The sequence below is a fragment of the Flavobacterium anhuiense genome, from assembly GCF_900101855.1.
In the GTDB taxonomy this organism is placed as follows: Bacteria; Bacteroidota; Bacteroidia; order Flavobacteriales; family Flavobacteriaceae; genus Flavobacterium; species Flavobacterium anhuiense.
Map to the genome: position 1 here is coordinate 60,300 of NZ_FMVC01000008.1, position 115,343 is coordinate 175,642.

102 protein-coding genes (1 of these 102 only partly in view) are annotated in these 115,343 nt (G+C 33.5%); 56 read left to right on the top strand and 46 right to left on the bottom strand.

The window, feature by feature from the left end; translation table 11 throughout:
- Window positions 1-170: 170 nt before the first annotated feature.
- From BLP44_RS19555 to BLP44_RS19565, 4 genes are all read left to right on the top strand, one after another.
- Window positions 171-935: an enoyl-CoA hydratase/isomerase family protein gene (locus BLP44_RS19555; RefSeq protein WP_091135397.1), complete on the top strand. Its 765-nt coding sequence runs from the start codon at window positions 171-173 to the stop codon at window positions 933-935.
- Window positions 936-1,024: 89 nt separating this feature from the next.
- Window positions 1,025-1,201 (top strand): hypothetical protein, encoded by a 177-nt coding sequence (locus tag BLP44_RS23020; RefSeq protein ID WP_170830259.1) that lies wholly within the window; start codon window positions 1,025-1,027, stop codon window positions 1,199-1,201.
- Window positions 1,202-1,234: 33 nt separating this feature from the next.
- Window positions 1,235-1,687, top strand: coding sequence for a 6-pyruvoyl trahydropterin synthase family protein (locus BLP44_RS19560; RefSeq protein WP_008465176.1), 453 nt, complete (start codon window positions 1,235-1,237; stop codon window positions 1,685-1,687).
- Between the two features lie 96 nt (window positions 1,688-1,783).
- The gene (locus BLP44_RS19565) at window positions 1,784-2,527 is read left to right on the top strand and encodes a UDP-2,3-diacylglucosamine diphosphatase (RefSeq protein ID WP_091135399.1); all 744 of its coding nucleotides are present in this window, start codon (window positions 1,784-1,786) and stop codon (window positions 2,525-2,527) included.
- Here the strand turns inward: BLP44_RS19565 and BLP44_RS19570 are convergent, their stop codons facing one another.
- The 9 genes from BLP44_RS19570 to BLP44_RS19610 all read right to left on the bottom strand — a co-directional run bounded on the left by BLP44_RS19570 (window position 2,528) and on the right by BLP44_RS19610 (window position 11,203).
- Window positions 2,528-3,736: a cytochrome c3 family protein gene (locus BLP44_RS19570; protein ID WP_091135401.1), complete on the bottom strand. Its 1,209-nt coding sequence runs from the start codon at window positions 3,734-3,736 to the stop codon at window positions 2,528-2,530. It abuts the gene before it with no gap.
- Between the two features lie 83 nt (window positions 3,737-3,819).
- Window positions 3,820-4,176: a hypothetical protein gene (locus BLP44_RS19575; RefSeq protein WP_091135403.1), complete on the bottom strand. Its 357-nt coding sequence runs from the start codon at window positions 4,174-4,176 to the stop codon at window positions 3,820-3,822.
- A gap of 97 nt (window positions 4,177-4,273) precedes the next feature.
- Entirely contained in the window at window positions 4,274-4,630 is a 357-nt protein-coding gene (locus tag BLP44_RS19580) for a hypothetical protein (RefSeq protein WP_091135406.1), read from the bottom strand.
- A gap of 161 nt (window positions 4,631-4,791) precedes the next feature.
- Window positions 4,792-5,706 (bottom strand): alpha/beta fold hydrolase, encoded by a 915-nt coding sequence (locus BLP44_RS19585; RefSeq protein ID WP_091135408.1) that lies wholly within the window; start codon window positions 5,704-5,706, stop codon window positions 4,792-4,794.
- Window positions 5,707-6,990: an MFS transporter gene (locus BLP44_RS19590; protein ID WP_091135410.1), complete on the bottom strand. Its 1,284-nt coding sequence runs from the start codon at window positions 6,988-6,990 to the stop codon at window positions 5,707-5,709.
- Window positions 6,977-8,680 (bottom strand): single-stranded-DNA-specific exonuclease RecJ, encoded by a 1,704-nt coding sequence (gene recJ / locus BLP44_RS19595; RefSeq protein WP_091135411.1) that lies wholly within the window; start codon window positions 8,678-8,680, stop codon window positions 6,977-6,979. The genes BLP44_RS19590 and recJ overlap by 14 nt, the downstream gene beginning before the upstream one ends.
- Window positions 8,681-8,983: 303 nt before the next feature.
- Complete coding sequence (locus tag BLP44_RS19600) at window positions 8,984-9,328, bottom strand: HopJ type III effector protein (protein ID WP_091135413.1); 345 nt, start codon at window positions 9,326-9,328, stop codon at window positions 8,984-8,986.
- A 99-nt stretch (window positions 9,329-9,427) separates the two neighbouring features.
- Window positions 9,428-10,147 (bottom strand): 16S rRNA (cytidine(1402)-2'-O)-methyltransferase, encoded by a 720-nt coding sequence (rsmI, locus tag BLP44_RS19605; RefSeq protein WP_008465163.1) that lies wholly within the window; start codon window positions 10,145-10,147, stop codon window positions 9,428-9,430.
- 45 nt (window positions 10,148-10,192) lie between these two features.
- Window positions 10,193-11,203: a hypothetical protein gene (locus BLP44_RS19610; protein WP_091135416.1), complete on the bottom strand. Its 1,011-nt coding sequence runs from the start codon at window positions 11,201-11,203 to the stop codon at window positions 10,193-10,195.
- A 236-nt stretch (window positions 11,204-11,439) separates the two neighbouring features.
- Here BLP44_RS19610 and BLP44_RS19615 point away from each other — a divergent pair, with 236 nt between their 5' ends.
- Together BLP44_RS19615 and BLP44_RS19620 are read left to right on the top strand one after the other, a co-directional pair.
- Complete coding sequence (locus tag BLP44_RS19615; RefSeq protein WP_066033411.1) at window positions 11,440-12,030, top strand: thymidine kinase; 591 nt, start codon at window positions 11,440-11,442, stop codon at window positions 12,028-12,030.
- 43 nt (window positions 12,031-12,073) lie between these two features.
- A complete protein-coding gene (locus tag BLP44_RS19620; RefSeq protein ID WP_008465155.1) occupies window positions 12,074-12,493 on the top strand; it encodes a hypothetical protein in 420 nt (139 codons plus the stop codon).
- Window positions 12,494-12,741: 248 nt separating this feature from the next.
- Here BLP44_RS19620 and rpoN read toward each other — a convergent pair whose 3' ends face one another.
- The 4 genes from rpoN to BLP44_RS19640 form a co-directional block, all read right to left on the bottom strand.
- On the bottom strand, window positions 12,742-14,202 hold the full coding sequence (rpoN, locus tag BLP44_RS19625; RefSeq protein WP_008465152.1) for an RNA polymerase factor sigma-54: 1,461 nt from the start codon (window positions 14,200-14,202) through the stop codon (window positions 12,742-12,744).
- 91 nt (window positions 14,203-14,293) lie between these two features.
- Window positions 14,294-14,689, bottom strand: coding sequence for a GxxExxY protein (locus tag BLP44_RS19630; protein WP_091135417.1), 396 nt, complete (start codon window positions 14,687-14,689; stop codon window positions 14,294-14,296).
- 187 nt (window positions 14,690-14,876) lie between these two features.
- A complete protein-coding gene (asnS, locus tag BLP44_RS19635; RefSeq protein WP_066033413.1) occupies window positions 14,877-16,322 on the bottom strand; it encodes an asparagine--tRNA ligase in 1,446 nt (481 codons plus the stop codon).
- A 384-nt stretch (window positions 16,323-16,706) separates the two neighbouring features.
- Complete coding sequence (locus BLP44_RS19640) at window positions 16,707-19,073, bottom strand: efflux RND transporter permease subunit (protein ID WP_091135419.1); 2,367 nt, start codon at window positions 19,071-19,073, stop codon at window positions 16,707-16,709.
- Window positions 19,074-19,360: 287 nt separating this feature from the next.
- On the opposite strand from BLP44_RS19640, the gene BLP44_RS19645 reads away from it, so the two are divergent.
- The 3 genes from BLP44_RS19645 (at window position 19,361) to BLP44_RS19655 (ending at window position 23,188) form a co-directional block, all read left to right on the top strand.
- A complete protein-coding gene (locus tag BLP44_RS19645) occupies window positions 19,361-20,122 on the top strand; it encodes a sensor histidine kinase (RefSeq protein WP_066033415.1) in 762 nt (253 codons plus the stop codon).
- Entirely contained in the window at window positions 20,085-20,804 is a 720-nt protein-coding gene (locus BLP44_RS19650; RefSeq protein WP_066033416.1) for a LytR/AlgR family response regulator transcription factor, read from the top strand. The genes BLP44_RS19645 and BLP44_RS19650 overlap by 38 nt, the downstream gene beginning before the upstream one ends.
- 113 nt (window positions 20,805-20,917) lie before the next feature.
- Entirely contained in the window at window positions 20,918-23,188 is a 2,271-nt protein-coding gene (locus BLP44_RS19655; protein WP_091135422.1) for a cation:proton antiporter, read from the top strand.
- Window positions 23,189-23,429: 241 nt separating this feature from the next.
- On the opposite strand, the gene BLP44_RS19660 is transcribed toward BLP44_RS19655, so the two are convergent.
- The 3 genes from BLP44_RS19660 to pyrH form a co-directional block, all read right to left on the bottom strand.
- Window positions 23,430-25,925, bottom strand: a complete 2,496-nt coding sequence (locus BLP44_RS19660; RefSeq protein WP_091135424.1) for a DUF5686 family protein — start codon at window positions 25,923-25,925, stop codon at window positions 23,430-23,432.
- Between the two features lie 120 nt (window positions 25,926-26,045).
- Window positions 26,046-26,609, bottom strand: coding sequence for a ribosome recycling factor (frr, locus tag BLP44_RS19665; RefSeq protein ID WP_008465142.1), 564 nt, complete (start codon window positions 26,607-26,609; stop codon window positions 26,046-26,048).
- Window positions 26,610-26,687: 78 nt separating this feature from the next.
- On the bottom strand, window positions 26,688-27,395 hold the full coding sequence (gene pyrH / locus BLP44_RS19670) for a UMP kinase (protein WP_008465141.1): 708 nt from the start codon (window positions 27,393-27,395) through the stop codon (window positions 26,688-26,690).
- Window positions 27,396-27,754: 359 nt separating this feature from the next.
- Here pyrH and BLP44_RS19675 point away from each other — a divergent pair, with 359 nt between their 5' ends.
- Window positions 27,755-28,372: a thioredoxin family protein gene (locus tag BLP44_RS19675; protein WP_091135426.1), complete on the top strand. Its 618-nt coding sequence runs from the start codon at window positions 27,755-27,757 to the stop codon at window positions 28,370-28,372.
- A 347-nt stretch (window positions 28,373-28,719) separates the two neighbouring features.
- Here the strand turns inward: BLP44_RS19675 and BLP44_RS19680 are convergent, their stop codons facing one another.
- The 5 genes from BLP44_RS19680 to BLP44_RS19700 all read right to left on the bottom strand — a co-directional run bounded on the left by BLP44_RS19680 (window position 28,720) and on the right by BLP44_RS19700 (window position 32,095).
- The gene (locus tag BLP44_RS19680; RefSeq protein WP_091135428.1) at window positions 28,720-29,280 is read right to left on the bottom strand and encodes a hypothetical protein; all 561 of its coding nucleotides are present in this window, start codon (window positions 29,278-29,280) and stop codon (window positions 28,720-28,722) included.
- An 8-nt stretch (window positions 29,281-29,288) separates the two neighbouring features.
- Window positions 29,289-29,984, bottom strand: a complete 696-nt coding sequence (gene truB / locus BLP44_RS19685; RefSeq protein WP_091135430.1) for a tRNA pseudouridine(55) synthase TruB — start codon at window positions 29,982-29,984, stop codon at window positions 29,289-29,291.
- Entirely contained in the window at window positions 29,984-30,781 is a 798-nt protein-coding gene (locus BLP44_RS19690) for an undecaprenyl-diphosphate phosphatase (protein WP_008465138.1), read from the bottom strand. The genes truB and BLP44_RS19690 overlap by 1 nt, the downstream gene beginning before the upstream one ends.
- Before the next feature lie 97 nt (window positions 30,782-30,878).
- Window positions 30,879-31,136 (bottom strand): DUF3098 domain-containing protein, encoded by a 258-nt coding sequence (locus tag BLP44_RS19695; protein ID WP_035691391.1) that lies wholly within the window; start codon window positions 31,134-31,136, stop codon window positions 30,879-30,881.
- 83 nt (window positions 31,137-31,219) lie between these two features.
- Window positions 31,220-32,095 (bottom strand): cell division protein FtsX, encoded by an 876-nt coding sequence (locus tag BLP44_RS19700; RefSeq protein ID WP_091135432.1) that lies wholly within the window; start codon window positions 32,093-32,095, stop codon window positions 31,220-31,222.
- 424 nt (window positions 32,096-32,519) lie between these two features.
- Between BLP44_RS19700 and leuS the strand changes: the two genes are divergently transcribed.
- The 4 genes from leuS to BLP44_RS19725 all read left to right on the top strand — a co-directional run bounded on the left by leuS (window position 32,520) and on the right by BLP44_RS19725 (window position 37,773).
- Entirely contained in the window at window positions 32,520-35,384 is a 2,865-nt protein-coding gene (leuS, locus tag BLP44_RS19705; protein ID WP_091135434.1) for a leucine--tRNA ligase, read from the top strand.
- Between the two features lie 482 nt (window positions 35,385-35,866).
- Window positions 35,867-36,715, top strand: coding sequence for an alpha/beta fold hydrolase (locus BLP44_RS19715; RefSeq protein WP_091135440.1), 849 nt, complete (start codon window positions 35,867-35,869; stop codon window positions 36,713-36,715).
- Between the two features lies 1 nt (window position 36,716).
- Complete coding sequence (locus BLP44_RS19720) at window positions 36,717-37,190, top strand: RNA polymerase sigma factor (protein WP_008465132.1); 474 nt, start codon at window positions 36,717-36,719, stop codon at window positions 37,188-37,190.
- Window positions 37,177-37,773, top strand: coding sequence for a hypothetical protein (locus BLP44_RS19725; RefSeq protein WP_008465131.1), 597 nt, complete (start codon window positions 37,177-37,179; stop codon window positions 37,771-37,773). Before BLP44_RS19720 ends, BLP44_RS19725 begins: the two co-directional genes overlap by 14 nt.
- A gap of 71 nt (window positions 37,774-37,844) precedes the next feature.
- Here BLP44_RS19725 and BLP44_RS19730 read toward each other — a convergent pair whose 3' ends face one another.
- Window positions 37,845-38,246, bottom strand: a complete 402-nt coding sequence (locus BLP44_RS19730) for a hypothetical protein (protein ID WP_091135442.1) — start codon at window positions 38,244-38,246, stop codon at window positions 37,845-37,847.
- A gap of 168 nt (window positions 38,247-38,414) precedes the next feature.
- Here BLP44_RS19730 and BLP44_RS19735 point away from each other — a divergent pair, with 168 nt between their 5' ends.
- From BLP44_RS19735 to BLP44_RS19745, 3 genes are all read left to right on the top strand, one after another.
- A complete protein-coding gene (locus BLP44_RS19735; protein ID WP_091135443.1) occupies window positions 38,415-40,403 on the top strand; it encodes an ATP-binding protein in 1,989 nt (662 codons plus the stop codon).
- Between the two features lie 14 nt (window positions 40,404-40,417).
- Window positions 40,418-41,047, top strand: a complete 630-nt coding sequence (locus BLP44_RS19740) for a response regulator (RefSeq protein ID WP_236940436.1) — start codon at window positions 40,418-40,420, stop codon at window positions 41,045-41,047.
- A 102-nt stretch (window positions 41,048-41,149) separates the two neighbouring features.
- A complete protein-coding gene (locus tag BLP44_RS19745; protein WP_091135445.1) occupies window positions 41,150-41,836 on the top strand; it encodes a zinc metallopeptidase in 687 nt (228 codons plus the stop codon).
- Between the two features lie 173 nt (window positions 41,837-42,009).
- Here BLP44_RS19745 and BLP44_RS19750 read toward each other — a convergent pair whose 3' ends face one another.
- From BLP44_RS19750 to BLP44_RS19760, 3 genes are all read right to left on the bottom strand, one after another.
- Window positions 42,010-42,480, bottom strand: coding sequence for an Lrp/AsnC family transcriptional regulator (locus BLP44_RS19750; protein ID WP_008465121.1), 471 nt, complete (start codon window positions 42,478-42,480; stop codon window positions 42,010-42,012).
- A 246-nt stretch (window positions 42,481-42,726) separates the two neighbouring features.
- Window positions 42,727-43,476: a uroporphyrinogen-III synthase gene (locus BLP44_RS19755; RefSeq protein WP_008465120.1), complete on the bottom strand. Its 750-nt coding sequence runs from the start codon at window positions 43,474-43,476 to the stop codon at window positions 42,727-42,729.
- Between the two features lie 14 nt (window positions 43,477-43,490).
- Window positions 43,491-44,159, bottom strand: a complete 669-nt coding sequence (locus BLP44_RS19760) for a DUF4271 domain-containing protein (protein WP_091135448.1) — start codon at window positions 44,157-44,159, stop codon at window positions 43,491-43,493.
- A gap of 106 nt (window positions 44,160-44,265) precedes the next feature.
- On the opposite strand from BLP44_RS19760, the gene BLP44_RS19765 reads away from it, so the two are divergent.
- From BLP44_RS19765 to BLP44_RS19775, 3 genes are read left to right on the top strand one after another with little or no spacing between them, the layout of a single operon-like run.
- The gene (locus BLP44_RS19765) at window positions 44,266-44,991 is read left to right on the top strand and encodes a polyprenol monophosphomannose synthase (RefSeq protein ID WP_066033429.1); all 726 of its coding nucleotides are present in this window, start codon (window positions 44,266-44,268) and stop codon (window positions 44,989-44,991) included.
- A gap of 10 nt (window positions 44,992-45,001) precedes the next feature.
- Window positions 45,002-46,342, top strand: coding sequence for a dihydroorotase (locus tag BLP44_RS19770; RefSeq protein ID WP_091135450.1), 1,341 nt, complete (start codon window positions 45,002-45,004; stop codon window positions 46,340-46,342).
- Window positions 46,343-46,351: 9 nt separating this feature from the next.
- Window positions 46,352-46,840 (top strand): DUF4296 domain-containing protein, encoded by a 489-nt coding sequence (locus tag BLP44_RS19775; RefSeq protein ID WP_170830260.1) that lies wholly within the window; start codon window positions 46,352-46,354, stop codon window positions 46,838-46,840.
- Here BLP44_RS19775 and BLP44_RS19780 read toward each other — a convergent pair.
- Window positions 46,837-47,832 carry an NAD-dependent epimerase/dehydratase family protein gene (locus BLP44_RS19780; RefSeq protein ID WP_091135452.1) on the bottom strand — a complete coding sequence of 332 codons (996 nt, stop codon included), beginning with the start codon at window positions 47,830-47,832 and terminating at the stop codon, window positions 46,837-46,839. The two genes, BLP44_RS19775 and BLP44_RS19780, sit on opposite strands and share 4 nt — an antisense overlap.
- 229 nt (window positions 47,833-48,061) lie before the next feature.
- Here BLP44_RS19780 and tyrS point away from each other — a divergent pair, with 229 nt between their 5' ends.
- The gene (gene tyrS, locus BLP44_RS19790) at window positions 48,062-49,357 is read left to right on the top strand and encodes a tyrosine--tRNA ligase (RefSeq protein WP_091135455.1); all 1,296 of its coding nucleotides are present in this window, start codon (window positions 48,062-48,064) and stop codon (window positions 49,355-49,357) included.
- Between the two features lie 196 nt (window positions 49,358-49,553).
- Here tyrS and BLP44_RS19795 read toward each other — a convergent pair whose 3' ends face one another.
- The 4 genes from BLP44_RS19795 to BLP44_RS19810 all read right to left on the bottom strand — a co-directional run bounded on the left by BLP44_RS19795 (window position 49,554) and on the right by BLP44_RS19810 (window position 55,368).
- Window positions 49,554-50,534 carry a LuxE/PaaK family acyltransferase gene (locus tag BLP44_RS19795; RefSeq protein ID WP_091135457.1) on the bottom strand — a complete coding sequence of 327 codons (981 nt, stop codon included), beginning with the start codon at window positions 50,532-50,534 and terminating at the stop codon, window positions 49,554-49,556.
- Window positions 50,535-50,732: 198 nt separating this feature from the next.
- Window positions 50,733-51,071: a T9SS type A sorting domain-containing protein gene (locus tag BLP44_RS19800; protein WP_008465102.1), complete on the bottom strand. Its 339-nt coding sequence runs from the start codon at window positions 51,069-51,071 to the stop codon at window positions 50,733-50,735.
- Window positions 51,072-51,178: 107 nt separating this feature from the next.
- The gene (locus tag BLP44_RS19805) at window positions 51,179-52,363 is read right to left on the bottom strand and encodes a hypothetical protein (RefSeq protein ID WP_091135459.1); all 1,185 of its coding nucleotides are present in this window, start codon (window positions 52,361-52,363) and stop codon (window positions 51,179-51,181) included.
- 248 nt (window positions 52,364-52,611) lie between these two features.
- Complete coding sequence (locus tag BLP44_RS19810) at window positions 52,612-55,368, bottom strand: TonB-dependent receptor (RefSeq protein WP_091135461.1); 2,757 nt, start codon at window positions 55,366-55,368, stop codon at window positions 52,612-52,614.
- A 242-nt stretch (window positions 55,369-55,610) separates the two neighbouring features.
- On the opposite strand from BLP44_RS19810, the gene BLP44_RS19815 reads away from it, so the two are divergent.
- The 3 genes from BLP44_RS19815 (at window position 55,611) to BLP44_RS19825 (ending at window position 59,073) form a co-directional block, all read left to right on the top strand.
- Window positions 55,611-56,294: a response regulator transcription factor gene (locus BLP44_RS19815; RefSeq protein WP_008465097.1), complete on the top strand. Its 684-nt coding sequence runs from the start codon at window positions 55,611-55,613 to the stop codon at window positions 56,292-56,294.
- Between the two features lie 219 nt (window positions 56,295-56,513).
- Window positions 56,514-57,599 (top strand): sensor histidine kinase, encoded by a 1,086-nt coding sequence (locus BLP44_RS19820; RefSeq protein WP_091135464.1) that lies wholly within the window; start codon window positions 56,514-56,516, stop codon window positions 57,597-57,599.
- A gap of 163 nt (window positions 57,600-57,762) precedes the next feature.
- A complete protein-coding gene (locus tag BLP44_RS19825) occupies window positions 57,763-59,073 on the top strand; it encodes a porin (protein WP_091135466.1) in 1,311 nt (436 codons plus the stop codon).
- A gap of 146 nt (window positions 59,074-59,219) precedes the next feature.
- Here the strand turns inward: BLP44_RS19825 and BLP44_RS19830 are convergent, their stop codons facing one another.
- The 3 genes from BLP44_RS19830 to BLP44_RS19840 all read right to left on the bottom strand — a co-directional run bounded on the left by BLP44_RS19830 (window position 59,220) and on the right by BLP44_RS19840 (window position 64,589).
- The gene (locus BLP44_RS19830) at window positions 59,220-60,299 is read right to left on the bottom strand and encodes a glycosyltransferase (RefSeq protein WP_091135468.1); all 1,080 of its coding nucleotides are present in this window, start codon (window positions 60,297-60,299) and stop codon (window positions 59,220-59,222) included.
- A 216-nt stretch (window positions 60,300-60,515) separates the two neighbouring features.
- On the bottom strand, window positions 60,516-61,091 hold the full coding sequence (locus tag BLP44_RS19835) for a hypothetical protein (RefSeq protein ID WP_066033439.1): 576 nt from the start codon (window positions 61,089-61,091) through the stop codon (window positions 60,516-60,518).
- 63 nt (window positions 61,092-61,154) lie between these two features.
- Window positions 61,155-64,589, bottom strand: coding sequence for a hypothetical protein (locus BLP44_RS19840; protein WP_091135470.1), 3,435 nt, complete (start codon window positions 64,587-64,589; stop codon window positions 61,155-61,157).
- Window positions 64,590-64,775: 186 nt separating this feature from the next.
- On the opposite strand from BLP44_RS19840, the gene BLP44_RS19845 reads away from it, so the two are divergent.
- From BLP44_RS19845 to BLP44_RS19855, 3 genes are all read left to right on the top strand, one after another.
- On the top strand, window positions 64,776-65,834 hold the full coding sequence (locus tag BLP44_RS19845; RefSeq protein ID WP_091135473.1) for a helix-turn-helix domain-containing protein: 1,059 nt from the start codon (window positions 64,776-64,778) through the stop codon (window positions 65,832-65,834).
- A 3-nt stretch (window positions 65,835-65,837) separates the two neighbouring features.
- The gene (locus BLP44_RS19850; protein WP_091135475.1) at window positions 65,838-66,887 is read left to right on the top strand and encodes a helix-turn-helix domain-containing protein; all 1,050 of its coding nucleotides are present in this window, start codon (window positions 65,838-65,840) and stop codon (window positions 66,885-66,887) included.
- A 112-nt stretch (window positions 66,888-66,999) separates the two neighbouring features.
- Window positions 67,000-69,393, top strand: a complete 2,394-nt coding sequence (locus BLP44_RS19855) for a TonB-dependent receptor domain-containing protein (protein WP_091135477.1) — start codon at window positions 67,000-67,002, stop codon at window positions 69,391-69,393.
- A gap of 236 nt (window positions 69,394-69,629) precedes the next feature.
- Here the strand turns inward: BLP44_RS19855 and BLP44_RS19865 are convergent, their stop codons facing one another.
- From BLP44_RS19865 to BLP44_RS19880, 4 genes are read right to left on the bottom strand one after another with little or no spacing between them, the layout of a single operon-like run.
- On the bottom strand, window positions 69,630-71,789 hold the full coding sequence (locus tag BLP44_RS19865; RefSeq protein WP_091135479.1) for a peptidase domain-containing ABC transporter: 2,160 nt from the start codon (window positions 71,787-71,789) through the stop codon (window positions 69,630-69,632).
- A 20-nt stretch (window positions 71,790-71,809) separates the two neighbouring features.
- Complete coding sequence (locus BLP44_RS19870) at window positions 71,810-72,652, bottom strand: DUF6625 family protein (protein WP_091135481.1); 843 nt, start codon at window positions 72,650-72,652, stop codon at window positions 71,810-71,812.
- Window positions 72,649-73,170, bottom strand: coding sequence for a peroxiredoxin family protein (locus tag BLP44_RS19875; protein WP_091135483.1), 522 nt, complete (start codon window positions 73,168-73,170; stop codon window positions 72,649-72,651). The genes BLP44_RS19870 and BLP44_RS19875 overlap by 4 nt, the downstream gene beginning before the upstream one ends.
- 17 nt (window positions 73,171-73,187) lie before the next feature.
- Window positions 73,188-73,823, bottom strand: a complete 636-nt coding sequence (locus BLP44_RS19880; RefSeq protein ID WP_091135485.1) for a hypothetical protein — start codon at window positions 73,821-73,823, stop codon at window positions 73,188-73,190.
- 736 nt (window positions 73,824-74,559) lie between these two features.
- Between BLP44_RS19880 and BLP44_RS19890 the strand changes: the two genes are divergently transcribed.
- Entirely contained in the window at window positions 74,560-74,913 is a 354-nt protein-coding gene (locus tag BLP44_RS19890) for a helix-turn-helix domain-containing protein (RefSeq protein WP_091135489.1), read from the top strand.
- Between the two features lie 12 nt (window positions 74,914-74,925).
- Here the strand turns inward: BLP44_RS19890 and BLP44_RS19895 are convergent, their stop codons facing one another.
- The 3 genes from BLP44_RS19895 to BLP44_RS19905 all read right to left on the bottom strand — a co-directional run bounded on the left by BLP44_RS19895 (window position 74,926) and on the right by BLP44_RS19905 (window position 77,113).
- On the bottom strand, window positions 74,926-75,117 hold the full coding sequence (locus BLP44_RS19895) for a hypothetical protein (protein ID WP_091135491.1): 192 nt from the start codon (window positions 75,115-75,117) through the stop codon (window positions 74,926-74,928).
- A gap of 144 nt (window positions 75,118-75,261) precedes the next feature.
- Window positions 75,262-76,521 (bottom strand): aspartate kinase, encoded by a 1,260-nt coding sequence (locus tag BLP44_RS19900; protein WP_008465067.1) that lies wholly within the window; start codon window positions 76,519-76,521, stop codon window positions 75,262-75,264.
- 103 nt (window positions 76,522-76,624) lie between these two features.
- On the bottom strand, window positions 76,625-77,113 hold the full coding sequence (locus tag BLP44_RS19905; RefSeq protein WP_008465066.1) for a GNAT family N-acetyltransferase: 489 nt from the start codon (window positions 77,111-77,113) through the stop codon (window positions 76,625-76,627).
- 171 nt (window positions 77,114-77,284) lie between these two features.
- On the opposite strand from BLP44_RS19905, the gene fbp reads away from it, so the two are divergent.
- Window positions 77,285-78,289: a class 1 fructose-bisphosphatase gene (fbp, locus tag BLP44_RS19910; RefSeq protein WP_066033448.1), complete on the top strand. Its 1,005-nt coding sequence runs from the start codon at window positions 77,285-77,287 to the stop codon at window positions 78,287-78,289.
- 165 nt (window positions 78,290-78,454) lie between these two features.
- On the opposite strand, the gene BLP44_RS19915 is transcribed toward fbp, so the two are convergent.
- Entirely contained in the window at window positions 78,455-78,886 is a 432-nt protein-coding gene (locus tag BLP44_RS19915; protein WP_008465064.1) for a TerB family tellurite resistance protein, read from the bottom strand.
- Between the two features lie 168 nt (window positions 78,887-79,054).
- Here BLP44_RS19915 and BLP44_RS19920 point away from each other — a divergent pair, with 168 nt between their 5' ends.
- The 5 genes from BLP44_RS19920 (at window position 79,055) to BLP44_RS19940 (ending at window position 82,453) form a co-directional block, all read left to right on the top strand.
- Window positions 79,055-79,648 (top strand): HupE/UreJ family protein, encoded by a 594-nt coding sequence (locus BLP44_RS19920; protein ID WP_008465063.1) that lies wholly within the window; start codon window positions 79,055-79,057, stop codon window positions 79,646-79,648.
- Window positions 79,649-79,653: 5 nt separating this feature from the next.
- Entirely contained in the window at window positions 79,654-80,085 is a 432-nt protein-coding gene (locus BLP44_RS19925) for a deoxycytidylate deaminase (protein ID WP_008465062.1), read from the top strand.
- Complete coding sequence (locus BLP44_RS19930) at window positions 80,085-81,662, top strand: S41 family peptidase (protein WP_066033450.1); 1,578 nt, start codon at window positions 80,085-80,087, stop codon at window positions 81,660-81,662. The genes BLP44_RS19925 and BLP44_RS19930 overlap by 1 nt, the downstream gene beginning before the upstream one ends.
- Before the next feature lie 16 nt (window positions 81,663-81,678).
- Entirely contained in the window at window positions 81,679-82,044 is a 366-nt protein-coding gene (locus tag BLP44_RS19935) for a nuclear transport factor 2 family protein (protein WP_008465059.1), read from the top strand.
- Between the two features lie 91 nt (window positions 82,045-82,135).
- Complete coding sequence (locus BLP44_RS19940; protein WP_008465057.1) at window positions 82,136-82,453, top strand: hypothetical protein; 318 nt, start codon at window positions 82,136-82,138, stop codon at window positions 82,451-82,453.
- Window positions 82,454-82,630: 177 nt separating this feature from the next.
- Here BLP44_RS19940 and BLP44_RS19945 read toward each other — a convergent pair whose 3' ends face one another.
- From BLP44_RS19945 to BLP44_RS19955, 3 genes are all read right to left on the bottom strand, one after another.
- Window positions 82,631-83,236: an FAD-dependent oxidoreductase gene (locus BLP44_RS19945; RefSeq protein WP_035691388.1), complete on the bottom strand. Its 606-nt coding sequence runs from the start codon at window positions 83,234-83,236 to the stop codon at window positions 82,631-82,633.
- A gap of 1 nt (window position 83,237) precedes the next feature.
- Window positions 83,238-83,441, bottom strand: coding sequence for a hypothetical protein (locus BLP44_RS19950; RefSeq protein WP_008465053.1), 204 nt, complete (start codon window positions 83,439-83,441; stop codon window positions 83,238-83,240).
- Window positions 83,442-83,548: 107 nt separating this feature from the next.
- Window positions 83,549-84,127 carry a MarC family protein gene (locus BLP44_RS19955; protein ID WP_008465051.1) on the bottom strand — a complete coding sequence of 193 codons (579 nt, stop codon included), beginning with the start codon at window positions 84,125-84,127 and terminating at the stop codon, window positions 83,549-83,551.
- A 355-nt stretch (window positions 84,128-84,482) separates the two neighbouring features.
- On the opposite strand from BLP44_RS19955, the gene BLP44_RS19960 reads away from it, so the two are divergent.
- From BLP44_RS19960 to BLP44_RS20075, 22 genes are all read left to right on the top strand, one after another.
- Window positions 84,483-85,052, top strand: a complete 570-nt coding sequence (locus tag BLP44_RS19960) for a DUF3109 family protein (RefSeq protein ID WP_091135493.1) — start codon at window positions 84,483-84,485, stop codon at window positions 85,050-85,052.
- A gap of 340 nt (window positions 85,053-85,392) precedes the next feature.
- Window positions 85,393-86,370, top strand: coding sequence for a ribonucleotide-diphosphate reductase subunit beta (locus tag BLP44_RS19965; protein ID WP_066033454.1), 978 nt, complete (start codon window positions 85,393-85,395; stop codon window positions 86,368-86,370).
- 264 nt (window positions 86,371-86,634) lie between these two features.
- Window positions 86,635-89,028 (top strand): ribonucleoside-diphosphate reductase subunit alpha, encoded by a 2,394-nt coding sequence (locus tag BLP44_RS19970; protein ID WP_091135495.1) that lies wholly within the window; start codon window positions 86,635-86,637, stop codon window positions 89,026-89,028.
- Window positions 89,029-89,139: 111 nt separating this feature from the next.
- On the top strand, window positions 89,140-89,616 hold the full coding sequence (locus BLP44_RS19975) for a hypothetical protein (protein WP_091135498.1): 477 nt from the start codon (window positions 89,140-89,142) through the stop codon (window positions 89,614-89,616).
- A gap of 272 nt (window positions 89,617-89,888) precedes the next feature.
- The gene (locus tag BLP44_RS19980) at window positions 89,889-91,286 is read left to right on the top strand and encodes a DUF1800 domain-containing protein (RefSeq protein ID WP_066033458.1); all 1,398 of its coding nucleotides are present in this window, start codon (window positions 89,889-89,891) and stop codon (window positions 91,284-91,286) included.
- Window positions 91,287-91,298: 12 nt separating this feature from the next.
- Window positions 91,299-92,462 (top strand): DUF1501 domain-containing protein, encoded by a 1,164-nt coding sequence (locus tag BLP44_RS19985; protein WP_091135500.1) that lies wholly within the window; start codon window positions 91,299-91,301, stop codon window positions 92,460-92,462.
- Window positions 92,463-92,939: 477 nt separating this feature from the next.
- Window positions 92,940-93,767: a prephenate dehydratase gene (locus BLP44_RS19995; protein ID WP_091135504.1), complete on the top strand. Its 828-nt coding sequence runs from the start codon at window positions 92,940-92,942 to the stop codon at window positions 93,765-93,767.
- A gap of 87 nt (window positions 93,768-93,854) precedes the next feature.
- On the top strand, window positions 93,855-95,000 hold the full coding sequence (locus tag BLP44_RS20000) for a pyridoxal phosphate-dependent aminotransferase (RefSeq protein WP_091135506.1): 1,146 nt from the start codon (window positions 93,855-93,857) through the stop codon (window positions 94,998-95,000).
- A gap of 88 nt (window positions 95,001-95,088) precedes the next feature.
- On the top strand, window positions 95,089-96,216 hold the full coding sequence (locus BLP44_RS20005; protein WP_119793162.1) for a DUF7151 family protein: 1,128 nt from the start codon (window positions 95,089-95,091) through the stop codon (window positions 96,214-96,216).
- 106 nt (window positions 96,217-96,322) lie between these two features.
- Window positions 96,323-97,180 (top strand): prephenate dehydrogenase, encoded by an 858-nt coding sequence (locus tag BLP44_RS20010; RefSeq protein ID WP_091135510.1) that lies wholly within the window; start codon window positions 96,323-96,325, stop codon window positions 97,178-97,180.
- A 12-nt stretch (window positions 97,181-97,192) separates the two neighbouring features.
- Complete coding sequence (locus tag BLP44_RS20015; protein WP_008465020.1) at window positions 97,193-98,275, top strand: bifunctional 3-deoxy-7-phosphoheptulonate synthase/chorismate mutase type II; 1,083 nt, start codon at window positions 97,193-97,195, stop codon at window positions 98,273-98,275.
- Between the two features lie 266 nt (window positions 98,276-98,541).
- A complete protein-coding gene (gene rsgA / locus BLP44_RS20020) occupies window positions 98,542-99,519 on the top strand; it encodes a ribosome small subunit-dependent GTPase A (protein ID WP_091135513.1) in 978 nt (325 codons plus the stop codon).
- 30 nt (window positions 99,520-99,549) lie between these two features.
- Window positions 99,550-99,912: a four helix bundle protein gene (locus tag BLP44_RS20025; RefSeq protein WP_091135517.1), complete on the top strand. Its 363-nt coding sequence runs from the start codon at window positions 99,550-99,552 to the stop codon at window positions 99,910-99,912.
- 34 nt (window positions 99,913-99,946) lie between these two features.
- Window positions 99,947-100,399: a D-aminoacyl-tRNA deacylase gene (gene dtd / locus BLP44_RS20030; RefSeq protein ID WP_091135521.1), complete on the top strand. Its 453-nt coding sequence runs from the start codon at window positions 99,947-99,949 to the stop codon at window positions 100,397-100,399.
- Between the two features lie 64 nt (window positions 100,400-100,463).
- On the top strand, window positions 100,464-102,371 hold the full coding sequence (locus tag BLP44_RS20035) for a DUF3857 domain-containing protein (RefSeq protein WP_091135525.1): 1,908 nt from the start codon (window positions 100,464-100,466) through the stop codon (window positions 102,369-102,371).
- 33 nt (window positions 102,372-102,404) lie between these two features.
- Window positions 102,405-104,429, top strand: coding sequence for a transglutaminase domain-containing protein (locus BLP44_RS20040; protein ID WP_091135529.1), 2,025 nt, complete (start codon window positions 102,405-102,407; stop codon window positions 104,427-104,429).
- Window positions 104,430-104,432: 3 nt separating this feature from the next.
- Window positions 104,433-106,421: a DUF3857 domain-containing protein gene (locus BLP44_RS20045; RefSeq protein ID WP_091135533.1), complete on the top strand. Its 1,989-nt coding sequence runs from the start codon at window positions 104,433-104,435 to the stop codon at window positions 106,419-106,421.
- Between the two features lie 3 nt (window positions 106,422-106,424).
- Window positions 106,425-106,751 carry a nucleotide pyrophosphohydrolase gene (locus tag BLP44_RS20050; protein ID WP_008465007.1) on the top strand — a complete coding sequence of 109 codons (327 nt, stop codon included), beginning with the start codon at window positions 106,425-106,427 and terminating at the stop codon, window positions 106,749-106,751.
- Between the two features lie 134 nt (window positions 106,752-106,885).
- On the top strand, window positions 106,886-108,115 hold the full coding sequence (gene aroA / locus BLP44_RS20055) for a 3-phosphoshikimate 1-carboxyvinyltransferase (RefSeq protein ID WP_091135536.1): 1,230 nt from the start codon (window positions 106,886-106,888) through the stop codon (window positions 108,113-108,115).
- A 420-nt stretch (window positions 108,116-108,535) separates the two neighbouring features.
- Window positions 108,536-109,585: a tRNA preQ1(34) S-adenosylmethionine ribosyltransferase-isomerase QueA gene (queA, locus tag BLP44_RS20060; RefSeq protein ID WP_008465005.1), complete on the top strand. Its 1,050-nt coding sequence runs from the start codon at window positions 108,536-108,538 to the stop codon at window positions 109,583-109,585.
- A 326-nt stretch (window positions 109,586-109,911) separates the two neighbouring features.
- A complete protein-coding gene (gene kynU / locus BLP44_RS20070) occupies window positions 109,912-111,186 on the top strand; it encodes a kynureninase (protein ID WP_091135545.1) in 1,275 nt (424 codons plus the stop codon).
- A gap of 211 nt (window positions 111,187-111,397) precedes the next feature.
- Window positions 111,398-111,835 carry a YMGG-like glycine zipper-containing protein gene (locus BLP44_RS20075; protein WP_008465000.1) on the top strand — a complete coding sequence of 146 codons (438 nt, stop codon included), beginning with the start codon at window positions 111,398-111,400 and terminating at the stop codon, window positions 111,833-111,835.
- Window positions 111,836-111,889: 54 nt separating this feature from the next.
- Here BLP44_RS20075 and BLP44_RS20080 read toward each other — a convergent pair whose 3' ends face one another.
- Together BLP44_RS20080 and BLP44_RS20085 are read right to left on the bottom strand one after the other, a co-directional pair.
- The gene (locus tag BLP44_RS20080; RefSeq protein ID WP_091135547.1) at window positions 111,890-113,689 is read right to left on the bottom strand and encodes a hypothetical protein; all 1,800 of its coding nucleotides are present in this window, start codon (window positions 113,687-113,689) and stop codon (window positions 111,890-111,892) included.
- Between the two features lie 188 nt (window positions 113,690-113,877).
- Window positions 113,878-115,343: the 3' portion of a hypothetical protein gene (locus tag BLP44_RS20085; RefSeq protein WP_091135551.1), read on the bottom strand. The gene runs 91 nt beyond the window's last position; only the last 1,466 of its 1,557 coding nucleotides appear in the window; its start codon lies beyond the right edge, outside the window — the gene reads right to left on this strand; it ends in the stop codon at window positions 113,878-113,880.

Sequence of the window (115,343 nt, forward strand, 5' to 3'; positions counted from 1 at the left end):
ATAGATTCGAACTGTCGCCTTCCCGATTTTTCATCGTGACGCTCTAGCCAAATGAGCTAATCCCCAAAAGTCTTAACAAATAAAGTCAATTAATTCTCAAAAAACAAATTTCTAGAAGTTTCGGATGAATTATTTTCAAAAGCGTAACTTTACCTTTAAATGTAATTTTTATGAGTCTAGAAAATACAAACGGAAGTTTAGAAACTTCTTTTCAAAATACGATTGCAATAGTTCAATTTGGTCATCCAGCCAGTAATTCTTTTCCGCGAACTTTATTAGATGCTTTGACTGCCGAGATAAATAGTTTAAGTCGAAATGAAGATATTTCGGTTATTATTTTAAAAAGCGAAGGAAACAAAGCTTTTTGTTCAGGAGCTTCTTTTGATGAACTTTTGAAAGTCGAAAATGAAGAACAAGGCGTAGAATTCTTTTCGGGTTTTGCACATTTGCTGAATGCCATGCGAAATTGCAATAAAATTATAATCGGCCGAGTACAAGGAAAAGCTGTTGGCGGAGGTGTCGGAATTATTTCGGCTTGCGACTATGTTTTTGCAACTCCGCAAAGCGATATAAAACTGTCTGAATTAGCAATTGGAATAGGGCCATTCGTTATTGAACCAGCCGTTTCTAGGAAAATCGGAAAGACGGCAATGACACAAATGACTCTGGCAGCTCACGAATGGAAATCGGCAGATTGGGCTTTCCAGAAAGGTCTTTATTCGGTTATAAGTGACTCCGAAAATTTAGATAAAGATGTCGAAAATTTTGCTAAAAGATTAAGTTCTTATAATCCCGAAGCGCTTTACGAAATGAAAAAGATTATTTGGGAAGGAACAGAACAATGGGAATCTCTTTTGTTTGAACGTGCTGCCATTACGGGTAAATTGGTTTTGTCAGATTTCACTAAAAATGCTTTGCTTCAGTTTAAAAAATAGGTATGATATAAGTCATTGATTTTAGAAAAATAGGAGCATAGCTTTGAAAAAGTTTTAAAATCAAATTTTCACTACATAAATTATTGAACATGACTATTATTTCGCTAATGCAAAAAGTTGACATTGCAGAGAAAATTAAAGACGCTCCAGACAGTGGTTATAAAATTGGGGTTGTCATTGGATCTTTTATTCCGTTTCTGGTTTTGGGCGGAATTGCTTTGTGGATGTATACTCGTGCTAAAAAAAGAGCTAAAAACGGCAATTAATTTGTAAATTTGCAAGCTTAAAATTAAAAATCGATGAGTAATATCAGAATTACAAAACAATTTAGTTTCGAAACCGGTCACGCTTTGTACGGTTACGACGGAAAATGTAAGAATGTTCACGGACACAGTTATAAATTATCGGTAACGGTTATTGGATCGCCAATTACAGACCGATCGAATGTAAAGTTCGGAATGGTGATTGACTTTTCTGATCTAAAGAAAATTGTAAAAGAAGAAATCGTCGATCAATTTGATCATGCTACTGTTTTCAACCAAACAACTCCGCATGTCGAATTGGCAAATGAATTGAAAAACCGTGGGCATCATGTTATTTTGGTAGATTACCAGCCAACAAGCGAAAATATGGTGGTTGATTTTGCTGAAAGAATTAAAAATCGTCTGCCTGCCGGAATTTCTCTTTTCTCATTAAAACTTCAAGAAACAGAATCGTCTTTCGCAGAATGGTACGCTTCTGATAATCTTTAAAATTCCAAAAAAGAAATTCTAAATTCCAACTTTTCGACTTCGCTCAAAGTGGCAAAAGTCTAAAATTCTAAGAAGTCTAACAATCTAAAAATCTAAATGAAAAAAATATATTTTGCTTCAGATCAACATTTTGGTGCGCCAACTCCAGAAATGAGTTTGCCTCGCGAAAAAAAATTCGTGGCTTGGCTTGATGAGGTTAAGGAAGACGCAGAAGCAATTTTTTTATTGGGAGATTTATTTGATTTTTGGTTTGAGTATAAAACGGTTGTTCCGAAAGGTTTTGTTAGAATTTTAGGTAAGCTGGCAGAAATTCGCGACAGCGGAATTCCGATTTATTTTTTTGTTGGAAATCATGATTTGTGGATGAATGATTATTTTGAAACCGAATTAAATATTCCGGTTTATCATGATAATAAAGAATTTACTTTTAACGGAAAAACCTTTTTAATTGGCCATGGCGACGGAAAAGGTCCGGGCGATAAAGGTTACAAACGAATGAAAAAGGTATTTACCAATCCGTTTTCAAAATGGCTTTTCCGATGGTTGCATCCAGATGTTGGCGTGAGTTTGGCTCAATATTTATCGGTCAAAAACAAATTGATTTCTGGTGACGAAGATGTGAAGTTTCTAGGAGAAGAAAACGAATGGCTGGTTTTGTATGCCAAACGAAAACTAGAAACCAAACATTATAATTATTTTATCTTCGGACACCGCCATTTGCCTATGATTATTCCAGTTGGAGAAAACTCCGAATATGTGAATCTTGGAGATTGGATTGGATATTTTACTTACGGTGTTTTTGATGGAGAAAAATTCGAGCTTAAAAAATTCGAAAAATAATTACTTCGCATTCGGATAAATGCCAATTTTATGGGTTCGCAGAATATATTCAGAAAGCTGTTTGCTGTTTGAAAGCTGAAATTTAATTGCTCCAGATGCTTTTTTAGGCATATGGCATTCTACACAATTGTTCGCTAATAACTTCTCAGGCATTGTTTTCAAAGTAGTTTCATTGTGTTTTAAGCCTTGATGGCAGCTCATACAGATTTTAGAATACGAAGCCATATTTTTAGAAGCATTTTCATGCGGATTATGGCAAGTAATGCAATCCATTTTATCGCTTTTGATGAAACATTTACTCTGCGCCATCAATCGATACTGATTGCCATGAACATCAAAATTTGCGGTATCAGTGATACTTTTAGTCTCACGAAAGAATTCTGATAATTTATCTCCAGGTTTAAATTCAAAACGAGATTTCAATTTCATGCCGTCATTTCCTGCGTGACATAAAGCGCAAGCATCCAATTTTTGCTGTCTGTTTAAGGTTTTGAAACTCGTAATGCTATTGGCAACTTTTACGTTTGGATTTTTTAGATGAAATTCAACATGTTTTTTGGCGGGGCCGTGGCAACGTTCACAATCAATTCCGTAAACTATTGTTTCCTTTCTAATGATATCTTCAACGTCCATAGACATCATATTCCTTTGTTCAGAATTTTGATTCACGCTTCGGCTGCTGGCATTTGAGGCGTGGCAAGAATAGCAATCTTTTACCACCATACGGTCAAAATAAGGCTTATCGGCAGGAAAACCTGGACTTGTTGCCCAATTATTTATGGAGTGATAAAAAGAAACGGGAAGTTCGTAAGTATTGTTGTTTTTCCAATAAACAGAAGTCTGAGCATGTTTGGTTCCAAAAACAATTTCAAATTTATATTTAGCTGTTTCTTTGCCGTTTTTATAGACAACCTGATACAAACTATCGCCACGTTTTTCCATGACCAATTTGGTCTCTTTATCGTAAATGAAAGTATGATTTTTAGAATCAAAATCGCCAGAAACATTTCCTAAAATTGCTGGAGCGGTCGCTTTAAAATGTGAACTTTTGAATGCCATTTCAGATTGGACTTTATGACATTGCACACAGCTTTCAGAACCCGCATAATCAGTTCCGCGCGGATCAATATATTCCTCTGATTTGTTGTTGCAGCTGACAAAGAGAATTGCCAGAAGTGATAAGGTAAGTAGAAATGCAGCTTTTTTCATTGCTGTAAATATACTTTTTTTTGAATTGAATCAAAATAAATTTCAATAATGAAAGAATGCTGTTAAAATATTTAGAATGCTTTTTAATTCATGCCAACTCCATAAACATATTCATCTAGTTCAATTCTGAATAAAGAACCTTCGACCAAATCTTTAATCGATTTTAATTCGGTCATGTTTACAGCCAGATCAATAGAATTACAAGGTGTTTTCAATAAAAACTTATGGCAAGAATATTTCATTTCGCATGCTTCGCAACAAGCATTTTCAATCATGCTATCTTCAATCAAATCACAAAAATGATTTAATTCTTGAACTGTAAAATAAAAACCAGTTTCCTTAAAAACCAATTGCACTTTGTCTGAAATTGTAGTGTTTTGATCTTTCCAGTAAAAAGCTATTCCAAAGTTATTATGATATATTTGTTCAATTTCTCTCATCGTAAATCCTTTTATTCCAACAAATATAAATATTATTTATATTAATTCTAAATAAAAAAATCATAAAAGTTTGAAAAAAATCTTTGCTCGGTTTGCTTTAGTTCATGCCCGAACCGTAAATATATTCGTTGAGGTGAAGTCGAAATAAAGAACCATCAACTAAGTCTTTTATAGAATCTAATTCCTTCGGTGATATTTCTAAATCTATAGCAACATAGGGAGTTTTCAATAAAAATTTATCGAAGGCGCGTTTTACGCCATTTGTATCGTAATCATTATGGTCTGTTACGCAGTCTTCAATTAAATCGTGAAATTCATTTAACTCTTGAACTGAAAAATAAAATCCCATTTGTTTAAAAAGCAATTGAATTTTATCTGATATAATTTCGTTGCCTTCTTTCCAATAAAATGAAATTCCAAAATCGTTTCGGTATATCTGCTCGATGTCTTTCATGGCAATTTTTTTAGGCCACAAAGATACGAACTCTTTGTACTAATACTTGATTAAGAAAAGCATAAAAAAAAAGCTAAAAACCAATATTACTATTTGATTTTTAGCTATTTATAAAGTGTTTGTGATTTTGATCTTTTATGAAATTCTATCTCATTATAAGATTATTTGAGCCAATTTTTTAGCTTAGAAATAAATGCCGACTGTTGGTCAACAAATAAATAATGAGAGCAATTGTCTAGAAAAGCAAAGTGATTTTCTCCAGTTATTGCTTTAAGGGAATTAATTTGTGCCGATGAAAAAATACCGTCATCTTTTCCGTAAATTCCATAAATAGGAACTCCAGCAGATTTGATTTTCTTTAAAACAGGGCGCGTATCAATATTATTTAGCTTTTCATTTTGGTAAAAAAGAAGTGGCGCATTTTTATTTCTAATGTTATTTCTATAAAATTCTCCAGCTTCGTAATTGGCGTATAATTTTTTAGATTCTGCTGTTGGATTTGGCATTTTAAAAAAGCCATTTTCACCAGCAAGTTCGTAACATCCTTTTCTATATTCGGCTGAATTTTTATTTAGATTTTCTACAATACTGATTTTCCTTAGTTGTTCAGAATCATTATTGTATTTTCTTTTCAATGTATTTAAAATATGATCATACGTTTCCTGTTGAGAGAATAATGCTCCAGCCAAAACCAAAGCGCTCACATTCTTCGGGTATTTATTAGTATAAAGTGTAGCCACCAAACCGCCAAAACTATGGCCTAGAATAGTGGCTTTCTTTAAATGGTAGGTTGCATAAATAAAATTTAAATCTTGAAAAGCTTCTTCAAAAGTGAATTTTGCATTAGGATCTTGAGATCTTCCTTCGCCTCTTCGGTCATAAGCAATAACATAAAAACCTTGATCGGCTAGTTTTTGAGCTGTCGTTCCTTCAAACAAAGTTGCATTACCGCTTGGCCCGCCATGAACAAAAATTATGGTTTTATCCTTTTTGTTACCGTAAGTTTTAATATACATATTTTGTCCTTTTGCGAAAAAGGACAATGCAAGAAACAAAGAAAGGAGAAATGACTTCATCTACTCCAATTTATGATGTTCATCCATATCTCTTTTCAAATCTAAATTTCTAAAAGTTGGCGATTTTAATGCGGTAACAATTACTGTTAAAAGAGTAACGCTTCCTCCAAAAACAACCGATGTTACCGCGCCCATTAATTTGGCAGTTGCACCACTTTCAAAAGCACCTAATTCGTTTGAAGATCCCACAAAAATCGAGTTTACAGCACCAACGCGTCCGCGCATATGATCTGGAGTTTTAAGCTGTAAGATTGTCTGACGGATTACTACCGAAATTCCGTCTGCTAATCCGCTTAAAAATAACGCGAAAACAGAAAGCCAGAAATAAGTCGAAAGACCAAATAAAATAATGGATAATCCGAAAACGAATATGGCGATCAAAAGTTTTTTTCCTGCGTTTTTGTATAAAGGCACATAAGCCGAAACAATCATGGTAATAAAAGCGCCCACAGCAGGAGCAGCTCTCAAAATTCCGAAACCTTCAGAACCTACTTTCAAGATGTCTTGGGCGAAAACGGGCAATAAAGCAACGGCTCCTCCGAAAAGCACAGCGATCATATCAAGCGATAAAGCACCTAAAACAACTTGGTTCTTGAATACAAAAGTTAAACCTTCTGTAAGGCTATCTTTAATTGATTCTCCAATTTTGGGATTGATGATTGGTTTTGCACTGATTTGCGATAAGGCGATTAAGGAAAGAATCGAGAATCCGAAAACAATACACATTGACCAGTGAACACCAATCCAGTTGATCGAAAATCCCGCCAATGCGGGCCCCATTACTGCTCCTATCTGCCAAACCGAACTGCTCCAAGTTGCAGCATTTGGATATACTTTTTTAGGAATAATTAAGGATAAAAGCGAGAAAATAGTTGGCCCCATAAAAGCACGAACCAATCCGCCAAAAAATACTAAAGCGTAAATGGAATAAAGTATAACATTTGAAGACCAGTCTCCAACTACTTTTGGCCAAGTCAATAAAAATAATCCAAAACTGATTACAGAAAAGCCTAAAATACATTTTACCAATAATCCTTTTTTCTCTTTTTGATCGACGATATGTCCAGCAAATAAGGCCATTCCGACCGCAGGGATTACTTCCATTAGACCAATAATTCCTAGAGAAAGCGGATTTTTGGTTAAGCTATAAACTTCCCATTCGATTACAATAAACTGCATTGACCAGGCAAAAACCATTGCAAAACGCAATAATAAAAATACGTTGAATTCTTTATAACGAAGCGCCTGATACGGATCTGGCTTGTTGGATTTAATCTCTTCCATCTGTTCTAATGTCTTTCAGCATAAGCTGAGTTGAAATTGTACCGTTCCATTCATTTTCAGCAATAGTATACGCCAGCTGAAACGGATTTTGATTTTGTGCTATATTTAATTTTTTTCCGAGTCCAAAGCCAATTGCGGCAATTCCGTCGGAATTATTTTGTTTAACGAAAAGTCTTAAATGCTCTTCTTCTGCGCCTAAAGTTTTCGCGTAACCAGTATCTTTTATATTTCTGGTCATAAAAACCGGCGTCATGTTTTGCGGACCAAATGGTTCAAATTGTTTTAAAATTCGAATGAGTTTTGGGGTGATATCTGAAAAATCAATTTCAGCATCGATTTCAATTTCTGGAGTTCTCATTTCAGGATGGATAGTTTCTCGCACGCATTTCTCAAAAGCTTCTTTAAAAAGCTGATAATTTTCGGCTTTCAAAGTCATTCCTGCGGCGTACATGTGTCCCCCAAATTGCTCCAAATGTTCTGAACAGGCATCTAGTGCATTATAAACATCAAAACCTTTTACAGATCGGGCAGAAGCGGCATATTTATCACCACTTTTTGTAAAAACCAAAGTGGGACGATAATAAGTTTCAATCAATCTTGAAGCTACAATTCCGATTACGCCTTTGTGCCAGTCTTCCTGAAAAACAACCGTAGAAAAGCGTTCTTCTTCCTTGTTTTCTATAATCTGCTGAAAAGCTTCTTTGGTGATTTTTTTATCTAAATCTTTTCGGTCCGCGTTGTATTGTTCAATTTCCGAAGCGAATTGCTGAGCTTGCTCAAAATTAAATTCAGTTAACAATTCAACTGCATGATTTCCGTGTTTGATTCTTCCTGCTGCATTAATTCTTGGTGAAATAATAAAAACAACATCAGTAATATCCAGAACTTTCTTTTTTACTTGATGGGTTAAAGCTTTAATTCCAGGTCTTGGCTCGCTATTAATGACTTTCAAACCAAAGTAAGCCAATACACGATTTTCTCCCGTTATCGGAACAATATCAGCTGCAATTGCTGTAGCCACTAAATCTAAATAAGGAACTAAATCTTCAATCGTTTCATTTCGATTCCGACCTAAAGCTTGAATTAGTTTAAAACCAACTCCACAACCGCACAATTCATCGTAAGGGTAGGAGCAATCTTCTCTTTTTGGATCTAAAACTGCAACTGCATCAGGAAGAATTTCTCCCGGACGGTGGTGATCACAAACAATAAAGTCAATGTTTTTCGCTTTCGCGTAAGCGATATGATCAATGGATTTGATGCCGCAGTCAAGAGCGATAATTAGGGAAATTCCGTTATCGTCTGCGTAATCAATTCCTTTATATGAAATTCCATAACCTTCGTCATACCGATCCGGAATATAAGTAGCAATATTTGGATAATGTGATTTCAAATAGGAAGAAACCAAAGAAACCGCTGTTGTTCCGTCAACATCATAATCGCCGAAAACTAAAATGTTTTCTTCATTTTGAATGGCTTGTTCGATTCGTGCAACGGCTTTGTCCATATCTTTCATTAAATACGGATCGTGAAGGTGATCTAAAGATGGACGAAAGAAGTTTTTCGCATCTTCAAAAGTCTCAATTCCACGCTGAATTAGCAGTGATGCTACAAAATCTTCTACATTTAAAGCTTGCGCTAAATGTTTAATTTTTTCTTCAGAAGGTTTTGGTTTTAAAGTCCAACGCATGGGTTGATTTTAAATTTTAGATTATTGATTTTAGATGGTAAATTTCTGAAATCGTTTAATCTGATTGGTAATTTTTTTTTGCCACTCTCGATAACATCGGGATAAAAGATTTGAAAGGATTTTTAACCACAAATTACACAAATTTCCGCTAATTCAATTTGTGGGAATTTCTCTAATTTATGGTTTACTTTTTTATCGCTTCATCTGTGGCGGGTTATTTCGGCAACTTAGATAAAGTTTTGAGAATGTTAGATTGGTGGTTTTTGAAAAATCTAAAATCTACAATCTGAACTCTAAAATATGTTACTTCGCTTCTAAAGCATTTCCTTCAAACTGAATTCCGTCCCAACCTAAGTTGATGAAATTTCTAATGTTTTGGTGATTTGTTCCGTTCGGATCGCCTAAAACTTCTTCAAAATAAAAAGCTCCGAAGCAAGCTAAAGTTTCTTCTTTACTTAAGTTTTGCAGTTTTGCGAAAGAAAACAATTTGCAAGAACCTGAATTTTCGCCCGTTGCATTATGCTGTGTTCCATTTTGAAAAGCAGTTGGAGTAAAGTTGTAATTTTCTTCAATTACTGCAATAGTCTCAGGAAATGTGATTTGTGTTGGAGTTTGTTTTACTTTTTCTAAAAAGGCTTGAATGCTCATGATTATGATTTAGTTTTTTAGCCACAGATTAAAAGGATTAAAAGGATTTTTTAGAATAATCTGTGAGAATCATTTTAATCTGTGGCTAACATTATTTTTTTATTCTTCATCATCCCTAGAAAACTTACTTTTCTTAGGTTCTTTTGTTATTGTCTTTCCAGCAACCACAACTACGATTTCGCCGCGTGGTGCTATTTTTTCGAAATGCGCTAAAACTTCTTTTGCTGTTCCACGTACATTTTCTTCATGTAATTTTGATAATTCTCTTGAAACGCAGACTTGTCTTTCTTCTCCAAAATACTGAACAAATTCGCTAAGAGTTTTAACGAGTTTATGTGGAGAAACGTATAAAATCATTGTTCGGGTTTCTTCGGCTAAAGCCAAAAAACGAGTCTGACGCCCTTTTTTATCGGGAAGAAAACCTTCAAAAACAAATTTGTCATTTGGAAGTCCGCTGTTTACTAGAGCCGGAACAAAAGCAGTTGCTCCTGGAAGACATTCGACTTCAATTTTATTTTCGACGCAAGCGCGAGTCAATAGAAACCCCGGATCTGAAATGGCTGGAGTTCCAGCATCCGAAATTAAAGCGATAGTTTCGCCTGCTTTTAATCTTGCAATTAAATTTTCGGTCGTTTTATGCTCGTTGTGCATATGATGGCTGTGCATGTGCGTGCCAATTTCAAAATGCTTTAATAGTTTTCCGCTTGTACGAGTATCTTCCGCCAAAATCAAATCGACTTCTTTCAAAACCCGAATGGCTCTGAAAGTCATGTCTTCAAGATTGCCAATTGGCGTTGGAACGATATATAATTTTGACATAATTGTTTATTCGTAAAATGTAAAATGTGAGATGTGAAAATTTCTTTACGAGAATTTCTTTTCAATAATTCCCATAAAACGTTCTGCGTAATCGTCTTTTCCTTCCCAGTTGTTGTAGTCTGGTTTTACCATGTTTTCGATAAAATCTTTCGCTTCGCTATAAGAATCAAAAGTCATTAATTGGTTTAAAACACGGCTGTAATCTTCTGTACTGTTTCCAAAAAGATTTTTAGTAAATGCAATTCTGTCATTCAGATCGATATGAAAACCTCTCGCCAGTTTTTCATTCAAGCTTACGGCTTTTGGCTGAGTTGGAGTTTCAAGAATTGCAGTTTCAACTTTTTTATCTTCTTTGAAATCATTTATTGAAGGAGTTGGAGTTGATGGAACAGCTTCAAAACTATCTACTTTTACAAACTGCGCATCGGCATAATTAATTCCAAAATCTTCAAATTGAATAGTTGGCTGTGCAGGAGTTTCTTTCTTAGGTTCTTCTTTGACTTCTTCAATGAATGGTTCTGTTTCCAATTCGAAAGCTGGTTTGAAATCTGGAATTGGTTTCAATTCATTTATAGTTGTAAACGAAAGATCATCAATAGGTTTTTTGGTTTCTTCTGCATTTTCAGCAATTTCTTCGATAACTGGCTCTTGAATTTCCGCAGCGATTGGTTCAACAGCTTCTTCGATTGCAGGTTCTACGACTTCAACGATTGGTTCAGCAGCTTCAACAATTTCTGCTGGTTTTTCTTCTGAAATTTCAGGTTCGTAAGATTCTTCAAGCGTGATAACTTTTTCTTCGGCTGGCGCTTCAAGTTCAATTATAGCAGGAATTGTCTCTTCTTCTTTTTCAAAAATGGTTTCCAATTCGGCTACAATATCGTTTTGCCCGATTGTTGGTTTTGCAGCGTCGAAATTCTCTTCTACAAATTTTAATACCGCTAATTTCTCGTATAATTTCTGAGTTTCAAGGTACAATTGATTGATATCGGATTTATTTTTAAGTTTTAAAATTCGATGTGCAATGCTAATTAAATCAGCTTCCAATTTTTTTTTCATAACTGTTGAAAATTATAGTGAATAAGGTATTTTAGTGTATTTAATGTCTGAATGTCTCTATTCTCAAGGAAATTCAAAAGATAATTTTTTATTTCTGTTAATACGCTTTCGCGAATCTAAGGTTTGGTAAAAATTTTCTACTTTTGAAAAAATGTAAAACAGTACATTTTTACATCAATTTATTGCCAGTACAAAGTAATAAAAACTATTCATTTTTAAAGGTAGAAAAATACAAAATGTTTCTCGAAAATACAGTAAATCACAAAGAACAATTTGGTTGGATTGAAGTTATTTGTGGATCAATGTTTTCGGGTAAAACCGAAGAGCTGATCCGAAGATTAAAGCGCGCCCAATTTGCCAAACAAAGAGTCGAAATCTTTAAACCAGCTATTGATACCCGTTATCATGACGAAATGGTGGTGTCTCATGATGCCAACGAAATTCGTTCAACTCCAGTTCCAGCAGCTGCCAATATTTTAATTTTAGCTCAAGGTTGTGATGTGATCGGTATTGACGAAGCACAATTTTTTGATGACGAAATTATTACGGTTTGTAACGATTTGGCAAATCAAGGAATTCGTGTCATTGTTGCAGGTTTAGATATGGATTTTAAAGGAAATCCGTTTGGGCCAATGCCGGGACTTATGGCAACGGCTGAATATGTAACTAAAGTTCATGCGGTTTGTACCAGAACAGGAAACTTAGCTAATTATAGTTTTAGAAAAACCGATAATGATAAATTGGTTATGCTTGGGGAAACAGAAGAATACGAGCCACTTAGCCGTGCAGCGTATTTTAAAGCGATGAAAAAGAATCACGAAAAATAGATTGTTTTACTTAATATAAGCCTTGACAAAAACATTTTAAAATATGAGAAAATCGACTGTTTTATTGTTAATATTAATTGGAATTGCTGCCGCTTTTGTAGCTTATTTTCAATTTTACCTAGGCGAAAAAGAAGATGAAGTAAATACTGAAGTAGTAGAGTTAATTGCAAAATATAATAAAAGCTGTCCTTTAAATATTCAGGAAGGGATTCGTTTAGACAGCGTAAGTTTACATGGAGAAAAAACAGTTCAATACAATTTAACATTATTGAATGTGACTAAAGAAACTGCTGAGGTAAATGTAATTCAAGAAGAAATAAGAAAAAGTCTTTTAAGCACTGCAAAAGCAAATACAGGACTTCAGGTTTTTAGAGAAAATGATTATACTCTGATTTATAGCTACAGTGATAAAAAGAAAGATTTTTTGTTTGATATAAAAATATTTCCTGATCAGTATAAATAAGGTTTAGAGGTATAATAAATTAAACCCGACAGGTTTCTGAAACCTGTCGGGTTTATTGTTTTAAAGCAATTATCAGGTTGAGCGGAGTTGAAGCCTCATTTAGCCGAAGCTTTGACTCCGAGCCTGACAAGACGTAAACATTTAACATTTATTGAAATGGTTTAAAAACAAAACCCGATAGCTTTAAAAACTATCGGGTTTTGTTTATTTTAAATGAACTTACAGCTCTTATATGGTTTTAAAAAACCTTAAATCTTCTTTCTCATTCTCGCTACCGGAATATCCAATTGTTCACGGTATTTAGCAATTGTTCTTCTTGCAATTGGGTATCCTTTTTCTTTTAAGATTTCAGCCAATTGATCGTCTGGAAGCGGTTTTCTCTTATCTTCTTCTTCAATCGTATTTTGAAGAATTTTTTTGATTTCAAGAGTCGAAACATCTTCTCCCTGATCATTTTTCATCGCTTCAGAGAAGAATTCTTTAATCAGTTTGGTTCCGTATGGCGTTTCTACATATTTGCTGTTTGCCACACGCGAAATGGTCGAAATGTCCAAACCAACCATATCTGCAATATCTTTTAAGATCATTGGTTTAAGTTTGGTTTCGTCGCCATCTAAGAAATATTCTTCTTGATAATGCATGATTGCATTCATTGTTACAAAAAGAGTTTCCTGACGCTGTCTAATGGCATCAATAAACCATTTAGCAGAATCTAATTTTTGCTTGATAAACTGAACCGCATCTTTCTGTGCAGTCGATTTGTCTTTAGATTCTTTATAAGTCTGCATCATTTCCTGATAATCTTTAGAAACGTGCAGGGAAGGAGCATTTCTTCCGTTTAAAGTCAATTCCAATTCGCCGTCTACAATTCTAATGGCAAAGTCGGGAACAATGTTTTCTGTTACTTTATTGTTTCCAGCAAAAGAGCCGCCCGGTTTAGGATTTAATCTTTCAATTTCGTGAATTGCTTTTTTAAGCTGTTCATTAGACACGCTATACTTCTGTAACAGTTTATCGTAATGTTTTTTCGTAAAAGCATCAAACTGATTTTCGATGATGTCAATCGCTAAATCAACATATTCAGTTGGTGTTTTATGTTTCAATTGGAGCAATAAACATTCCTGTAAATCACGCGCGCCAACTCCAGAAGGTTCAAGCTCATGAATTACGGTCAACATTTTTTCGACCATTGCTTCATCAGTATAAATTCCCTGAGTAAAAGCCATATCGTCTACAATGTCAGGAATACTTCTGCGGATGTAACCCATATCATCAATACTTCCAACAAGGAATTCAGCGATTTCGCGTTCTTCATCATTCAAAATAAAAGTATTCAGCTGATTGATCAAATCCTGATGAAAACTGATCGGAGCCGCAAAAGGAGTTTCGCGTTCCTCGTCATCACTGTAATTATTAACCTGAGTTTTGTAATCAGGCGTGTCATCGTCGCTTAGATATTCGTCAATGTTAATGTCGTCTGCTTCGATTCTGTCAGATTCGTTATCATCATAATCATCGTAGTCGTCATTAGCATATTCATCAGCTTCGTAATCGTCTTCTTTACCCGCTTCAAGAGCCGGATTTTCGTTCATTTCTTCTAATAAACGCTGTTCAAAAGCTTGCGTAGGCAATTGAATTAACTTCATCAGCTGAATTTGCTGCGGAGATAATTTTTGGGATAATTTTAAATTTAAAAATTGCTTTAGCATAATAAGGCGCTATTTTTTTTAGCCACTAAGGCACTAAGGCGCAAAGTTTTTTTTTTATTATTTTGCCTTGAAGGCTTTTGTTTGAAATTTTTTAAAATACTCTCTTCGTATTTATAAATCGTCGAATACCGCTTTTGATTAGTGGCACATTAAAATTGATTAAATATCCTAAATCTTTATTAAGTAATTTTAATTGACTTATAATTTGTGCTTCCCAAACTGGATTAATTTGTTCAACTGCTTTTATTTCTATGATTACAGAATCTTCAATTAATAGATCTAATCTTAATCCTTCGTTAAATTCAATTCCGTCATAAAAAATCGGGATATCGACTTGACGTTTTACATCAAGACCTGCTTTAGCGATTTCATAAGCTAAACAAACTTCATAAACTCTTTCTAGTAATCCCGGCCCAAGTTGTTTATGAACTTTAAAAGCTGCATTTACAATTATTTTTCCAATTTCTTCAGTTCTTTCAGAGAGCATGTTTTTTATGGTTTTGCTACAAAGACACAAAGGCGCAAAGTTTTTTTGAAAGCTTTTAATATTCCTAAATAGTAAAATAATACTTTGAGTTGTGTCTTCGTGGTATTATTTTAATTTTTTTGAGTCTTAATCAGTTTTAAAAAATAAAACTTAGTGTCTTTGTGCCTTTGTGGCAATAAACCGTGTCTTAGAATTCCGCGCTACCCGGAGTTCTTGGGAAAGGAATTACGTCTCTGATGTTTGTCATTCCTGTTACAAACAATACCAGACGCTCAAATCCTAAACCGAAACCTGCGTGAGTTGCAGAACCAAATCTTCTGGTGTCTAAGTACCAGTATAATTCTTCTTTGTCGATTCCAAGTTTTTCCATTTTTTCAACCAAAACATCGTAACGCTCTTCTCTTTCAGAACCACCAACGATTTCTCCGATTCCAGGGAAAAGGATGTCCATGGCGCGAACTGTTTCTCTTCCAGGTTCTGTGTTGTCGTTCAAACGCATGTAAAACGCTTTAATGTTTGCTGGGTAATCGTATAAAATTACTGGACATTTAAAGTGTTTTTCTACTAAATAACGCTCGTGTTCTGACTGTAAGTCGGCTCCCCATTCGTTGATTAAATATTGGAATTTCTTCTTTTTATTTGGAGTTGAATCTCTTAAAATGTCAATTGCTTCTGTATAAGAAACGCGTTTGAAGTTGTTTTCTAAAACGAAGTTCAATTTCTCTAACAAACTCATTTCGCTTCTTTCCGCCTGTGGTTTTGATTTTTCTTCTTCCAGAAGTCTTCCTTCTAAGAATTTCAAATCATCTCCACAATTATCTAAAGCATATTTAATTACGTACTGAATAAAATCTTCAGCCAAATCCATGTTGTCGTCCAAGTCGTTGAAAGCAACCTCAGGCTCGATCATCCAGAATTCTGCCAAGTGGCGAGAAGTGTTTGAGTTTTCTGCTCTAAACGTTGGTCCAAAAGTATAAATCTGACCCAAAGCCATTGCAAAAGTTTCTCCTTCTAACTGTCCAGAAACGGTTAAGTTGGTATGTTTTCCGAAGAAATCTTTTTTGAAATCAATGTTTCCTTCTTCGTTTTTAGGAAGATTGTCCAAAGGCAATGAAGTTACTTGGAACATTTCTCCAGCACCTTCAGCATCAGCTCCAGTGATAATTGGCGTGTTTACATATACGAAACCTTTATCTTGGAAATATTTGTGAACTGCATAAGACAATACTGAACGCACACGCATAATCGCACCAAAAGCATTTGTACGTACACGCAAGTGTGCATTTTCACGTAAAAATTCTAAAGAGTGTTTTTTAGGCTGCATTGGGAATTTCTCAGCATCAGAATCTCCAAGGATTTCCAATTTAGAAACCTGAATTTCATATTTCTGACCCGCACCTTTACTTTCAACCAAAGTTCCAATTACAGAAACTGCTGCTCCAGTAGTGATTCTTTTTAAAGTCTCTTCTGGTGTATTTTCAAAATCAACAACACATTGAATATTATTAATTGTAGAACCGTCATTTAAAGCGATGAACTGATTATTTCTAAAAGTTCTCACCCAACCTTTTGCATTCACTTCCTGTAACGTTGTCGTACTGTTTAATAAGTCTCTAACTTTTGTGTGTTTCATTTTTATATATAATTGATATTAAATAATATTCGTTTTGAACAACTGCAAATATAATCGATAATAATTAATTTTTGAAGCTGTTTCCTGCTATCCGCTATATCTTTTTCTTGCTAAAGGAGCAAGAAAAAGGATGTCGCTTCTATCAGGGCTAGGGCAATCGGTTTCAAAAGAAGCAATTTCTCTTGTTTTTGTCATTCCGAGGAACGAGGAATCACACTAGTAATTCCGTAAAGAAAGTCGCCAATCTTTGTCGATTTCCGAGTGCGATTCCTCGTTCCTCGGAATGACAAACTGTGCGTTAATAATCTTTGTCAAAGTTTAAAACTTTGACAAAGATTTATGTTTTTTAAATTTGTGTCAATTCGTGAAATTCGTCGCAAAAAATTACTTCTCCAAACTCTCCAATTCCTCTTTCCTTGTTTTCTTCTTCTCAAAAGTTAAAACCAATGAAGGTAATACAACCAAGTTAGCAAACATAGCAAAAACCAAAGTACAAGAAATTAATCCTCCTAAAGCAATTGTACCGCTGAAGCTTGATAAAGTGAAAGTCGCAAAACCTAAAATTAAAACAACAGAAGTGTAGAACGTACTTACTCCAGTTTCTCTCAAAGCGCTGAAAACAGATTTCTTTACTTTTCCTTTGTTTTGTATCAGATCATGTTTGTATTTCGCCATAAACTGAATTGCATTATCAACCGAGATTCCGAAAGCAATACTGAATACCAGAATCGTTGAAGGTTTTAACGGAATTCCGAAATACCCCATTAATCCAGAAGTGATGCAAAGCGGTAAAATATTCGTAATCAAAGATGCCGCTACCATTTTGAACGATCTAAACAAATACAGCATCAAAATTGCAATTGTTAATATGGCAAAAAGCAATGATTCGATTAAGTTGTGTGCCAAGTAAGTTGTTCCTTTTTGGAAAACCAATGCTTTTCCTGTAATTGTAACTTCATAACGGTCTTTTGGGAAAATCTCATCAATTTTTTCGCGCAATTTCCCTTCTACTTTTGCCATTTCATCCGTTCCAATATCTTTCATGAAAGTCGTAATTCTGGCATATTGCCCAGTTGAATCTACATACGCTTTCATCAAATTTTCTTTGCTGTTTTTGGTTGCATTTTTAGCATAACCCAAAATAAAAGTCTGTTCCTGAGAAGTAGGCAATTGGTAATATTCAGGATTTCCGTTGTAGAAAGCCTGTTTTGCATATTTAACCAAGTTTACAACAGAAACTGGTTTTGCCAATTCTGGAATTTCAGAAATAGTATTCTGTAATTCGTCCATTTTACGAATTGTAGATGGTTTCATAACACCTTTTTTCTTTTTGGTGTCAATCATGATTTCCAATGGCATTACACCGTTGAATTCTTTTTCGTAAAATAAAATATCTTTAAAGAAAGAAGCCGTTTTTGGCATTTCACCAATTAAACTTCCAGACACTTTCATTTGTCTCACTCCATTTAAACTCACCACAAAAAGTACCGCGTAAATGATATAAACGATAGTTTTTTTGCCTTTCACTACAGTTGCAACCGTATTTAAAAGTGTCGAAATATATGTTTTGTCTAAATGGTATAAATGTTTTGCTTTTGGTAATGGCATAAAACTGTAGATAATCGGCACAATGAAAAGTGTCAAAGTATATACAGAAAGCACGTTGATAGAAGTTACCAATCCAAACTCAAAAAGCAATTCGTTTCCTGTTATCATCAAAGTTGCAAAACCAATTGCGGCTGTTAAATTGGTCATCAAAGTCGAAGATCCAATTTTTGAAATCACACGCTGTAATGCTTTTGCCTGATTGTTGTGCAGTTTTATTTCCTGCTGATATTTATTGATTAAGAAAATACAGTTAGTAATTCCGATTACGATAATCAGTGGCGGAATAATTGCTGTTAAAATCGTGATTTTATAACCAAACAATCCAAGAGTTCCAAACGACCAAGTTACGCCGACAATTAAAATACAAATCGAAATAAAAGTGGCTCTGAACGAACGGAAGAAGAAAAAGAAAATCAAAGAAACCGTCAATAAAGACGCTCCAATAAAAAGTCCGATTTCGCCTTTCATGTTATCCGCATTGATCGTACGGATGTAAGGCATTCCTGAAACTTTAAGATCGATTCCAGTTGTTTTTTCGAATTTATCGATTTTCGGAACTAAATCTTTTAAGATAAAAGTCTTTCTCTCAGCCGTGTTTACCAGCGCTTTGTTCATGTAGATTGCAGAACGAACACTTCCGCTTTCTTTGTTAAACAGCAAACCTTCGTAAAAAGGCAGATTGTGAAACAAATCATACTGAACACTTTTTAAATAATTAGCGTCAAGCGCTTTGCTTTCGTCAATAAATGGCGCTAAAACAAACTTTTGATTTACAGTATCTTTTTCAAGTTTCTTTAAATCATTCAAAGAAATAACCAAATCAACTTCTTTTGCTTTTTTCAAACCGTTCATTAATTCGGTCCAAGCCGCATAATTTTTTGGTGTAAAGAATTTAGGATCTTTGAAACCAATAACTATTAGGTTTCCTTCCTCGCCAAATTTGTCTAGGAATTTTTGATAATCTTTATTTGCAATATGATTTTTCGGAAGCAAGTTGGCTTCAGTATAAGTCATAGAAAGATTCTTCCACTGATAACCAAAGAAAATAGTTAAAGCAGAAAGTATAACCAGAATCGTAATTCTGTTTTTAAGTATGATTCGGGCTAATTTTTCCCAAAATCCAACTTGGACAGTGTTTTTCATAAAATCTTTAAAAATGGATGCAAATGTAGTGAAAAGTGCTCGAAATCATAAATATTCGAATCTATTTTACTTAACGTTAACACAAAATTGATAGTGCTATTTTTGTCATAATTTGCCTTGTTTTAGCTGTAAACCATAACGTTTTCTCATATTTGCAAATAATTTCGATTTTAAGAAAATTTAGATTAGATAATTTTCTTAACGAAAAAGCCTCATGCAGATTCAACAGATTGAATCGGATTCAGTAATTTTATTCGTGAATTTGACTTAAATATAAAACCACGCAAATGCAGCAAAACAATACAACTACTTTTATTTTTCTTGCAATTCTGTTGCTTTTAATTGTTATCATTTGTTTTATGATTTATCAATTGATGCAAACCAAAAAAGCTAAGGAAGATGCAGAAAAAAGTTTTTATGCCTTAGAATCAAAAGTCAACGATCTGCAATTGGAGAATTTGGAATCAAAACTGAATCCACATTTGTTTAAGAATATTCTAAATTCGATTCAGTCGCATGCGTATCAGACTTATTTTGCTTTAGATAAACTTGCAAATGTTCTGGATTATATTTTGTACGAAAGCAAAAAGAAATTTGTAACGGCCAAAGAAGAAATTGATTTTGCGATGAATTTAATCGAAATCAATAAAATTAAAATTAGTCCGCTTTTTGAGCTTAAAGTCAAAACCAATATTAATCAGGAAGATAAATTGTATGATCAGCCTTTGCTGGCGCCTTTAATTTCGATTGATTTAATTGAAAATGCTTTTAAACATGCTGATCTTCAGAGTGCAGATGCTTTTATTTCGGTAGTTTTTGAGTTTAAAAATAATGCTTTTTTTATGACGGTTTCCAATAAAATTTCCGATAAAAAAGTATTGAAAAAGGAACGAAGCGGTTTTGGACACGCAACGCTTGAGCACCGTCTTCGCATCATTTATAAAAATAATTTTAAACTCGATAAGTTTATAGAAAACGATGTTTATATTGCTCATCTAAAAATTGATTTACTTGAATACAAAACTGAAATGCTTGCTTCTGGACGATGAGATTCCAGGATTAACGTATCTTAAAATGCTTTGCGAACAAATTCCAGAATTGGAAATCGTGAAAACATTTAATAATCCTGAAAAACTTTTGTCTGATATTCCTGAGTTAGATTTTGATCTGCTGATTTCGGATATTGAAATGCCCGGAATTGACGGGTTGCATCTGGCAGAAAAACTGCAGGACAAATTGGTGATTTTTTGTACGGCCTATAAAGAGTATGCGGCTGAAGCGTTTAATATAGATGCTGTAGATTATATTACAAAACCTGTAAAATTAGAACGTTTGCAAAAAGCCATTACAAAGGCTTTTGAGCGTTTTGAGAAATCAAATTCTGATAAAAAGTTTATACAGCTCAACACTGATAAAGGAAAAACGTTATTGTATTTTAATACAATTCAATACATAAAAACGGCTGCGAGTGATAGTCGCGATAAAACGGTTCTGCTTACTGATGGCAGTTTTTTGAATTTAAAAAATGTAAAATTCGACACGCTATTAAACGAATTGCCTGATGCTGATTTCTGCCGAATCAATAAAAAAGAAATTGTAGCGGTGAAGGCAATAAAGTTTTTTAATCATAATGAAATTGTGCTTCATCATTTGGAAGAAACTAATAAAAATACAGCTTTAATTTTAAGTGAAACGTATCGTTCTGATTTTTTGAAAAAGGTAAAATTATAACTTATTACAAAGTTTTTCCGACTTGTTACATACATTGAAAATTAGCAGGAAATTTGCTTTTTCACTTAAAACTCAGTTCTGATATTTGCTGCAATAAATCTAAAGAACGAGTTATGAATAACATTAAGAACTCTCTATTCTACATAACAATTATTGGTGGTTTTACAGCGCTGATATATTGGGTAATTTCAAAAGGCGCCGCATTAGAAGTGGGGCGAAATATTGTAAAGAAAAGTGTTGAAAGCAACCATTGGAAAGACTTTCTTCATTCTATGGTCGATAACCTGCAGCATCCTTTGGCCATTTTATTGGCGCAGATTGTTACCATTATTTTAGTTGCACGTTTATTTGGATGGTTTTTTAGAAAAATAGGACAACCGTCTGTAATTGGCGAAATGATTGCGGGAATTGTGTTGGGGCCATCTTTGGTCGGAATGTATTTTCCGGAGTTTTCAGCGGCTTTATTTCCAAAAGAATCTTTAGGCAATCTACAGTTTTTAAGCCAAATTGGTTTAATCCTTTTTATGTTTGTTATCGGAATGGAATTGGATTTAAAAGTGCTGAAAAATAAGGCGCATGATGCAGTTGTCATTAGTCACGCTAGTATTGTAATTCCGTTTGCTTTAGGATTATCATTGGCATATTTTATTTACGAAATCTATGCTCCAATGGGAGTTGAATTTTCTTCTTTCGGATTGTTTATGGGTATTGCCATGAGTATCACAGCTTTTCCTGTTTTAGCTAGAATAGTTCAAGAACGTGGCATGCAGAAAACTAAACTCGGTACTATTGCCATTACTTGTGCCGCTGCAGACGATGTTACGGCTTGGTGTATCTTGGCAGTTGTTATTGCCATTGTAAAAGCAGGTTCACTTTCAAGCTCATTGTATGTAATTGGAATGGCGATTTTGTATGTCATTATAATGCTTAAAATTGTTCGCCCATTCTTAAAAAGAGTAGGAGATTTGAATGCAACACGCGAAAGTTTGAACAAACCTGTTGTTGCGATTTTCTTTATTACGCTTTTAATTTCTGCTTATGCGTCAGAATTAATTGGAATTCACGCTTTGTTTGGGGCTTTTTTAGCGGGAGCAATTATGCCAGAAAACAACAAATTCAGAAACATATTTATTGAAAAAGTTGAAGACGTTTCGATTATTGTGCTATTGCCATTGTTTTTCGTATTTACAGGTTTACGTACCCAAATCGGATTATTGAATGACCCTGAATTATGGAAAATTACCGGTCTGATTATTTTAGTTGCCGTAGTTGGAAAATTCTTCGGAAGCGCATTGGCAGCAAAATTCATGGGGCAAAACTGGAAAGACAGTTTGTCAATCGGTGCTTTGATGAATACTAGAGGTCTGATGGAATTGGTGGTCTTGAATATTGGTTATGATCTAGGGGTATTGTCGACAGAGATTTTTACTATGATGGTCATTATGGCTTTGGTGACCACTTTTATGACAGGTCCGGCATTAGATTTTATCGGATTTATTTTTAAAGATAAAACTACGGCAGTTCCAGAAGAAATTGGAACTAAAAGCAAGTATAAAATTCTGCTTTCGTTTGCAACTCCAGAAAAGGGAAAAAAATTGCTTCAAATTGCGAATAGTTTAGTTAAAAAGCAAGGTGATAATTCTATTGTAACCGCAATGCATTTGTCTTTAAGTACAGAAGTGCATTCTTTTGACATTAAAGAACATGAACGCAAAATGTTGGTTCCTGTAATTGAAGAGTCACAGCGTCTGAATCAGAATGTGGTAAGTTTGTTTAAAGTTTCAAATGATATTGATTCGGATATTATTGATACCGCAAATCAAGGAGAGTATGATTTACTGTTGATTGGTTTAGGACAATCTATTTTTGACGGAACGCTGCTTGGAAAAATTCTTGGGTTTACAACCAGAATTGTAAATCCAGACCGTTTGATTGATAAGTTTACAGGAAAAGAAGGATTGTTTGAGAATTCTCCATTTGATGAAAGAACACGACATATTATTGCTAAAGCAAAAATGCCAGTTGGAATTTTCATTGAAAAAAATCTAGAAGAGGTTAATCAAGTTTTGATACCTGTTTTTAATAAAGAAGATGCTTTTTTAATTGATTATGCTAAAAAACTAATCAATAACAACGGTTCTCAGATTACCGTTTTAGATGCCGGCGGAGAAGTGAAAAATACAAGAGAAATTCAAGAAACCATACGTTCTATTGAACAGATTGCACCAAATCATATCATGATTATGCACGACAGAACATTGAAGAAAGAATTTTTAGAAAGTCAGGACTTGATGATTATCAGTCTAGAAAGTTGGAAAAAACTAATAGAATCTCAAAGTATTTGGCTTAATAATTCGCCGTCAGTTTTGATTCTTAAGCCATAATTTTTTTGAAATACCAAAATTTTACAATCCCAAATTCCAATTTTACTTACTGGAGTTTGGGATTTTTTTTTAGCCACGAATTCACGAATTTTAATGAATTTCTTTACGCTGTACTTGTCGATAAATCGCACAAATTTACGCAGATTGCTAGCGGAAATTCGTGAAATTCATCGGTAAAATTTTTGTAAAGTTTTAGTGGGTAAATTTGTGAATTAGTGGCGAAAAAAAATGAATTTTAAAATTAAAGTCCCAGGTCAAGAACATAAGAAATCTTAACTGCAATATTATCCTCAAATCTCAATAACTGATTTGGTCCGTAACGATAGAATCCGCCCAAACCAAAACCTTTAAAGATTCGGTTCAATTCTAATCCCGATTCAAAATAACCTTTGTCAAGCGTTTTGTATGCTGGACCAACATGCTGTTCTGGTTTTTCCATGTTTCCCCAGGCCATTCTAGTAACTAAAACCAATGACGGACGAACTTGTTTCATAATTTTGATTCGGTCAAAACCATGTTTAATTTGAAACATTAAATATTGGCTCGAAAAGAACTCGTTAAAAAACATGGTTTCAAAAGCATTTCTTCCCGCAAAAGTGATACGCTGTACGACAGTTTCTTTTGTTAAGTTGTTTGGTGCTGTATTGTACAAATGCGTAATAGGCACATCTCCCATTGCCAAACCTCCCTGTAAAAGTAAACTTGTTTTTTGACGGTTTAGGTACTGTTTTTCGTATTCGGCCTTAAAATCTATTTTGCTAAAAGTAAAATCATTGTCAAAAACATTTGGCAAAGATTGTGTGTATTGGAAAGTAAACCTCGGAAATTTTTTATCGCTTTCAGTTCTTCCAGTTGGAGTTTGCATATAATTGCTAAATGGCGCCCAAACAATAGAAAGCATTGCCGTGGTCATGGTATAATTAGAATACAGTTTTCCGTTTAGGTTATAGAGATAATCAAATTTTGGTTCAATATAATTTCTCGAAAGTTCTAAAACAGCCTCGGTTTTCGGAATAAATTTGGTTTGAATATTGGTACGCCATCCTATATACTCGTAAAAGGTACTAATGTTTATTGGGCGCGGATCATAAATTTTAAAAACACGTTTGTCAACAGAAAAAACAGTACTTGCAATTTCTCGCACATCGTCAGTATAATAGCCATTAATCCAAGTATTGGTATGTTTATCTAATAAAACGCCACCTCCGACGCTATATTTAAAAACACCATCTTTTGTTCCATAAGCGCCGTAGCCTTCAACTCGGAAATACTTAGATAAACGGTCATTTGTAATACCTCCCACACCAAGACGAAAGCCTTCGTAATTGTTATAACTTATAATTTTTTTCATATCCAAATCGACAGGGCCAATTGGATAGAAACCATTAATAATTTTTCGACCAATTCCTAAACGTTTTTCAATTCTATTTCGAACTGAAAGACTGTCGAGCAATAAATAGGTTTTTTGACTTTTTAGATCGAGATTTTCTTTTCGATAAGCCTCCCAGAAACTTTCAGGTTTTTTGGCCGCATCGTCTTTGATTTCGATATAAAGCGAAGGATTTTTTATTGGAGTGTCGGTATTTACACGAACATCAAAACTATTGCTTTCAGAAAGCAGATAGGTGAAATCTGAAGCTACTTTTTTTCTGCGTTCGTAATTATCTTCAACATCTCCGTCAAATTGAATGGTGCCACCTAAAATACGAATATCGTCGTCATTTTTTCCTTTTACGATTTTAAAAGTGGTATTGCTCTGAAACCAGATTTTTTCTTTCGGAATATATTCAAATTCATGGATGCCGCTAATGTCCAAAACGCCTTTAATTCGCATTACCGCTTTCGCGACAGCGTAATTTTCTTTATCAATATATAAAACCCCTTCCAGTCCAGAAGCTCTGTGTTTTGATTTGTTTTTAAAATAAATCATATACGCATCTCGGCCTCTAATGGTAACCGTATCTAACAGTTTGTAATTATAGCTTGAAGGAGCATTTTTGGAAATCGGATTTTCGTACTTGGTTTCGAACAATTCGTATTTTGGATCGTAAATCGAAATAGATTGGAGGTTGAAGGCCAGAACTTCATAAATCGGTTGTTTGAAACCAGCGATTTTTGTGCCTAGAACCGTTTCTTTTAATTTGTTATTTCCAAACTGATATTGAGAGACTTTTTCGGTCTGAAACAAGTGCTGTTTGCTTACAATTTCTTTAAACTTATAATCAGAAGAATCGATGTTAATGATTTTTTTGTTTAAATCTTTATAAGCGGCTGTTGTGTCAATACGGCCGTCAATCGAATCTGGATTGGCGGTTACGATAAGTTTGTTATAGGTTTTATATTCAAAATTATTGAGTTTCTTCTGCGGATCGTTTGTTGCCTTATTAGCAATAACTTTTTTTATTATGGTAAGAGCAGGATTTTCATTTGATACCACAACTTCTTTTAAATCATCAGTCTGCTGTAAAAGCGAAATCGAATAAAAGGTTTTGCTGTTGATTAAAGCAATAGTTTTGGATTGAAAGCCTATATAAGATACCGTAAGCGATGTCGCAGAGGAACTGATTTTAAAAATAAATTTTCCGTCAACATCTGTAATTGTGTTATTGTTTTCTGAGGTGGTAATGGTGGCAAACGGAAGAGGTTTGTTGTTTGAATCGGTTACGATTCCGTTTATTTGAATTTGCGCCTGAAGAGTAAGCGTAAAAAACAAAGTCAAAAAACAAAATAGCTTCATACAGAATGATATAGTTTCAAAAACGAAAAGAAATTAATTTTCGTATGCAAAAATAGCAATAAAAAAATCCGTCTAGTGCAATAAACCAGACGGATTTTTTATTTTATAATCAAAACTTACTTATACTTTCATGATTTCAGCTTCTTTTGCAGCCAATAACTCATCAATTTTTTTAATGTAAGCATTTGTCAAGTTCTGAACTTCTTCTTCTGCAGATTTACAGATGTCTTCTGAAGTTCCTTCTTTTTCCAATTTTTTGATATCAGTATTAGCATCTTTACGAGAATTGCGGATACCAATTTTAGCATCTTCAGCTTCAGCTTTTGCTTGTTTCGCTAAATCACGGCGACGCTCTTCTGTCAAAGGCGGTACGCTGATGATGATAACGTCTCCGTTATTCATTGGGTTAAAACCAATGTTAGCGACTAAGATTGCTTTTTCAATAACAGAAAGCATATTTTTTTCAAATGGCTGTAATGTAATTGTTCTAGCATCTGGAACGCTGATTTTAGATACTTGAGAAAGTGGTGTAGAAGAACCATAATAATCTACAAAAACACCTCCAAGCATAGCTGGAGAAGCTTTTCCTGCACGAATATTAAGAAATTCTTTCTCTAAGTGTGCAATAGTACCATTCATTGATTCCTCAGTACTTTCTAAAATAAAGTCTATTTCTTCAGTCATTGTTTTTTTAGTTTTCAGTTTTCATTCTCAGTTTTCAGTTAAAGTCTTATTGTGCGACTGTAAAACTGTTACTGATGACTATATATTTACTACAGTTCCAATGTTTTCGCCTTCGCAGATTTTCAAAAGGTTTCCGATTTTATTCATATCAAAAACAACGATTGGCAATTTGTTTTCTTGGCTTAATGTAAATGCAGTGGTGTCCATTACATTTAATCCTTTTTTGATTACATCGTCAAACGAAATAAAATCAAATTTTACTGCCGACGCATTTTTTTCTGGATCAGAGTCGTAAACGCCATCAACGCGAGTTCCTTTTAGAATAACATCAGCATTAATTTCGATACCTCTTAAAACTGCTGCAGTATCAGTTGTAAAATATGGATTTCCAGTTCCAGCTCCAAAAATTACAATTCTGCCTTTTTCTAGATGGCGGTCAGCTCTTCTTTTGATATATGGTTCTGCAATAGATTCCATTTTCAAAGCAGTTTGCAAACGAGTTTTCATTCCTTTATCTTCAAGAGCGCCTTGCAAAGCCATTCCGTTTATAACAGTTGCAAGCATTCCCATATAATCTCCTTGCACTCTGTCCATTCCTGAGCTTGCTCCGGCAACGCCTCTAAAAATATTTCCTCCTCCAATAACAATAGCAATTTCTACTCCTTTGTCGTGAATCTGCTTGATTTCATCTGCATATTCGCCTAATCTTTTCGGGTCAATACCGTATTGTAAATCACCCATTAGGGCTTCGCCGCTAAGTTTAAGAAGAATTCTTTTATATTTCATGTGTGTGTTGCGTTAATTTGTGCAAATATAGACATATTCTGATTTTTAAAAATAATGTTTGCAAAAAATTAATTCTTGCTTCAATTTTAGCCATTTAAAGCCTTAAAAAGGGATTTGTTCTAAGGATCTGTTTTTACCGCAAAGTACGCTAAGAATTTTTATATAGATAAAACTGCAATTTGTAAAGTTCGCAAAGCTTAGCATTTAAAATGCTTTGCGCTCATTGCAGTAAATGTACATTTAAAAGCTATACAATTATTGTTGAATAAAATTTAAAAGGAATATTAAATGTGACAAATGTCATTTTCACAGTCTTCCTAAATTTTGTATTTTTATTGTATCCTAAAAATGAAATAAATATGAAAAGCATCGTAGCCAAAGCACTGTTCAATAGTCATTCTTATGCTGAATACAGAAAAATCGTAACCGATTTATTAACCGAAGGGAAATCAACAGGAAACGAACAATCTGAAAGTCTTACCAATTATTCCAAATTAAATGAAGCCAGAATGAACAGGCTGGAAAAAACGATCACTATTTCAGAGGCTATTGCAGAGAAACTTCAAAACTTAGATAATCATTATATCTGGTTGGTGCTTTCAGAAGGTTGGTGTGGAGATGCGGCGCAGATTCTTCCAATTTTAAACAAAATGGCTTTGGCTTCCAATAAAAGAATCGATTTGAGAATTGCATTACGTGATGAAAATGACGATTTAATGAACCATTATTTGACTAACGGCGGAAGAGCAATTCCAAAGGTAATCGTGATTTGTAAAGAAGCAGGAATTGTACGTGCCGATTGGGGGCCAAGACCAAAAGGAGCAACCGAATTAATGGAAAAACATAAAAGAGAAGTTGGCGCTATCGATGAAAAAATAAAAACAGATCTTCAATTATGGTATTTAGCAGATAAAGGAATTTCTGTTCAAGAAGAATTGGTCGAAATCATGGAAAATATCAAATATAATCGCCTTTAATCGGATTAATATGTTGATAAACAGTATTATTGGTTGATAAAATTATCTTAAAGTCTTTTTCGCTTTAATAGAATTTCGTAACTTAGTGAAGCTTACCCACTTCTATTATAACTTTCAGATTTACTCTTTTTATTGGTGTTTATTTAATGTTTAACAATTAAAAAATACACTATTATGAAAAAGTTATTCGAAAGGTTTTATGATTTCTTTTCTAAATTTTTGTTTGGAGGGAAAAATGTGCCTCACTATTAAATCGAGATGAGTATGGAATAAAATTACTTTTCTTTAGAGCTTGGCACATTACTTTTCAAACAATGTAATGTGCTTTTTTGCTTTTAGAGAAGTAATTAATCTTCTTGAGAGTTGTAATGAAAGAAATCTGTTAATGTTACTCCAAAAGAAATGGTTCCGATGCTTTTTTGATCATAAAGAGGAAAAGCATAATCGCTAATTTCGGCAAAAATGATAAAATCATCAGAACCAATGCCGAGTTTTGCCCTTTTATATGCCCCATTTAAATTACCGCGACCCAAAGCAAAACCTTTTCCGTATCCAGCTTGAAGCATAATTCTGGTTTCGGGTCCTACTTTTGGACTTAATCCTAAATTTAAAAATACAGGAACAGCAACAAGCTTATCATCCCATTTCCAGTCTAGTCCAGAGTGAAGGCCAAGGGTAAGCCATTTTTTATAATGAACGCCATATCCGATTTTGGCTCCTAAACCATTAGGGACAAAAAAGGCATTTGATGAGGTTGATTCAGGATAATAATAAGAATCATCTTTATCGGGATTACCTGTTATTGAGGCAGTGATATCAAATTGTATATAAGTGAATTTAGTTGCCTGACTATGTATAAATGAATTAAAAAAGGAAATAAATGCAATAGTCAGTAAAATTCTTTTCATATACGGTTTTATTTTTTCAGGAGTTCTTCTTCAAATAAATTAATATCAATCGCATTTTTCACATCGTAATCGCCAATTTTAGTTCGACGTAAAACTGTTAAATGCGAACCTGAATTCATGGCTTTTCCAAAATCGTAAGCAAGAGAACGAATGTAAGTTCCTTTAGAACAAACTACTCTAAAATCGACTTCTGGTAATGCAATTCTCGTGATTTCAAATTCGTGAATAGTAGTTTTTCTGCTTTCAATTTCTATTGATTCTCCCGCACGCGCATGTTCATATAGACGAACACCATCTTTTTTAATGGCAGAAAAGATTGGTGGTTTTTGGTCGATTTCGCCTAAAAATTGCTTTACAGTTTCATGAATCAAATCTTCATTGATATGGTCTGTTGGAAAAGTCTGATCGATTTCAGTTTCCAAATCATACGATGGAGTAGTAGCACCGATATAAAACGTTCCGGTATATTCTTTTGCTTGACCTTGAAGTTCAGAAATCTTTTTAGTGAATTTTCCAGTGCAGATCAATAAAAGACCTGTTGCCAAAGGATCTAAAGTTCCTGCATGGCCAATTTTGAACTTTTTAGGAAGTCCGACTTTATTAATTAAAAGGTATTTTAATTTATTGACAGCTTGAAATGAACTCCATTTTAATGGTTTGTCAATCAATAAAACTTGTCCTTCTAAATATTCTTCAGGTGTCATTATATAATCGTAAGCGGATGAATGAAAAAGTGAATCAATAATAAAATGATTCCGGCAATGATTCGGTAATAACCAAAAACTTTGAATCCGTTTTTAGTCAAAAATCCGATGAAAGTTTTTATGGCTAATAATGCTACAGCAAAAGCAACAATGTTTCCAATAACCAACATATTTACTTGGTCATGAGACAATTCAAAACCTGCTTTGTAATAGTCATAGCATTTTTTTGCAGTTGCCCCCAACATAGTTGGAACCGCTAAGAAAAATGAAAATTCTGCTGCAGAAGTTCTAGTCAGTTTTTGAGCCATACCTCCAACAATACTTGCGCCGCTTCGAGAAACTCCAGGAATCATGGCAAGACATTGGAATAAACCAATTTTTAAAGCTTTGGCATACGTAATTTCAGTTGAAACTTCTGGATCATTTGGTTTGTTAAACCATTCGTCTACTTTCAATAAAACTAAACCTCCAATTAGAAGTGAAATTGCAACTGTAACTGGGTTTTCTAGTAGGCCATCAATAAAATCGCTTAATAATAATCCTAAAACAGCTGCAGGAATAAAAGCAACTAAAAGTTTAAAATAGAAATCAAAGGTTTGAAAGAAACGTTTGAAGTATAAAATTACAACCGAAAGTATAGCGCCAAGCTGAATTACAATGGTAAAAAGTTTAGTGAAATCGTCATGTGCGATTCCGAAAAAAGAAGAAGCAATAATCATATGTCCTGTAGAAGAAACAGGCAAAAATTCTGTAATTCCTTCAATAATGGCAAGAACAATAGCTTGTAATGTGTTCATTTAATTGAGATTGTTAGATTTTAGACTTCTTAGACTTCTTAGATTTAAAAAGATTAATTTAATAAAGATCTAAGAAATCTAAGCTGTCTAAGAAAGTCTATTTAGATTTTTTGAAGATAGAATAAATCGTGATGCCAAAACCGATAAGAACGGTTGTTGGTGCTAAACGAATGCGTCTAAAGCTGAAAATGTCTTCATTAAAAACATTTGGATCTTTACTTCCTCCGCCAGACATTAAAATAAATCCAAGTGCTATAACCGCAATTCCGATTAATAAGATTTTGTAATTAATGGCATCAAAAAGGAATTCCTGTTTTTGAACTTGTTGTTCTTCTTTATTTTTATTGTTTTTCATTTTTATGTGTTTGTCAGCCTGAGCGAAATCGAAGGCATTTTTTTTAAATCTAAAATCTGCAATCTAAAATCTGAAATCAAAAATTAATAAAGATCGTCAGTTCTTAAATTCAAGAAACGCTGTGTTGCAAAATGTGTGCTTACCCAAGTAATTAAAACTCCTAATCCGAAAACAGCAACCAAAACCAAACCAGTTAAAGCTTTGTCTTCGAGAATTCCTAAACCAGGGAAATTAGTGTCTACATATAGTAATAGTGCGATTAAAGCAATAATTGCCAGACCAGCACCCAGCATTCCTAATTTTACGCTTCGCATTACAAAAGGCTTTCGGATAAATGCTTTTGTCGCACCAACCATTTGCATGGTTTTGATAATAAAACGATTTGAATGTATAGATAAACGTAGTGAACTATTGATTAATAAAACTGCAATTACTGTCAAGAAACCGCTAATAATCAGGATCCACATACTTACTTTTCTGATATTGTCATTTACCAGATTTACCAATTGTTTGTCGTAAACAATATCTGAAATCATAGCATTTTTGCGAAAGTTGCTTTCAATCTTAACGATACTGTCTCTTTCTACATAGTCTGCTTTTAAGTGAATGTCGTATGAATTCAATAACGGATTTTCTCCCAAAAAGGTTAAAAAGTCTTCTCCGATAATATCAGTATGTTCTTTTGCCGCTTTTTCTTTCGTTACATAAACAAAAGATTTAGCAAAAGGTGCTCTTTTAAGTTCGGTATTAAATGCTTTGATAATACTATCATTCGCTTCATTTTTGAAGAAAATCGTCATGGCGATTTTTTCTTTAAAATCGTCTGCCAATTGTTTAGAATTAATAATGAATAATCCCAGTACTCCCAATAGGAATAAAACCAAGAATACACTTAATACTACCGAAAAATAAGAGGAAATTAACCTGCGCTTTTGAAATTTATCAAAGTTAGAACTCATACTGTGCTTAAATTATGTGGTAAAAATAATAAACAATTTCTTTATTTAAAGTTAATAACAAACTTTTATACTTAAAAGTACGATTTAAATCTTGAAAAAATTGGAGTTTGACCGTAAAGCATGTAAAGTTTTTGATATTCTACCTTGTAACATAAACGGCAAGGTTTGCAAAGTTGTATTTTAAGCAGGGCTTTACGAAGCTTGTGTTTTGTAACGTATAGATTGAATTAAAATTTTGCATGTTTTGCAGTTAATTTTAAGATCAATATTGTGTTTTGACTTAATTTAATTGAAGAATTACATATTTTATTTGTTTGCCAATGAAATAGCTTTGCTACAATCCGCAATAAATGTAAATTTGCGGCTAAATTAATTTAGTGAAAAGCTTAGAACCTTAGTAACTTAGAATCTTAGTCACTTAGAAATGAAGTACAATCCAAACGAAATTGAAGCCAAATGGCAAAAATATTGGGCAGAAAATCAAACTTTTGCAGCAAAAAACAACTCTGAAAAGCCGAAACATTATGTTCTCGACATGTTTCCTTATCCGTCTGGAGCAGGATTACACGTTGGGCACCCACTGGGCTATATTGCTTCAGATGTGTATTCTCGTTTCAAAAGACATCAAGGATTCAATGTTTTGCATCCAATGGGTTATGATAGTTTCGGATTACCTGCAGAACAATATGCAATTCAAACAGGGCAACGCCCAGAAGATACTACACGTGTAAACATTGACGGTGGTGTTGACAAAGAAGGAAAACAAATTGCTGGATACAGAAAACAATTAGATAAAATCGGATTCTCATTTGACTGGGCGCGTGAAGTGCGTACCTCAAATCCAGATTACTATAAGCACACACAGTGGATTTTTATCCAATTGTTTAATTCTTGGTATTGCAGAAAACAAGGAAAAGCATTTGATATTTCAGAGCTTGTGACTGTTTTTGAAGAAAGCGGAAATGCATTAGTAGAAGCAGTTTGCGATGATAACGTAGCAATTTTTACGGCTGATGAATGGAATTCTTATTCTGCAGATCAAAAAGAGAAAATCCTTTTACAGTATAGATTAACCTATTTGGCAGAAACCGAAGTAAACTGGTGTCCAGGCTTAGGTACTGTTTTGGCAAATGACGAAATTGTAAACGGAGTTTCTGAGCGTGGAGGCTTTCCTGTTATAAGAAAAAAAATGACACAATGGAGCATGCGAATTTCTGCTTATGCCGAACGCTTGCTTGAAGGCTTAAATGATATTGATTGGAGTGAGTCAATTAAAGAATCTCAAAGAAACTGGATTGGAAAATCAGTAGGAGCATTGGTAACTTTTAATGTGAAAGATCACAATGAAGTAATCGAGGTTTTTACGACAAGACCTGATACTATTTTTGGTGTAACTTTTATGACTTTGGCTCCAGAACATGATTTGGTTGCTAAAATTACAACTCCAGAACAAAAAGCAGAAGTTGAAGCCTATATTGAAAAAACAGCGAAACGTTCCGAGCGTGAGCGTATGGCTGATGTAAAAACGATTTCTGGAGTATTTACAGGAGCGTATGCTGAACACCCGTTTACAAAAGAACCAATTCCTGTTTGGATTGGTGATTATGTTTTGGCTGGTTACGGAACTGGTGCTGTAATGGCGGTTCCTTGCGGAGACGAAAGAGATTACGCATTTGCAAATTTCTTTAAAGGCCAGAAAGGAATGCCTGAAATTAAAAATATCTTCGCAAATGTTGATATTTCTGAAGCGGCTTACGGATCAAAAGATAACGTTGAAATCGCAAATTCTGATTTCTTAAACGGATTAAATTATAAAGAAGGAACTAAAAAAACAATTGCAAAATTAGAAGAAATCGGACAGGGAACGGGTAAAACAAATTACCGTTTGCGTGATGCTGTTTTCTCTCGTCAGCGTTATTGGGGTGAGCCATTCCCAGTTTATTATGTAAATGGATTACCTAAAATGATTGACACACAGCATTTGCCAATTATCCTTCCAGAAGTAGAGAAATATTTACCAACAGAAGAAGGTTTGCCACCATTAGGAAATGCGGCTGTTTGGGCTTGGGACACGAAACAAAATAAAGTTGTCAATACAGATTTAGTTGACAATGCAACGATTTTTCCTTTAGAATTAAACACGATGCCTGGTTGGGCAGGAAGTTCATGGTATTGGATGCGTTATATGGATGCACACAATGAAAATGAATTTGCGTCTAAAGAAGCTTTGGCTTACTGGGAAAATGTAGATTTATACATTGGAGGAAGTGAGCACGCAACAGGTCACTTGTTGTATTCTCGTTTCTGGAATAAATTCTTAAAAGACAAAGGTTTTGCTCCAACTGAAGAACCATTTAAAAAACTGATCAATCAGGGAATGATTTTGGGGACTAGTGCTTTTGTTTATAGATTAGAAGGAACAAATACTTTTGTGTCTAAAAATAAAATTGGAGATCAAAAAGTACAGCCAATTCATGCTGATGTTTCAATGGTTAATTCTTCTGATGAATTAGATGTTGAAAAATTCAAAGCTTGGAGAGAAGATTATGCTGATGCGGAATTTATTTTAGATGATAACGGAAAATACATTGTAGGCCGTGAAGTCGAAAAAATGTCGAAATCGAAATACAACGTAGTAACTCCAGATGATATTTGTGCTGAATATGGTGCTGATACGTTACGTTTATACGAAATGTTCTTAGGACCTTTAGAACAAGCAAAACCTTGGAATACTGCTGGAATTTCTGGAGTATTTGGTTTCTTGAAAAAATTATGGAGATTGTACTTTGATGAGAATGGCTTAATCGTAAACAATGACGAACCAACAAAAGACAACTTAAAATCGTTACACAAAACCATCAAAAAAGTGGGTGAAGATATCGAGAATTTCTCTTTCAATACTTCGGTTTCTCAGTTTATGATTTGTGTAAATGAATTGTCTTCTCAAAATTGTCATTCAAGAGCGATTTTAGAGCCGTTGGCTATTTTGGTTTCGCCTTATGCGCCACATATTGCAGAAGAATTATGGTCACAGTTAGGACATACAACGTCAATTTCAGAAGTTGCCTTCCCAATTTTTGAGGAAAAACATTTAGTTGAAACCAATAAAGAATATCCAGTTTCGTTCAACGGAAAAATGCGCTTCACAATCGAATTGCCTTTGGATTTAACCAAAGAACAAATCGAAGAAATCGTAATGAAAGACGAAAGAACTCAAAAACACTTAGACAGTAGAACACCAAATAAAGTGATTATCGTTCCTGGAAAAATTATCAATTTGGTAGGATAGCCAAATTAATTTTCAATATAAAAATCCCAAATTCCAATTTTTACGATTGGAGTTTGGGATTTTTTTATGCTTATTTTTTTGCCACGAATTACACGAATTTTCACGAATTAATTTGTACAATCTGAAGCAGAATAAAGCAAAGAAACTCCTTAATCTTGTCATTTCGACGAAGGAGAAATCTTCGTAAGTAACTCCGTTCCAATAAGCCAATCTTTGTAGAGCTACTCGCGAAGATTTCTCCTTCGTCGAAATGACAATATTGTGGAAAAACTTTGCGACCTTGCGCCGTTTCGAGCAAAAAATCTAGCGTTCCTTGCGAAAAATCTTCGCGCACTTTGCGGTTAAAAACCCGTACCAACATTGGAGTTTGGTCCCGATAGCTGTCGGGATTCATTAAAAATTTAAAAACTTTTGTAACATTTTAATAGTTGTCGTATCAAAAGCACGGATCCGATTTAATTAACAACTTAAAACTATTACAAATGAAAAAGTATATCATCTTAATTATCGCATTCTTATTCTCAGCATTATGTCTAAATGTTTTTGCACAAACAAAACAATATCCTTTTGAAGTAATTAAAACTGGTAAAGGAAAACAATCTATAATCTTCATTCCGGGATTTGCTTCTTCTGGCGAAGTTTGGAAAGATACTAAAATCGCATTCGAAAAAGACTTCACTTGCTATACACTTACAATGTCGGGTTTCGCTGGAATACAACCACAGCCGAATCCATCATTTGAAAACTGGAAAAACGAAATCGCTGCTTATATAAAAGACAATAAAATCGAAAAGCCAATCTTAATTGGTCATAGTATGGGCGGAGGATTGGCACTTGCCATTGCAGCCGATTATCCAGAATTGATAGGAAAAATTGTTGTTGTCGATGCGCTTCCGTGTCTGGCGGCTTTGAGCGATCCTTCTTTTAAATCAAAAGAAAATAATGATTGTTCGCCAATGGTAGCTCAAATGACGGGAATGAACGAAACTCAATTTTACGATATGCAGAAACAAATGATGCCGAGACTTCTGCAAGATCAATCTAAATTGGAGATGGTTATTGGCTGGAGCGTAAAATCGGACCGATATACTTTTGGGCAAATGTATTGTGACTTTTACAATACCGATTTAAGAGCGAAAATCGCACAGGTAAAATGTCCGTCTTTAGTTTTATTAGAATCTTATTTTATAAATTTAAAACCCGCAATTGAAACACAATATGCAAATTTGAAAACAGCTAATTTTAAGTACGCTAACAAAGGGCTTCATTTTATTATGTACGACGATACCGCTTGGTACATAGAGCAGTTAAACAATTTTATAAAAGCATAAGATGGAATTCGAACAAATATATAAAACCTATTGGGATCGAATTTTCAGGCTTTGCATGGGTTTCGTAAACGATTATGACGCCGCTCAGGATTTGGCTCAGGAAACTTTTATAATTGTCTGGCAGAAATTGGAAACGTTTAGAAATGAATCTTCTATTGGAACCTGGATTTTTAGAATTGCTTCCAACAATTGTCTGAGGCAGATAGAAAAGCAAAAACGTTTTCCGAAATCTGAACTTCCTGTTCATCTTTCAGAAGAAAAACTAACCTCAATAGAACCTCAGATTCAATTCTTGTATAAATGTATCGCTGAGCTTCCAGAAACCGATCGTATTATAATTTCGTTAGAGTTAGAAGATATCAAACAAAATGAAATTGCTAAAATTGTAGGTCTTTCTGAAGCAAATGTTAGAGTGAAAATTCATAGAATTAAAGAAAAACTGACTCAAAAATTTAAAGAAAATGGACAACGATAATAATATAGATTTTAAAGATTTATGGAAAAAACAATCCGTAAGTCAGCCAGATATAACCGATTTGCTGGCACGAATAAATAAGTTTAAAAAAACTGGACTGCGTTGTTTATGGCTTACGAACATTCTGCTTTTAGGAACCAGCGCCTTCATTGCTTTTGTTTGGTTTTATTATCAGCCGCAATTTATTTCGACTAAAATCGGAATTGTTCTGGTGATTTTGGCAATGGTGATTTATTTAATGGTCTACAACAAATTATTAGGCAATTATAAAAATATAGAAGCAAATCAAACCAATCAGGAGTATTTGCAAAATTTGATTGTAATTAAAAAGAAACAAAACTTCATGCAGACGAAATTAATGGCTTTGTATTTTGTTTTGCTAACTATTGGAATTTGTTTGTATATGTATGAATATGCAAGTAGGATGACAGCTTGGATGGCTATTTTAACTTATGGAATTACATTGTTATGGATGTTGTTTAATTGGTTGTATATCCATCCAAAACAAACCAAAAAACAGCAAGAAAAAATTAATAGTCTGATTGAAAAATTTGAAGAAGTTAATCATCAGTTGGAATCATAAAAAAAAAGAAGCTTCGCAATTGCGAAGCTTTCTTTTACCAAAAACAAAAATCTAAAATTTTAAAGTAAGATTTATCTGGGAAAAATATATGTTTTAGGATGTACAACAATGATTCCTTCACTATCTGCTTTTCCTGTTAACTCAGAAACTACTTTTCCTCCCACATAAACTTTAGCTGTCACAGTTTGTCCAGCAACTCCTCCGTAACCACTTGTGTGTACCAAAGCGCCATCAGAATCTGCATCGGCAGTAAATTCTTTAGTCCATGGTAATGAAGGCACATCTTCAATAAGCGGAGCGCCGCTTTTTTCCATATAGGTTACATCAAGTTGTCCAGTATAATTTCCAGTAATTTCATATTTTACATCTCTTGATGCCGGAGCAGAGTTGTTATCGTCGTTATCACTGCTGCAAGAAACTGCTGTAAAAGCAAGAGTCATTACGAATGCTAAGGTTTTCAAAATTGATTTCATAATATATTCTTTTAATTAATAATCTGATTCATAACAAAATTAGACCCTTACTTACGGGACGGCAATACCTGATAAAGTGTATTTTTTTTTACCTGATATCAGGTAAAAGCAATCAATTTCTTTTCGAAAGTCATTAAGCTTTAATAACTTTGGGTAAATGCCACATTTATGAAGAAACTCTACGCCTTTTTATTTTTTTTATTTTTTAGTGCAATTTCCAATTCACAAGTAATTCTTTCATTAGATGATGATACTGTTTATATTGACAGTATTGTTAAAATCACAAAAAATACAAAGTCAGACAGTGTCAAAAGTTTGAATAGTTTTAGATTATCAAAACTGTTTTTAATGGCGCAGGATGCTGAAAAATCTAAAGAATATCTTGAACAAGCCAATAAGCTTAAAGCTAAATTTCCTTTTCTAAAAGACGCCTCTATTTTTTATAACGCCTATAGTTTTATAGAAAAAGGCGATTTGGAAGGTTTTGAAAAAGCTTTGCTCGAAGCCAATACAAAACTGAAAAAATACCGAAATAAAGAAGCCTATAAACTTCGTGCCGTAATACTTCAGAATTATGGCATTATGCAGCAACGAAAGAATAATGAAAACGCTTATATGAAATTGCTGGTAAATGAAGCGATCCCGATTGCTAAAAAAAGTGGCGATTATGAATTGATCAGTGCATTAAACAAAGCAGTCGCGATTATTTTTATGAATAATAATGAACGCGAAAAAGCAGCAGAATATCTGGATCAAGCGCAAAAATACATTGAAAATGCCACAAAAAAATCTGCAACATTAGCGGAATCTAAGATGGAAACGTATATTATAAATGCTGAGAATCTAGTTGAGCTGAAGCATTTTTATGACGCCAAAGAAATTTTAGACAAAGCTTATGCGACTTTAGAAAAATACCCAACATCAAACTTAAATGATTCTTATTTTTATTCGGAAGGGATTTATTATGCCAAGCAAAATAAACACAATGAAGCATTGGTAAGTTTTGAAAAAGGAATAAAATCGGCAGAAAGCCATCAGAATGCCATTGCAGTAAACCGATTGAAATTTGCAGAATATGAAGTGCTTTTCAAACTAAAAAATTATGATAAAGCCAAAAGCAATTTGGAATATTTAATAGAGAAAACGCCTTTTATTGTCGATAAGAAGAATTATTACAAAGAGCTATCTAAGGTGTATAATGCGACTAAAGAATATCCGAAAGCGTATTATTATTCGAATAAATACAATATAATAAATGATAGTTTAAACGATGCGAAACTGAAAAGCGAAATTGTAGAGCTTGAAGCGAAGTATAAAAAAGCTGAAAGTGAAAAGAAAATTGGTCTGTTGCAGTCGGAAAATGAAAAAGCGGTTTTGCAGGTCAATAACAACCGTTTGAATATGCTGCTTTTTGCGGTGCTTTCGTTTGTTTTGTTTTTGGCAGTTTTGTTTTTATGGAGCTGGAATAATTATCAGAAAAAAATAAGTTTCCAAAAAGAAGTTAATCACAAACAAGAACTGGAAGCATTAGAAAATCAGCAAAAATTATCGATTTCAAATGCTTTGATTGAAGGGGAAGAAATCGAAAGGAAAAGAATTGCAAGAGATCTACATGACGGGCTCGGAAGTATGCTTTCGGGGCTTAAAATGCATTTGAATCTTGCCGATCGCGAGAATAAGGAAAATGCTCCGAATATTAATGGTTTATTAAATGATTCGATCAAAGAACTTCGTAATATCTCTCAGAATTTAATGCCAGAAAGTTTGATGAAACTTGGACTTGAGCATGCGCTTCGAGATTTATGCGCTTCACATTCAACAGCTGAAACAGCAATAGAATTTCAGTATTTAAATAAAAAGACAACTTTGCCGCAACATTTTAAAATTATGATTTTCAGAATCATTCAAGAACTTCTGAACAATGCTTTAAAATATGCCAAAGCATCACAAATTCTGGTTTCCTGTTCGCAGAATAAAGATGTGTTTTTTATTACGGTAGAAGACAACGGAATTGGTTTTAATGTTGAAGATGCAGAAAAAAGAGATGGAATGGGCTTGCGGAATATAAAAAACCGAGTGGCTTTTTTAAATGGAAAACTGGAAATTGATTCTGTGATTGGCAAAGGAACTTCAACTTATATCGAAATAAAAATATAACTCAAATCATGATTATGAAGTATAAAACGGTAATAGTAGACGATCATCCGATTGTGATTTCTGGAATTTCAGGTTTGCTGTCGGATTTAGACAATATAGAAATTGTAGAGAAATTTGAATCTGGAATTGCGCTTTTAGATTATATCGAAGACCATAAAGTCGATTTGATTTTGATGGATATTTTTCTACCTGTAATAAATGGAGTTGATCTGTGTAAAACCATCAAGCAAAAACATCCGAAAATTGTAATTATTGGGATGAGCAGCCAGTCTGAAAGAAGTTTGGTCATGCAGTTTATCCAGAATGGAGGAAACGGATATATACTCAAAAATGCTTCTTTTGATGAGTTTAAAGAATGCATTTACAAAGCAATTGATGGCGAAATTGTCTTTAGTGAAGAAGTGAAAACCATAATTAGCCAGCCATTGTCTGAAGATTTAGAAAGAATTCCAGGTTTGAGCCGAAGAGAGCGTGATATTGCTCTGTTGCTTTCGCAAGGAAAATCTACTCAGGAAATTGCCGATGATTTGTTTTTGAGTTTTCTAACCGTTCAAACGCATCGACGTAATATTCTCCAAAAATATAAAATGAAAAATGTGGCAGAGTTAATCGCTTTTTTGCTCAAAAACAACATGCTGAATTAAGTCAAAAGTGCTGAAATGATGTCAAAATGGCATTTTGTTAAAATGGTTCGCAATTTGCAGTTTGTTTTGTAAATTTAAAAATCAATCTAAAAACAGAAAAAAATGGGATCAGGATATTTAATTCTTGCCGGAGCTATAATGTTGTTCAGCTGGCTGGTAAGCTCGCAGCTGAAGAGCAAATTTGAGTTGTATTCGAAATTGCAATTGAGAAACGGAATGAGCGGTCGCGAAATCGCTGAAAAAATGCTTGCCGATAACGGAATTACAGATGTTCGCGTAATTTCAACACCTGGGCAGTTAACAGATCATTATAATCCAACAGATAAAACAGTAAATTTAAGTGAAGCGGTTTATAACCACCGTAACGCGGCCGCGGCAGCAGTTGCAGCGCACGAATGTGGTCACGCAGTTCAGCATGCAATTGGTTACGAATGGCTGACTATGCGTTCTAAGCTTGTGCCGATTGTAAGTGTCGCTTCCAATTTTGTACAATGGATTTTAATTGCTGGAATTCTTATAATTAAAGTTTTTCCTGGATTATTATTAATTGGAATTATCATTTTTGCGGCAACAACTTTGTTTTCGATCATTACGCTTCCTGTAGAATATGATGCAAGTAACCGTGCGTTAGCTTGGTTAGAAAATAAACACATGTTGACTCAAGAGGAACAAGCTGGAGCAAAAGATGCTTTAAAATGGGCAGCAAGAACTTATGTAGTAGCGGCAATTGGTTCTATTGCAACGTTGCTGTACTATATATCGATTTATTCTGGAAGCAGAAGGAACTAATTTTAATTGAGATAATTAGTCATTAGATAATTTATAGTGAAACCCGATAGATTTCAAAAAAACTATCGGGTTTTGTGTTTTGTAAAGTTTGTCTGGCTGAGCGGAGTCGAAGCCTTTATAGGTGACAGATGTAGTAAAATTATCTAATTACCAAATTGGCACATTTTCTAATTCTAAAGTTGTATTTGCCTATCAATCTGTTGGTCTAATGAGATAAAAGTTTCAGTTCTAGAAACTCCTTCAATGGCTTGAATTTTTGTATTCAAAAGTTGCATTAAATGTTCGTTGTCGCGACAGATAATTTTAATCAAAACTGACCAGTTTCCTGTTGTATAGTGGCACTCTAAAACTTCTGGAATTTTTCTAAGTTCTTTTACAGCTTCAGAGTTTCGAGAAGCTTTGTCTAAATAAACACCAACAAAGGCCATGGTGTTATATCCGAGGACTTTTGGGTTTACGGTAAATTTAGATCCGGAAATAACGCCAGATTGCTCTAGCTTTTTTAATCTCTGGTGAATTGCTGCGCCTGAAATTCCTATTTTATTAGCAATTTGTAAGATTGGCTTTCGGGCATCGTCCATGAGATAGCGGAGTATTTCTTTGTCGATTCCGTCAATTTCAATTAAAAGGGAGTTGATTTTCATAACTTATAATTTGAAACTATTTTTAAGATTTGGGTTATCAATAGAAATCAAATGTAGTTAAAATGCATTAGAATAGGAAATTCCAAATTTTTGAAATTCCAAAAACCAAAACCCAAATTTCAAACATAACCCGTGGTTTCAACCACGGGAGACGACGTATCTAATAACCCTAAAAAGAAAAATTCCAAATTTCAAGCGCTTGACTTGGAATTTGGAATTTTAAAAATTGAATATTTTTAAAAAGGATTATTTTCCTTTGTTTGCTTCTGCAACGTATTTTTCTAAAGCCATTGTCATAGAAGGTGTTTCAGGAGTTGGAGCAAGAATATCAATTCTTAAACCATGATCTAGAGCCTCTTTCTGCGTTGTGCTTCCGAATACGGCGATTCTGGTGTTGTTTTGTTTAAAATCTGGGAAATTTTTAAACAATGATTTAATTCCTGTCGGACTGAAAAAAGCTAAAACGTCATAGTAAACATCTGCTAAATCAGATAAATCACTCATTACAGTTCTGTAGAAAATTGCTTGTGCCCAATCTACTTTTAGACTGTTTAATGTAACAGGAGCATCTGCATTTAATTGGTCAGATGCAGGAAGTAAAAACTTCTCGTCTTTGTACTTCTTAATCAGCGGAGATAAATCTGCAAAATCTTTTGCTCCAACGTAAATCTTACGTTTTCTGTACACAACATACTTTTGAAGGTAAAACGCAACAGCCTCAGATTGGCAAAAATACTTTAACCCTTCCGGAACTTTGTAACGCATTTCATCAGCCACTCTAAAAAAATGATCTACAGCATTTCTACTTGTTAAAATGATCGCAGTGTAATGATTAAGATCGATTTTTTGTAATCGAATCTCTTTTGCGCTAACCCCTTCTACATGAATAAATGGTCTGAAATCAATTTTTATTTTGTGTTTTTGTTGGAGCTCAAAGTAAGGAGAATTCTCCACTTTAGGTTCAGGCTGTGACACCAAAATTGTTTTCACTTTCATATTATAAATATTTTCTAAGCACTCCCTTTTGTTATCCAATAATAGAGAAAATAATAAGGGGCTATTTCAAGAGCGCAAAGATACAAAATAAAATAAAATAACTTACCGATAATTACGTTTTGATACGTTTTAATTGAAATAAAGTAAGAGTATACGCTAATACACAAGGAAATGCCTATGATTGCTAGCGGAATAAGCTGCGGAATATTATTGTAATAGAACAAAACAGCATTAATAGGAAGGATTAAAACGCCTATGTATGTCCTGTAGGTTACTTTTTGTAAGTTAAAAAGCTCTACGAAATCATCAATGTTAAAAGAAGCCGCTACAATTTTTTCGATTAAATATTTTCCTAAAATGAAATAAAGCAGAAAAGTTGCAATTCGGATAAATAAAAGCCAATCGGTTTTTGAAGCATAGCCAAAAATATTCATCGTAAGCAGAATAAAAAAGGCAAACGATACAACCTGTACAAAAAATAAACCAACCGTAAAGCTGTTTTTCATGTGGCTGTTGTCTCGATAAATTTTGGCATATTTATCAGAAAAAATAAGTTTACTAAATTCACTAAATCTTGTTTCGTAAGCCGATTTTGTCATGGCAACAACAGCAAAGGTCAGCACAAATAAAAGTGTTGCCCAGTCTTTGTTTTCAAGAATTCGAGGATGTAATTGTTCAATCATAGCGTTACAAAATTAGTAATTTTTTGATGCAATACTTTTATTATATATTTATTATGAATCAAATGCTATAAAAAGTTTACTTTTGCGGTGAAATTACCGAGAAAAAATGAATGATAGCATTGTCATAATTCCCACATATAACGAAATTGAAAACGTAGAAAGTATAGTTAGGGCTGTACTTTCGCAGCATAAATCTTTTCATCTGCTGATTATAGATGATAATTCTCCTGATCATACCGCAAAAAAAGTCATTGCATTGCAGGAAGAATATCCAGGAAAACTGTTTTTAGAGCAAAGAACTAAAAAATCAGGATTGGGAACGGCATATGTTCATGGCTTTAAATGGGCTTTGGAACGCGATTATCAATTTATTTTTGAAATGGATGCCGATTTTTCGCATAACCCAAATGATTTAGAAAAATTATACGATGCTTGCCATTTTGGTGGAGCAGATCTGGCCATTGGTTCTCGTTATGTAAAAGGGGTAAATGTGGTGAACTGGCCATTGAGCCGAGTTCTGATGTCTTACTTCGCATCTGTTTATGTGAAATTTATTACTGGAATGAAAATTCACGACGCCACTGCAGGTTTTGTGTGTTACAAAAGAGAAGTTCTGGAGAAAATCAATTTAAATAAAATAAAGTTTGTTGGGTACGCGTTTCAAATTGAAATGAAGTACAGGACGTACTGCGCTAAATTTCAAATTACCGAAGTCCCAATTATTTTTACAGACAGAACGAAAGGAGTTTCTAAAATGAGCAATGCTATTATCAAAGAAGCTATACTTGGAGTAATTTCACTTAGATTAAGAAAATTAGTCAATTCATTATAAACCAACCGAAATGAACAGGATTTTAATAAAAAATGCCAAAATTGTAAACGAAGGGACAATTTTTGAAGGTGATGTTTTAATTGAAAACGATCTGATTGTTGAAATTGCAGACAGCATTTCATTAAAAACTTCAGATTGTATTGTCATCGATGCTGAAGGAAATTATTTAATGCCTGGCGCGATAGACGATCAAGTGCATTTTAGAGAGCCGGGATTGACGCACAAAGGTGATATCGAATCGGAATCTCGTGCTGCCGTTGCTGGCGGAATTACTTCTTTTATCGAGCAGCCCAATACAGTTCCAAATGCTGTTACTCAAGAAATACTAGAAGATAAGTATCAAATAGCATCTCAAAAATCATTTGCGAATTATTCGTTTATGATGGGAGCAACCAACGATAATTTGGAAGAAGTTTTAAAAACAAATCCAAAAAATGTTGCCGGAATCAAGATTTTCTTAGGTTCATCGACAGGAAATATGCTGGTGGATAATGAAGCGGTTTTAGAAAAAATATTCTCAAGCACGCCAATGTTAATTGCGGTTCACTGCGAGGACGAAACTACGATTAAAAATAATCTTGCGGCTTTTAAAGAACAATACGGAGACGATGTTCCTGTTACGGCGCATAATTTGATCAGAAGTGCAGAAGCTTGTTATATTTCTTCTTCAAAAGCAGTAGCTTTAGCAAAAAGAACTGGAGCGAGATTGCATATTTTCCATCTTTCGACTGCGAAAGAAATGGAATTGTTTACGAATAAAATTCCATTAGAAGAGAAAAAAATCACTGCTGAAGTTTGTGTACACCACCTTTGGTTTACAGATGAAGATTATAAAACTAAAGGGAATTTCATAAAATGGAATCCTGCTGTAAAAACTGCTGATGACCGTGCAGAACTTTGGAAAGCGTTGAATGATGGAAGAATTGACGTAATCGCGACAGATCACGCACCTCATACCAAAGAAGAAAAGCAACAGTCGTATATGAATGCGCCTTCTGGAGGTCCGTTGGTGCAACATGCAGTTGTGGCTATGTTTGAAGCGCATCATCAAGGAAAAATCAGCGTGGAGAAAATTGTGGAGAAAATGTGCCACAATCCAGCTAAACTTTTCAAAATAGAAAAAAGAGGTTTTATCAGAGAAGGCTATCACGCCGATTTAGTAATCGTTAATCCAAGTCTGCCTTGGAGCGTAAAACCAGAAAATATTTTATACAAATGCGGATGGTCTCCTTTTGAAGGGTATACCTTCAAATCTAGAATCACGCATACTTTTGTGAACGGTGAATTGGTTTACAACAATTTCAAAGTAAAAGATACCAGACCAGGTAAAAGATTATTGTTTGACAGATAAAAAATAACTATGAAGAATTTTATAGTCATACTATTGGTTTTATTTCTTTCTATAAGCTGTAAAAAGGATGTGGTAAAAGAGCCTGCAAAGCTTATTGAGAAGGAAAAAATGATTGATATTATGTATGATCTATCTCTTTTGGAAGCAATGAGATATCAGAAACCATTGTCTTTGGATTCGATAGATAATGATCCGACCAAGTTTATTTTGAAAAAATACAAAGTTGACAGTCTTCAATTTGCACAGAACAACATGTATTATGCTTCTGATTATGAGAATTATAAAGATATGTTCGATCAGGTTAATAAAAGAATTGAAGTCAATCAAAGAGCTGCGGATTCATTAGCTAAAATTGATGAGAAAAAAGCAGCTAAAGCGAATAAAAATAAACCAAAAGAATTGAAAGAGGTTTCGAAAGATTCAGTTCGAAAAACAATTCCAAAAATTAATATTGACTCAATTAGATTGGCGCAAAGAAAACATAGAAGAGAGATTTAAGCTTCTCTTTTAATATAAAGATGAATATCAGTAAAAACCGTTCCTAGAGCGGTTTTTATTTTTTCGTTACTATATAGATTTTTTGAGTATGAAGCTTTTGCTGTTGCTTTGGTAATACTTCTTTTTCTAAAGAATAAAGTTGAAAATATTCCGTCAGCAATCCACAACAGATTCATTAAAAAAGGTTTGGCATGAATATGAGGTCTTTTTATTTTAAAAACATCAGAAATCGTATTTAAAAGATCTTTAAAAACAATATTTTCAGCGATAAGCGTGAAACGTTCATTTTTAATTTCGCTTTTCATCAATTGAATAGTAATTTTGACTACATCATCAACTGAAATGAAACCAGTGCTCCCGAGCGTATAGAACGAAAGACCTTTTGAAACTTTTCGATAAATTTCACTGCTACCTTCATTAAAAATATCCATCATTTTTGGAGGACCTAAAATTACTCCGGGATTTACAACAATAACGTTTAAGCCTTCCTGTTGCCCTCGCCAAACTTCCATTTCGGCGCCATATTTAGAAATGGCATAATCGCTGTGCGGTTTTTCGGGATTCCAGTCTGTATCTTCTGTAATATACGTTTCGTGAGGTGCAATATCTCCTAAAGCAGCAATCGAACTGATATAGCAAAATTTTTCTACATCTTTGGCAATAGCAAAATTGACCATGTTTGCAGTTCCTTCGATATTGGTTTTTCTAAGGATTTCTTCGTCTTTCGGATCAAACGAAATAAAAGCGGCACTGTGATACACTTGTTTGATGTCGATAAAAGCAGTTTCAAGTGAAGGTACGTCTAGAATATCGGCTTCAAGCCAATTGATTTTTTCAAACAAATGGGCTTTTTTATATAAATCAAAAACCGATTTTGTTTTCTGAATATTTTTTTCGGTTCTGTAAATTGCCCGAACATTTTCTCCATTTTCGATTAAATGAAGCAATAAATGCGCGCCTACTAAACCAGTTCCTCCAGTTACTAATATCATGTTGTAAAGATAAGTTTTTGTTTTTTTGCCACAAAGTCGCAAAGTCGCAAAGTTCTTGTTTTTTGTTGGAAAGTTGCAAAAGCACAAAGGCAATAAGATGGAAAAAACCTTTGCGTCTTAGCGACTTTGCAATAAACTATTTGTGAATCTTCGTGTCTTTGTGCCTTAGTAGTAGACTTTTTTGTCATTACCATTGACATTGATTACATTTGCGCAAATTATTTAAAAAATGAAGAATCTAGTTGAAGAATTAAAATGGCGCGGGTTATACCATGATAGTATGCCTGGAACGGAAGAACAATTGCTAAAAGAAGCAACCACTGCCTATATCGGTTTTGATCCAACTGCAGATTCACTGCACATCGGAAGTATGGTTCAGATTATTTTATTGGTTCACCTAAAGAATTTTGGTCACAGACCAATCGCTTTAGTAGGTGGAGCAACAGGAATGATTGGAGACCCTTCTGGTAAATCTGATGAAAGAAACTTGCTTGACGAAGAGGCTTTGGCTAAAAACGTAGCCGGAATCAAAAGCGTTTTGTCTCGTTTCTTAGATTTTAATTCAACCGAAGCAAATGCACCTGTAATGGTGAATAACTACGATTGGATGAAAGAATTCTCTTTTATCGATTTTGCACGTGAAGTTGGAAAAAGAATTACCGTAAACTATATGATGGCTAAAGATTCTGTAAAAAAGAGATTTAGCGGAGAAGGTGAGGGAATGTCTTTTACAGAATTTACATATCAGTTAATTCAAGGTTACGATTTCTATCATTTATATAAAAACAACAATTGTATTCTGCAAATGGGTGGTTCTGACCAATGGGGTAATATTACCACAGGAACAGAATTGGTGCGTAGAATGGGAGGAGAAAATGCGAAAGCTTACGCTTTAACAACGCCTTTGATTACAAAAGCAGACGGATCTAAATTCGGAAAATCTGAAGGAGGAAATGTTTGGTTAGATGCTGATAAAACTTCTGTATACAAATTCTACCAGTTTTGGGTAAATACAACAGATGTAGATGCTGAGAAATATATTAAGATTTTTACTTTCTTAGATAAAGATACTATTGATGCTTTAATCGAAGAGCACAAAACAGCTCCTCATTTAAGAGTTTTACAAAAGAAATTAGCAGAAGAAATTACTGTTTTTGTTCACAATAGAGAAGAATTAGAAAAAGCAATTCAGGCTTCGAATATTTTGTTTGGAAATTCTACTGCAGAAGATTTAAAAAAATTGGACGAAGCAACTTTTTTAGAAGTTTTTGATGGAGTTCCACAAGCTGAAATCGCAAAAGCAGATTTAGAAAACGGATTGGATATTATCACTGTTTTAAACGAAAAAACAGGTTTCTTTAAATCAAACGGAGAAGCGAGACGTGCTTTAACAGCAAACTCGATTTCTGTAAACAGAGAAAAAATAAAAGAAGATTTCGTTTTAACTGCAAATGATTTAATCAACAATCAGTTTGTATTGTTGCAAAGCGGAAAGAAGAATTACTTTGTGATTAGAGTGGTTTAACTGTTTAATCGGTTAATTGTTTAATCGATTTAGCACAAATCCTTTACAATAAATATACAAATCCCAATGTTCGAAAGAATGTTGGGATTTTTTTATTGAAAAAAACATTCCGTAGGAATGAATGTCTCGTTGGTAGAAACGTTTGAACAGCACAGTGAATATATCGATTAACCGATTAAACAAATCAACGCTTAAACTATAAGATCATCAAATTACAGCCACGAATGTCAGAATTATCAAAACGTCCCAATACTTCAAAAGAGTTGTTCGAATATTTTTTGCCTAAATCCTGCGTAGCTATAAAAGAACATGAATTGATATTGGCTAAATCAATTACGTTTATTCCGCCAGTTTTTCCATCATTCACGTAAGTAAGAGCGTCTTCAGGATCGCGAACTAAAATATGCATCCAAGAGGGGCATTCAAAAACACCTTCGCCAAGAGAATAGGCTTGCGCTAAAAGTTCGGTCATTCCATATTCTGAATGAATAGATGAAACGCCAAAACCTTTACATAAAATGTCGTGCAATTCTTCACGAATCATTTCTTTGCGTTTCCCCTTCATTCCTCCAGTTTCCATAATAATGGTATTTTGAAGATTGAATTGATGTTTTTCGATTAAATCTAACAAAGCATACGTGACCCCAATTAAGATTACATTTTGCCCTGCTTCGTCCAATTCAAGAAGTTTTTTGATTAAGTCGTCATGATTGTGCAAATAAAACCCGCTTTCAGGCTGATTAGAGAGTTTTATCAGATCTTCAACCATATAAATTAACGAAGAGCCTTCTCGTTCTAAATAAGACGGTAAAAGAGCTAAAACAACGTAATCTTCGATATTGCCGTAAAACTGAGAAAATCCTTTGCGGTAACTTTCCTCATATAGGGAAACATCGGTCACTAAATGTCTGCTGGTAATCATTCCGGTTGTACCACTGCTGGTAAAAGTTACTTGTGCAGGATCTGTATTAGAAACCACATTGTGACTTTTGAAAAACTGAATGGGTAAAAAAGGAATTTGCTGCAGTGATTTTACCTGCTGTGGATTAACCTTTAAAAAATCACAAAAATCGCGATAAACTTTATTGTTCTCATGCTGAAAACGAAACACTTTTAATGCTATTTTTTCAAATTGCTTCTGACTTGAAATGGTAAAGATATCGTTGGCTGTGATCAAAACTTTTTTTTGCAAAGATACTTTTTTTTAGTTTTCGGTCTCAGTTTTCAGTCTCAGTTTTCGGTGAGGATTTTTACTAAAAGGTATAATTGAAAGAAGTGTTTAGTCACGGTTTTCGGTCGCATTGTTAGACAAAGTTTATAAACTGAAAACTGAGACTGCGACTGTAAACCGAAAAAAGCTCCAAAGGAGCTTTTTTTATCTTATAATGAGTTTTCGTGTTGCCGAAGCGTTCTGTTCGCTTATTTTGATGATGTAAACACCAGGAGGCAGTTCTGAAACACTTAATTCTTTTGATACTAAATGCGCCTGCAATACTTTTTTGCCCAAAAGATCGAACACAATAATTTCTTTCTCTAAATCGTTTTTAGATGATATGTACACTTTTCCGTTTGTCACTGGGTTAGGATACAAGCTGAGACCCTCAATAGAAGTAGATTCTTGAGGTTTTGGTAATTGCTTACTATCTTGCGCCGCGACGCTAAGAGTAAAGAAAAATGCCAATAAGAAAGTAATATAAAAGTAGTTTTTTGCCATCGCATGTATTTGATTACCGTAAATATACAAAAAAAATTACAAAAATGACGCCAAAAAAAAACATCCTAAATATTTAGGATGTTTTTAACATTATGTGTTCGAAGTGATTAGAAACCTACAGTCCATCCAGCAGCCCATGATGGTTGAGCAACACCAGATCCTGCTCCAGTTGCAGTAGCAGATTCTACAGATACTGCAGATACGTCAGCAGCAGTTCCGTCTGTTTTCTTTCCTTTAGTTTTTGTAGGTACATCAGCAATGTAAAGTACGTTTGAAACTTTTAAAGCTGATGGTACGAAAGCGATAGTTTCATCGTTTTCAACATCGATACCAGTTTTCCATCCGCTTAACACAACGTTAGAAACTTGACCTTTAGTTCCTCTTCTAAATTTGATACCTTGGTTTTCAGTGTACACAGTTGCATCTGCAGCACTTCCAGCTCCGATAAGAGTCATGTTAGTGATTGCTGGATTAGCGATTGGAGTATTAGCATAACCTAATTCGAAGTTATCAGCTTCAATTCCTCTGTTTCCTTTTCCGAAAGCTAATTTACCGTACCAGTTAGTGTTTGTTCCAGACCATCCTTCAGTCCAGTCAAATTGATCATCTTCGTTACCAATAGCAACTAAGTTAGAAGTGTTTACAGTTCCACCGAAGAATTCGAATCCGTCATCAGCACCGTGGAAAGCTTGTACGTTTTCAATAACTGTACCTGAACCAACTCCGAAGAAAGAAAGTGCGTTGAATTCTTTTTCAGTGTTGAAAGCAGCTCCAGCGTACTCGATTCTTAAGAATTTAATAGATCCAGAGTTATCATTAGCAATAGTTCCACCGTAAGTTAAGTCAGCAACCTCAGATTGAGCAGTTCCTCCACCTCCAGTTGTACGGTTAATAGGAGCTTTACCACAGATTACTAATCCACCCCAGTCTCCAGCAGCTTTTGTAGCTAAACCAGATGTCATGATAACTGGTTTTGCAGCCGTACCGTTTACGTTGATTTTTCCTCCTTGTGCGATTGCGATATAAGCAGATGTTCCTCCAACTCCTTGAATTACTGTTCCAGCAGGAATAGTAAGAGTAGCGCCAGAGTTAACTTGAATTTTTCCTGTTAGTTTGTAAGTTGTTCCTGCATCAAGAACTACTTCTCCGTCAGTGATTGTACCTTTAAAATCATTTGCGTTAACAACAAATGAAGATGATGGTTTGTTGTTGTCGTCACTACTAGAGCAGCTTGTGAATAAACCTGCAGATAAAGTAACAATTCCAATTAATTTTACAATTGAGTTTTTCATAATTGTGTTGTAATTTTTGTGTTTAATTTCTTGAGGCAAAGATGGAATAGAAATCTTTTTTAGATGTTAAGAAACCGTAATTGTTAGTTTAATAAAAACCGCATTTAATATTAAGAAAATGTTAGGTTTGTAAACTGAAAATAAACTGCTTTTACAAGCTCAGAGCTCATAAGGTTTAGTGATTGTAAAAAAAAAAAGAGACCAGTTTTTTAGACTGGTCTCTTTGGTATTGTTTGTTAATATATTGATTAGAAGGTATAATTAAGTTTGAAACTTAATCCTAATCCTTTTTTGTATGATAAAACATTTACATCTCCAGATGCATTTTCTTGTACTCTGTTGATTTTTGGATCAAGAATGTTTTTTACTACAAAATCTAATCCTAAGTTTTTGTTCAATTTTGATTTAGCAATAAAGTCTAATGAACCAAAAGCTTTGTCAACTAAGTCTCCTCTTCCGTTTGTTCCGATTGCGTTGATACGATCTGAGAAATAAGAGTAAGCAATAGTAGTGTTTAAACTTCTATCATTTTGCCATTCTGCTAAGTAAGAAAGGTCTGCATTTAGCAATAAATCAGAAGCTCCTGTAAATTGGCTTTTAGTATTTGTGAAGACAACTTGGTAATCTGTTTCTCTATCAACTTTGTCTGCGTTTAACTCTTGGCTTGTGTGTAAATAAGATGCATTAATACCTGCAGATAATTTTTTTGCATTTACTTCGTCAAAATTGAAAAGCATTTTACGATATTCTACTTCAGCTCCCGCTACATATCCGTAATCACCAGTGTTGATATATGAGATGTCATTTGAAGAAGAAGCAATTGTAACTTCGTTCATTGGGTTAAGAATATACTTTCCAAAAGCTGTGAATGAAATTAATTCATCGCTAGTAGGGAACATTTCCCATTTAAGATCTAAGTTGTAATCGTCAGACTCGTATAAGTATGGGTTACCAACTTTTACCTGTAAAACTTCTTCGTAAACAAATAATGCTCTTTCTTTAAATTGAGGCAATGTGTATGTTTTACTGAATCCTAAACGTAAATTTTGTTTTTCATTCAATTCGTATTTCATTGTTAAGCTTGGTAAGAAAGCTACTTTGCTTAATTCGTCACTTCCAACATCTCCTAATTGTGTATTCCAATCTACATTTTGAACAATAGATTCTGCGCGTAAACCTAAAACAGCTGTCAATTTCGGATTGAATTTGTATTCTGTATTTAAGTAACCTCCAAAGATAGTTTGTTTACCATCATAGGTTTGAGGGTCTAAAGCATTTGAAACTTGAGAGTTTCCTCTAAAAGTAGAAATGTTGAAGTATCCATTGTTTAAGTTTGTTTCGTTGTAAAACAAATCTAAGTTATTTGGGTCAACAATAGTGTTAGTGTAACCAGGTTGAGATAAGAAGTTGAATTGAGAAGCTTCAAAGTTTCTGTTTTTAATTCTTCCGCTTGCTCCTAATGTGAATTTTCCTTTGTATTCATCATCAGAATTTTTGTTGAATTTATAATCTACAGAAAGATTACCTGCCAACTCGTCTTCTTTTAGCTTTTGGAAATATCTGTGGTTATCTGGTCTAGAGATAGAAGATAATACATATCCATTTGGCTCATTTCTAAAAGTGTTTTGTGCTCTGTCTGGCATAGAACCATCAATGATGTTGTAAGATGCTGCCCAGTTTAATTTAGATCTATCACTTAATTTATGATCTCCAAGTAATTGGTTAATCCAAAGACTATTTTTCTCGTAGTTAAAACGGCGAATTAAACCATTGCCATTATTTGCAAGATCGACAATGTATCCAGCATATTCTTCTTTAGATTGAGATGAAGTATTAATGTATACTGTGTTAAAACTTACTTTATTGTCTGAATTAATTTTATAACCAACATTCAATAAACCTGTAGAGTTTGTTTGGTAACCCATGTCAGTGTAAGAATAGAAATCTTTGTTTGCAACTCCGGCACCGTTTACTCCTCCTTTTGCAGTTGCGTTACGGATTGAGTTGTACTCATTACTGAAATTTGCAGTAGCGAAGAAGCTTAATTTTCCTCCATCACCAACATTAAAAGATTTTCCTCCAGATATACCTAGAGAACCAGCAATTGGATTTTTACCATCCATCTGTAAAGTGTTGTAGTTGTATTGCGTTAGAGGATTGTTTGGAATAGAAGGATTGTCAAAACCAAAACTGCTGATTCCTCTTTGCAATTTAAAATCTTTTTCGGCCAATGCGTTTGTATTGACATTAGAGCCCATTTCGATTTTAAAATATCCATTTCCTTTATAGTCTTTAGAAATAATGTCTACGTTACCTCCAGCAAAATCTCCATACAATTTACTGCTGTAAACTTTGTCTATAGAAACATATTCTAAGATATCTGTAGAGAAAATTTCAAGATTAATGTTTTTCTTTTCTGGATCATTTGATGGAATTGGTAATCCGTTCATTGTTGTAGAATTGTAACGGTCTCCCAGACCTCTTACGAAAATGTTTCCAGAACCCTCCTGTTTTGTAATTCCAGTAGTTTTAGAAACAGCCGCGGCAACATCGCTAACTCCTTTTCTAGAAAGTTCTTGCGCACCAATAGATTGTTTAATATCTACAGCATTTTTCTGTTCCAGAAGTAAAGCAGATTCTTTTTGTTTGCTTCCGGTCGACGCCTGAACCACTACATCTTTAAGAGTATAACTTCCAGACGAAAGTCCTTGATTAACTGTTACAGTTTCATTTGCTTTTACAGCTACTGGAGCTTCAACAGATTCATATCCTAAAAAACTAAAGATTAAAGTATAATTTCCAGGATTTACGCTTAACGAATATTTTCCGTCTACGTCGGTATTTACGCTAATATTTGTACCTTTAACTAAAACATTAGCAAATGGCAGAGCTGCGTTGTTCATATCCTTGTCAGTCAGAACTCCAGAAATCGTACCTTTGTTTTGCGCGATCGAAATCGTACAGATAAATAATGCAATAAAGAGAAATCTTAAATTGAATTTCATTTTTTTCAGTGTTGTGTTTGTGTCTTATTATTTTTGTGCAAAGAAAGAACCGCTCTGTGAAGTCCATGTTACCGACTTGTTATGTTTTTGTGTTGTTAAGATTATCAAATTGTTACGAGATTAAATTACGGTTAACACCATTTTTTAAAGGTTCTTTTGTTAGTATATTTACCCTGTGAAATAAGAAATATCGAATGTTTAATGAAGAAGTTTCGATATAAAAATCTCAATTTTTGCTATTTATGAAAAAAACACAAACTAAGATTTTATTAGTTGACGATGAACCAGATATCTTAGAAATCGTTGGCTATAACCTTGCTCAGGAAGGCTATCAGATTGTTACAGCTTCTAATGGAAAAGATGCTATAGCAAAAGCGCAGAAAGAGCTGCCAGAACTAATCATTATGGACGTGATGATGGCAGAAATGGACGGAATGGAGGCTTGCGAGCATATTAGAAAAATTCCAGAGTTAAATAATGTTATCATAACATTCCTTACAGCAAGAAGCGAAGATTATTCCCAAGTAGCTGGTTTTGATGCCGGTGCTGATGACTATATTACTAAACCAATAAAACCAAAATTATTGGTCTCTAAAGTAAAGGCGCTGTTAAGAAGGTTAAAAGAACAGGAAGTTGTTACGGATACTTTAAATGTAGGCGGAATCGAAATTAATCGTGAGGAATACAAAATCATAAAAGGCAATGTAGAAATTGCTTTGCCAAGAAAAGAATTCGAATTGTTCTATCTATTAGCTTCAAAACCAGGGAAAGTTTTTAAAAGAGATGAAATCTTGGATAAAGTTTGGGGTAACGAAGTTGTAGTTGGAGGAAGAACAATTGATGTTCACATCAGAAAACTGCGTGAAAAAATAGGCGAAGATCTTTTTAAAACTATAAAAGGTGTAGGCTATAAATTTGAAGTTTAATTTCTCTATAGAAAATGAACTATATAAGTGATAGAAGTTCATTTAAAATTATAGTTTACTTTAAAATAAAAAAGCTCATTTTTGTCAAAGCCTGACTTTGATAAAGATGGGCTTTTCAAAATTATTATTTATTCCCAAAAAAAGTTATTTTTAAATGAACTTGTATCACTTACATGGTGAAGAAAAATATTCCTTTAATGGTTAATTGTTTTAATATCAATGAAAATTAATTTTAAGAAAACATATAAATTCGCCATAAAATCGGCATTGTATATCAGTCTCTTTACAACAGCATTTGTGCTGATGTTGATGTCGTTGTTTTATAAGAATCAATTAAAACATCAAGTTGCGTTTGGAATAATCTTCATTATCGTAATTTATATTTTCTCATTTCTGGTTTTGCAATATCGCGTAGAACGTTTTATTTACAGAAGAGTAAAGAAAATCTATGATGAGGTTTCTTTATTAGAATCGACAACATTAATCAATCAGCCGATTAATACCGATATGGAAACGCTTTCGCGCGAAGTGAAAAAGTTCGCGACCGATAAAAAACTCGAAATCGAAATGCTTGAAATTCGTGAGCAATATAGAAGAGAGTTCTTAGGAAACGTTTCACACGAATTGAAAACACCTTTATTTACTGTTCAAGGTTACGTTTCTACTTTGCTTGATGGCGCAATGGACGATAAAAATATTAGAAAAAAATATTTAAAACGCGCCGAAAAAGGAGTAGAGCGTCTTATCTATATCGTAGAAGATTTGGATATGATTACTAAATTAGAATCAGGTGATTTGGATTTGAATATGACTGATTTTGATATTGTCGAATTAATTCAGAATGTCTTTGAACTGCTCGAAATGAAAGCAGACAAAAAGAAAATCAAACTGGCTTTTGAAAGTAAAAATGTACAGTCAGTCATAATTAGAGGAGATAAGGATAGAATTCAGCAAGTGCTGGAAAATCTGATTGTCAATTCAATTAAATACGGAAAGGAAGGCGGCTTGACTGAAGTTGGCGTCGTAAACTTAACTAAGAAAAAAGTTTTAATCCGCATTAGCGATAACGGCGAAGGTGTTGAAAAACAAAACATTCCCAGACTTTTTGAACGTTTTTACCGAGTGGATAAAAGCGGAACTAGATCTGAAGGCGGTTCTGGTTTAGGATTAGCGATTGTAAAGCATATTATTGAAGCACATAAAGAGAAAGTTTATGTAGAAAGTGAGTTCGGAATTGGCTCTGAATTCTCTTTTACGCTCGAAAAAGCAAATAAAACATCAAAAGCTGACGTTAAAAAATCGTAACGTCAGTTTTGCTAAAAGCCCTAAAACAAAGGTGTTTAACGCTAAATAAACATTCCGATTTAGGCCATAACATTAAATTTTTATTATAGTAACATCTGGTTAATGATTTCTTAACATAGGTGCTCCATCTTTGCATCCTGAAATTAAGGGAATTACAGAACTAATGATAAAAAGAAAACTATTGGCAGTTTTATTACTGCTAACTTGTGTAGCCAATGCGCAAGAAACAAACAAACAAGAATTGAATAAGCAGGATGTAAAAAACGAAGTAATGCGTATTTTAGATTCTATAAACAAAGCAAAACTTCCGGAAACAAAATCTGGAGGTGGAGTTGAGGAACATTGGTATGATAGAATCTCTTTAAGAGGTTACGCGCAAATCAGATATAACGGTTTGTTTTCTACAAATGATAAAGTTTCCTGTGAGCAATGCGATAGATCTTGGGGAACAACATCGACGGCTCCAGATGCAAAAGCAAACAACGGGCTTTTTATTCGCCGTGCCCGTTTAGTGTTTTCTGGACAAGTGCACCCAAATGTATTTTTCTATTTTCAACCCGATTTTGCGAGTTCGCCGAGTACAGGAATTCAGAACTTTGTTCAAATTCGTGACCTGTATTTTGATCTTTCTTTTGATAAGAAAAAAGAATATCGGGTACGTGTCGGGCAGAGTAAAATTCCATACGGATTTGAAAATATGCAGTCAAGTTCACAGCGTTTAACTTTAGACCGTGCTGATGCCATCAACTCTTCAATTTTAAATGAGCGTGATTTAGGAATATTCTTTTATTGGGCGCCGGCCGAAATCAGAAAACGTTTTGAAATGTTGGTTAAAGATGGCTACAAAGGTTCTGGAGACTTCGGGGTTTTTGCTTTAGGAGTTTACAATGGTCAGATTGCAAATAAGTTAGACGGAAACAGAGACTTAAATGTTGTGTCTAGAATAACATATCCTTTTGTTATCGGAAGCCAAATTATAGAACCTGGAATTCAGGCTTATACTGGTAAATGGGCATTCACGGGGGAAGTTTCGCCAGGAGTGGTTGTCAATGATCCGCAATACGTAAAAGACCAGCGAGTTGGAGCGACTTTCGTTTTATATCCACGACCATTCGGAATCCAGACGGAATACAACATAGGAACAGGACCTCGATACAATCCTGCAACCAATAGAATTGACCAAACCGATTTGAACGGAGGTTACGTTTTATTAAACTACAAATGGGATCTTAAAAAACAGCGTATTTATCCTTTTGCCAAATTCCAATATTATGACGGAGGAAAAAAATACGAAAAAGATGCTAGAAGTTATGTGGTTAGAGATTACGAATTTGGTGTAGAATGGCAGCCGATTAAAGCATTTGAACTTACAGCAGAATACGTAGTAGCCGACCGAACTTTTGAAGATAGTGTCTTGCCTGTAAACAGACAGCAAGGAAACGTTCTAAGATTGCAAGTGCAGTTTAATTTCTAAAATCAGTACGCTGATAAAACAGATTCGCCTTCGCAAAGACGCTGATAAAAACTGATTTATTTTATAAAAATGAAAAACCTCCAATTTTAATTGGAGGTTTTTTTATGTGAAAAGCAATTTGTAAAATCCGTTTAATCCGCGTGTAATCAAGCAATTTTGTCTTCAAAAACTTTAAATAAAGAATCCCAATCAATATTATTTTCAAATTGAGACAATCCTTTAAACGATTTTACTTTTGATAAATCTTCAATGGTAAAATCGTCTTGCATCGCATATGGTACAAGATTTTCTTCCTGAAGTTTTATCGCCAGATATTCCTGCTCATATTGTCCGGGTGTCGGAATAAAGAAGGCTTTTTTGCCCAGCTTTGCCAAATCCATTACCGTTGTATAACCCGAACGGCACAATACAAATTCACTTTCATTAAAAGTCTGTTCGAGCTGTTTGGAGTTCATGAAATTATAATAAGTAACATTTCCAGCTTGCCACTTTTCCTGTGATTTTTCTACTTTTCCTTGTACAAAAACCACTTTTCCAGGATATTTTGCCGCTTCTTTCTGCAGTTTTTCATCCAAAAAAGTACGCTGAGGTTCTGGGCCAGACAATATAATCATTAGATCATATATTTTTGGAGTTTCCTTTTTTTTCATGCGGCTCAACGGACCGATGTATTTTAAATTCAGCTCATTATTTTTTAAATGACCCAAATCTCCCGTTAGGTTTATTTTTTCGTTAGTATCAGGAACCCAGCATTCATTATATTTTTTAATGAAATACTGATGGCACTTACTGGTAAACCAAGTGGTGTTTCCTGTCATTACATTCAATTGGTGCGTAATAAAAACCGAAGGCACTTTTTTACTGATGACTCCCAATCTATTATCCGAAATTATACCGTCAATGCCATGTTTTTTGATCCAATGATTCACCATTTTTTTCTCATCCAAAATAGCAGTAATCATTTTCGGAAGATTTTTAATCAGCTTCCATTTAAAGTTTTTACCATTTTTAGCATATTCAATATGATAAGAAGGCAGTTCTAAAGTTTGTATATAAGGAAATTCTTTTCGTAATAAAGCCAGAGCAACTCCATCAGAAGCAATAATCGGAATATAATTATTCTCTTGTAGCGCCTTGATAATAGGTATGCATCGGGTAGCATGTCCAAGTCCCCAATTTAGTGGAGCCACTAAAATAGTTTTATTCGCAGAATAATCTATACTCATTTTTAACAGTTTTAAAAACGAAGATAGAAAAATATGTTTTTTATGTTATTTCGGAGGTATTACTAAATTATTAACTTAAGGTGTTAAGTTTCTAAGTTGCTAAGCTTCTAAGTTCAAAGATTTTCTGTTTAGAAAACAAGAAAGCCGAACTATAGGTTCGGCTTAATTTGTTAATCTTAGAAGCTTAGCAACTTAGAGTCTCAGCATCTTAGAAACTTAATCTTGAATATACGTTTTATTACCATTTTTGTTAATGTAGTATTTACCGCCTCTTGGACCTGTATATACTTTTTTGCCATTGTACTCGCCAGTTACTTTGTCTGGGACAGCAGGAGCTTTTTCGTTAGTTTCTTTTAAAGTTTTTGTGGCCGATTTTTTGGCAGCTGTTGCATCTTTTTTAGCAGCGTCAGCTTTTGCGGTCGTTTTCTTGGCATCGGCTTTGGTTTTGTCAGCAGAGCTTTTTGCTTTGTCAGCGGTACTTTTTGCTTTATCAGATTCTACAGTTGCTTTTTTGGCATCAGCTTTAGCTTTTGCAGCTTCTTTGTCGGCTGTCTTTTTTGCTGCGTCAGCAGATTCTTTTTTGGCTTTTGTCGAAGCAGCTTTTGCGTCATCTGCTGCTTTTGTAGATTTTGCTGCTTCCTTTTTTGCGTCGGCCGAAGCTTTGTCTGCACTAGCTTTTGCTTTTTTTGCTGAAGCTTCTGTTTTACTTTTCGTAGTTTTTGCAGTTGTTTCTTGAGCATAAAAATTAGAAGAGAAAACAACCATCAAACAGAACAATACTAATTTTTTCATAAGGTTAAAAGTTTAAATTTCAATTAAAATTAAACAATTTATTATCATCTTTTTCGCAACACATTAAAAATATGCACGAAGCTGAACGTTTCCCGTATGAATCGTATTTCCCGTTTCGCTTTTTCTGCCCTGATAATTTAAATTGACATCCAAAAATGACGTAATGTTCTTTTGCAGAAGCAGTTTCCAAACCAAATTTGATCCCGCTTGAAGTCCTTCGAGCATCTGAAAACCGACTGATGAAAATTCATTTCCGTTAAATTTATTTTCATAAAAAGAAAATTCGCCATTCACCGTCACTTTCTTTTCGCCTGCATAAGAAAAAGAAGTTCCGATTCTATTTTGATCTAAAGTTTCGAAATTTCCCATCTGATTTTTTTTGTTTTGAAGCTCGTAAAAGAAATCCAATTTGGTGTTTTTTGAGAATAAATAACTGACTTTTGGTGCCAGTTGCCAGCCTTGAATATCATAGTTTTTTTCAACAAAATCTTTAGAAACCAAATCGGTTTTTATGGTTTTGGTAAAGAAATTAAACAGCCAGCTTTTCTGATATAAATGTGTGTACTGAATTTGATGCGAATAATTCTGCACATGCTGCGAACCTACAGAAAGCAGACTTTTGCCTTTATTAATCAAATAAGAATAAGTAACCGAATGTTTCTGCTTGCCTCGGTTGTAAAATAAACTATTTCTAAAACTCGAATTCAATCCTAAAATATTGTCTTCTGATGAATCAAACGGATTGAGTTCTAATTTTTCTCCATCGCTTTTCACCTTTCGATCCATTATAAAAGAGGTCTGATTGTAAAAATAAGACAATACTTTTTTAAAACCTTTTTCATTTTGCCATTGCAGTGGATTTAAAGTTAAAGATTGCGAAAACTTATTTTGATTGGTTTTAATGTAAATCTGATTCGGCAGAAATACTCTCACATATCGCGCCTGATCTTGATAAACGGCAACTTCAAATTCTTCCAATTCCTGAATTCCGTTGCCGTTATAATCATTCCAAGTATAAACACCTTGACCTGTCGGGACTTCTACATATGTAAATTCTTGCTGTGCAATAGTTCCAGAACTGGTTTCGTAAGCCGTTCCAATCTGCATAAACTGATTAAAAAAACGATCATTGTATAAAATTCTCGAATTTAATGAAGGCTCGTTCTGTCTAGATTTATCAGTAAAATCTAAATTTCGATAACTTGCATAAACGGCTAAATCAGTTGTTTTGTTCTGGATCAATTTTGATTTTAAATAATACGTCTGCGAATTATTAACGTGCTGTAATAATCCGTTTTGCAAACTATCGTTTCGTCTTTGTAGAAAACCAACTTCAACAAAAACTTTAGTGCTGTCGCCGCGTCCGGTAAATACTCCATATTCTAAAAATCTTTGGCTTACAGCCGAAAACTGATTGGTAACTTTATCTTTTTGCTGATTGTCTTCCAATTGCATAGTTCCTCCAACCCAATTTTTTCCAAAATGATATTTAGTCCTGGTCTGGTTTCTAATGAACTTTGAAGTCGAAGTTGTGGCGTCAGAATTTAGAAAACTTCCGTTGTTTTCAATCGTCCAATTTTTCAATTTGAATAAAGCGTTTGTTGTATGCCTTGCGCCAGAATAACTTTCGCTGAAATCTAATTTTTCAAATTGATAAGTCAGCAAACCAATATTTGAAGTTTCTTTTTTCGAAAATAAATCAAAATTCAAACCCGTAACCAAAAGGCTTTGATTGCCATAAAGACTTCCCGTTAAATTCCAATCACGGTTAAACTCAATATTATACAAACGTTCAACTGATTTAAAATTTTGCTGTACAAATTGATAATTCGCAAAAGCGCCTAAATTCCAGCTTCTAGAAAAGAGACGTTTTTTAAGATTGGTTTTAAAAGCAATTCCTTCATTATTGGCATCATCAATTCCAGAAAATAAATTTTGATCATTATTGCTAATGGCCAATTCAAAATCTACTAAAGTTTTTTCGTTCGGATTATATTTTCCTAAAAAAGTGGCCACCTGAAGTTTCATTGGCGCAACAAGCTGCACAATGGGTTCATAATTTCCTTGCAGAACTCCGTTAACCGGTTCAACATATTGATAAATTCGCTCAACGGAATTATTGTTTTGAATGATATAATTTCCCGCATTTGAACCAACTTGGCTAAATCGTACATTGTACAAAACATCTGCAGGATTATTTGAATATTCATAAGCTTCAACTGAATTGACCAATATTTTTTTGTACAAAATTTTATTCTCGGCATAACTGTCTTCATAGGCAGAAGGCGCTTTCATCAAATTAACATCATCGCCCGCCTGACTCAAAATCTGAACTTGTTCTGGAGAAAGATTTTGCTGCAGAGGCTGATTTTTCATGTCATTTTCAGAATACAAATAACCGCCAAAACTCCAGTTTTTGTTTTCGTGCGTAGCGCCTGCGTATGTTACGAGACGATTGTAATTTCGCTCTGAATATTGGTATTCAACATTAATACGCATTTCTGAAGTAATGGTAAAAAGTGATGTAAAGACAATTTCTCCCGCATTATAATCAATCACATAATCGTTGTTTTCACCACGTTTTAGCAAAACACCATTTACATAAACACGTTCAGAGCCTGAAATCACCAAAACATACAATTCGCCATTCTGGCCTTTTAGTTTGTACGGACCCTGATTTCCTTCTTGACCCGTAAAAGTACTTTTGGCATATTGTCCTTTTACAAAAGCAACCGAAGCAAAAACATTGGTTTTGCTTTTTTCGGTATCAAAATCAAAGTTGGCAGAAAGTCCTTGAACTTTTTTATTAAAGCCCAAAAATTGAGTTTTTCTATTTTCTAAAAAAACATCGCCAGCGCGAATGTTCCAGTCATCACTAAAAAGTTCTATAAATATATTGTCAAACTGATCGAGTTTCTGTGAATAACCGCCATCTTGCAGTGGAATATTATTGTCTTGAAGAGAAGCTCTTAAACTCACTTTGTCTGAAAGTTTTCCTGTAATCTGCAAGTCTAAATTGGAGTTTAAAACCGTACTTTGATTATTACCGACCGTAACGCCACGAGTAATGCTTCCAGAAGTTTCGAGTCCGTCAAAAGGCGTTACTTTTTTGGCATTTGAAGTGTTGTCTATTCTGTACAGTTTGTCTGTTCCAACATCACCGCTTACAATCTGATCAGATTTATAAAGGCTGTATTCTTTGGTCAAGAAATCAGGATAATTAAGATAATTGACAATCAAAGTATCTGAAACCGATTGGAAATTTTCATTTAAAACCAAATAGCCTTTTTGAAAATCGACCTTATAGGAAGTCGAATCAACAGGTTCGTTTTTAGAATTTAGAATCTGAAAAAATCCAGAGTTGATGGCCACTTTTTCTAGACGAATGGTGTCTTTTGAAACTACTACTTTTTTGGTTTTGTACAGCGATTCAGTTTCCTGAGCCTGAAGCACAGAAAACCAGAAGAAAACCGTCAAAAACAGTAATTTTTTCAACATAAATACTCTAAACTGTAAAAAGTCAAAAGTAGTATTTATAATCAAGAAATTACGAGGCTTTTATTTATTGAAAAATGAAGCATTTTAAGATTTTTAAAATCGCAGAGAAAAAAATAATTGCAGAAAAAATCGCATAGTAAGCCAATCTTTTTTTTAGCTTTGTTTGTGATATAACTAACTTACATTATGGATACTAGCAAAGAACTTTTATTCTTTTTTAGTGCTTTAGGAGCTTTCAACGGAATTATTCTCGGAATTTATTTCTTCTTTTTTACCAAGAAAAAATACTTAACCAATTATTTCCTTGGAGCGCTCTTGTTTGCCTTAAGTATCCGAATTGCTAAATCTGTATTTGTTTATTTTCATCCCGAACTGCCAAAAATGTACTTGCAGTTTGGACTTACAGCTTGTTTTTTTATCGGACCTTTTTTGTATTACTTTATTAAATCGGCTATTGATGAAGTGCAAACAATGCCCAAATCCTGGAAATTTATTTTGGCATTTTGGGCAATTTTTATTGTAGCTGTCGGCATTTTATATCCGTATGAAATGTATCCGAAATTTTGGGGAGGCTTTTTTATAAGAATCATTTATTTTCAATGGTTTGTTTATATTGCTTTTGCTGGTTTTGAACTTCGTGGCGTTCTAAGAAAAATCTTGAGTAGAAAAGAAAAAACAACTCCGTCAGAAATGTGGTTTTCAATGCTCTATTTTGGAAATGGGTTATTATTTCTATTTTATTTTTTGGCCATTATGGGAGCTTCTGCAGCAACTTACATAAGTGGTGCAGTGGTTTTTTCATTCATTTTATATTTAGGAATTTCAATTCTTTTGTACAGAAAAAAAACAGACGATCTATTTTTATTGAATGGAAAGATTTCGAATAAAAAAATAGATTCGGAAGAAGCATCAATCTGGTCAGAAAAGCTAGAAAAGGTTATGTCTGAAAAAAGTTTGTATAAAAATCCGAATCTGACCCTTCAAGATTTGTCTCAGGAAATTAATATCTCTAGTCATCAATTATCGCAGTTTCTGAATAATAATTTAGGAAAGAATTTTACGAGTTATGTAAACGAATTTAGAATTAGCGAAGCTTGTAAAATTATTACATCTTCAGATAAATTGACTTTAGAATCCGTTGGTTATGATGTTGGTTTTAATTCTAAATCTACTTTTTTCGCGGCCTTCAAAAAACATACGGGAACCACTCCGCTTAACTATCAGCTTCAAGCTTTACAAACTTAAAATATGAGTATAGGCAAAGAAATGTTATTCTTTTTTGGTGCTTTGGGCGCTTTCAACGGATTTATTCTAAGTCTGTATTTTTTATTTTTTACCAAGAAAAAATATCTTTCTAATCTTTTTCTTGGTGCGCTTTTGTTTATTTTAAGTACCAGAATTGTGGTTACAGTTTTGGTTTACTTTAATAATAATCTGTCTAAAATCTATCTTCAAATTGGGCTTTCAGCTTGTATGTTAATTGGTCCGCTTTTGTATTATGTTTTAAAATCAGGCATCCGAAACAACATTTTGATACAATGGAAATGGCATCTAGCCACTTGGGTTTTGGTAATTCTAATAATTGGTTTTGTATTTCCATATCAAAATTATCCAGTTTTATGGAATGATTATTTTGTAACAGCTATTTTTCTTCAATGGTTTTCATACTTCTTTATTTCTGGTTTTGAAAACAGAGAATTGCTTCAAAAAGTAACTCAGAATTATACCGATTCTTCACCTTCAGAGAGATGGTTCGGAATGATTTTTCTGGGAAATGCTTCAATATTTATGGCTTACTTTCTCGGATTTGCGCGAGTTCCGTTTGTTTCCTGCATTACGGGAGCGCTTGCTTTCACCTTTATTTTATACCTGATCATTTTGGTTCTTTTGCATAGAAAGAAAACAGATGATTTATTTCTGCTTAATATTCAAAAAGATAAAAAACTGAACAATGAAGAAGCCGAGATTTTATTCCAAAAATTGGAAAATATCATGAATGAAAAAGCATTATATAAAAATCCGAATTTGAGTTTAAAAGATTTATCTAAAGAAGTAAATATATCCAGCCATCAGTTGTCTCAGTTTCTAAATAACAATCTCGGAAAGAATTTTACCAGTTTCGTAAATGAATTTAGAATTCAAAATGCTTGTGAAATTATAACTTCAAATGATAAACTGACATTAGAATCTGTTGGTTACGATGTGGGATTTAATTCCAAATCAACCTTTTTTGCGGCTTTTAAAAAACATACTGGAACCACACCTTTAAACTATCAAATTCAGGCTTTGCAGGCATAAATAGAGTATTAATTTATAAATCCGTACTCCTGATTTCGCTTTCGATTACCTTATAAAGGGATTAAGAACTGACTTTTGTTTTATCAAAGTCAAAACTTAATCGCTAAAATTTATGAGGTTTTTAATTTTAATTTTCGTTTACATTTATTGTTTTCTTTTCAATGTAACGCAATCCAATGCACAGTCAATTCAGACAATTTCTGGGAGAGTCGTCAATTCAAATAACGAATTAATGATGGGAACAGCTTCTATAGTATCAGTCAAAGATTCTACAATAATAAAGCATCAGGATTTTTTAGATGGTGTTTTTCAAATATCAGATATAAATCAAAAAGAGGTGTTGGTAAAACTAACTTCGGCAGAATTTGTAGATCGCTATTTGAATGTGAATTTTTCGGGAACAGAAAATATAGATTTAGGTGCTATTATTGTAAAAGAAAATCATAATCAACTATCAGAAGTTGTCGTAAAAAGCCAGCCTTCATTATTAAAATATGGAGCTAATGGAAATCTCGATGTCAATGTAAACGGAACTGTTCTGGCAACCAGCAGTTCGGTAAACGAATTGCTTGGAAGAGTGCCAAATGTTGTGGTCGCCGACGGAGAAATTAGCGTTGTCGGGAAAGGTGAAGCCATTATTTATCTCAACGGAGTTTTGATTAATTACGAACGGTTTGCTGCAATTCCAGTTTCTCAGATTCAAAAAATTGAACTTATTTCCAATCCTTCTTCGAGATATGATGCCGAAGGAAAAGCGGTGATCAATATTATAACCAAGCAAAATATGGATAGCGGTGTAATGGGAACGGTCAATCAACACGCAACAGTGTCTAAATTTGGAGGAACGCTTTATAACACGCTTTTGGATTTTAATTATTCGAAAGGAAAATTCTCTTTTGTAACTAATTACGGTTTGCAGTTAGGAAGAAATCGCGAGCTGCTATATACGACCAGAACCCGACCAAATCCAGATGATTTTATGAAATCTGAATTGACAACCGATTGGAAAAGAAGATTTAATAATTATTCGAATTTCGGATTCGGACTTCAGTATAGTTTTTCTCCAAATAATTATATTTCATTGGCTTATAGCGGAAATGTGAGCGATTTGGGCGGCATTACAGTAAGCAGGAATTCGATAACCAACAATTCAGGAAAAAGTTTTTATGCTACAGATGTTGACCGAAATGATGTTTTGTTAAATCAGTTTGTCAATTTGAATTATAATTGGACAACGGCTAAAGGTTCTACATTATTTATTGGATCACAATTTTCAAATTACAATCAAACGATAAGAGATTTTATTGAAGAAAACAGTTTGGTAGAACAAACAGATTCTGAAAGATTTTTGAAGAATAATGTTGGAAGCCGAATCAATATAATAGCTGTTCAAGTCGATTATTCGAAGAAAATAAATGAAAATACAAAACTCGAAGCAGGAGCAAAGTTTAGTAACGCCACGATAAACTCAGGAACAGATTTTTTGATTTCTGATGACGAAATAAATTTTGAATTCGACGATGAGCTTTCGAGTGATTTTGAATACAATGAAAAAATTGCCGCCGCTTACTTTAATTATATTATGACATTAAACGAAAAAGTTAATTTTTCGCTTGGTGCACGCGGTGAAAAAACAAGCTATAATTTGTTTACAAATGCCAACGGAATTCAGAAATTTGATAAATCGTACGGTAATTTTTTTCCAAACGCACTTTTGAATTTTGATCTTTCAGAAGATTGGAAAGGACATTTCTCTTATGTTTCCAGAATTACAAGACCCAGATATCAGGCTTTAAATCCGTATGTGATTTATCAGGATCCTTTTACTACAATCGAAGGAAATCCAAATCTGCTTCCAGAAAAAACACATGCTTTTGAAATAGGTATGATGTACAAAAAGTTCGATTTTAAAGTCGGTTACACTTATAAAATTGATCCTATTTCTGCAGCTGCTTTGCGAGGAGATACACCAAACAGTTATATTTTAAGAGCACTGAATCTTGAAAAAGGGCATACTTTTTTTACCTCGCTTTCCAGATCTTTCAACTTCAAATGGTGGAACTCTGTTAATACAGCCAGCATCACATGGCAGAAATCGGTAGACAATTATTACGCATTTGCTTTTAGTCCGGTAGAACCTCAGATTTATTTATATACTAATAATACATTTACGATTCCTAAACTTTTTAAGTTGCAATTTTTAGCTTGGTATTTAAGCGACCGCAGCTACGGATTAGGAAGCGAAAACGGCCGTTCAACCATAACTTTAGGAATAGAAAGAAATTTTTTTAAAGACGCACTAAAAGTCAATTTTACCGCAAACGACATCTTTCATAAGTTTATGGTTTCTGGCGATTATAATGTCGGGCAAACTCAAATTTATTATCACCGAAATTATAGTACTGATTATTTTAAACTAATTGCAACTTACAATTTTGGAGACTCAAAAAAGGTGACTTATAAGAAAACTGAAATTGAACAGTCGGAGAATAATAGGGTGAGGTAGATTGCTTGATACTTTCTGATAAAATCATTAAAACAAGAATAAGCACAACGCAAAGAAAAACTGAATTAGGATTTGCAAAGTTGATCGTCCAGCAAAATTCTTTAATTCTCTTTGGAGGAAAAATTCTTTTATCTTCTGGATTGTAATAGAAAAGTCCCCATACCCAATTGTCTGGATCTTGTTTCCAATTGTTTTTGTTCTTTTTCAAGGTTAATTGTTGTGGTTCATAAATTTTATTAAGAGATGTTTTCTTTCCAATATTCACTATAAAAATTCTCTGTTTTCATTAATTTTTCATGATTTCCGAACTTAGTTATTGTTCTATTTTCCAATATATAAATCGTATCAGCAATATTTCTTAATTTATGTAAGCGATGCGAAATGAATAAAACCGCACAATCTTGTTTTATTTTTTGGAGCAACTGAATAGTGAAATTCTCAGTTTTTCGATCCATAGCTGAAGTGGCTTCATCTAAAATTAAAAATTGTGGCTTTTTAAAAAGAGCTCTGGCGAGTGCGATAATTTGTTTTTGTCCGCCACTTAAATTGATTCCTTCTTCACCAACAATTGTCATTAAGCCTTGTGGTAATAGGTCAAAATATAATTCAAAACCATATTTGCGGATAAAATCAATCATGTTTTCAAGCGTTTCTGTAGCTCCCAACAAAATGTTGTCTAATACATTTCCGTTGAAAATTGTTATTTCCTGTGGGACTACACCTAATAATTCTCTATAACTTTTTAATCCAATTTCAGAAAGCTTATATTTATTATTAACTGTTATATTTCCGATTTCATACGGATAAAAGCGTTTTAGTATTTGACCTAGTGTACTTTTTCCACTGCCACTTTCTCCAACAATTGCAATAATTTTGCCTTTTTCAATTTCTATATGTAAATCATGAAATAAAAGGCTTCGCCCTGGAAATCTAAAAGAAATATTTTGAATTGAAATTTTATTTATTTCAAAAATTTCTAAACCATCTTCATTTTCTTTTTCGATTGATGCAAATTCATACATTCTGTTAAAAGCTATTTTAGCTTCGTTTATCGGGATTGAAATTAACGCTAAATTTGCAATCGAAGGAAGTAAGGAGACTACAATTCCTAAAATAGCCATCAATTCTCCTATTTTGATTTCTTTATTAAAAACTTGAATTGAAGCATAAATTAAAACTCCAATCAAAAATAAAACACTTGCAAAACCTGATTGCCATGATAGAGAAATATTTATTTTTTCTAAATTGAAAATTTTCTCCTGAAAACCAGAAAAAATATTTTGATTTAATTTGCTAAAAATATATTGTTTGTTGTAGTTTTTTATAGTTGAAATGCCTTGAATTGTATTGATGAAGTTGCTTTCTGTCAAAGCATAATTTTGCATAACATCCACTTGGGATTTTATAATGTTTTTATTATTCCTGTAAATTATATAGAAATAAATTGGTAAGCTTAGTAACGAAATTATTCCTAATTGCCAGGAAAAACTAAATAGAAAAACTAAAGAAATAAGTGCAACCAATGTATCAATAACTAATGAACTCGTTAAGGTTTTAATAACACTCTGTATTCGTTGTGTGTCATTTAATCTAGCTATTAATTCGCCTATTTTTCGTGTATGGAAAAAAAGTTTGGGCAATTGTAATAATGAAGAGAAAAAGGTATTATTTATTCGGTTGTTGAAATCTTTAGATTGTTGTATTAAGAAGTGCTGTCTTAAAATTGACAATCCAACTCTTGCAGAAAGTAGGATGAATAGTAGTGTGATTCCGGAAATTAATTTGTTTATATTATTTGAAGGCAATATATCGTCGATTAATTTTTGAGAAAAGATAGCCATTGCCATTCCTAGTCCAGCAACAAAAATACCAATGATTGTCGAAATGATTAATAGTTTAAAATCATCTCTAAGTAAGGTAATGAAGTACTTTTTCTTCGTTTTTTCTATTTGTTTCTCGGTGACAAATTTTGAGTTTGGAGATAGTAACAAGCAGTTCTTTGATTGCCATAATTGGTCAAGATTTTTTTCGGAGATATAATTTATTCCGATAGCTGGATCTCCAATTATAAATCCTTTTTCTTTATCATATTCATAACAGACTACATAATGATCTGAATTGTTTTCTGTTTTGATTTGTAGAATTGCAGGTTCTGTATTTTCTTTTAAAGTATCTGTTGAAATGTTAAATCCTTCGGCATCAAAACCAAGATTGTTGGCAACTTCATACAAACCAAGCATAGTTGTTCCCTGAGACGTTGTGCCACTTAGTTCTCTTAGTTTTTCCAGCGAATAATTGCCTTTATAAAATTTAATTATGGATAGTAAACAGGCAACTCCACAATCAGATCTGTCAAGTTGTAAAGTATGGGTGTTTCTGATGTGTTTTGAAATCATTTATAATGCGGCTAAGAAAACTATATTTTATCTTTAACAATATCGTTTGGTGTAAAATAGAAAACGTTTGGTATTGGATTTAAAGGCACATGATCTTTTACAATATTTTTTAATCGAATTAGATTATAATACATGCCTTCAAATTCATTTTTGTATATAATACTTCCATTATCCCATTTTATATCACCTGGTAAACCTTCAACAATTATGAAATCAAAGAAAGCTTTTATTTTACCTTCTTTTTCTGCTTGTTTAACCACGTAAGTCATACTTTGTATTCGCTCTGGAAAATCAAATATTGAGGCTCCATTCTGCAATTCATAAAATAAAAAATTGCATTCATCAAAACAAAAATGCTCAGGTCTGCTAAAAACAAGTTTATAATCTTTGCTTTGCTTAAATAATGTGTTGGTAAATTCAATATTTCGGTACAAACAAAATGTACCAGTTATGAAATCGTGTCTGCTACTTACAACATCATATTCTGAAAGTAATTCTTCAGTCATAAAATCTCGTATGTTGCCATAAACCATATCAATATCACCATGTCCCCAAAAATCATAGTCCTGTAATATGTCAGAAAAAATAAAACCATATGCAGGTTTGAAATCGCATAGTTTGTACGGATATTCGAGATTAACGGTAAAACCCAATTTTTGTGAAGCTAAATTTCGAATGTCATCAGGAGTTTTGTAAATAATCTTTACATTTTTGGGTTTGTTTGGAATGGTTTCGAGGTTATTGGTAATTATTATAAAATCAACAGTTGGATTGTAGACGCAAGAATGGACAAAATACGGAAAATACCATGGATAATCGCCATACCAACATGTAAGCATTGCAATAGAAGTTAATTTTGTCATTGTTTATTTATTTTCTTCAAGATGTGATCAATTTTTACTTGACCTTTTATTTTTTCTAATAATTGTTGTTGATTATTATAGATTACAATTGTTGGAAAAGCTTTAACATCAAATGTTTTAGAAAAGACAACTTGTTTGTCATAGATGAAATGAATGTTATCATGATTCAATAACTGATAATTTTCGGCAAATTTTTTGATTTTTAAAGGTGATTCAAATGAAATGAATATCAATTGTGTGTTCTTGAATTGCTCAATGTTTTTCTTAATTATTTCAGTTTCAGTATTGCAAAACTCACATTCCGTATTAAAATATAAGAATATGGTTGGTGTGTTTTTTTTTAAGTTATGATTGTTGAATAAAACCCCATTAATATCCTTAAATGAAAATTCAGGTATTTTTTTGATATTTTTTGTGACCTCATTTTTATGATTTATTCTAAAAATTATTTTAGTTATCAGAAAGGATAAAAGAATCAAAACAGTTAGGGGCAAAAATATTTTTAACGGCTTTTTCATTTTTCTTCTTTTATAAATTAACTGTAATTAAGAGTGAAAAACATTACTGTTGCAACCCATAAAGCTAGTGATGGTATATAGCTTAAGCCAACTATTTTTAATCCATAGTCAGCATTTGTGCTTGTTATTTTGCCAATTTGATATGCCAAATAAATAATGTATGATAGCTCAAATAAATTGAGTACCTGAAAGGGATAAATGAACCATGTTTCCAGATTTTTGTAACCCACAATATTTAAAGCTGATAAGGGATAGAAATTTTGAACATCTATTAAATTATAGCCAGGTTGAAAAAATAAAAACCAAAGAGTTTTAATTATTGGAACTAATAAAAAAATGAAGTCTGCATTGAGAGCAATATTCCATATTTGTTTAAATTTCAAATCTTGACTATTTAAGAATAAGCCAACATAAAGAATTGTTGCAATAATCGATGTTTTAATTAAAAGTATTATCGGAATATAGAAATAGGTTAACCAATGCCATTTTTTCTGAAATTCAAAATAGCGATTTATTTCTTGTAGTGTTAAATAGTCAGACATAAAGTAACGAAGTAATCCGTTAAAATTTAGTAGATTACTCGTTATTTCGTTGATAATAATAAATGCAATGCTAAGTGTAAAAAGTTTAAGTAAATAATGTTTCATTATCATTTATTACTTTTTTTTAATTCAGTTATGTAGCCTATAAAGATTGCAATTGATGATAATAAAGGGACTATTGAATATTTAAAATCACAAATTTTGATATCTGTGAAGTCTTCTTTTTTAAATATCCAACTTAAGGTTAGACCTAAATAAAATAGTGATAATGTAAGTAAGAATAGCAGTATGTTTTTATTTATTCTCATAATTTTTTCATATTTAATTAAAAATTGAAAGACTCTTGAAAACAAACCTCTGCATAGAAGGGCAGAGGTTTCGTTACTCCAGATATTGTTAAAACCTACAGTTTATTGTGTTTTTATTGATTTTTAGCGACAACTTGCTCCCCATTGTGCTGAAGCATATACAAAACATGCTGCACCAATTCCTGCGCCAACGACGGAAGTTCCACCAGCAACTAGTCCGACGAATCCTAATGCTAAACCAACTGATGCCCCAGCACAACTTGTCAAAATCCACTCCCAGCCATTACATTCTCCATTTCATCTTTTGTCAATTTGCCTTCAATATTGACAAGGCTCATCTTTTTGATTTTAGTTTCAATTTTTTCCATGATATATAATTTATTGGTTAATGTTAGATTATCCGATTATTAGAATAATGATATAGCAAATTTATAATAGGTCGCAAAATAGTCTCAACCGAAAATCGGTTATTAAAAACCTAAATTCGAATAATTGTAAAATAATTCTTATGTTTATATTTGTTTTTTAAATTGTTAATTATGAATAAAATTGTAGGAGATAATCTAAAAGTTTTGAGGAAATCAAAGAATATGTCACAAGAAGAGGCCGCAGATCATTTGCAAATTTCGCAATCTGCTTATGCGAGAATGGAACGTGGAGAGAGTACATCTTGGGCTATTCATTTTAATAAAATATGTCAGATTTTTGAAATATCTCCAGAAGAATTGGTTAGAAAAGGATTAGGAGATTCTGTTTATGAAAGTCTAATGAATACAGAAAGACAAACAGAAATTGCGATGTTAGGAGTGTATAGGAAAATAATAAAGCAATACGAATTGCAAATAGAAGATTTGAAAACCATTATAAAGCACTTAAATAAAGGTAAAAACTAAATAATAGTTGAATTAATTTTTTCCTTTTTTCAGTTGTGTATAGGTTATAAGAATTCCAACTGTAGATAAAAATGGACCAATTACCAATCTAAAATCTGAAAAAGAAATGTCTTTGATATCCTTTGTAAGCAACGGACTTAAAGATATACTGACGTATAATAAACCAAGGATAATGAAAACCAATAAAAAACTTTTTTTACTCATTTTAAGTTCTTTAGAATGAAAAGTAAATTTAATAAAAAAATAGATAAAATAGAGAAAATCCTTTCATAAAAAAAAGGCTCCACAATTAAGTGAAGCCTTTCTAAATATATTTGAATTGAAATAATTACCTTTTATAAAGCAATATTAGATTAATTCTTTAGTGACAATCTGCATAGTTTCGCGGCTAACTTGTTTTAGTAGAACTTCTTTGTTTGCCTCGACAGTTTGCGCTGCCTCTTCTGTAAAGTGACGGATTGTATATAAGGTTACATTTTCGCTGTATTCTACTTTGAATTTTTTAGAAAGAATAGCATTCAATTCTGGGAAATTTCCAAATTTATCTTCCACGCAAACAGAGAAACTAATTGCTGAGTTTTGAATCAAGTTTACTTTGATTTTGAATTCGTGGAATAAACCAAAAATCTCACTGATGTTTTCTTCCATAATGAAAGAGAAATCAATAGAAGAAAGCGAAATTAAAAGCTGTTCTCTTTTTACGATAAAACAAGGATATTGCGGTTCTAAATCAACACCTTTAGAAACGCAAGTTCCTTTTAATAATGGGTTGATAAAAGATTTTACGTATAATGGAATTTCTTTTTTCTGTAACGGCTGTAATGTTTTTGGGTGAATAACCGTTGCTCCGTAAAATGCCAACTCAATAGCTTCACGATATGAAATCTGATTTAACAAACTTGCATTTTCGAAATAACGCGGATCGGCATTCATAACTCCAGGAACGTCTTTCCAAATTGTTACGCTTTCTGCATTTAAGCAATAAGCAAAAATTCCGGCAGTATAATCAGAACCTTCACGGCCCAAAGTTGTTGTAAAATTATTTTCGTCTGCACCCAAGAAACCTTGTGTAATGTTTAATTGTTTTCTTGGAACATTTTTGCTGATATTTTGCTGTGTAGTTTCCCAGTCAACTTCAGCATCTCTATAGTTTGCATTTGTTTTGATGAAATTACGAACATCAAGCCATTGCGTCTGAATTCCTCTGAAATTCATATAGTGACTTAAGATATTAGTCGAAATCAATTCACCAAAACTTACCACCTGATCATAAACAAAGTTGTAATTTGGAGATTTATTATGGGCCAAGAAGTATTCTAATTCGTCAAACTGAGCATTTACAGCCGCAAAAACAGCATGATTTTCATCTTCAAACAAATCCAATAAGATCTGATTGTGATATTTTTTAATTTCCTGAACAGAAGCGTTTAATTCTGTCGATTTTTCAAAGTAATTCTTGATTACAACTTCGAGAGCATTTGTAGTTTTTCCCATCGCAGAAACTACCAAAATCACGTCTTCATAACCCACTTTTTGTAAAACGTCGTACACGTTTTTAATTCCATCTGCATCCTTTACCGATGCACCACCAAATTTAAATACTCTCATTTTTAATTTTAGATTTTTAGATTTTTTTTCCGCCACGAATTCACGAATTATTTTTTCTAATCTTTACGAATAAAAATTCGTGAATTCGTGGCGAATAATATTTTTATAATTTTTCTAAGAACGAATTAATTCCTGCTTGATCCATCTGCACTACCCTCCAAGTGTCAAGGATTTTTGCACCAGAATTTTCATAGAATTTTACGGCTGGAGTATTCCAATCCAAAACATTCCATTCTACTCTTCGCACGCCGTCTCGTTTTCCTTGTTTCATGATTTCAGCATAAAGAGCAGAACCTAAACCGGTGCCTCGCATTTTTTCTTTTACAATCAAATCTTCAAGGTGAATTGTCTTTCCTTTCCAAGTAGAATAACGATAATAATACAGCGCAATTCCAACAATTTCTTTTTGTTTTTCTTCGTTTTCGATCTCTGCAACAAAAACGTGAAATAATGGTTTTTCGCCAAATCCGTCGCGCACTAAATCTTCCTCTGTAATAACAACCGCATCGGGTTCTTTTTCGAATATTGCAAGTTCCTGAATAAGCCCTAACACCGATTTCATATCTTCAGGATTTCCTTTCCTAATATTCATATATTCTTATTTTTAACTATTTATTATCTAAAAAAGCGTCATTTTATTGGATGCTTTTTGCAGATTGTTAGCAAATATACAATAGTAGCAAACAAACAAAATAATTTTTAAATCATTCTCACAAAATAAGCGATATTTGTGACTTAAAAATAAAACTATAACGATTTAGAAATGGAAGAACGCAATAAAACACTGGGAGAGTTTATTATTGAGAACCAAAAAGCATTTCAGTATTCGTCGGGAGAACTCTCGCGAATTATCAACTCTATTCGATTGGCAGCAAAAGTGGTCAATCATAAAGTAAACCAAGCGGGTTTAGTAGATATTGTGGGCGCGGCAGGCGAACAGAATATTCAAGGTGAAGACCAGCAAAAATTAGATGTCTATGCAAACGAAGTATTTATCCAGACGTTAATAAACCGTGAGATTGTCTGTGGTATCGCTTCAGAAGAAAACGACGATTTTATTACAGTTCAGGGGAGCGACAACTGTCATAATAATAAGTACGTGATCTTAATGGATCCGCTAGACGGATCTTCAAACATTGATGTAAATGTTTCTGTGGGAACTATTTTTTCTGTTTTCAGAAGAGTTACTCCAATAGGAACTCCGGTGACTAGCGAGGATTTTTTACAGCCGGGAATCAATCAAGTTGCAGCAGGCTATGTAATTTATGGAACTTCAACGATGCTTGTGTATACCACTGGACATGGGGTGAATGGTTTTACATTGAACCCAGCGATAGGTACATTTTATCTTTCGCATCCAAACATGAAATTTCCAGAAAATGGAAATATTTATTCGGTAAACGAAGGAAACTATGTTCATTTTCCGCAGGGAGTAAAAAACTACATCAAATACTGCCAGCGCGAAGAAGAAGACAGACCTTATACTTCAAGATATATCGGAAGTTTGGTAGCCGATTTTCATCGAAATATGATTAAAGGCGGAATTTATATTTACCCTACAAGTTCGAAAGCGCCAAAAGGGAAGTTGCGTTTGCTGTACGAATGTAATCCGATGGCATTTTTGGCAGAGCAAGCAGGAGGAAAAGCAACAGACGGTTTCGGAAGAATTATGGAAATCCAGCCAACTGAATTGCACCAAAGAGTGCCTTTCTTTTGCGGAAGCTATAAGATGGTAGAAAAAGCCGAGGAATTTATGGCGGCTGAGTGAGTGGTTAGTTTTTAGTGTTCAGTCACAGTCGCAGTTTTCAGTCTGGATTTTAAATTATAAACCCGACAGTTTTTCAAAAACTTGTCGGGTTTATAATTTAATGCGAGTTTTAATTTCTTTTTTCGGCATCAAAATAAACTGTAAACTGAGACCGAAAACTGAATACTATTTATGCATATGCTGCATTTCGTAGATAAAAGTATCTGCATCTACTTTTTTGTCAACCAATGACAATGCTTTTGCAATAATATAATCTACGTTGCTTGGTGTAAATCCAAGGGCAACACTTATCTTTTTTAGAAGTACTTCTTGTTTGTCTTCAAGCTGATGGTCAACATGCACCATGCGAGTTAGGTCATATAAACGCTCCAAACGTTGAACATATGAATAAGGTGGATTGATCGGATATTTTAAAGGATCGCTAAGAATTTCTTCATATTCCGATTCTGTAATTTCTAAGCGAGAAGCAAGTTTATCTAAAAAGGCTTTTTCTTCTGGATAAACCACCCCATCAGCTAAAGCTACACGAACAATAGCAGAAAAGTGTCCTTTGTTTCTTTGCTTGAATTCGCTATCAAATAATTCTGAAAATGACATAATGATAAAGTTTTATTATAACAAATATAATCCTATTTTTAAATTATTGATTTTAAATTTCTGCTAAAATTTAACTTATTTTTATTGCAGGATTTAGTAGCCCGAATCTTTAATTTTGAAAATTAATCGTAAGTTTACAACCCCTAATTATTTAATTACATTATACCTATGTCACAATTTTGGATTTATTTTCAAATAGGATTAAAACACGTTTTAGACATTAATGCTTACGATCACGTTCTTTTTTTAATCGCCTTAACCGTTCCGTATCTTTTTAAAGACTGGAAAAGAATTTTCTTATTGGTTTCTCTTTTTACAATTGGCCATACCTTGGCCTTAATTCTTTCTGTTTACGGCATAATTGCCATAAAAGTTAATGTTGTAGAATTCCTGATTCCGATTACAATTTTAATAACAGCTCTTTATCATTTATTTACGGCTGGAAAGACCTCAAAAAATGATGGCGTAAATCTAGTATTTTTCATAACTTTATTCTTTGGAATTATTCACGGACTAGGTTTTTCTAATTATTTCAAAACAATTTTAGGAGGTTCTGCCACCTCAAAATTGTTGCCTTTAGGAGAGTTTGCCTTAGGAATAGAAGCTGCTCAGCTAATAGTAGTTTTTGTTGTTCTGGTAATTTCATATATAGTGCAGACCGTTTTCCGTTTTTCAAAACGCGACTGGGCACTTGTAATGTCGGCTTTTATTATCGGAGTTGTAATTCCGATGATTATTGAAAGCCCAATTTGGAACAGATAAATTAAATGGAAGTAAAAAAACTGAATAAATACGATAAAGCATATCTGCGAATTGCAAAAGAGTGGAGCTTGCTTTCTTACTGTAAACGTAAACAAGTTGGCGCTATTATTGTAAAAGATAGAATGATCATCTCTGATGGTTACAATGGGACACCGTCAGGATTTGAAAATTGCTGCGAAGATGAAAACGGATTGACACGTTGGGATGTTCTGCATGCCGAAGCAAATGCAATCCTGAAAGTAGCAAGATCAACGCAATCTTGCGAAGGAGCAACATTGTATATTACGCTTTCGCCTTGCAAAGAATGCAGTAAATTGATACATCAGTCAGGAATAAAAAGAGTAGTATATAAAGATGGATATCGAGATGATTCTGGAATCCAATTTTTAATAAAAGCAGGGGTGGAAGTAGAACATATTCCTGTTTTGGAAGAATAATGAAATTTAATTCGAAATATTTGCCAATCGTAATAGGAGCGACTTTTGCTCTTGGAACAATTGCCGGAAGCGTGATGAACGCTCCTGCAAGTGACCAGCTTTTGGCTAAAAATTACTCTAAAACCAAGCTAAATAAACTTATTGATTTTATCAATACCGAATATGTTGATAGCGTCAATACCGATTCGATTGTAAATCTTACGGTCGATAATATTCTTTCTAAATTGGATCCGCATTCAGTATATATTCCGCCAAGCGAACAAGCTGAGGTTGCCGAAAGCATGAAAGGTGATTTTGTGGGAATCGGAATTAATTTTTATATGTATAAAGATTCGGTTGCGATTATAAAACCAGTCGAAAACGGACCTTCGGCAAAAGCGGGAATAAAATCTGGAGACCGTATTTTGTTTGCAGGAAAAACCAAATTGTATGGTAGAAAATTGCCTTCAGATAGTTTATTTTCTAAATTAAAAGGACTTCAGGGTTCAGAAATCGAATTGACTGTTTTTAGAAAATCTGAACAGAAGAAACTGAAGTTTAAAGTTAAACGAGATGTTATTCCAATTAAAAGCGTTGATGCTTCTATGTTAATTGGTAATAATATTGGCTATATCAAAATTAACCGTTTCGCAGAAACTACTTTCAACGAATTCAAAACTGGTTTAACGAGATTAAAACAAAAAGGAATTCAGTCGCTCGTAATTGACCTCCGTGATAATGGGGGAGGTTATATGGAAGAAGCGATTGCTATTGCCGATGAGTTTTTAAAAGACAGACAATTAATCGTTTTCACGAAAAGTAAAAACGGTTCTACTGAGAAAACGTATGCAACAAAAGCAGGAAGTTTTGAAACGGGGAAAGTTTATGTTTTAATTAATGAAAATAGTGCTTCGGCTAGTGAAATCTTAGCAGGAGCCATTCAAGATAATGATCGCGGAACTATTGTTGGAAGACGTTCTTTTGGAAAAGGTCTTGTTCAGAGAGAAATGGACTTTAACGACGGGTCTGCAGTAAGATTGACTGTGGCGCGTTATTATACGCCAACGGGAAGATCGATTCAAAAACCGTATAAGAAAGGGAACGAAGAATATTTTAAAGAATCTGAAGCAAGAATTGCTACTGGAGAATTGTATGCAAAAGACAGTATAAAAGTGGCCGATTCTTTAAAATTCAAAACTCCGAAAGGAAAAATAGTGTACGGCGGTGGCGGAATTGTTCCAGATGTTTTTGTTCCAATGGAAGCAGAGCATGGAAATGAAAATGTTGCATATTTGCTGCAGACTGGAATTGTAGGGCATTTTGTCTTTGAAGAATTAGATAAAAATAGAAATGCTTTTGCGGGAGATAATTTTAATGAGTTTTTGGCAAAAATGAAGAACTCAGATTTTTATTTTAAAAGATTTAAAAACTATATTTTAATGACGGGATTGGATTTGAAATTGGATAAAACGAAAGCGCTCGTAAACCGTCATATTACAGCTGAATTCGCACGACAGCTGTTTGGAGAATTGTATTATTATGATGTAATCTTGAAAGATGATGCCATGATAAAGACAATTCTAGCTCCAAAGAAATAACTTCAATCTTTATATCATGAAAATAGAAACCGTTGTTGATGCAGAAATAGAACTCCTGACTGCAATTAAAAAATCGGATGTTATGGCTTTGGAAACAATTCTTCATGATGATTTATTGTTTAATATGCCCGACGGACAAACCATAACTAAAGAGTTTGATTTGGAATCATATCGTTCAGGAAAGTTAAAAATTAATTCTTTGGAAGCATCAGATCAAATTGTCAACGTAATTGATGATTCTGCAGTGGTTACGGTTACAGTTGCCTTAAAAGGCGCTTATGACGGAAATGCAATCAGCGGAGTTTTCAAATATTTAAGGGTTTGGAAAAAATCGGGTAAGAATCTAAAAGTTATTGCAGGGAGCTGTGTTCAGTTGGCGTAAAGTTTGATGCAATAAAATAATAGTAACTTAAAATAAAACTTTGCGAACCTTTCGTAAATCCTCGCGAACTTCGCGGTTAAACTAATAATATATGAAAAATTTAAAAAGAGTAAGTTTTCTAGTGCTTTTAATGACTTTTGTGATCTCTTGCACAACTATGAAAAATGATGCTAATGCTGTAGTTTCAGGAAAAGTAGACGGTATAGAAGCAGGTAAAGATGGTTACACGGCCAAAATTACAACAGACGCAAAAGAAGTTTACTTTGCAACAATCAGTATTGTAAACGTTGGCGGGCCTCAGAATTACAAACAATTAAAAATTGGAGATGTAGTGTCTGTAAAAGGAGAAAAATGGAAATCTGAAGATGAAAACCATATTAAAGTAACAGAAATCGTTTCGGTTAAATAAGTTAACCATAAAGTTTTAAACCATTAAGAGATTAAGTTTATTAAGCTGTATAGCTGTTTTCTTAATCTCTTAATGGTTTTTTCTGTTTGGAGTTTTTTCTTAATGAAACTTGGTAATTAAGTTTGCATCAAAATAGAACTTAATTTATCTTAATCTCTTAATGGTAAAAACAAAAAATTATCGAGTGCTATCATGAGCGTGAGTCTGTACGCCGTTATTCCATAAAGTAAGAATGTCTGTCGCTACAGCAGCGCCACTTCCGGCTGCAATTGCCAATTGACTTCTCCAACCCGCTAAAGTACCGATAACATAAATGCCGTCTGCTACTTTGTGATCTTCGTTTTTAAGCTGAATACGCTGTTTTTCTGGAAGTGCTTTTTTATGAGGTTCAACAAATTGCATCAAACCTTCAATGTCGAAAGTATTGGCAGAACCAATTCCGACCACGATATTTTTTGTTTGGTATGAATTCTTGTTGGTTACTACGGTAAATTCTGGATAACTGCCTTCAATTTTCATTACTTTTTCATTTGAAATCTGAGTAATGTGCGGGTAAGTTGTTGCTAAATGCTGTGTGCTTTCAGTTAAAAGCTCAGAACCTAATTTTCCTGGTGTAATTCCGTAAGCGTTATAAAATATTGCCTCTTGTAAAGAAGAATTTTTCTGATGAGTAAAAATTCCGATTTTTTTGTCAGTAACAAAAGTTTTGTTTTTTGCGGATCCTAAGACTAGAGCACAAGACATGCCAGATACTCCTCCGCCAATAATTAAAACATCAAACATATTATCTGTTGTCATTCATTTTTTCTTCAATTCTTTTTGAAATTCTAAAAATCAAAAGAATCAAAACAGCGCAAAATGAAGCGGCGATTCCAATAAAAGCTACCATACTATCTCCTTGAAAAGGGTTTTTAAAGTCTAATAGCGTAATATTAAAAACGATTAAAGCTAATGCCAAAAGCACTAAGATTGAAGTGAAAATTTTCATAAGGTTGTCTTTGTTTTTGTCTAAAATAATAAAGTAGAACTTTATGGGGAAATTGCCTTAAAGTTGTATTTTAGAAATTTTACGGGGTAAATTTATAAAAATAAAATTTAGACAAACAAACCTTTAACATTAGCAGCGAATAATTTAACAGCAATTGCTAAAAGTATTACTCCAAATGTCTTGCGAACCACTCCAAGTCCGTTTTCTCCTAGTAGATTCTCGATTTTTTTAGAAGACTTTAAAACTATGTAAACCAAGATAATATTTAAGACAATCGCTATGATAATATTAATAGTATGAAACTGAGATCGAAGTGATAACAAGGTTGTCATTGTTCCTGCTCCAGCGATTAGAGGGAAAGCCAGCGGTACAATAGAAGCAGATCCTGGTTCTTCATCACGGTAAATTCTGATTCCTAAAATCATTTCCAAAGCAAGAAAAAATAAGACAAAAGATCCAGCAACAGCAAATGAATGTACGTCGATACCAATTAAATTCAGTAAACCTTCTCCAACGAAAAGAAAAACAATCATGATAGCGCCTGCAACGATAGAAGCTTTTTCAGACTCAATGTGTCCAACTTTTGCTCTTAAATTCACAATAATCGGAATCGAGCCAACAATATCAATTACGGCAAAAAGCACCATACTAACGGTAATGATTTCTTTAAAATCGATTTCTAACATATCGCTTTGATTTTTAGGGTTTAAAAACTGCTGCAAAAGTACTTAATAAAGTTAGGTGTTTTTTCAATACAATGCACTTTTGTTATAAAAACATGTTTTAATGGCTAAAAAAGTGATATTTGTAACAATTGTTGTTTTCTTTTGCATTTAGTAAAACTTATAATAGGATTAACCGCAAAGCATGCAAAATTAAATTCGCAAGGTTCGCAAATTAAAATAGGTATTGGAAATGTGTGCGTATAAACTTTGCGAACCTTTGTGCAAATCCTTGCGAATTTTGCGGTTAAATTTTCATCCTATTTTATCTCCTTTCTTTGACTATCTTTGCACTTTATAAATTAGAGTAATAGATATCATGTTTCAGTTAGGTAAAACTATTATTTCAGAGGATATTCTGGAAAAAGAATTTGTGTGCAACTTGTCTGCTTGTAAAGGAGCTTGTTGTGTGGATGGAGATGCGGGCGCGCCTTTGAATGAGGCTGAAACTAAAATCTTAGAAGAAATTTTTCCAAAAGTGAAACCTTTTTTACGAAAAGAAGGAATCGAAGCAATCGAAGCGCAAGGGACTTGGATAAAAGGAACTGATGGTGATCTAGAAACGCCACTGATTGATAATAAAGATTGCGCTTATGTGATTTTTGACGGAAAAACGGCACTTTGTGGAATCGAGCAAGCTTACAATCAAGGAGTAGTGGATTGGAAAAAACCAGTTTCTTGTCATTTATACCCAATTCGAGTAAAAGACTTCACAGAATTTGCAGCTGTCAACTATGATAAATGGGATATCTGCGATGATGCTTGTTCGTTAGGAAAAGAATTAGAAGTTCCAGTTTACAAATTTGTAAAAGAGGCATTGATTCGCCGTTTTGGAGAGGACTGGTATTTGGAACTAGAAAAGGTAGCCGAAGAGCTTAAAAATTCTTAAAAATTAAAGTGTAATTTATACCTTTTTTTCTCTTCATTTTTTGACTCAAAAAAACAAAGTTTTAATTCAAAAAAAAAACTTTTTAAAACTATTTAAAATTTCTTGCTTTTTATATTTAAAAGTCTATATTTTACGGGGCTTTCAGGTGTAATTATTGGTTTTAAATGTTTCATTTACAGTAAATTAATTATTGTATGAAAAATGTTTCAAAAAAATAACGTTGTTAAAAACTACAGCAAATTGTGAATAAGTTTGACTTTCATTTTTGGCGTTAATTGACAATCTTTGTAGTCTATTGAATTAGCAAAAAATTCGGTATAAAAATTAAACAAAAATTGTCATGTCTCAAGTAGAACCAATCTTACAAGAAAATAAAAATCGTTTCGTTATTTTTCCTATCAAACATCATGATATTTGGGAATGGTATAAAAAAATGGAAGCTAGTTTCTGGACTGCTGAAGAAATCGATTTGCACCAAGATTTGACAGATTGGAATAACAAACTGAATGACGATGAAAGATATTTCATTAAACATATTTTAGCATTCTTTGCAGCTTCTGACGGAATCGTAAATGAAAACTTGGCTGAGAACTTTGTAAACGAAGTTCAATATGCTGAAGCGAAGTTTTTCTATGGTTTCCAGATTATGATGGAAAACATTCACAGCGAAACGTATTCTTTATTAATTGATACTTACGTTAAAGATGAAGCTGAGAAAACAGAATTGTTTAATGCTTTAGAAGTTTTCCCGGCTATTGCAAAAAAAGGAGAATGGGCTTTAAAATGGATCGAGTCTGATTCGTTTGCTGAAAGGCTTATTGCTTTTGCTGCAGTTGAAGGAATCTTTTTCTCAGGGGCCTTCTGTTCAATTTATTGGTTAAAAAAACGTGGTTTAATGCCAGGTTTAACTTTCTCAAATGAATTGATTTCTCGTGACGAAGGCGTACACTGTGATTTTGCTGTTCACTTGCACAATCACCATTTGGTAAACAAAGTGCCAAAAGAAAGAATCAAAGAAATTATTGTCGATGCTTTAGATATCGAAAGACAATTTATTACTGAATCTCTTCCAGTAAGTTTAATTGGTATGAACGCTACTTTAATGACACAGTACTTAGAGTTCGTTGCTGATAGGCTTCTAGTAGAGTTAGGTTGTGAGCGTGTCTACGGATCAGCGAATCCATTCGATTTCATGGACATGATTTCTCTTCAAGGAAAAACTAATTTCTTTGAAAAACGTGTTGCGGAGTATCAAAAATCAGGTGTGATGAACAACGACAGCGATGCTCAAAAAATTTCATTCGATGCAGATTTTTAGACAACAAAAAATATTTTAGCGTCTATCTTCTAGAGACACTAAAAAAAAGATTACAGATTATTTTTAAAGGTTGAACCTCTTTCCCCAAGTCGCAGGTTCAATAGCAATTTTTGACGCATTTAAATTCGTTTTTCGGATTTGAAACGAGTAACTATTGAGAATTTGGTAATTCTCTAAAATTAATTTAAAAACACGCAATGTTTAAGTGCTGGAATTCGTTTTCTAGTTACTTTAATTTTTTCAATAACCATAAAAGGTAAGCTTATGTATGTAGTAAAAAGAGATGGCCACAGAGAGCCCGTAATGTTTGATAAGATTACAGAAAGAATCAAAAAATTGTGTTACGGCTTAAACGAGCTCGTAGATCCAGTTAAGGTAGCCATGAGAGTTATCGAGGGATTGTATGATGGAGTTTCGACTTCTGAATTGGATAATCTTGCAGCAGAAACGGCGGCTTCTATGACAATTGCGCATCCTGATTATGCTCAATTAGCAGCTCGTGTAGCAATTTCTAACCTGCATTCAAATACCAAAAAATCTTTCTCAGAAACGATGAAAGATATGTATCACTACGTAAACCCAAGAAATGGTCAAGATGCGCCATTAATTGCTGATGATGTTTACAAAGTGATCCAAGAAAACGCTGCTTTTTTAGATTCTCATATCATTTATACAAGAGATTTTAATTACGACTATTTTGGTTTCAAAACTTTAGAGCGTTCTTATCTTCTTAAGATAAACGGAAAAATCGTTGAGCGTCCACAGCACATGTTAATGCGTGTTTCTGTTGGGATTCACTTAGATGATTTAAAATCGGTTATCGAAACTTACGATTTGATGTCTAAAAAGTTCTTTACGCACGCAACGCCAACGTTGTTCAACGCGGGAACTCCAAAACCGCAAATGTCATCTTGTTTCCTTTTGGCAATGCAGGAAGATAGTATCGACGGTATTTATGATACATTAAAACAAACAGCTAAAATTTCGCAGTCAGCGGGAGGAATCGGACTTTCTATTCACAACGTTCGTGCGACTGGATCTTACATTCGCGGTACAAACGGAACATCAAACGGAATTGTTCCGATGTTGAGAGTTTTCAACGATACAGCGCGTTACGTAGATCAAGGTGGAGGAAAACGTAAAGGAAGTTTCGCGATTTACATCGAAACTTGGCATGCTGATATTTTCGATTTCTTGGATTTAAAGAAAAACCATGGAAAAGAAGAAATGCGTGCAAGAGATTTATTCTTCGCAATGTGGACTTCAGATTTATTCATGAAACGTGTTCAAGAAGATGGGCCATGGACTTTAATGTGTCCAAATGAATGTCCAGGTTTATATGATGTTTACGGAGACGAATTCGAAGCATTGTATACAGGATATGAAGCGCAAGGAAAAGGAAGAAAAACAATCCGTGCTCGTGAATTATGGGAGAAAATCCTAGAATCTCAAATCGAGACTGGAACACCATATATGTTGTACAAAGATGCAGCGAACCGCAAATCGAACCACAAGAACTTAGGAACAATTCGTTCTTCTAACTTGTGTACAGAGATTATGGAGTTTACATCTAAAGATGAAATTGCAGTTTGTAACTTAGCTTCAATCTCATTGCCAATGTTCGTTGAAAACGGAGAATTCAACCACGAATCTCTTTACAATGTTACAAAACGTGTTACTCGCAACTTGAACAAAGTAATCGACAGAAACTACTATCCAGTACAAGAAGCTGAAAACTCAAACATGCGCCACCGTCCAGTTGGATTAGGAGTTCAAGGTTTAGCAGATGCTTTCATTATGTTGCGTATGCCGTTTACAAGTGATGAAGCTAAAAAATTAAACCAAGAAATTTTCGAAACTTTATACTTCGCTGCTGTAACTGCTTCTATGGAAATGGCAAAAGAAGAAGGGCCTTATTCAACTTTCGAAGGATCGCCAATGTCTAAAGGAGAATTCCAATACAACATGTGGGGATTAAAAGATGAAGAATTATCTGGTCGTTGGGACTGGGCTTCATTAAGAAAAGAAGTTATGGAGCATGGAGTTCGTAACTCATTATTAGTTGCACCAATGCCAACTGCTTCTACTTCTCAAATCTTAGGAAACAACGAAGCTTTTGAACCATATACTTCAAATATCTATACTCGTCGTGTATTGTCTGGAGAGTTCATCGTAGTAAACAAACATTTACTAGAAGACTTAGTGAAATTAGGTTTATGGAATGAAGATTTGAAACAAGAAATTATGCGTCATAATGGATCTGTTCAAAATATAAATATCATTCCTCAAGACTTAAAAGACCTTTACAAAACAGTTTGGGAAATGTCGATGAAAGATATTATCGATATGTCTCGTCAAAGAGGATATTTTATTGACCAGTCTCAATCTTTGAACCTGTTCATGCAAGATGCAAACTATTCTAAATTAACGTCAATGCACTTCTACGCTTGGCAATCTGGTTTAAAAACAGGAATGTATTACTTAAGAACAAAAGCGGCTGTAGATGCGATTAAATTCACATTAAACAACGATAAAAAACAAGAAACAGCGCCGTCATTAGTTCAGGAAACTGAATCAATCAGTGTTGAGGATTACAAAGCAATGCTTTTAAAAGCACAAGCTGCAGATCCTGAGGATTGTGAAATGTGTGGGTCTTAATTTTTCTTAGAAGAAAGAGAATAGAATAAAGAAGAAAGATTTATTCTGAATTTATAGAAAGCAGTTATTGTAATGATAGCTGCTTTTTTGCTAATAACAACTAAATAGTTTATGACTAAAATTTTAAGCTTAGTTTTTTTATTTTGTCTATTTTCATGTAAAGAAAAAACAGAGGAACTAAAAGTACTGAAAGAACAGAATTTAGAAGAAATTGATCAGGAAGATGTAAGAACAATAAGTACGAGTGTGACAGATTACGATACATTAATTAATCGGGTTAAAAAGAGAGGTGATGTAGAAGCTTATGATGAACTTTTTTATAGTTTCAAAGATTGTTGTTTCCGTGAAAGCACAGATAGTGTAATGTTATACGCTAAAATTATGGCGGAGAAATTTAATTATGAAAGAGCTTATTTTGATTATTATCAAGCTATGTTGGAAAAATACAATATAGATAATTCAAATTTTCCTCAAATTGACATTAGTAAAATGAATAAAAAGGAAAAACTGAAATTGGAAAATTGGTTTAAAATGATGGTTCAAAAAAAGCTAATAACACAGCGGAGAGTGGATTCTATTAAAAGGTAATCTGTATAGGCAATTGTTTTCAAACATAGCTCGTGGTTTCAACCACGGGAACACGATGCATTTCCCCAATTCGATTCCCGTCTTTGAAACCACGGGCTATACTGACTATGATTGTTTCATAATAAAAAAGCAATATCCCCAAAAATTATCCGTTCTAATTAATACCAAAGACTTTTCAAAACTCAGCACCTTAGAATCTCAGCGACTTAGCATCTTTAAAAGAATTAAACCTTTAAAAGAAAGTCGAGTCTTATTGTAATAATTTCTGAACGATGAAAAAAAGCAGTCTTTGGTCCTTACGATTAGGTTTTTCAGGAAAACAAGCTTCAAAAATTGAAAAACTCGGCTTAGAAAAATTTCTAAAGCAATCTTATAATTCAAAATTTGATACAGCACTTCCAGACTTTCTGCAAGATCAGCCTAAAACTACTTTAGAGCTTAAGCAAGTTCGAGAAATCATCAAAACTTCAGACCCCGAAACCAAAAAGGAAATTCAGAAAAAAGAAAATCAAGCCACTGCTGAATTCAAAAAATGGTGGATTGCTAAAATGCGAAATGATGAATTTCCATTGCGTGAAAACATGGTTTGTTTTTGGCACAATCATTTTGTTTCGACTTCTCAAAAAGTAAAAATCAATTACTGGATTTATCAGCACAATATGATTTTGCGCGAAAATGCCTTTGGCAATTTCAAAGAATTAACCAAACAAATTCTGAAATCAAACGCAATGGTGCGATACCTCGATAATGGCGATAATAAAAAAGGAAAAGTAAACGAAAATCTAAGCCGTGAATTACTAGAACTATTCACAATCGGAATTGGAAATTATACCGAAGACGATATTAAAAATGGTGCAAAAGCTTTGGCCGGATTGAATATTGGCGATGAAGGTGCGGTTTACAGAAAGAATATCGAAGACAACAGCGATAAAATTTACTTCGGAAAAAAAGGAAATTGGAAAGCAGATGATTTAGTGGATATTATTTTCGAACAGAAAAACATTCCGTACCTCATTACCCGAAAAATTTTGAAATGGTTTATTTGTGATAATCCGCCTGAAGATTTAGTGGTGTATTACGGAGATTATCTTCGAAAGCAAAAATTTGAAATCGAACCTTTATTGACTAAAATCTTTACGGAAGAATTTAAAAAAGAAAATTCTGGAAATAAAATCAAAAATCCGCTGGTTTATATTTTACAGCTTTGCGACGAATTGCAGATGGAGAATGTAAGTGATGCCGCAATTATGGCATTTATAAAGCAGCAGGGAATGGATTTGTACAATCAGGTGAATGTAAAAGGCTGGGATGGTGGAAATTCTTGGCTGACTTCGCAGATTTATCTTCAAAGAAACAATACAGCCGATTTATTATGCAGTGGAAAAAGTCTGAATCGAAAGGTTTTGAAAACGATGATGAACGGAGTTGAAAAAGAAAAATCGGAATATGAAAAAGTTGCCGTAAAAGTCGCTTTTGATTCTGATGGAAATAATAAAACGATTATTTCAGAATTGTCAGACCGATTATTATTTAATGTCAGCGATTCGGCTCAAAAAGATATGGAAAATCTTCTGAAATACGATTTTGATCCTAAAGACCCACACGCCGATTTTGCTGTGGTCAGACTTTTTAATTACATCGCAAAACTTCCAGAATATCAATTAATCTAAAAAGCAGTAATCATGAACAGAAGAAATTTTCTAACATTGACAGGAACTTTTACAGGCGGATTGCTTGTGCTTCCCGATTTTTTACACGCTTTTGGTTCTCAGAACAATTTGATTGTGGGAGAACAATGTGTCGTTTTTGTACAGCTGAATGGCGGAAATGACGGTTTAAATACCTTTATTCCATATGATGATCCATTATATTATGATTTACGAACGAAAATTGCTTTAAATAAAGATTTGGTTATTGGTAAAAATAAAGGAATGGCATTTCATCCTTCGTTAAAAGATTTTGCCCAAATGCAACAAAACGGAGATTTAACCGTAATTCAGAATGTCGGTTATCCAGAACCTATTCGTTCTCATTTTAGAAGTCAGGAAATCTGGCAGACTGCAACCGATTCGAATAAATATATAAATGAAGGCTGGCTCGGTAGATTTCTAGATTTGCAATGCAACGGACATCAGGCAACGGCGGGAATAAATTTAGATTCGATTGATAATTTGGCTTTAAAAGGTGTTGAACCTAATTTTATAACCGTAAAAGATCCACATCGATTTAAAGTGAAATCAAAAGAAGAAGATGTGACTTTGTCTAAAAATCCACATTTAGATTTTGTTCGAAAAATTGCCAATTCCGTTACCGAAGGCTCTGATGAAATCCAGAAAGCTTTGGCCAAATCTAAAACCGAAATCAGTTATCCTAAAACAGAATTATCGAAAAATTTGGAATGGATTGCAAGACTGATAAAAGGAAATCTAAATTCAAAAGTATATTATACCTCTCTCAACGGATTTGATACGCACGACAATCAGCTTGCAATTCACGAAAGAAAGTTAACCGATTTAAACGATTCGTTATACAGTTTTTATTCCGATTTAAAACAAGCTCAATTATTGCAGAATGTCACAATCGTAGTTTTTTCCGAATTTGGAAGACGCGTAAAGGACGACGGCAACGGAACAGATCACGGAACTGCGGCGCCAATGTTTATCATAGGAGGAAACAACAAAGGAACTATTTTAGGAAGAAATCCAAATTTAGCTGACTTAGATAATGGAGATTTAAAATATGAAATTGATTTTAGAAGTGTGTATGCGTCTTTATTAAAAGAAAAAATGAATTTTGATTATTCTAAAATTGGAATTATGAATAAACCAGTTTCCGGATTGTTTTGATTGGTAAATAGCCACGACCCGAGCGATAGCGAATAGACGAAGCAATTCACGAATTTTATTTTAAAATCTGTGAAATTAGATTTAATTGCACAGAGATTTGCGCGAATTCGTGAATTTGTGGCGAAAAAAAAATTAGCATCTCAGCAACTTAGAACCTCAGAATCTCTTTTTAATATTCTCATTTTAAGCCGATATTTTTATATTATCATACAAAACCTGCCAAATTTGTTAAGAAATCCTTTTTTGTTTCATAAAATGCAATCTTTTTTTTGGTGCACTAAAAATAATTTATACATTCGCAGAGAATTTACAAAATAACACAAACAAAATGGCAAGTAACCGTTTTTATTTTAGCAACAATTTTTATTTCTTCTTTAGTAGAAGTCAGGATTGTGCTATGGTTATTTGAGATCGAATTTTAAGACAAATAAAACTAATATACAATCCTGATGCAAATCAGGATTTTTTTTTGACTATATGACAACGAAAATTGCAATACAAGGTATAAAAGGATCATTTCATCATCAGGTTGTGAAAGAGTATTTCTCTGAAAATGTGGATATTGATGAATGCTTGTCTTTTGAAGAATTGATCGACAGCCTTATTGCCGGAAAATCTGATCAGGCTGTTATGGCGATCGAGAATTCAATTGCAGGGCCGATTATCCCGAATTACGCATTGATTGACAAGAATAATTTGCACATTATTGGAGAACATTATTTGAATATTCAGCAGAATTTAATGGCTTTAAAAGGTCAGAAAATTGAAGATATAAGAGAAGTTCATTCACACCCAATGGCACTTTTGCAGTGTATGGATTTCTTGAAGCAATATCCAAATATCAAATTGGTTGAGGATAAAGATACTGCTGAAACAGCAAGAAGAATTCAGGAAAAACAGTTAACCGGAATTGCTGCAATTGCGAGTGTAACCGCTTCCGAAATGTACGATCTGGATATTATTGCATCATCGATTCAAACGATCAAAAACAATATGACGCGTTTCGTGATCATCAAAAAGCAAAATTCATTTTTGCCAGAAAGCGAAATCAACAGAGCATCGGTAAAATTTGAATTAGATCATAAAAGAGGAAGCTTAGCGGCGGTTTTAAATGTCATGAGCGACTGCAAACTGAATTTGACAAAAATCCAGTCGCTTCCAAAAATTGAAACACCTTGGAAATATTCATTCTTCGTAGATGTAACATTTGAGAAGTACGAAGATTTTGCAAAAGCCAAAACGTTATTAAACATCATGGCAGAATATTTCAAAGTATTGGGAGAATATAAGAATACCAGACCTTAAAAAAGGAAATTCCAATTAAAGAATTCCAAATTACAATCCTTCGGGATTAAAAAATAAAGAAACTCTAAAAGAGAATAAATAGAAATCATGATTACAACAGCAAAACGATTAGACACAGTTGAAGAATACTACTTCTCATCAAAACTAAGAGAAGTTCGTCAGTTGATGTCTGAAGGAAAATCGATCATCAACATGGGAATTGGAAGCCCTGATTTGAGTCCGTCAAAAGCAGTAATTGAAGCAGTCGCTGCAGCAATTCAAGACGAAAACGGACACGGCTATCAAAGCTATCAGGGATTGCCAGAAATGAGACAGGCGATGGCGGATTTTTATCGTGATCAGTTTGGTGTTGAAGTGAATCCGAATAATGAGATTTTACCTCTTATGGGTTCAAAAGAAGGAATTATGCATATTTCGTTGGCATTTTTAAATGAAGGCGATCACGTTTTGATTCCGAATCCGGGTTATCCAACTTATACTTCGGTAACCAATTTGGTTCAGGCAGTTCCGGTTTATTATGACTTGAAAGAAGAAAACGGATGGGAACCAGATTTTGAAGCTCTTGAAAAATTAGATCTTTCGAAAGTAAAAATTATGTGGCTGGGTTATCCGCACATGCCGACAGGGGCTCGAGGAAGTTTAGCGTTATTTGAAAAATTGGTTGCTTTTGCTAAAAAACACAATATATTATTGATCAACGACAATCCATATAGTTTTGTTTTGAATGATAATCCGATGAGTTTATTGCAAGTTGAAGGTGCGAAAGATGTGGCTTTAGAATTGAATTCGCTAAGTAAAACATTCAACATGGCGGGCTGGAGAGTCGGAATGGTTTTAGGAAATCCTGAAATTATCGATGCGGTCCTAAAAGTAAAAAGCAACATGGACAGCGGCATGTATTACGGAATTCAAAAAGGTGCAATTGCAGCTTTGAAATGTGATAAATCATGGTTCGAAGACCAAAACAAAATTTACAGACGCCGTAGAGAATTAACAGAGAAACTAGCAGAAAAGCTAAACTGTAAAGTATATAAAGAAGGAGTTGGGCTTTTTGTTTGGGCGAAACTTCCGGAAGGAATTGAATCAGCAGAAAAGTTCATTGACGAAATATTATATGAGAAACATATTTTCATTACACCGGGAACCATTTTTGGAAGCAATGGAGAAGGTTATATCAGATTCTCATTGTGTGTGAAAGAAGAAAAAGTACAAGAATCGATTGATCGATTTTAGAGTTTTTGCTATAGGTAAAAAGACTACTATCTTTCAACTAAAAAATCTAAAAGATTAATATATAACAATTAAAAATAAAACCTGTAAAATGAAAAAACTACAATTATTTTATATGCTAATACCAATTTTATTTATCGCATGTGAGGGAGATGAAGGACCTATTGGAGAAAAAGGATCAAGCGGAATAAATACTTTGGTAAATATGTCTGTTGTAAATCCAGGAATAGATTGTGAGAATGGAGGAATAAAAATTGAGACGGGATTGGATAGTAATTTTAACGGGATACTTGATAGTAATGAAGTTCAAAATACAAAATATGTTTGTAATGGAGTAAATGGAAAAAATAGTCTTACAACAGTTGTAAAAGAACCTGCAGGAGTAAGTTGTGAAAATGGTGGAATAAAAATAAATTCTGGTTTAGATTTAAATAGAAATGGGATTTTAGAAGAAAATGAAATAATTTCTACAGCATATGTTTGTAATGGAGTTGACGGGAATACAAATTTAATAAGGACAACTAATGAGAATTCAGGAGGTAATTGTGGAAATGGAGGATTGAAAGTTGAATATGGATTAGATGTAAACAAAGACGGAATATTAAATGACAATGAAGTAAAATATACAACTTATGTATGTAATGGAATTAATGGGAATGTAAGTCTTGTGAATATAACAGATCAAGCTAAAGGTGGAATTTGCGGAAACGGAGGAATAAAAATTGAATCAGGGATTGATGTAAATAATAATAAAATATTAGATAATTCAGAAGTTCAAGTTACAAAATATGTTTGTAACGAAGATACAGGAATTGTAAGCGAAGAGATTAGATTGAGAATTGCGGATGGTGTTGGTTCTAATGCTAGTACATCTAGTTCAATTCCTGTAGTTGCGTCAGGTATTACTTTTGATCTTAGTAATTATAAGAATGTAAATTCAATAATTTTTGAATCGGATCCGTATGTTTATTATACTGGACCAAATGTTGTAAATAACAATTATGCTTTATTAGAATTATATAATGTTACTGATAATACTACGATTTTAAATTCTTTGATTAAAACTAATAATTTAAGTAACGAAAGAGTCTCTCTTAAATCAGGTGAACTTATAAATGAAATTCCTAAAAAAGAGATAAAATTAGGAATAAAATTGAGCTCAGAAATTAACGGGCAATATGCTGTAAGTGGAATTGGATATCTCATTTTAAAAAAGTGAATTTTTTAATAATTTATTGATAATTCAAGTGAAATTTATAAAATATGAAACTTGCCAGATTTTAACATGTTCATCTAAATTTCATTGAAGTTAATGAAAAAGAAATATGAAAGTATACGTAATAGGAATAGGGTTAATAGGCGGTTCGATGGTGCTAGACATCAAAGGACGTTATCCTGATGCTACTATTTTAGGAATCGACAGTAACGAAAAACATTTGCAGGAAGCAATTGATCTTGGAGTTATTGATGAAGCAGGAAGTTTTGAAGATCTGCAAAAAGCCGATTTTGTAATTGTTTCGGTTCCGGTAGATGTAGCGTTGACAGTTTTGCCTAAAGTTTTGGATGCTGTAGGGGATAAAACGATTGTTTTTGAAGTAGGATCTACTAAAAAACCAATTTGCGAAGCAGTGGCCAATCACCCAAAAAGAAGAAATTTTATTGCGACGCACCCAATTGCGGGAACAGAGTTTTCGGGTCCATCAGCAGCAATAAGAGGTTTGTTTCAAGGAAAGACAAATATTATCTGTGAAGTCGAAAAGACTGCTTTTAAATTGCAGGAGAAAGCATTAAATCTTTTCACTTCAATTGGAATGAGAATTCGATATATGGATCCCGTTTCGCACGACAAACACATTGCTTATGTTTCGCATTTATCGCACATTAGTTCGTTTATGCTCGGAAAAACAGTAATGAATAAAGAAAAAGACGAACAAGATATTTTTGATATGGCGGGAAGTGGATTTGAAAGCACCGTTCGTTTGGCAAAAAGTTCACCTGCAATGTGGACACCAATTTTTAAACAAAACAAAGAATACGTTCTGGAAACCTTAGAAGGGTATATCGCAAATTTAACTCAGTTTAGAGATTTGCTGGCAGACGACAACTACAACGCCATTTTTGAAGAAATGGAAGGCGTAAATAAAATTAGAGAAATATTAAACGGAATAACTATAAAAAAGTAAACTATAAAAACGATGGAAAATAAAAAAGAAATGAGAAAGTGGTTAGAAGATTTCAATTTAAATCACCCACTTGTGATAGCTGGACCTTGTAGTGCAGAAACTGAAGATCAGGTTTTGAAAATCGCTCACGAATTAAAAGATTCAAAAGTAAGCGTATTCAGAGCTGGAATCTGGAAACCAAGAACTCGTCCAGGAGGATTTGAGGGTGTTGGTGAAATTGGATTAAAATGGTTGCAAAAAGCTAAAGCTGAAACTGGTTTATTAATGGGAACTGAAGTTGCAACTGCAGCGCACTGTAAACTAGCTTTAGAACACGATATCGACGTTTTATGGGTTGGTGCACGTACAACGGCAAACCCTTTCGCGGTTCAAGAAATTGCTGATACTTTAAAAGGAACTGATAAAATTGTTTTGGTTAAAAACCCAGTAAATCCAGATTTAGCTTTATGGTTAGGTGGTGTTGAGCGTTTACACATGGCTGGAATCGAGAAATTAGGTGTTATTCACAGAGGTTTCTCTACTTACGAAAAAACAAAATACAGAAACATTCCAGAGTGGCAGATTGCTATCGAATTGCAAAATAAATTCCCTGATTTACCATTAATCATCGATCCATCTCACATTACTGGAGATCGTAAAATGATTTTCGAAGTAACTCAAGAGGCTTTAGACTTGAACTACGACGGTATGATTATCGAAACGCATATCGATCCAGACAACGCTTGGTCTGATGCGGCTCAACAAGTTACTCCAGATGCTTTGAAACAAATCATCAAAGATTTAACTATCAGAAAAACGGATGATACTACAGACGAGTACAGCCAAAAAATGAAAAAACTAAGAGCTAACATCGACGTTTTGGATGCTAACTTATTAGAGTTGCTAGGAAAACGTATGAAAGTAGCTGATGAAATCGGTCAAGTGAAAAAAGATGCAAACGTTGCGATCCTTCAAAACAACCGTTGGAACGAAATCTTAGGAAAAATGATTTTGGAAGGTGAGAAAAAAGGCCTTACTGAAGAGTTTGTTTTGAAATTATTCAAAGCAATTCACCAAGAGAGTATTGGTCATCAAGAGAAAATTTTCAACGCATAATTTTGTCTTAAACCATATAAGTGATATAAGATAATTTAGGTTTGGTTAAGATTTATCTTAAGTTTTTCTTATAGCACAATATTAAAAATAGATTGTTTTTTTAAATCCCCATAGCTTTGAAAGAAGTAGTGGGGATTTTTGTTTAGGAAAATATTCGCCCAGTTATATTCAAATATATTACTTATATGGTTTAAATTATTCATTTATCTTTGCAAAAGATTTAGGTTTTAATCTAAAATCTAAAATCAGAAATCTAAAATAAAAGAATGACAGGAACCGTATATAAATCTACAGGAAGCTGGTATACTGTAAAATCTGAAAAAGGAGATTTTATAGAATGCCGTATGAAAGGGAAGTTTAGAATAAAAGGTATTAAAAGTACCAATCCTATTGCTGTAGGCGATATAGTCGATTATGAGTTGGATGAAACTTCGGATGCTATTACGGGAACGATTCATAACATTCATGAAAGAAAAAACTATATCGTTCGTAAATCGGTTAACTTGTCAAAGCAGATTCATATTATTGCTTCTAATATTGATCAGGTTTTTTTACTGATTACGATTGATAATCCGCCAACGACGACAAGTTTTATTGACCGTTTTTTAGTTACTGCCGAGGCCTATGGAATTGAGGCTATTCTTGTTTTCAATAAAATTGACACTTTAACAGAACAAACTTTAGACGATCAGCTTTATCTGCAGCATATTTATCAGGAAATAGGATATAAGTGTCTCCGAATTTCATCAACTGAAAATAAAGGAATTGACAAGCTGAAAGAAATGATGATCGGAAAAGTAAGTATGTTTTCTGGACATTCAGGTGTTGGAAAATCAACTTTGGTTAATGCATTAGAACCAAGTCTTCACTTAAAAACTTCCGTAATTTCAGAACAAAGCAAGCAAGGACAGCACACCACGACTTTTGCTGAAATGTACGATTTGTCTTTTGATGCCCGAATTATTGATACTCCAGGAATTAAAGGATTCGGAATCGTAGATATGGAGCCAACTGAAATCACCGATTATTTTCCAGAATTTTTCAAGCTCAAAGATCAGTGCAAGTTTAACAACTGTTTACACAAAGAAGAACCGCAGTGCGCCATAAAAACGGCTTTAGAAAAAGATGAAATTGCTTGGTCACGTTACAATAGCTACCTTAAAATTCTAGAAGGTGACGATGAGCATTATCGTACCGATACGTATGGAGAAGATCGCGCTGCGAGTGATGAAACGAGAAAGTAATTATGAATTGTGAATGGTAAATTGTGAATTATGACTGATAACATAATCAAAACAAAGTCTTTTAGTTTTGCACTGAGAATTATTAAACTTTTTCAGTTTTTAAAAGATGATAAAAAGGAATATGTTTTAAGTAAGCAATTACTTCGCAGTGGTACAGCGATAGGTGCATTAATAAGAGAATCTGAGCAAGCAGAAAGCAAAAAAGATTTTATTCATAAACTTGCGATAGCTCAGAAAGAAGCAAATGAAACAGATTATTGGCTGGAATTGCTTTTTCAATCTCATTATTTAAATGAGACCCAATTTCGATCTATTAAGGCTGATATTATAGAAATAAATAAAATTTTAGCTTCAATAATTATAACCTCTAAGCAAAAATTAAGTACTACATAAATTCACAATTTACCATTCACAATTCACAATTTCTATGAGAATAGTTATCCAAAGAGTTTCAGAAGCATCAGTAACCGTTGATGGCCAAAAAACAGCAAATATTCAAAAAGGTTTATTGGTTTTAGTCGGAATTGAAGATGCCGATACTCAGGAAGATATCGATTGGCTTGCTGGAAAAATCATAAAAATGAGAATTTTTGGTGACGAAAACGACTTAATGAATTGCTCGGTTCAAGATATTGACGGAGATATTATTGTTGTTAGTCAGTTTACGCTTCATGCATCGACCAAAAAAGGAAATCGTCCTTCATATATAAAAGCAGCCAAACCAGATTTTGCAATTCCAATGTACGAGAACTTTGTTCAGGCAGTGGAAAAAGAATTTGGAAAGAAAGTGCAAACTGGAATTTTTGGTGCCGATATGAAAGTCAGCCTTTTAAATGACGGGCCAGTTACAATCGTAATGGATAGCAAAAACAGGGAATAAAATATTATTAAACATTTGTTAAGGATTTCTGAAAATAATATATATTTGACGAAAATACCTACTAATGAAAAACCTGTTTTGCGCGTTATTTTTTATTTTATTTACCGCCAATATTTCTGCTCAAAAGAGCATTTATCCTATATCTTCTATTCCTGATAGTTTAACACAAAATGCTAATGCTGTTCTTCGTTTAGACCAGATGGATATTGTCATTGCTTCGCAAAGAAGTATGAATATTAAAACTCAAAGAATTGTTTCTGTTTTAAACGAAAAAGGTTTAAAAGATATTGATGCTTTTAGTCATTATGATAAGACAACTTCAGTGAAGAATATTGAAGCTATAGTCTATGACGCTTTAGGAAATGAAATCAAAAAAATCAAAAGAAAAGATTTTAGGGATCAAAGTGCCGTAAGCGGAAGCACACTTTTTTCAGATAATCGAGTGCTTTACTTGAATTATACTCCAATTTCATATCCTTTTACTATTGCTTTTACGTGCGAGACTGAAACTTCAAATACTGCCTTTATACCGCAATGGTATTTTATTGGTGGCTACTATTTAAGCGTAGAAAAATGTGTTTTGAATGTTACTTTTCCAAAAGGATTGGGCTTTAAGAAAAAAGAGTTCCGATTTGATAATTTCAACATAAAAAAAACAGCCGATACCGATACCAATTTAAGTTATATAGCAACAAATATTCCTGCTCAAAAACAAGAAGATCTTAGCCCTTCGCCTTCAGATCTTTTTCCTAAAGTTATGATGGGATTAGAAAACTTCCATTTAGAAGGAGTTGATGGAAACGCTACCACGTGGGAAGCATTCGGTAAATGGTATGGCGATAAAATCTTAACGGGAACCACTGTTTTACCCGAAGAAACCAAAAGCAAAATCAGGGCTCTTGTTGGTGATGAAAAAGATCCTGTAAAGAAAGCTAAAATCATTTACGATTATGTGCAGAAAAAATCCAGATATGTAAACATTGCCGTTGGTATTGGCGGTTGGAAACCCATGTTGGCCAATGATGTGGATCGTTTAGGATACGGAGATTGTAAAGCATTATCAAATTATACAAAAGCACTTTTGCAGGTTGTAGATGTTCCGTCTTACAATACCATTTTATACGGCGATCGTTACAAAGCAGATATTCAGTCTGATTTTGTTTCGATGCAAGGAAACCATATGATTTTGGCAATTCCGAACAAAGATAGTTACATCTGGCTAGAATGTACAAGTCAGGATGATCCATTTGGTTATCAAGGAACTTTTACAGACGATCGTGATGTTTTGGTTGTAAAACCAGAAGGAGGAGAAATTGTTCGCACTAAAATCTACGACGATCGAGGAAATATCCAAGATGGAAAAGGAACTTACACAATTGATGGAGCTGGAAATTTCTCAGGAACATTAAAAATTGCATCACAAGGAAGTCAATATGCATCTAAATCTCGAGTAGAAACCATGCAGCCAAACGAAAAAGAAGAACATTACAAAGAGTATTGGGATAATATCAACAACTTGAAATTGGGCAAAATTACTTTTACAAACGATAAAGAGAATATTCGTTTTACTGAAGATGTTCAGTTAAGCGCAACAAATTATGGAACGTTGACGGGTAATAAAATGATTTTTGTGGTTGATGCTTTTAATCAATATACAGGAAATATAAAACGAGTGCGAAACCGCAAAAATCCATTTCAAATTCAGCGTGGCTATTTCGATACAGATGAAATCGAGATCAATCTTCCTGATGGCTACAGTATTGAATTTCTTCCCCAGAATTATGAGCTAAAAGGAAAATTTGGCGAATACAAAACTGAAATCATCAAAAAAGACAATAACAAATTAACTTATAAAAGAACTATGTTCCTCAACAAAGGAAAATATTCTAACAAAGAATATGATGAATACCGTTTATTTATGGAACAAGTTTCAAGAAACGACAATGCCAAAATAGTCTTAACCAAAAACTAACAATTGTAAACTAAAATAAACCAAAAATTACCAATGAAAATTATTAAATTATTTAGTCTAACTGTGATTTTATTGCTTAGCCCAAAAATAATTTCACAGGAATTTAAACTTGGAAAAGTGTCTGTTACTGAACTGCAGCAGAAAGTACATCCTAAAGATTCATCTGCCGCGGCTGCCATTTTATACAAAAGAGGAAAAGCAAGAATCGATTACGATCAAAACACAGGATTTGTAACTTATTTGGATGTTGAAACCCGTATTAAAATCTATAAAAAAGAAGGATATAATTGGGCCAATGAGGCAATTTGGTATTACTACGGTACTGATTTTAAAGAGAAAGTATCTGTAAGCGATGCTGTGACGTATAATTTGGTAGGAGGTAAAATTGAAGCTACAAAACTGAAAAGTGATGGAGTATTTGATGAGGCAGTAAGTAAATTTCGAAGCCAGAAGAAAATCACTATGCCGAATGTTAAAGAAGGTTCTGTTATAGAATTCAAATACAGCGTTAGAAGCCCAGATGTACTTATTCGAGATTGGGATTTTCAAACTAGTATTCCTGTAAATTATTCAGAATTTAAAACATATGTTCCTGAATATTTTGTTTTTACTCCAGCACAAAAAGGGTATGTTTTTCCCAAGGTGGTTTCAGAAAAAGCTAACAAAACGTTCCTTATTAATTCAAAAGAAAGATATAACACAGGAGGTTTTGGAGGCGGAGCAACTCAAACAGAGTTTTATCAGGATAAAATTGAATATGTAGAAACTCAAACGACTTATACTGCAGAAAATTTTGCAGCGATGAAAGATGAATCGTATGTAAATAATATAGAAAACTATATGTCATCGGTTTCACATGAATTGTCAATGACGAGATTTCCAAACAAACCTATAAAGCAACTTTCTACAGATTGGAATTCAGTTGTTAAAACAATTTATGATTATGAAGATTTTGGTCCAGAATTAAATAAAACAGGATATTTTGAAGATGACCTGAAAAAACTGCTTGCAGAAACAAAAACACCAGAAGAGAAAATTTGGGCCATTTTTAATCATGTGAAATCAAACGTGAAATGGAACAATTATACAGGTTATAGCTGTGACAATGGCGTAAAGAAAGCCTACAAAGAAAAAACAGGAAATATTGCCGACATTAATTTAATGCTTACAGCAATGCTTCGTTATTCTGGTTTAACGGCAAATCCGGTTTTGGTGAGCACACGTTCTAATGGAATTGCGCTTTTTCCGAACAGAACAGCGTTTAATTATGTAATTGCGGCTGTAGAAACTCCAAGTGGATATATTCTATTAGATGCTTCCGAAAAATTTTCAACTCCAAATATTTTACCACTTAGAGTTTTAAACTGGAAAGGAAGATTAATACGAAAAGACGGAACTTCTGAAATGATTGATCTAATGCCTGAAAAAGCATCAAGTGATAATGTTTTTATGTCTTACAGCATTGATTCTGATGGAAAAGTCACAGGGAAAACTAGAAGACAATATGCAGATTATAATGCTATGATAGCAAGAAACAATATTAGCAATCTTAAAGAAGAGGAATATCTAGAGAAACTTGAAAACAAGCATAACAAAATAGAGATAAGCGACTACTCTAAAACCAATGAACATGATGTATTGCTTCCCATTATAGAAACCTATTCTTTTACAGGAAATAATTTATGCGAGCTGATTGGCGATAAAATATACTTAAATCCGATGCTATTTTTTACCAATGATAAAAATCCTTTTAAACAGGAAGTGAGAGAATATCCGGTTGATTTTAGTTATCCGTTTGCTGATAAGTATAATATCACGATTAAAATTCCAGAAGGTTTTGCAGTGGAAACATTGCCGGCTCCTGCAGCTGTAACAATGGAAGATAATCTTGGTGCTTTTAAATTTAATATTGCATCCAATGGAGATACTTTACAATTGTCTATTTTACATCAGATAAATGAAGCTATTGTTTCCGCTGAAAAGTATGATATGCTGAAAGAATATTACAAGACCATGATTGCTAAAGAAACAGAAAAAATCGTTTTAAAACGTATTTAAATTATGCCGAAATTTCTCCTAATTTGTATTGCCTTTTTTTGGAGTACAATAACCATTCAAGCTCAAAATTATGAATTGGGCAAAGTAACAATCGCAGAATTAAATGAGAAAGTTCATCCTAAAGATAGCAGCGCACCCGCTGCTATCTTGTTTAAAAAAGGAAGGACTTATTTTGGATATAACAAAGATGTTGGATTCTACGCAAATCATGTCTGTGAAGTAAAAATCAAAATATACAGGAAAGAAGGTTTAAGCTGGGCCGACCAGAAAGTGCGCTTTTATACTGGATACGAAAAGTTAAACGAAGATCGTTTAGAATTTTCAGAAGCCGTGACGTATAATTTAGAGAATGGAAACATTGTAAAAACAAAACTAAACAACCAGGGAGAATTTAAAACCAAGATTAATAAGTATTGGAAGGAAAAGACGATTACCTTGCCAAATGTAAAAGTCGGTTCTATCATTGAGTACAAATATGTTTTAAGATCTGAAAATCTTATTAAATTTCCAGATTTTGATATTCAGTTTGATATTCCTGTTGATTATTTTTATTATAAAACACAGATTCCAGAGTTTTACATTTATAAACCGCTCTTAGTTGGAGGAATTCCGCTCGAAACAGAATCTAAATTTACAAGTGCCAGTCAGAGCTTTGATAATGCTTACAGCCAGACAAGCTCATTTAGTTATAAACAAATTGAAACCTTTTTTAAAGGAAAAGATGTTCCAGCGCTAAAAGAGGAACCTTATGTTAATAATTTAGAAAATTATCGAGGAAGTATTCAGCAAGAATTAGAAAGAGTTCGTCTGCCTGATCAGCCTGTTAAAGACTACAGTTTAACTTGGGAAGGTGTTGCAAAAACTATTTTTAAAGACGAAAGTTTTGGAAAACAGCTTAATCAAGGCACTTTGTTTACAGATGATTTGAATAAATTATTAACCAACGTAGAAGATAAAAAAGAAAGATTAAATCTGATTTTTACGTATGTTAAAAATCGAATGAACTGGAACGAAATTAATAGCTATTACACAGAAAAAGGAGTTGAAAAAGCTTATAAAGAACAAACTGGAAATGTTGCAGAAATAAATTTTATTTTGATAAACATGCTTCGCGCAGCTGGTATAGAAGCAAATCCTGTTTTGGTAAGTACAATTCAAAACGGACTTCCGGTTTATCCCACAAGAACTGGATTTAATTATGTAATAGCAGCAGCAGAAATTGATGGTAAAAGAATTCTTTTGGATGCTACTCACAAACTCACGGCGCCGAACATTTTACCATTAAATGTTTTAAATTGGAAAGGGCGACTAATTAAAAAAGATGGGAGTTCGGAAGAAATTGAATTAGATCCAGTAGCACAGTCGAAAGAAATTTATGGCTTGATGGCTAAAATTGATCCAGATGGAAAAATGAATGGTCAAATAAGAGTTCAAAGGACAGATTATGATGCATATAGTTTTAGAGAAGAAAATAATGGTAAAGCAGAGGACGTTTATCTGGAGAAATTTGAAAATAATTTGGGAGATGTAGAGATTTCAAATTATTCAATAGAAAATCAGAAATCAAATTTGGATCAATCTGTTGTAGAAACTTTTTCATTTACATCAAATAACCGTTTAGATATTATTGATGGTAAGATTTTTATCGATCCATTATTGTTTTTTACCAGAAATAAAAATCCTTTTAGCCAAGAAAAAAGGCAAATGCCTATCTATTTTGGATATAAAAATATGGAAAGATTTAATTTTAGTATTCAAATTCCAGAAAACTATGCTGTAGAATCTATTCCAAAACCGGTAAAGATAACTTCAGAGGATAAACAGATGTCTTATATCTTAAATTTTTCGGTTGCTGGAAACAAAATTCAAATTGTGAGCCAAAAAGAAATCAACAATAGTATTTTTGCAGCTGAGGATTACGGAATGATAAAAGAGTTTTTTCAGAAGATGATCGTAAGCCAAAATGAAAAAATAATTCTTAAAAAGATATAGAAGATGGATTTGAAAAATGCACAATTAGCTGTTGACACTTGGATAAAAGAACACGGAGTTCGTTACTTTAATGAATTAACCAATATGGCGCAGCTTACAGAAGAAGTAGGTGAAGTTGCTCGAATTATTGCACGCCGTTACGGAGAACAATCTGAAAAAGAAAGCGATAAGAACAAAGATTTAGGAGAAGAATTGGCAGATGTTGTTTTTGTTGTGCTATGTTTAGCCAATCAAACAGGAATCGATTTGCAAGCGGCTTTCGACAAAAAAATGGATTTAAAATCGGTTAGAGATAAAGATCGTCACAAAAACAATGATAAATTGAAATAATTGTGAAATATCACTCATAAGTTTTGAATTATGAGTTTTCAATTTTGAATTATGAATGGGGAGTGGTAAATTGCGGGGCTGAATTATGTTTCTAATCATTCATAATTCATAATTCACAACTTACAATTAAAAAAATGAATTTAAAATTAAGCACGAATTCACCATTCACCATTGATGATTCGCAACTAAATATCACCGGTTCAAAAAGTGAAACGAACCGTTTATTGCTTCTAAAAGCTTTATTCCCAAATATTACTTTAGCCAATACTTCAAACTCAGACGATAGCGAAGTAATGCAGAAAGCATTAGTAGGAAATGATGAAATCGTAGATATTCACCACGCCGGAACTGCAATGCGTTTCCTGACTGCTTATTTTGCTGTAAACGAAGGTAGAGAAGTGGTTATGACAGGTTCTAGCAGAATGCAGGAACGCCCAATCAAAATTTTGGTTGATACTTTAAGACAATTGGGGGTTGAAATCTCTTATGAAAAAGAAGAAGGTTATCCGCCAATTCGAATCAAAGGAAAAAAAGTTACGGCTTCAAAAGTTACTTTGGCAGCAAATGTAAGCAGCCAATATATTTCGGCACTTTTGCTTGTAGCTTCAAAATTAGAAAATGGTTTAGAACTTACTTTAGAAGGAGAAATTACTTCAATTCCCTATATCAAAATGACTTTAGCTTTGCTGACGGATTTAGAGGTTAAAACAAGTTTTGAAGGAAACGTAATCAAAGTATTCCCTAAAGAATCTGTTGAAACAAAAGAAATGGTTGTAGAATCGGATTGGAGTTCAGCTTCTTATTTCTTTAGTTTAGTTGCTTTATCTGAATCTGCTAAAATAACTTTGAGCAGTTATAAAGAAAACAGTCTTCAGGGAGATTCGGAATTAGTTTCGCTGTATGAAAAAATGGGAGTGAAAACGACTTTCCAAAACAATAAAATGACTTTGGAAAAAGTGGCAGGTTTCAATTATCAAGATGTAAATTTTGAATTGAACAATACACCAGATATTGCGCAAACAATTGTAGTGACTTGTTTAGGTTTAGGAATTGGATGTCATTTAAGAGGTCTTCATACTTTAAAAATTAAAGAAACAGACCGATTAGAAGCGCTTAAAACAGAACTTACTAAATTAGGGGCAAATATTTCCGTAACAAACGACAGTTTGACTTTAGTAAAATCTGATATTATAAATCATGATGTAAAAATCGGAACCTATAATGATCACCGAATGGCAATGGCTTTTGCGCCGTTGGCAATAAAAGTTCCAATTATTATAGAAGATGCAGGAGTTGTTTCAAAATCGTATCCAGATTTTTGGGACGATTTAAAGGCTTTAAACTTTCAAATTTCAGAATTGTAAAAAAAATGAACCATGTAAGTAATATAAGTTCATTTAAATAAAAGCTTACTCAAAGTATTTAAAACATAGCCTCTGGTTCAGCCAGAGGTTTTTTTATGTCCAAGTTTGAATATAATCGCAAAGTTTGTCATTTCGACGAAGGAGAAATCTTCGCAAGTAGCTCCGCAATCAAAATCTAATCTTTGTCGAGTTTCTGGCGAAGATTTCTCCTTCGTCGAAATGAAAATAATATGTTGAAAATGTTTCTTATAGAAAAAAACACATTTTTAATGGTTCTCGAAACCTCACAAAATCAAGGACTTTTGAAAATAAAAGCCAAAACACTTGACAACGCCTATCTCACAATCGTATATTTGCAACCGATTTAAAATTTTAGATAAACAAATCTAAAAACTACACTCTAAAATCAACAATTCAAATATGAAATTATCACACTTCAATTTCAATTTACCGAAAGAACTTTTGGCTGAATTTCCAGCAGAAAACAGAGATGAATCTCGCTTAATGGTAATTGACCGTAAAAAAAACACTATCGAACATAAAATGTTTAAAGACGTGATCAACTATTTTGATGACGGAGACGTTTTAATTCTTAACAATACAAAAGTTTTCCCTGCGCGTTTGTATGGAAACAAAGAAAAAACTGGAGCTAGAATTGAGGTTTTCTTATTAAGAGAATTAAATTCAGAGCAACGTTTATGGGACGTTTTAGTAGATCCTGCTAGAAAAATCCGTATTGGTAACAAACTTTATTTTGGTGACGACGATTCGTTAGTTGCTGAGGTAATTGACAATACAACTTCTCGTGGTAGAACTTTACGTTTCTTATACGATGGTTCTTATGAAGAATTCAGAAACAAATTGACTGAACTTGGAGAAACTCCAATTCCTAAATACATCAACAGAGATGTTACGCCAGAAGATGCTGAAAGATACCAAACTATCTACGCAAAAGAAGAGGGAGCTGTAGCGGCACCAACTGCTGGTTTGCACTTCTCGAAACACCTTTTGAAAAAATTAGAAATCAAAGGAGTAAATTTTGCTGAGGTAACTTTACACGTAGGTTTAGGAACTTTTAATCCAGTTGAGGTTGAAGATTTATCTAAACACAAAATGGATTCTGAGGAATTAATCATTACACAAAAAGCTTGTGATATTGTAAACGAAGGAAAAGCAAAGAAAAAACGTATCTGTGCTGTAGGAACAACTTCTATGCGTGCAATCGAAAGTTCTGTTTCTTCTGCAAATACATTGAATCCTTACGAAGGATGGACAAATAAATTTATTTTTCCTCCTCACGATTTCAGTATTGCAAACTGTATGATTACCAATTTCCACACTCCAAAATCAACATTATTAATGATGATTTCTGCTTTCTGTGGACACGATTTAATGAAAAAAGCATACGAAGAAGCAATCAAAGAAGGATACAAATTCTATTCTTATGGAGATGCGATGTTAATTCTTTAATAGGAATTAATTTTTCAATATAAGAACCCGACAGTTTTTTAGAAGCTGTCGGGTTTTTTTATTTGTTTCAAGTTTCAAGTTTAAAGTTTGACGTTCGGTGCGAAATTTAAACGCAATCCCGATCGCTATCGGGAGCAAGGATTTTTTGCTCAGTATGTGTTTACCAGAAACAAAAGAACGCAAAGCTTTGCGAACTTAGCGTCTGTAAATGTTAGCCTTAATAAAAAAAGACTTTGCGAACTTTGCGTTAAAAAAACACACAAAGCATATCAACCTGAAACAAACCAAACAAAATTTGTTATTTTAGCAGGCAAAACAAAAACAAAATGACTTTTCAAAATACACGCGAATTTGCACGAGAGCTAGATTCGAAAGATGCATTAAACCATTATCAAGAGCAATTTATTTTTCCTAAAGTAAACGATAAACGAGTTATCTATTTTACAGGAAACTCATTAGGACTACAGCCAAAACGTACCAAAGCATACATTGACGAAGTAATGAATGATTGGGCAGAATTAGCTGTCGAGGGGCATTTTTATGCTGAAAAACCTTGGTGGGATTATCAGGAAAGATTTGCAGAACCATTGAGTAAGATTGTTGGAGCGCTTCCGTCAGAAGTTACCGTAATGAATACTTTGACAGTGAATCTTCATTTGTTGATGGTTTCTTTTTATCAGCCAAAAGGAAAACGTTACAAAATTATCTGCGAAGAAAAAGCTTTTCCGTCAGATCAGTATATGTTTCAAAGTCAGGTAAATTTTCACGGATACAAACCTGAAGATGCAATTGTAGAAATTAAACGCAGGGAAGGAGAACACAATATTCGTTTGGAAGATATTTTGGCAAAAATTGAAGAAGTTGGAGATGAACTGGCTTTAGTTTTAATTGGCGGAGTAAATTATTATACAGGACAAGTTTTTGATATTAAAACCATAACTGCTGCGGGACAAAAAGTTGGCGCAAAAGTGGGTTGGGATTTGGCACATGCTGCCGGAAATATCAAATTAGAACTTCATGATTGGAATGTAGATTTTGCTGCTTGGTGCAGTTATAAATATATGAATTCAGGTCCAGGAAATGCTTCTGGATGTTTTGTTCACGAAAAACATCACAATTCAGATTTACCAAGATTTGCAGGATGGTGGGGACACAACAAAGAGCGCCGTTTTAAAATGGAACCTACTTTTGATCCCGTTCACGGAGCCGACGGATGGCAAATTAGTAATCTTCCAGTTCTTTCTTTAGCGCCATATTTGGCTTCAGTAGAAATGTTTGCTGAGGTTGGAATGGATGCATTAATTGCAAAACGTGATCACATTACTTCATATTTGGAATTTATTCTTCACGAAATTGATAAAGAGGTAGAGAGTACTTTCGAAATCATTACACCAACAAATCCAGAAGAAAGAGCTTCGCAATTATCTGTTTTTCTTCACGGAGAAGGAAGAGCTTTATTCGACTATTTAATGAAAAATAGTGTCATTACAGATTGGCGTGAACCAAATGTAATTCGTCTGGCGCCAGTTCCATTATATTGTTCTTATGAAGATATGTATGATTTTGGACAGATTCTTAAAAAAGGAATCTTAGGAAAATAAGGTTTATCTAAAATAGTAACCGTACTGTTTGTCAAAAAAAACTTTGCGTCTTAGCGCCTTTGCGAGATTAATTTCATTCAGCTTGGGGAATAAACTCAGCGCGAAACAGACATCAATCTTCAAATGTTATAAACTTTCAAAAAAATTCTGTAACAACCGTTATAACAGATATTTCGTAATTTGTAGTGTATAATTTTAAAATTACAAGATCATGAAAGGCTTATATATTTTATTGACCGTGATATTTTTAACTTCTTGTCAACAACAAAATAAAGAAGATATAAATAAAGCCAAACAAGCCAGTATTGATTCAATGAAAGTTGAGATTAACAAACAGCGTGTTATCGATTCGATGAAGGCTGAAATGGCAAAATTAAATGAGGAAAAGATTGAAGCTCAGAAAGAAAAGGTTGTAGTAGTGCAGCAAAAAGATGGAACGGCGGCCACTACCACAACGACAACAACCAAAAAGAAGGGCTGGAGTGCAACTGCTAAAGGCGCTGTAATTGGTGCCGGAGTTGGAGCCGCAACTGGAGCAATTGTCAGTAAGAAAAAAGGAGAAGGTGCCATTATTGGTGGTTTAGCCGGAGCTGCAGTTGGTACAGGAACTGGAGCTGTTATTGATAGCAAAAATAAGAGGAACGAATAGTTTCCTATAAATAAAAACAAACCCCAAATTAGTGATAATTTGGGGTTTTCATTTTTAAACCAACTCTGAAACGGGAATTTTTATACCAACTAATTCTGATTTACAAGAATCGAGTTGATTTAAGTCTCCTTTAAAGGCTATTGTCGATTCAAATAAATTTTTATAATATTCAATTCCATCTAACAGATTAGATTTAAAAGTATTCCATTTTTTATGCTGAGCCGTTGTAAGTTCGCCAGAAACAGATTGAATTTCATTTCTAAAGTAACTAATATACATTTTAAGCTCTTTTATAAACAGGTTCGGACGATCGTTTGTTCTAATAATCGACTTCCCTTGATAGATATGCTGGATCATTTGTTTTAAAGAAACCTCCTGATCAAAATAAGCCAAGTTTGGCCCTGGGCAAATTACTACTCCTTGAGCTTGACCTTTTATTTTAATATCATTTTCCAGATAAGAAGCATTAGCCAAACCAACACAAAGACACGATTTTTCGGTGATTTTGATTTTATTTTTTTCAAATTCATCAGCAGATAGAGAAACTTTTTTTGCTTCTAGTTCTTCTAGTTTAATGTCCTGATATTTTTTTGAAGCCGTACAAATTCCGTGCGGATCGTATTCTTTGCTTAAAGCTAAAAATTTCTTTGGACAAGAACTTCCAGCTTTATTTTCCTGAATTCTTTTCTGTTTTAAAAATTCATTAGTTGTTCCTTTCAAAGTGTTGAATGGAACTCCTAAAGGGGAAATATTACTTAAATAAAAATCATCTTCTTTGGCATTCATTAATAAATTACGAGTTTCTTTATCGACAGAAGTAGCTTCGGGCACTAATAAAAATGGAGAACCCCAACCAACAGAATCAACATTATATTCGTCTAATAAAAACTCATGTTCTGCAGCAGTTCCAACACCACCTTGAACTGTAATTTTCAATTCTAAAGGATTTTCTGGAAAATGCTGATTTTTTGCCTGTAAAGCTTTAATCATTAAATCGTGGGCCGATTGTATTAATTGTTCTTTTTTTTGCTTGAATTCCTCTAAAATAGTGCCCAATAAGAGTCCGTCTGTTGCAAAAGCATGTCCTCCGCAGTTCAGCCCCGATTCGATTCGATATTCTGAAACCCAAAGTCCTTTTTTAGCTAAAAAATTTCCTTGAATCATTGCCGATCTGAAATCGCTTACTTTTAAAATGATTTTCTTTTTAAGTTCATTATTTTCATTTGGGAAAAAATCTTTGAAGTTTTCGAAATACCCAAATAATCTCGGATTCATTCCTGCAGAAAGTACCACAGAAGATTGTAAATTGCTATTTGCAAAACCCCTTAAAACCGCATGTGCATCATTAAACTCAATTGGAAGCTGTTCGTTTTTGATGAAATTATCTTTGTCTAATTTCGTCATAATATTGACGTCAATTTCTCCAGGAAAAAGGTGTGTTTCAATATAATTTTGAATATTCTCTTTAAAAGCGATTCCGTCATCCAGTAAATTCTGAAATCCTTTTTTAATATCAGAAGTATTCGGTAGCATTGACATGAAATTTTCTAAAGCTGTTTTGCTTTCCGCCAATTCTATTTTGAAATTTTCGAATTTCTCTTTTACAATTTTATCAACTAAATTTAAGTAAGAGGTAATTCTTTCAGCACGGTAGTCATGAAATTTTTGAGTAATTTCTTCGTAAGGAATATTGAATTTAGTGCTATAAAAATTACGCATCTTTTCAATCAGATCATCGTCAGCGAGAGCAATAACAGATGAAATTCCGTACTGTGCTACTCGTATAGGACTGTCAATGGTATAGGCAAGTCCCATTACCGGAATATGAAAAGTATGCAGATTATTTTTTGTCATTTGTATTCGGATTAAAATAGAAGCAAATGAAAAAAAATAAATTTTTCTAAAACCTGATAAATGTCAGGTTCGGCATTATGGAAAAGGTTTTTCAGTCACAAATTCACAAATTTTATTCTTTTGATTTGTGTAATTAGAATTAAATAGTCACAAAAAATTGAGCTAATTCGTGAATTGGTGGCAAAAAACTAAATCAAAATCTTCTTCAAAGACTCTGCAATACTTCTCCACAAAAGATTGTAGAATGATCTGTCTTGAAGCCGTTCTACTTCAACTTCTGCAGTTTTGGCTTTGTCTTTCGAATCGTTTTTGACTAATAAATTGGCAACAGCTGTTTTAAGTTTGGCTTCTTTTTCAGGATTTTTTTTCTTGTATAATTTTACTTTGAGATTATCGTAATCTAGAGAAGCATTTCCTTTTGATCCATTATCGTTTCCGTAGAAATTAAATCGGTATTTATTGAAAGTTCCAGTAAAAGTCGTATTGATATACGGTTTGGTAAATCTCGTCATTCCTCGAACATCAAAATTTGAAATTACGCCTTGAATATGAAATCCGTCACTTTTGTCCAGAACATTAAAACGCCAATCGACATCAAGAGGAGAATTTTTCATAAAAATACATTTGACTTTTATTTTTACATCATCCATTTTTTTTAAGCCAAAACCGCTTCGCAAATTAGTTGCCTGAAGATTGAACCTATCAAAAGTTAAAACTCCAGGGCCTTTGGCAACATCAAGTTCTTCTTCGTAAACTAATTTTGATTTCAAAACCTGAAGTGTGTCAATTTGCAGCGGAAATTTTAGATTTCGCAGTAAGTGATTGTACAGATATTTTTTGCTTGGATCGTCTTTTAGCATTTTTCCGCGATAAATATTGGCGTCAAAATGATTGATTACAAGCGAATTGGCTTTGAAATAAAAGCGATTATTTTTAAATCCCCAATCCATTTTTTCAACTTGAGCCGAATCAAATTTTAAATTGTAAATGTCTTTTTCTTTGTCGAGTCTTTTTATAAATTCATATCGTTCAAATTGAGGAAGATTAGAGAAATTATTGATTTTTAAAAAATTCTTTTCGGTACTTATTTTTCCAATATTGATATAATAGAAACTATTTGGCCTATAAAACAAACTGTCGCAAACTAGAGCATACTTTTCATATCGAATCGGAATTTTTTCTTTCAAAGTAGCATCAGTAATTAAAATGCCTTCTAGTTTTAAAAGGATTTTTTTAACGCTGAAAATGGGTTTTTCTGTATCTAGAGAAACAACATCAACAGATCCGTCGTTGAGGTAAATATTAGAAACTGCTATAATTTTTCGGAAGGGATCAATAATTTCTTTTTCAATGCTTTTACTGTTATTGATTAATTTTTCGCCTTTTTTGTATAAAATGACTCGTGGTTTATTAATAATGATACTCTCAGCTTGAATGATGTCACGAAAAGCCAAATCCCAAATGTTAAAGTGTTTTATGGTGATGGATTCGATTTTTGAAAAAAGCCCATTTTTACTGTCTTTAGGCTCGTTTTTCGGACTTACAAGCAAAGTTTGGGCATTAATATTTCTAGAAAAAAGAGAAACTTCAATTTTTTCATAATTGATATTGTATGCGGTTTTGTTTTTTTCGTGAATAATGATTGGAAGCTGTT

What these genes read in the sequence shown, in the direction of transcription:
- BLP44_RS19690 (WP_008465138.1), bottom strand. Translation starts at nt 30,781, where the DNA reads ATGAACACATTACAAGCTATTGTTCTTGCCATTATTGAAGGAATTACA.
- BLP44_RS19655 (WP_091135422.1), top strand. Translation starts at nt 20,918, where the DNA reads ATGAATAACATTAAGAACTCTCTATTCTACATAACAATTATTGGTGGT.
- BLP44_RS19780 (WP_091135452.1), bottom strand. Translation starts at nt 47,832, where the DNA reads ATGATATTAGTAACTGGAGGAACTGGTTTAGTAGGCGCGCATTTATTG.
- BLP44_RS19850 (WP_091135475.1), top strand. Translation starts at nt 65,838, where the DNA reads ATGAGTATAGGCAAAGAAATGTTATTCTTTTTTGGTGCTTTGGGCGCT.
- BLP44_RS19615 (WP_066033411.1), top strand. Translation starts at nt 11,440, where the DNA reads ATGTTTCTCGAAAATACAGTAAATCACAAAGAACAATTTGGTTGGATT.
- BLP44_RS19930 (WP_066033450.1), top strand. Translation starts at nt 80,085, where the DNA reads ATGAAATTTAATTCGAAATATTTGCCAATCGTAATAGGAGCGACTTTT.
- BLP44_RS19620 (WP_008465155.1), top strand. Translation starts at nt 12,074, where the DNA reads ATGAGAAAATCGACTGTTTTATTGTTAATATTAATTGGAATTGCTGCC.
- BLP44_RS19725 (WP_008465131.1), top strand. Translation starts at nt 37,177, where the DNA reads ATGGACAACGATAATAATATAGATTTTAAAGATTTATGGAAAAAACAA.
- BLP44_RS19555 (WP_091135397.1), top strand. Translation starts at nt 171, where the DNA reads ATGAGTCTAGAAAATACAAACGGAAGTTTAGAAACTTCTTTTCAAAAT.
- BLP44_RS20000 (WP_091135506.1), top strand. Translation starts at nt 93,855, where the DNA reads ATGATTACAACAGCAAAACGATTAGACACAGTTGAAGAATACTACTTC.
- BLP44_RS19915 (WP_008465064.1), bottom strand. Translation starts at nt 78,886, where the DNA reads ATGTCATTTTCAGAATTATTTGATAGCGAATTCAAGCAAAGAAACAAA.
- BLP44_RS19895 (WP_091135491.1), bottom strand. Translation starts at nt 75,117, where the DNA reads ATGAGTAAAAAAAGTTTTTTATTGGTTTTCATTATCCTTGGTTTATTA.
- BLP44_RS19730 (WP_091135442.1), bottom strand. Translation starts at nt 38,246, where the DNA reads ATGAAATCAATTTTGAAAACCTTAGCATTCGTAATGACTCTTGCTTTT.
- BLP44_RS19985 (WP_091135500.1), top strand. Translation starts at nt 91,299, where the DNA reads ATGAACAGAAGAAATTTTCTAACATTGACAGGAACTTTTACAGGCGGA.
- asnS (WP_066033413.1), bottom strand. Translation starts at nt 16,322, where the DNA reads ATGAAACACACAAAAGTTAGAGACTTATTAAACAGTACGACAACGTTA.
- BLP44_RS19825 (WP_091135466.1), top strand. Translation starts at nt 57,763, where the DNA reads ATGATAAAAAGAAAACTATTGGCAGTTTTATTACTGCTAACTTGTGTA.
- BLP44_RS19580 (WP_091135406.1), bottom strand. Translation starts at nt 4,630, where the DNA reads ATGAAAGACATCGAGCAGATATACCGAAACGATTTTGGAATTTCATTT.
- BLP44_RS19750 (WP_008465121.1), bottom strand. Translation starts at nt 42,480, where the DNA reads ATGAAAATCAACTCCCTTTTAATTGAAATTGACGGAATCGACAAAGAA.
- BLP44_RS20010 (WP_091135510.1), top strand. Translation starts at nt 96,323, where the DNA reads ATGAAAGTATACGTAATAGGAATAGGGTTAATAGGCGGTTCGATGGTG.
- leuS (WP_091135434.1), top strand. Translation starts at nt 32,520, where the DNA reads ATGAAGTACAATCCAAACGAAATTGAAGCCAAATGGCAAAAATATTGG.
- BLP44_RS19570 (WP_091135401.1), bottom strand. Translation starts at nt 3,736, where the DNA reads ATGAAAAAAGCTGCATTTCTACTTACCTTATCACTTCTGGCAATTCTC.
- BLP44_RS19870 (WP_091135481.1), bottom strand. Translation starts at nt 72,652, where the DNA reads ATGACAAAATTAACTTCTATTGCAATGCTTACATGTTGGTATGGCGAT.
- BLP44_RS19610 (WP_091135416.1), bottom strand. Translation starts at nt 11,203, where the DNA reads ATGAAAAAAAAATTGGAAGCTGATTTAATTAGCATTGCACATCGAATT.
- BLP44_RS20035 (WP_091135525.1), top strand. Translation starts at nt 100,464, where the DNA reads ATGAAAAACCTGTTTTGCGCGTTATTTTTTATTTTATTTACCGCCAAT.
- BLP44_RS19680 (WP_091135428.1), bottom strand. Translation starts at nt 29,280, where the DNA reads ATGAAAAGAATTTTACTGACTATTGCATTTATTTCCTTTTTTAATTCA.
- BLP44_RS20040 (WP_091135529.1), top strand. Translation starts at nt 102,405, where the DNA reads ATGAAAATTATTAAATTATTTAGTCTAACTGTGATTTTATTGCTTAGC.
- BLP44_RS19735 (WP_091135443.1), top strand. Translation starts at nt 38,415, where the DNA reads ATGAAGAAACTCTACGCCTTTTTATTTTTTTTATTTTTTAGTGCAATT.
- BLP44_RS19995 (WP_091135504.1), top strand. Translation starts at nt 92,940, where the DNA reads ATGACAACGAAAATTGCAATACAAGGTATAAAAGGATCATTTCATCAT.
- BLP44_RS19845 (WP_091135473.1), top strand. Translation starts at nt 64,776, where the DNA reads ATGGATACTAGCAAAGAACTTTTATTCTTTTTTAGTGCTTTAGGAGCT.
- BLP44_RS19955 (WP_008465051.1), bottom strand. Translation starts at nt 84,127, where the DNA reads ATGTTAGAAATCGATTTTAAAGAAATCATTACCGTTAGTATGGTGCTT.
- BLP44_RS19575 (WP_091135403.1), bottom strand. Translation starts at nt 4,176, where the DNA reads ATGAGAGAAATTGAACAAATATATCATAATAACTTTGGAATAGCTTTT.
- BLP44_RS19925 (WP_008465062.1), top strand. Translation starts at nt 79,654, where the DNA reads ATGGAAGTAAAAAAACTGAATAAATACGATAAAGCATATCTGCGAATT.
- BLP44_RS19695 (WP_035691391.1), bottom strand. Translation starts at nt 31,136, where the DNA reads ATGAAAAACAATAAAAATAAAGAAGAACAACAAGTTCAAAAACAGGAA.
- BLP44_RS20045 (WP_091135533.1), top strand. Translation starts at nt 104,433, where the DNA reads ATGCCGAAATTTCTCCTAATTTGTATTGCCTTTTTTTGGAGTACAATA.
- BLP44_RS19935 (WP_008465059.1), top strand. Translation starts at nt 81,679, where the DNA reads ATGAAAATAGAAACCGTTGTTGATGCAGAAATAGAACTCCTGACTGCA.
- BLP44_RS19900 (WP_008465067.1), bottom strand. Translation starts at nt 76,521, where the DNA reads ATGAGAGTATTTAAATTTGGTGGTGCATCGGTAAAGGATGCAGATGGA.
- BLP44_RS19840 (WP_091135470.1), bottom strand. Translation starts at nt 64,589, where the DNA reads ATGTTGAAAAAATTACTGTTTTTGACGGTTTTCTTCTGGTTTTCTGTG.
- BLP44_RS19960 (WP_091135493.1), top strand. Translation starts at nt 84,483, where the DNA reads ATGTTTCAGTTAGGTAAAACTATTATTTCAGAGGATATTCTGGAAAAA.
- BLP44_RS20015 (WP_008465020.1), top strand. Translation starts at nt 97,193, where the DNA reads ATGGAAAATAAAAAAGAAATGAGAAAGTGGTTAGAAGATTTCAATTTA.
- BLP44_RS19855 (WP_091135477.1), top strand. Translation starts at nt 67,000, where the DNA reads ATGAGGTTTTTAATTTTAATTTTCGTTTACATTTATTGTTTTCTTTTC.
- BLP44_RS19600 (WP_091135413.1), bottom strand. Translation starts at nt 9,328, where the DNA reads ATGAGCATTCAAGCCTTTTTAGAAAAAGTAAAACAAACTCCAACACAA.
- BLP44_RS19630 (WP_091135417.1), bottom strand. Translation starts at nt 14,689, where the DNA reads ATGCTCTCTGAAAGAACTGAAGAAATTGGAAAAATAATTGTAAATGCA.
- frr (WP_008465142.1), bottom strand. Translation starts at nt 26,609, where the DNA reads ATGACTGAAGAAATAGACTTTATTTTAGAAAGTACTGAGGAATCAATG.
- BLP44_RS19975 (WP_091135498.1), top strand. Translation starts at nt 89,140, where the DNA reads ATGACTAAAATTTTAAGCTTAGTTTTTTTATTTTGTCTATTTTCATGT.
- BLP44_RS19770 (WP_091135450.1), top strand. Translation starts at nt 45,002, where the DNA reads ATGAACAGGATTTTAATAAAAAATGCCAAAATTGTAAACGAAGGGACA.
- tyrS (WP_091135455.1), top strand. Translation starts at nt 48,062, where the DNA reads ATGAAGAATCTAGTTGAAGAATTAAAATGGCGCGGGTTATACCATGAT.
- BLP44_RS19645 (WP_066033415.1), top strand. Translation starts at nt 19,361, where the DNA reads ATGCAGCAAAACAATACAACTACTTTTATTTTTCTTGCAATTCTGTTG.
- BLP44_RS19980 (WP_066033458.1), top strand. Translation starts at nt 89,889, where the DNA reads ATGAAAAAAAGCAGTCTTTGGTCCTTACGATTAGGTTTTTCAGGAAAA.
- BLP44_RS19720 (WP_008465132.1), top strand. Translation starts at nt 36,717, where the DNA reads ATGGAATTCGAACAAATATATAAAACCTATTGGGATCGAATTTTCAGG.
- BLP44_RS19945 (WP_035691388.1), bottom strand. Translation starts at nt 83,236, where the DNA reads ATGTTTGATGTTTTAATTATTGGCGGAGGAGTATCTGGCATGTCTTGT.
- BLP44_RS20075 (WP_008465000.1), top strand. Translation starts at nt 111,398, where the DNA reads ATGAAAGGCTTATATATTTTATTGACCGTGATATTTTTAACTTCTTGT.
- BLP44_RS19660 (WP_091135424.1), bottom strand. Translation starts at nt 25,925, where the DNA reads ATGAAGCTATTTTGTTTTTTGACTTTGTTTTTTACGCTTACTCTTCAG.
- rpoN (WP_008465152.1), bottom strand. Translation starts at nt 14,202, where the DNA reads ATGCTAAAGCAATTTTTAAATTTAAAATTATCCCAAAAATTATCTCCG.
- BLP44_RS19760 (WP_091135448.1), bottom strand. Translation starts at nt 44,159, where the DNA reads ATGATTGAACAATTACATCCTCGAATTCTTGAAAACAAAGACTGGGCA.
- BLP44_RS19830 (WP_091135468.1), bottom strand. Translation starts at nt 60,299, where the DNA reads ATGAGTATAGATTATTCTGCGAATAAAACTATTTTAGTGGCTCCACTA.
- kynU (WP_091135545.1), top strand. Translation starts at nt 109,912, where the DNA reads ATGACTTTTCAAAATACACGCGAATTTGCACGAGAGCTAGATTCGAAA.
- BLP44_RS19585 (WP_091135408.1), bottom strand. Translation starts at nt 5,706, where the DNA reads ATGAAGTCATTTCTCCTTTCTTTGTTTCTTGCATTGTCCTTTTTCGCA.
- BLP44_RS19700 (WP_091135432.1), bottom strand. Translation starts at nt 32,095, where the DNA reads ATGAGTTCTAACTTTGATAAATTTCAAAAGCGCAGGTTAATTTCCTCT.
- BLP44_RS19740 (WP_236940436.1), top strand. Translation starts at nt 40,418, where the DNA reads ATGAAGTATAAAACGGTAATAGTAGACGATCATCCGATTGTGATTTCT.
- BLP44_RS19835 (WP_066033439.1), bottom strand. Translation starts at nt 61,091, where the DNA reads ATGAAAAAATTAGTATTGTTCTGTTTGATGGTTGTTTTCTCTTCTAAT.
- BLP44_RS19745 (WP_091135445.1), top strand. Translation starts at nt 41,150, where the DNA reads ATGGGATCAGGATATTTAATTCTTGCCGGAGCTATAATGTTGTTCAGC.
- BLP44_RS19590 (WP_091135410.1), bottom strand. Translation starts at nt 6,990, where the DNA reads ATGGAAGAGATTAAATCCAACAAGCCAGATCCGTATCAGGCGCTTCGT.
- dtd (WP_091135521.1), top strand. Translation starts at nt 99,947, where the DNA reads ATGAGAATAGTTATCCAAAGAGTTTCAGAAGCATCAGTAACCGTTGAT.
- recJ (WP_091135411.1), bottom strand. Translation starts at nt 8,680, where the DNA reads ATGCGTTGGACTTTAAAACCAAAACCTTCTGAAGAAAAAATTAAACAT.
- BLP44_RS20005 (WP_119793162.1), top strand. Translation starts at nt 95,089, where the DNA reads ATGAAAAAACTACAATTATTTTATATGCTAATACCAATTTTATTTATC.
- BLP44_RS19880 (WP_091135485.1), bottom strand. Translation starts at nt 73,823, where the DNA reads ATGATAATGAAACATTATTTACTTAAACTTTTTACACTTAGCATTGCA.
- BLP44_RS19715 (WP_091135440.1), top strand. Translation starts at nt 35,867, where the DNA reads ATGAAAAAGTATATCATCTTAATTATCGCATTCTTATTCTCAGCATTA.
- BLP44_RS19905 (WP_008465066.1), bottom strand. Translation starts at nt 77,113, where the DNA reads ATGAATATTAGGAAAGGAAATCCTGAAGATATGAAATCGGTGTTAGGG.
- BLP44_RS19940 (WP_008465057.1), top strand. Translation starts at nt 82,136, where the DNA reads ATGAAAAATTTAAAAAGAGTAAGTTTTCTAGTGCTTTTAATGACTTTT.
- BLP44_RS19965 (WP_066033454.1), top strand. Translation starts at nt 85,393, where the DNA reads ATGTCTCAAGTAGAACCAATCTTACAAGAAAATAAAAATCGTTTCGTT.
- BLP44_RS19950 (WP_008465053.1), bottom strand. Translation starts at nt 83,441, where the DNA reads ATGAAAATTTTCACTTCAATCTTAGTGCTTTTGGCATTAGCTTTAATC.
- fbp (WP_066033448.1), top strand. Translation starts at nt 77,285, where the DNA reads ATGGAAGAACGCAATAAAACACTGGGAGAGTTTATTATTGAGAACCAA.
- BLP44_RS20050 (WP_008465007.1), top strand. Translation starts at nt 106,425, where the DNA reads ATGGATTTGAAAAATGCACAATTAGCTGTTGACACTTGGATAAAAGAA.
- BLP44_RS19755 (WP_008465120.1), bottom strand. Translation starts at nt 43,476, where the DNA reads ATGAAAGTGAAAACAATTTTGGTGTCACAGCCTGAACCTAAAGTGGAG.
- BLP44_RS23020 (WP_170830259.1), top strand. Translation starts at nt 1,025, where the DNA reads ATGACTATTATTTCGCTAATGCAAAAAGTTGACATTGCAGAGAAAATT.
- BLP44_RS19800 (WP_008465102.1), bottom strand. Translation starts at nt 51,071, where the DNA reads ATGGCAAAAAACTACTTTTATATTACTTTCTTATTGGCATTTTTCTTT.
- BLP44_RS19565 (WP_091135399.1), top strand. Translation starts at nt 1,784, where the DNA reads ATGAAAAAAATATATTTTGCTTCAGATCAACATTTTGGTGCGCCAACT.
- BLP44_RS19805 (WP_091135459.1), bottom strand. Translation starts at nt 52,363, where the DNA reads ATGAAAAACTCAATTGTAAAATTAATTGGAATTGTTACTTTATCTGCA.
- BLP44_RS19890 (WP_091135489.1), top strand. Translation starts at nt 74,560, where the DNA reads ATGAATAAAATTGTAGGAGATAATCTAAAAGTTTTGAGGAAATCAAAG.
- rsmI (WP_008465163.1), bottom strand. Translation starts at nt 10,147, where the DNA reads ATGTCAAAATTATATATCGTTCCAACGCCAATTGGCAATCTTGAAGAC.
- BLP44_RS19810 (WP_091135461.1), bottom strand. Translation starts at nt 55,368, where the DNA reads ATGAAATTCAATTTAAGATTTCTCTTTATTGCATTATTTATCTGTACG.
- truB (WP_091135430.1), bottom strand. Translation starts at nt 29,984, where the DNA reads ATGACACCTGAAGAATATTTAGAAGGACAAGTTTTATTGATTGACAAA.
- BLP44_RS19640 (WP_091135419.1), bottom strand. Translation starts at nt 19,073, where the DNA reads ATGAAAAACACTGTCCAAGTTGGATTTTGGGAAAAATTAGCCCGAATC.
- queA (WP_008465005.1), top strand. Translation starts at nt 108,536, where the DNA reads ATGAAATTATCACACTTCAATTTCAATTTACCGAAAGAACTTTTGGCT.
- BLP44_RS19970 (WP_091135495.1), top strand. Translation starts at nt 86,635, where the DNA reads ATGTATGTAGTAAAAAGAGATGGCCACAGAGAGCCCGTAATGTTTGAT.
- BLP44_RS19875 (WP_091135483.1), bottom strand. Translation starts at nt 73,170, where the DNA reads ATGAAAAAGCCGTTAAAAATATTTTTGCCCCTAACTGTTTTGATTCTT.
- BLP44_RS19560 (WP_008465176.1), top strand. Translation starts at nt 1,235, where the DNA reads ATGAGTAATATCAGAATTACAAAACAATTTAGTTTCGAAACCGGTCAC.
- aroA (WP_091135536.1), top strand. Translation starts at nt 106,886, where the DNA reads ATGAATTTAAAATTAAGCACGAATTCACCATTCACCATTGATGATTCG.
- BLP44_RS19675 (WP_091135426.1), top strand. Translation starts at nt 27,755, where the DNA reads ATGAAAAGCATCGTAGCCAAAGCACTGTTCAATAGTCATTCTTATGCT.
- BLP44_RS19765 (WP_066033429.1), top strand. Translation starts at nt 44,266, where the DNA reads ATGAATGATAGCATTGTCATAATTCCCACATATAACGAAATTGAAAAC.
- BLP44_RS19920 (WP_008465063.1), top strand. Translation starts at nt 79,055, where the DNA reads ATGTCACAATTTTGGATTTATTTTCAAATAGGATTAAAACACGTTTTA.
- BLP44_RS19865 (WP_091135479.1), bottom strand. Translation starts at nt 71,789, where the DNA reads ATGATTTCAAAACACATCAGAAACACCCATACTTTACAACTTGACAGA.
- BLP44_RS19815 (WP_008465097.1), top strand. Translation starts at nt 55,611, where the DNA reads ATGAAAAAAACACAAACTAAGATTTTATTAGTTGACGATGAACCAGAT.
- pyrH (WP_008465141.1), bottom strand. Translation starts at nt 27,395, where the DNA reads ATGAAATATAAAAGAATTCTTCTTAAACTTAGCGGCGAAGCCCTAATG.
- rsgA (WP_091135513.1), top strand. Translation starts at nt 98,542, where the DNA reads ATGACAGGAACCGTATATAAATCTACAGGAAGCTGGTATACTGTAAAA.
- BLP44_RS20025 (WP_091135517.1), top strand. Translation starts at nt 99,550, where the DNA reads ATGACTGATAACATAATCAAAACAAAGTCTTTTAGTTTTGCACTGAGA.
- BLP44_RS20080 (WP_091135547.1), bottom strand. Translation starts at nt 113,689, where the DNA reads ATGACAAAAAATAATCTGCATACTTTTCATATTCCGGTAATGGGACTT.
- BLP44_RS19820 (WP_091135464.1), top strand. Translation starts at nt 56,514, where the DNA reads ATGAAAATTAATTTTAAGAAAACATATAAATTCGCCATAAAATCGGCA.
- BLP44_RS19775 (WP_170830260.1), top strand. Translation starts at nt 46,352, where the DNA reads ATGAAGAATTTTATAGTCATACTATTGGTTTTATTTCTTTCTATAAGC.